This is a genomic window from Actimicrobium antarcticum (assembly GCF_039536745.1).
In the GTDB taxonomy this organism is placed as follows: Bacteria; Pseudomonadota; Gammaproteobacteria; order Burkholderiales; family Burkholderiaceae_D; genus Actimicrobium; species Actimicrobium antarcticum.
Genome location: NZ_BAAAZE010000005.1, coordinates 57,672 through 173,014 on the forward strand (window position 1 = coordinate 57,672; position 115,343 = coordinate 173,014).

A 115,343-nucleotide genomic window follows, 5' to 3' on the forward strand; every position below is an offset into this window, starting at 1 on the left:
CATCGGCAACGCTGACAGTCGCGCATGTGGACAAGCCGGCGCCGCTGGGCGCATTGGCGCGCACCACCGACAAGGTCATTGCGATCGGCACCTCGACCGGCGGTACGCAGGCCCTCGAAGTGATCCTGACCGCGTTGCCGCGAGTCTCGGTGGGCATCGTCATCGTTCAGCACATGCCCGAAAAATTCACGGCGCTGTTTGCCAACCGGCTCAATACCTTGTGTGAAATCGAAGTGCGCGAGGCGCGCCACGGTGACCGCGTCATGCCCGGACGCGCCCTGATCGCACCGGGCGGATTGCACATGCGGCTCACGCGCAGCGGCGCGTACTATCAGGTCGAGGTGCTGGACGGGCCACCGGTAAACCGTCACAAACCATCGGTCGATGTGCTCTTCAAATCGGTTGCGCAGGTGGCCGGACGCAATGCGCTGGGCATCATCATGACCGGCATGGGCGACGATGGCGCACGTGGCCTGCGCGACATGCATGATGCCGGCGCCAATACCATCGGGCAGGATGAAGCGAGTTGCGTGGTGTATGGCATGCCGCGCGAAGCAGTCAAGCTGGAGGCGGTCGATGTCGAATTGCCACTCGACCGGATTGCTGCGGAAATGATCCGGTTTTATCAGAAGGGCTAGCAGTTGCTGACTGCGTTTCTTTGACCAGGAACGCCGAGGCACAGGCTGCTAGGCTTTTCCCGGACATCGTGCCGGGTAATGAACGCGCTCCGTCGATGCCGGGTTCTTGGCCAGCGCGCCGGCAGGCCGCCGCGGTCGCGTGACCAGTTCGCCGCCGCAGTTCGGGCAGATACCGTTGAGCACAACGTCGGCACAGTCCGCACAAAACGTACATTCGAAAGAGCAGATGCGCGCCTGCGTCGACGCGGGCGGCAAGTCCCGATCACAGCATTCACAACCGGGTCGGAGCTGGAGCATGTTGGCCTCGTGGAAAACAAGTGGTTTGCAAAATCATCAGCGCACGATCAGCACCGGTATCCCGGTATCGGACGCCAGCACCTTCGTCGCCACCGAGCCCAGCACCAGATTACGTAGCGCACCGTGTCCATGCGAGCCCATCACGATCATCTCGATCGCGTGTTCTGTCGCATAGCGGTTGATTTCCTGGGCGATATCGCCGACCCGCCAGCCGGTCTCGAAAACGATGTCCGCCGCGCTCAGGATCGCGCGGGCCGTAGCCACCGCTTCGTTGGCCTGCTCGGCGTAATAGGCCTCGATCGCATCGTCGCCCAGCACGGCTTGCGCGCGGGTCAGCGCCATGCCTTGCGGGATCGGCAGTTTGACATGCAGCAGGTGCAGCTCCGGCGCCACGCGGAACCACGCCAGGTGCGACACCAGAAAGTGCGCGGCGCGTTCGGTGTATTCGGAGCCGTCGGCGGCAAAGAGTATTTTCATGGGATCAATGCGACATCAGCACAGGCAGGGTGATCGCATCGAGGATGGTGCGGCTGACGCCGCCCAGCAGCACCTCGCGAAAGCGCGAGTGGCCATAGCAGCCCATCACCAGCAGATCCGATTGCAGGTCTGCTGCCAGTGACAGCAAGGCTTCGCCCACCGGTATCTCGGGACGTTCCTGCCGCACATTGGCAGTCACGCCGTGCCGTGCCAGAAACAGGGCGATGTCGGCGCCAGGTTCTTCGCCGTGCACGTCGGGCCGTTCCTGCGGATTGAAGATGGCCACTTCCACTACTTTTGCCGCCTGCAGCAGCGGCAGGGCGTTGCGGATCGCCCGTGTGGCTTCCTGTCCGCCATCCCAGGCGATCAGGACGCGTTGCGGTACCAGCGGATAGCTGCCGGTGTACGGAATCACCAGCACCGGCGCGGCGCCGTTGAGGGTCACGTATTCGGGCAGGTTGGCATAGACGGATTGAATTGTGCCCTCGGGATCGTACTGGCCGACGATGACCAGGTCGCTGTAGCGGGCGCGCATGGCCAGCGCGTTTTCGGTTTCATCATCTGCCAGGACTTTTTCAAAGGAATTGACGCCGAGACGGTCAGCCAGTTTCTCGAAGTTCTGCAACCGCAGGTTGGCCTGACCCCGCAAATTGTCAAGGTAGGGACCAAGGTCAGCGACACCGGCGCCACTGGCTACCGAGTCATAAAAAAACCGCGAGATACCGGTCGACGCCAGCCCCACCAGATGTGCCTCGTGAGTAATCGCGGTTTGCGCGGCCAGTTCGATACGGCTATCGAGGTTGGGGGATTCGTCCAGATGTACGAGGATGGTCTTGAAAGGCATGACTGACTCCTGTTGATATGACGCACAGAATTTTGGGGCGCGGCCACCGCGCCGTCACTGCAGAGGCGGTGGTAATTTCACAACGACTTAGTGTAATGCTACGGACTTGCCAAGTCGATCAAGGTTATTTCAATTGAGGTTTTCGTAAGGAGCTTTTTGATTCACATCAAAAGTTGGCCTGCGGGTACGCATCGGGCCTGCGCAAACCAGCGGCCTCGATACGTCACGTTAGTTCCTCCACCTTGCTTGATTACGGTGGCTGAATTTACGCAGTTTGATAGAAATTAAACCGAGCCGGATTGGCGCTCAACGCTGGTCAATGAATTTTTATACTAATGCTGTTGTGGTTCTGTTCCCGCTGAAGCGCGGAGTCAAGGACTACCGCAAGGACGCCAGGCCGCAACGGCCATTGCAGTTCGTGTCCCGACACCCCCTTCACACTTCCACCAGCACAGGAGAACATCATGCGCAATCAACGCAATCAATGGACGGCAATCAGCATCACGATGCTGATTGCCAGCGGTAGCCAGCCGAGCTCTGCCGAAGACATGTCAAACCGCAACGCAGTTCATGTAGTCCGCCCGACCCGTCCCACCCGACCGCCCGATCCCAATCCCGACAACAATAACGCCTTCAGCCGGATGTTCCCCGAGTTGCCGTCGTTCGCACCATCCAACGACGCGGTGCGCGAACAGGCAAGCAAACTTGGCGCGAAGGGCGGTGTCATCGACGCCCTCGACAACGTGACCGATCCGACCCAGTCGATTGCCAATGCAGGTCCGCGCAATCCCGATAATCCGGCCATGACAGCCGGTATGACCTTCCTCGGCCAGTTCATCGACCACGACCTGACGCTGGCGCTGAAAGCACCGCTGCGGGAAACTACCGACCCGCGCCGCACCGAAAATTTTCGCACCGCTGCCTTTGATCTCGACCAGCTGTATGGCGATGGCCCCGGCGAGGACCCCGAGCTTTACGATGCCAGTTCCGGCGACTTCAAGTTTCGCGTCGTCGCGATCCCCGGATCGCAACTGGTCTCGCGCAAAGGCGCGGTGCGCTACGACCTGCCGCGCGATGCCAATAACAACGCCCTCATTGCCGACAGTCGCGACGATGAAAACGTGGTGATCAGCCAGCTGCACATGGCCATGATGAAGTTCCACAATGCCGTGGTTGAGCGCCTGCGTGCCGATCCGCAAAACGCCCGCAGCACGCCCAGAAAAATCTTTGCGATGGCCCAGCGCCAGGTGCGCTGGCATTACCAGTGGATCATCCTGCATGAATATTTACCGCTCACCATCGGCCAGGACCGGGTCGATGCGATTCTGAAAAACGGCCCGCGTTTCTATCGGGTCAACAATCGTGGCCGCGGCGATGCGCAAGGTGCGCGCAATGCACGTAACGAGCCTCAGATACCGATCGAATTTTCGGTGGCGGCGTTCCGCTTCGGGCATTCGCAGGTGCGGCCCAGCTACCGTCTCAATTTTGGCCCCGATGGCGGACCGTCATTCGTGGCCCCCATACTCGACGATACGATCGACCCGGCCAACCCTGATCCGGCCGATCTGCGTGGCGGCAAGCGCGCCGCCCGCCGGTTCGTCGACTGGCAGACGTTTTTCAAGTTCGATGCCGATAATTTCCGGCTCAACAAGCGCATCGACACGAAGATTTCCAGCGCGCTGTTTCAGTTGCCCGGATCACGCGGCTTGTCACCGGGCCTGCCGTCGGATGGCGTCCAGTCGCTGGCCTCGCGCAACCTGATGCGCCACGTCAATTACGGCATCCCGTCGGGCCAGGCGATTGCCCGCACCATCGGCGTTCCGGTGCTGGCGCCATCGCAATTGGCCGAACTGGTCCCCTACGGCATGGAGCAAAGTACACCGCTCTGGTATTACATTCTGAAAGAATCGGAACTAGTCGAAAACGGCACGCGGCTCGGGCCTGTGGGCAGTCTGATCGTCGGGGAAGTATTGATAGGATTGCTGAAGGCGGATGACGAGTCGTATCTGTCGGCCCGCAAGAACTGGACACCGGATCTGCCGTCTGCCCAGGGCGGGCAGTTCGGCATGACCGACTTGCTGAAGTTTGCCGGCGTAGTGCCACCGCTGCAATAAGCGGTGGCACCAGGTCGGCGAAGGGTGCTGTTCTTAACGCACAACCATGCTGGTAAATGGCCAGACATACGCTTGCAGCGTGATCAGTCCGCCCACCAGTAATGCCAGTGCGATCGAATGGAAGAACACGTAGCGCAAGATGTCGCCTTCGTGGCCATACCATTTGGTCGCGGTCGAGGCGACCACGATCGACTGTGCATCGATCATCTTGCCCATTACGCCACCGGCGCTGTTGGCCGCAGCCATCAGCACTGGCGGCAGGCCGAGTTGTTCGGCAGTGGTTTTCTGCAGGCTGCCGAACAGCACGTTGGCCGCGGTGTCGGAGCCGGTCAGTGCCACGCCGAGCCAGCCGAGCAGGGTGCCGAACAATGGATAGAACACGCCGGTATGGGCAAACGCCAGACCCAGCGTGGCATCGAGTCCGGAATACTTGGTGAGGTATCCGACGCCAAACATCGCGCAGATTGTCAGCAGCGAATACTTGACGGTCTTGATGGTTTCCCAGTACTCACGCAGGATGCGCGGCACCGAATAGCCCATCAGCAAACCAGCCACGATGGCCGACAACAGGATGCCGGTGCCTGCCATCGAGAGCACATTGAAGTTGAACACGGCAGCTTCGAGAAACGGCTCCTTGGCGACCGGTGGCATTTTCATGATCATCTTGTCGAGACCCGGAACCGCGATCTTGAACGCCCAGACGCTATCGATAAACTTCTTGAACATCGGTGTGCCCCAGGCAAACACGAACACCGACAGGATGGCCCACGGCATCCAGGCGCGGACGGTGCTGATGGTGCCGTCACCGGTGCGCACGAACGGCTCTGGTGGCGGTACATCGTCGGCCGAGGTATCGACGCGCTTGCCCAGTTTGGTCGAGGTCCAGATCTTTTTTGGTTGCCAGACTTTCAGGAACAGAGTCAGCGAGCCCATCGACACGAGCGAGGCAATCACGTCCACCAGCCACGGGCCATGGTAGTTCGAGACCACGAATTGCGGGATCGCAAACGAGGCACCGGCGACCAGAATGGCCGGCCAGATTTCGCGCATGCCCTTGAACCCGGCAAACGCCCAGATCAGCCAGAACGGCACCAGCAACGAAAAGAACGGCAACTGGCGACCGATCATCGACGACAGGTCCAGCAGATCGATCCCGGTCACGGCCGACAGCGCGATCACTGGCGCACCCAGTGCACCGTAGGCGACCGGAGCGGTATTGGCAATCAGGGCCAGGCCCGATGCCGCCAGCGGCGAGAAACCCAGGCCGATCAGGATCGCACCGGTCACGGCAACCGGCGTACCGAAGCCCGCCGCGCCTTCAAAGAAAGCACCGAAGCAGAACGCCACCAGCAGCAACTGCAGGCGACGGTCTTCGGTAATGCTGCCGATGCTTTCCTGCAGCACCTGGAAGTAGCCGTTCAGTGTGGTCAGGCGGTGCAGGAAAATGATGTTCAAAACGATCCAGCCGATCGGGAACAAGCCCGATGCAATACCAAATCCGGCCGCCTTGCCGGCCATCGCGACCGGCATGCCAAACACCACTGCGGCAATACCGATGCCGATCACCAGCGCAAGGCCGGCGGCGAGATGAGCGCGCATATGAAAATACGCGAGGGCGATCAACAGGACAGCGACGGGAACACCCGCCGCCAGCGTCGACAGCGCAAGGCTGTTGAGTGGGTCGTAAATTTGCTGCCAGATCATGGGCGGTTCCTGGTTCAATAGTGTCGAGAAAGGCAGGGTGCCGGAGCGCGGCAGGGCGCGGGCCGGTGTGTTACTGCGGGCTGGATGGAACGGGTTTTTCCGGTGGCGCGGATTTTACGCCAGGGCTGGCGCATTGCGTGCTTTTCTATAAACGATTCCGGAAATATTTGGCAGAGGTTCAGCGTGTATTGCGTGCCGAATCCGGTTACGGCGTTGTACTACGCTTCTTTTACGTCGCTTCTTTTACTACGCTACTTTTCTTGCACCCTGCGATCAGGCTACCAGGACGGCAATCGGCATTTGTTGAACAACGCATGCGAAACCACGATCAATCATTCCGATTGTGCCTCCTCGGACCAGTCATGCAAGTTTTCTTGAGCAAGCGCTGAAGTGCAGGTCTCGCGCGATGTCACGGAACCAAACGGTTCGGCGTTACACACATGGGAGGTTTTGATCTGCCTGACACGATTTACCGTAAGCCTGAACTGCGGTGCCAACCCTGACCCGGCAGGTCAATGCTCTTTTCTGCAGACGACTGCACTGTTCAAACTGACTCGTTCATGCGATGTACTCGCATTGCGCCAGCAGCATCACTTTTCCGGAAGCTTTTTATGGCTCTTTCACGTCTTTCGTCCTCGACAATAACTTCACAACATGCTGATTGGTCGCCCCCGCAATCACCGCGCTCGCGTTTTGCAAATGCCGTCAATCGCCTTTGGAATAAGCTTTGTCAATCGACAGAGCTGTTGACACGTTCATTCACAACTCTGCCCAGTAATACTGTCCCTCCAAACATCTCAGGCGTTGGCTGCATGGACAACCAGCATGTCATCGAGGTCGATCGCGGCCCCGGCAAGGAAAAAACCAAAATGCATGCTCACCATCTTGTCTTGCCTGGTGCAACTCCAGCAACAGGCACGCGGCACTATGCTGCCGGGCAGTCGCCACCTGCCGAGACGTACCAAAACTTTTTGCTGCAGGGGATCTCTTCCGGGCAGGGTCTTTTTCAATTCGTTTCACGCAAAGCGCATTTTGGTGCCGGGTCCACCCAAGGCAAACCGATCATTTCCCTGCTCAATGATGCAATCACCGAAAGCAAAGAAAGTGGTTGTTCTTTATTGCTGGGCGAACGCTACCGGGTTGAAACCTTCGAACCACTGGACAGTCTGCCCGTGCGAAAAACCGGCGAACTACGCCGGGACAACGAACGGAATTTTTTGCGCTACCAGTTGGTCGTCACCGATACCCAACATGAAAGTGGCCACGAAACACAAATAGCAATTCCGATCACGCAGGCGGGTCTCAAATTTACCGGAAGTGTCCTTGAGATCGATGCGATTGCCCAAGCCGATGAGTTAATGGATGCGCACCTCCAGTGTTTGGAAGTAGACGGCGCAGATACCGCTCCTGCAAATAGTGAACCGCTTGTCCTCAGCCATGTCGGCTTTGGTCGTACCGGTACGTTGATCACGTATCGCCATCTCAGCCAGCGGATTAAAAGCGGCACGCTAAAGAGTGATGGTATCGACGAAGCGTTGAATAAAGTGATCATGATCGGACGGCAAACGCGTGATCCGCGTTTCGTGCATTCCGAAGCACAGCTAGGCAGCTTGCGCGCGGCATTGTTGAAAGTGGCTGATGAGCTTCGGTTACCTGAGGCGGGACCTTCGGGCAGAGGAGATCGTCCAACGCGTCTTCAACGTTCACTTCAGGGAAGTCGGCCTCCGGAAATTCAACCGGCTGGATCAGATTTATGCAGCGGCGCTGCGCAGCCGTTGTCCACTCCGGGCAGCCAGCCAGCTGAGCCCGACAGTAACCTTGATTGGGAAAACTTTATTGGGCCGGAGCCAACGTGGATTGAACAGGGTACGGATCTTAGTAATCTCGCCGAATTGAACCTATGGATACAACGGGATCTCATCAAGGATTATGCAAAAGGTATGAAGATCAATGTGCATCAACTCTCGCTCCGAGAAATTGTGACCATTGAAGCATCAGTTGATTTTGCCAACTTTCTGATAAGTAAGGAAAATGCGATTATCAAACGTCTGCTCGTTATGCCGATCACGCAGGAAACGGAGCATGAACTGCAGCAATTGGTTCACGAAGGCCTCGTAGAAAACTTGCAAGATGCTACGGATATAGCGCTGAAGAATGCCTGAAACAATGCTTCTCATGGGATCTAACTGAATTTGAATTGATATGACACTCGACTAATTCAGCAAATTATTTCCGGTTCGTTGTCGGCGGTCACAACGCTGACAACGCAATGGAATTTACTGGAAAAATTTCCTGGTGGCGGTTTTCCTGTCGCCATGCGAATTCAAGTTCGACATACAACGGTTCAATTCGCCGGTCGGATAGGCGAGATGTGTAAGCATCCCGTCCTCCCAACCACCAGTTCATCGTTACTCCGAATGCCGGTTGCCAGCCAGCCGCATCACGCTGCCTCGTCCTTCACATCAAGGATTTCCTCGAACTCGTTGATCGCATCGATCTCGGTGCCCATGGCGATATTGGTGATCCGCTCTAGGATGATTTCGACCACCACCGGCACGCGGAATTCGGCGATCCAGGCGCGTGCCTGCAACAGCGCCGGCTGGATGTCTTCGGGCTTCCATACCCGGATCGCCTTGCAGCCCAGACCCTTGGTCACGGCCACGTGGTCGACGCCATAGCCGGCCAGCTCTGGTGCATTGATGTTGTCGAAGGCAAGTGACACGCAATGGTCCATTTCAAACATGCGTTGCGACTGGCGGATCAAGCCCAGATACGAATTGTTGACCAGCACATGGATGTACGGCAGTTTGAACTGCGCGCCGGCAGCCAGTTCCTCGATCAGGAACTGGAAATCGTAGTCACCGGTGACCGCGACGATTTCGGCATCCGGATCGGCCGCGCGCACGCCCAGCGCCGCTGGCACGCTCCAGCCCAGCGGACCGGCCTGGCCGCAATTGATCCAGTTGCGCGGTTTGTAGACATGCAGGAATTGCGCACCGGCGATTTGCGACAGGCCGATATTGCTGACGTAGCGGGTGTCGCGGCCGAACACCGCATTCATTTCCTGATAGACGCGTTGCGGCTTGATCGGCTCGTTATCGAAATCGGTACGGCGCTGCATCGTGCGCTTGCGCTCCTGACATTGTGCAACCCAGCTGTCGCGTGACTTGAGCTTGCCGGCGTCACGCCATTCCCTGGCAACCTCGATAAACAATTTCAGTGCTGCACCGGCATCCGAGGCAATCCCGAAATCCGGACCGAACACGCGACCGATCTGGGTCGGTTCGACATCGACATGGACGAAGGTGCGGCCTTTGGTGAATACTTCCATCGAGCCGGTGAAGCGGTTGCCCCAGCGGTTGCCGATGCCGAGCATGAAGTCCGATGCCAGCACGGTGGCGTTGCCGTAGCGGTGGCTGGTTTGCAGGCCTGCCAGCCCGGCCATCAGCGGATGGTCATCGGCAATCGTGCCCCATCCCATCAGCGTCGGGATCACAGGCACATTGACCAGTTCGGCAAATTCGACCAGCAGCTCGGCCGCGTCCGAATTGATGACGCCACCACCGGACACGATCAGCGGTTGCTCGGCCGCGTTGAGCATGGTCAGCGCCTTTTCGATCTGGCGGCGTGACGCACTCGGGCGATACACCGGCAGTGGCTCGTAGGTCTCCGGATCGAATTCGATTTCGGCCATCTGTACATCGAAGGGCAGGTCGATCAGCACCGGGCCCGGACGTCCCGAACGCATCACATGGAACGCCTGCTGGAACGCCTGTGGCACCAGCGCCGGTTCACGTACCAGCACCGACCACTTGGTGACCGGCTTGGAAATCGATTCGATGTCGACGGCCTGAAAATCTTCTTTGTACAAGCGCGCCCGTGGCGCTTGTCCGGTAATGCACAGGATAGGAATCGAATCGGCCTGGGCCGAATACAAACCGGTAATCATGTCGGTGCCGCCGGGGCCGGAGGTGCCGATGCACACGCCGATATTGCCGGCCGTGGCCCGGGTGTAGCCTTCGGCCATGTGCGATGCGCCTTCGACATGGCGTGCCAGCACATGCTTGATCTCATCCTGTTTGCGCAAGGCTGCGTACAGCGGATTGATGGCCGCGCCGGGTACGCCGAACGCCTGTCTGATCCCTTCAAGGCGCATTACCCATACTGCTGCCTGCGCTGCTGTCATCTTTGCCATTGCACACCTCCGGTTTGAATTGAATGTCGATGGCCTCAGGTTAATCAGCATTCATCCGTCTGGGAATATGACAAACTGTCTGTCAATTGCATATCTGAGGTATTGAATGGACAAACTCAAACAGATCGAAGCGTTTGTTGCCGCAGTTGAATACGGCAGCTTTTCGGCCGCAGCGCCGGCGTTGAACGTCACGCCGGTGATGGTCGGCAGGCGCATCGAAGCGCTCGAAAAACGCCTCGGCGTGCGCCTGCTGCATCGCTCGACCCGACGGCTTGCGCTGACCGAGGAAGGCTCGGGGTATCTGGAACATTGCCGCAAGCTGCTCAAGGATCTCGACCTGGCCGAAAGCACGCTGGCCGAGGGGCGCAATGTGGTCAGTGGCCATCTGATCATCTCGGCGCCGGCCGCGTTCGGGCGCAAGCACGTCGCACCGCATGCGCCCGCGTTCATCGCCCGTCATGGCGGCCTGAAAATTTCATTTAACCTGACCGACCGTGTGGTCGATCTGGTGCAGGACGGCTACGACATGGGGATACGGATCGGCGGCCATATCGATCCGAATTTTGTGGCGATCAAGCTGGCGGTGAATCAGCGTGTGGTGTGCGGAACGCCGGCGTATTTCGAGCGTTGCGGTGTGCCGCTCACGCTGGACGATCTGGCGCGACACAACTGCCTGGCCTTCAACCTGCAGGGCGGACAACAGCGTGGCTGGTACTTCCGGCAGGACGGCAAAACCGTGGCGGTGCGGGCCAACGGCAACCTCGATTGTAATGACGGCGAGTTGCTGCATCGCTGGATGGGCGAGGGGCTGGGGCTGGGCTGGCGTTCGGCGTGGGAGATCCAGGCACAACTCGACAGCGGTCAGCTGCGCACGGTGCTGGACGCGTATGCGCTGCCCGATTACGACATCATGGCGGTCTATCCGCAGCAGCGGTATGTGCCCGCCAAGATCCGGCTGTTTGTCCAGCACCTGAAAGACATGTACCGGCAGCCGGGCTACTGGACGCGCGCATGAGAGTGTGGTTTATGCTCTCGGCAGTGACGTGGTGTGCATCGCACTGACGCCACGCTAATTGCGCTAACCGATAAAGGAATGATCATGACCAGCCAGACCGAACGCGACCAGTTTGCCGCCGAATTCAATCGGCGTTTCGAGGAATTTGTCAGCTGGGCCAACGAGCACTGGCCCGAAAAAAACCAGCCGCTGCGCCCCGAAGACTTCGGCGCATCCCGTCGTGAAATCGCGCTGCTGCTAGGCGCACGTTTGCATGCCGGGTCACCGCCGGATGCAAGTGCGTTGCCGTCGGAAGGTGGCGAGCAATATGTGAATGTGAATCCGGCGCCGTGGCCCTGAACGTGGTGTGCTGACGAAAAAAAACCCGGAAAAATTTCCGGGTCATCAGCGCACAGGGCGCCAGTACAGGGACCGGGTGAGGCTATTGAAACTTACTTGGGCATCAGTACGGTATCGATGACATTGATCACGCCATTCGACTGCGTGACGTCATAGGTGCTGATGCTGGCGGTGTTGCCGCTTTCATCCATGACGCTGATGTTGTGCATGCCGTTCATCGCAAAACTCAGCTTGCCGCCACTGACTGTCGCCAGTTGTGCCTTGCCGTTATGCTTTTTGATTTCGCTGGCCAGTGCCATGAAATCGTATTTACCTGGCACGACGTGGTAGGTCAGGATCTTGGTCAGCGTGGCTTTGTTCTCTGGCTTGACCAGTGTCTCAACGGTGCCGGCTGGCAGTTTGCCAAATGCGGCGTTGGTCGGAGCGAACACGGTGAACGGGCCTTTGCCTTTCAGTGTCTCGACCAGTCCGGCAGCTTTGACGGCAGCGACCAGCGTGGTGTGATCAGCCGAGTTGACCGCGTTATCGATGATGTCCTTGCTGGCCATCATGCTCTGGCCACCGACCATGACATCGGCGAACGAGACGCTGGCGGTTGCAAGCAGTGCGGTAAAAACAAGAGCGGTACGAAGTGAGCGCATGGTGAATCCTTAATTTGATTGGAGGAGGCTTACCTGTCTTTGTACGGTGACCTGCCAACCCTGGATTCAACTTATTGCGTCACGTTATTTTTTGGCTATGCGTTCTGTACTGGCCTGTTTCAGTACGGCGTAAAAGGTGCTCCGGTCAGTTTTACAGGTACTTCATCGATTCCATCACGCTAGCCAGTTGCGGCTCCACGTTGGCGCGATTCCAGCCACGTTGCCCGACCAGATCATCAAGCACGGTTGCTCGCAACATATCCTGCTTCAGTGCCGTGATGTCGGCCGCAAAGTGTTCTTGCGACTGGGCTGATTGCTGAAGTTGGGGCGCCAGCTGGTTCACGTAGTGCGCGGCGTAGTCGGTCTTGTACTCGTTTTCAAATGCATTGTTAATTTTTCCTGCAATGCTGGTGATCTCATCATGGATCGTTGCGGCATCCGGCTCGCGCGCCATCAGGGTCGCATCGATACCGGTGGGCGTATCGAGCAGACGCTGCACGCAGCCGATATTGCAGACGCCGTCATCGTTGCCGATATCGCGCAACCGCTGCAAAAACGCAGTCTGCAAGTCCGACTGCAGGGGGCCCTGGCGGGCACCGATGTAGCGGTGTAATAACTGCAGTGTTTCTGGCGCGGTGGTGTGCAAATCACCTTCGTCCACCGGTCTGGTTTGTGCCAGTGTCTGATTCAGACCGGCATGCATCATGCGCGCGTCGTCGCCGGTATGGCGCTGGTCGATCAGGCTGCGTACTTCCTGCGTGACTTGCTCCAGCGTGGCCGGTGTTGCGGGGGGTGCGGAATGCTCCCGCAAGCGCGCCAGGATAGCGCTGCCGCGCAGCACGAATCCGGCAAGATGGACGTTTGCCTGCCATCCTTCGGCGGCAATCAGATTCAGGTTTGCCGCTAGCGCATGGTTGCCGCGTTCATTGGCCATGTCGTCGATGTCGCTGCGAAGCACGACGATGCCATCGATATTGAAGGTGGGTGCATCCGGCGCCGCTGCCAACAGCGACGCGGCAAAATGACGCGTGTTCTCATGCTCGTTGCCGAATGTTTGCAAGCACTGTTCGAGGGCCAGCGCTGCATGAAATGCCGCATCCCTGATGCAGTCTTCCTGCTGTACCGGTGGATGCACCGTCAGCAGGCGGGCAAGCAATGAATGGGTTTGCATGGTGAGGGCACGATTCGAGCGACCGAAACGGGGCACGAACGCCACCCAGCGGCGCAATTCGTCGATATGGAATTGCGGTGCATCGCGCGTCTCCGGTTCAAGGCCCGCCTGTTGCCTGAAGTGATCGCGCACACGGCCTGACCTGAAGAACGCCGAGTTGGCGCCATTCGGGTCCGTATCCGGATGAGTCAAAATTAACAGTGCCATCAAAACATCGCCTTTGCGGGCAGCGCAATTCAGTGGTGAATCGCGTTTGACATCGGGCTTGTTGACGTCCAAGCCTGCCGAGCGCAGCAGCGCCCTCACCATATCAGTCTGACCGCGTTCGACGGCAAGCAGCAACGCCGTCTTGCCATCGCGATCCGTCACATTGGGATCGATGCCGCTGGCACCGGCCAGTGCCTGCAAGATCCCGGTATCCCGATTCAGGACGGCACGGTGCAGCATCGACATACCGTCGTGCAAAGGGAGGTTCGGATCGGCCCCGGCATCAAGCTGTGCTTTCACGGCCGCCAGTTCGCCGTAGCGCACCGCCCGCACCAGTCTGGTTTCGCCATCGGCATTTTTTTTATTGGCCAATCTCCGCCTGAGCTGGTAGGCCGGGTTGCAGGCTTTGGCGACGGCGGCGGGCGTGAACGGACAGCAATTCACGGATGCATTGCGGCCGGCAAGGCGTTGATCCTGCGGGGCGTCCGGAGTCGTCTCCCGCTGTCGCAAAGGGCCCGCCCGTAAAGCGTTCGGTGCAGCTGCGGCGTTGGGTATGTTCATGGCGGTGAAAGGGACTGGTCAGTCGGGGCAGGTAACCCCATTGAGCTTGTTCTTGGCGGATGACACATGCGGGCAAGCGTTCCGCATTCCGATCAATGAGTAGCGCGCTGGCGGTGATGGTTCCGCTGAGCGGTGACTGCGCGTGTCTGTGGGCATCCGTGCGTGCAGCAGCGGGCGCTGGCGGAACCGTCAACGACTGAAAAGCCATTCACGTTGTATCAGCGATCGTGGCAGTGGACGCACGTGTTTCAATCGGTCCACGAAGCATGCGGGAGGTGTGACATGGCAGTTCAAAAGCAACCCACCAAAGAGCAGATCCGTGACTACATGGCGCGCCGTCAGGCGGGTCGCAAACCACCTCCGGACCCGCGTGAAATTCGCCGGCAACTCGGCTGGGAATTAATGGAAATGACGCGGAAAATTGTTGGCTGATCGGCAGACTGCAATACTGGCAGCGCCGCGATCGCGCGGCGTCTTGCGGCTGCCGAACCGACTGCGAGGAGGTCGCCGACCTCGCAGTCCACATTACCTACAAGGCGGCGCGCAGTCCGACAAACACGCGCCGGCCCGCAGCGGCTTCATAGAACCGGCCATTGCCATCATTGACGATGACCGAACCGGCGTACTGCTTGTCGAGCAGATTGTCGATGCGGCCGAACAAAAACATGTTGGCCGTACCAAGCTTGAATGCGTAACCGGTGCGGGCATTGAGCACGGCATAACCGGACGCGGCTTCGCTGTTGATGTCGTTGACAAAGACCTTTGATTCGGCGCGCATTTCGACGGCAGCGCTGAGCGCATCATTGACCTGATACAGTGCTTCGGAATACAGGCTGTGTTGCGGTGCGCCGGGCAGGCGTTTGCCAGCCGCGATGGTGGCGTTTTGCGCATTCGAAAACGCTTCGCGGAAGGTCGCATCCAGCCAGGTGTAGGACACCCGCGTGGTCAGCTTGTTGTCCCATTTCGCCAGCCAGGACGACTCCACGCCGCGGCGCTGCACACCATCCACGTTCTGAAATACCGAACGGCCATTGCTCACCGATGACGGCACGATCTCGTCCTTGCTGCGCGAATCGAAGAGCGCCAGATCGACGGCATGGCGACCGCTCTTGATCTTGGCACCGAGTTCGCCCTGAACACTGGTCGACGGCAACAGGCCGAGGTTCGGGCCGGTGGCATTGGCGCGGTAGGCGGATTCGGCCAGGGTCGGAGTTTCGAAACCCTTGCCGATGTTGGCGTAGATGTTGACGTTGTCGGTCGCGCTCCAGACCAGTCCGGCCACCGGGCTGGTCTTGCGGTATTCGACCTGGCCGCTGTCGTTCGGGTTGTCCTTGGTGACGGCGTAATGATCATCGACGGCCAGGCGCACCCGGCTCGAACGCACGCCGGCAGTGGCGCGCCACCGTGGCGCGAAGGTCCAGTCCACTTGACCGAAGAAGTCGAGGTCGCGTGCGGTGTCTTTTTCATCGCGCCGCAATGCGCCGGGCGTGCCGGCATTGTTCACATAGCCGCGGCGCAGCTCGCGCAGATTGTCGGCCTCGACACCCAGCGTCCAGTTCAGTGGCAGGTCATTGACACGGGTCTTGTGATTCCAGTTCAGGCCGAGACCAGCATAGTTGCGATCAAGGTCGACCACACCACCGGACGAGTTGGCCGCAGCGCCGCTGAATGACAAGGTCTGGAACACCTGGCGGGTGCCCGAATAGGCGCGTGCATTGAGCGTGTCACTGGCCGATAGCTTGTGTTCGATAACCACGCCGACCTGCTGCTGTTCGATTTTTTTGCGGGTATCGAAGGACAGTGCGACGGGCACGACCTGGCGCGGATTGCTCGCAAAATCGGTGCTGCTCAAGCCCAGCGGATCTTCCGATTTTGGCTGGTTGAAGTACCCGACCAGCGCCGTCACCGTGGTCGCCGCCGACGGCCGCACCACCACCTTGCCGGAGAATTGCGTGCGCTCGGCGGCGCTGTGATCGCGGTAGCCATCGGTTGAATAAGTCGAGACGTCGAAGGTGCCGCCGATCACGTCATTGCCACCGGCAATCGAGGCACCCAGCTGGCGCTGGCCGTCCGAGCCCGCACCGACGGTGACCGAACCGGTAGTGGGTTCATCGCCGCGCGGCGGGTTGTTGGTAAACACCTGCACCACGCCACCGGCGGCATTGCCGTACAGCTGCGCCATCGGTCCGCGCAGCACTTCAATGCGCGACGCCGCCGCCAGATTGGCGGTAGCAGCCTGACCCTGGCCATCCGGCATCGTGGCCGGAATTCCATCCACCAGAATGCGTACACCGCGCACGCCGAAGGTCGAACGGGTACCAAAACCGCGTGCCGAAATCTGCAGATCCTGCGCGTAGTTCTGGCGCTCGCGCACCTGCAGGCCCGGTACCGCCGACAGCAATTCGGACAGGTTCACCAGCGGCGACATCGCCGTAAAAGGATCGACCTTTACCACATCGATCGCAGCGGGCGCGTCGAAGCGGGTTTGCTCGGAACGACTGGCGCTGACCACCACTGGCTCCAGCGTCGGCGGGGTCACCGATTGCGCCAGCACCAGCGGCATCGCGAGCGAGCCAGCCAGCGCGGCAACGGCGCGGCGGTCGAGAATAAAAGCAGGGTGCAGCAAAAAACGAATCGTCATGGCGGGTTCAGGATCACTAAAAAATCATTGGGAAATAGTCGCGGGTCAGGTCAGGATCAAACCACTGACCAGCGCGCGACAGGAATCAGATGGACAGTCCTATTTGATGACCACGCCCCACGGCAATTTACCCACCGTGACATCGCGCAGCTTGGTGTTCCGGACCGTATCGATCACCGACACCGTGCCGGAGCGACCGTTGGCGACATACAGTTTTTTGCCATCTGGCGTGATGGCCATGTTCCATGGTCGGGTGCCGGCGGGGATGGTGGCGATGATCGTGTTGGTGGCGGTATCGAGCACCGACACGCTGGCATCGCCACCATTCGAAATATAGACCCGGCTGCCATCCGGATGCACCGTGATGCCGTTGGCGCGCAAGCCGGCCTTGACGCTGGTGATGATCTTGAAAGTACGGGCATCGAGCACGAAGACTTCATTGCTGTTTTCGGTCGCGACATACGCACGGCTGCTGTCCGGCAAAAAGCCGATCCCGCGCGGACGGGCGCCAACGGCGATCTGTGCAACCTGCTTGCGCGACGCGAAGTCGATCACGTCGACGGCATCGCCTTCTTCGGCGCTGACAAACACCACGCGACCGTCCGGACTGAAGACGGCATGCTCCGGATTCTTGCCCTTGACCGGAATCGCAAACGCCAGCGTATTGGTACGGGTATCGGTCAGCGTGATCTCATTTTTTTCTTCGACGGCGGCGACGACCCAGCGACCATCGGCCGAGATCGAGACGCCTTCCGGTGACTCGCCCAGCGCCACGGTGCCTGCCGGCTTGCGTGCGCGGATGTCGATCAGTTGCAGGCTGTTGTTCGGTTGATCGCTGACATACAGCCAGTGATTGTCAGCGCCGGCCGCGATGCCGCGTGGTTTTTTACCAGCGGGGATATCGGCCACGACCTCGTCGGTGGCGGTATCGATCACCGAAATCGTACCGGAACCTTCATTCGGAACATAGGCAAACGGGGCAGCAACAACCAGAGCGGGCAGGGTGGCCAGTACAGCCGCGGCACACTTCAGGGCAATCAGTCGACGAATCGTCATGGGAACTCCGGAAAATGGAAAAAGAAATCCGCATTAGCGGGAGGAGCGCGGCAGCATGCGGGAAAGTAGGTGATCACGATCGATCAGCTGGTGCTTCAGGACCGCCAGAATATGCAGTCCGACAAACGCCGCCAGCAACACAGCAGTGACCTGGTGGGTCTGATTGAAAATCGTGTACAGCAGCTTGTCATCGCTGCCCCACGGTGCCAGTCGGACCGCATTGAATAGCTTGACGCCGTGCTTGCTGAAGTTCGATGCGAGGTAACCCGACAGCGGCATGAGCAACATGCAGGCATACAGTACAAAGTGGCTGGCAGCTGCAGCACGTTGCTGCCAGCGCGGCGTGGAACTTGGCAGCGCTGGTGGCGTATGCAGCAGACGCCAGACGATGCGCAAGATGATCAGCAGACCGATAACGATCCCGGTGCTTTTATGCAGGTTGATGAAGAAACCGCGGTCCGGTGTGCCGCGCGGAATTTCGTCAAGCCAATAGCCGAAGGCGAACTGGCTGATCAGCAGCAGGGCGATCAGCCAATGCAGGAACTTGGCGGTGCGGGTGTAGTGAAGGTCCATGGTGCGGTGTTCTTTCTGTCTCTGGCTTGCGGTGGCAAGAAGCGCATTGGCGGGATTCGATAGTCCTTGCGTCTGGGCGGGAGGTTATCACCGATGTTTCTGGCGTGCGTAGTTGAGCTCATCACGCATCGCCGTCAGCAATCGTTGTGCCAAGCATCCAAAATCGTAGGTTGGGCTGCCAAGCCCAACATGCGTCAAGCTCCCTGCGCGGTGAGTTCTGCGGTAGCTAATACGGTTTTTGCTCCGTGGAGCCAAGCCGGGAGCGGCCCGGCAGCCGGTCACTTCTTTTTGCTTCGCCAAAAAGCAGTAACCAAGAAAAAGGCGACCGCAAGACCGCTGCCCTGCGGGTTCCCAAAAACCGGGTACGGCAAGAGGGAGGCCCGCAAACTCGCTGCGCTCAGACAGTGCGGGCCTCTGATCCTCTTGCCGTACCCGGTTTTTGGCAGCGGCCTTTTTATGCGGAATTCAACGTCAACACCAAGCCCAGCCTTGGAACCTGCGAGATGGTCGTGCTCGCTTTGCGCGAGAAAACTTCTTCGTCGTGATCGACATCGACTTCCAAACCAACGTCAAAGCCAGTTTCAAATTCAGTATCAAAACCAACGCCAAACTCAAAATCTACAAGGCTTTTACAAGCCATCTTTCTCGCGCAAAGCGAGCCTGGCCATCAATCAATCATCAAGGCTGGGCTTGGTGTTGACGTTGAATTCCGCATAAAAGGCCGCTGCCAAATACCGTGCCCGGGCAGGGGACAAGAGGGCCGCACTGTCTGAGCGTAGCGAGTTTGCGGCCCTCCCCCTGACCGGGCACGGTATTTGGGAACCCGCAGGGCAGCGGTCTTGCGGTCGCCTTTTTCTTGGTTACTGCTTTTTGGCGAAGCAAAAAGAAGTGACCGGCTGCCGGGCCGCACCCGGCTTGGTCGCGACGGAGCAGCAACCGTTTTAGCTACCGCAAAACTCACTGCGCAGGAAGCTTGACGCATGTTGGGCTTCGCAGCCCAACCTACGATTCGGCAACGTCACCGTCACTGTGTTTGCTGTTCGACGCCCACCTTGCGAGGGCTGGCTGCAAAGCCCAACCTACACACTGGCAACGGATTCGGCGCTGTAACTGTTCCACGCTGACTGATTCAATTTGGAACAGTCCCCCGGCAGACCTGTTCGAAAAAAAAACAGCGTCCCGCCACGAGGACGTCGTCAGCCCGCCAAACACCGCCACCACCGGCATGGCACGTTGATTGCTAAATATCGTTCGTGCAACAAGCACCCGGACAGCAAACCAGAGACACCACAACAACCAGGAGCACGACAACATGAACATGGCAGATTTCAGCAAGCTCGGTGTAAAGAACCCGTTCGCAGCGCGCTACGACAACTTCATCGGTGGCAAATTCGTACCCCCTGTCAAGGGCGAGTATTTTGAAAACGTCAGCCCGATCATGGGCAAGGTCTTTTGCGAAGTGGCACGGTCGACTGCGGAAGACATCGAACTCGCACTCGATGCAGCGCACGCCGCCAAGGCCTCCTGGGGCAAGACGTCGCTGGCCGATCGTTCCAATATCCTGAACAAGATTGCCGATCGCATGGAAGCCAATCTGGGCATTCTGGCACTGGCCGAAACCATCGACAACGGCAAGCCGATCCGCGAAACGACGCTGGCGGATATCCCGCTGGCGATCGATCATTTCCGTTACTTTGCCGGTTGCATCCGCGCCCAGGAAGGCAGCGTGTCGCAGATCGATGCTGAGACCTATGCCTATCACTACCATGAGCCACTCGGCGTGGTTGGCCAGATCATTCCGTGGAATTTCCCGATCCTGATGGCGGTGTGGAAACTGGCGCCGGCACTGGCGGCCGGCAACTGCGTGGTGTTGAAGCCGGCAGAGCAAACACCTGCATCGATCATGGTCATGATGGACCTGATCAAAGACTTGCTGCCACCAGGCGTACTGAACATCGTCAACGGTTTTGGTCTGGAATGCGGCAAGCCACTGGCATCGAACAAGCGTATCGCCAAGATCGCCTTCACCGGCGAAACCGGCACCGGTCGCTTGATCATGCAATACGCCGCACAGAACCTGATCCCGGTGACGCTGGAGCTGGGCGGCAAATCGCCGAACATCTTCTTTGCCGACGTGATGGACCACGATGACGCCTTCTTTGACAAGTGCCTTGAAGGCTTCTCGATGTTTGCGCTGAACCAGGGTGAAGTCTGCACCTGCCCGTCGCGCGTGCTGATCCAGGAATCGATTTACGACCGTTTCATGGAGCGTGCGCTCAAGCGCGTTGCCGCCATCAAGCAGGGCAATCCGCTGGAAATGTCGACCATGATCGGTGCGCAAGCGTCGCATGAGCAACTCGAAAAAATCCTGTCGTACCTCGATATCGGCAAGCAGGAAGGCGCCAAGTGCCTCATCGGTGGCGAGCGTCAGAACTTTGAAGGCGATCTGGCGGGCGGTTACTACGTTCAGCCAACCGTGTTCCAGGGGAATAACAAGATGCGTGTTTTCCAGGAAGAGATCTTCGGGCCGGTCGTGTCGGTGACCACCTTCAAGGACGAAGAAGAGGCGCTGGAAATCGCCAATGACACCTTGTACGGTCTCGGTTCCGGCTTGTGGACGCGTGACGGTTCACGCGCCTTCCGCGTCGGTCGTGGGATTCAGGCCGGTCGGGTCTGGACCAACTGTTATCACCTGTATCCGGCCCATGCCGCGTTCGGTGGTTACAAGCAGTCCGGTATCGGCCGCGAAAACCACAAGATGATGCTCGATCATTATCAGCAAACCAAAAACCTGCTGGTCAGCTACAGCCCGAACGCGCTGGGATTCTTCTGATTCAGCATTCGGCATGAGTCCGCTCCAGACAGTTGCGTCCTGCTATCAGGACGCGGATTGTCTGCAGCATGATCGATAGTGCGACACCATCACCGCCCGGCCTGACAGCATCAGCCCGGGCGGTTTTTTCATAGCGAGGAAATCATGACAGGCAACAGAGTCGATCGGGTCATCGCGACCGACAGTGCGCTGGAATTACTGGCGACGCTGCGCGCAAAATACGGACCGGTCATGTTCTTTCAGTCAGGCGGATGTTGCGATGGCAGTTCGCCCTTGCTGTATGCGCAGGGCGAGTTTCCGATCAGCGATAACGATGTCTATCTCGGTAATCTGGACCAGACACCGTTCTACATGGGGCATGACCAGTTCGAGTACTGGAAGCACACCCAGCTGATCATCGATGTGGTGGCCGGAATGGGTGGCATGTTCTCGCTGGATAACGGCACCGGCAAGCGCTTTTTGACGCGCTCGCGGCTGTTTTCGAATGACGAAAACACGGCGCTGGAGAGCATCGTCTTGCAGCGACCATGATGCGAGGCAGGATAGCGTTGTGCTGTTCTGCGGGTTGTATTGTTTTGCAACAGTGAACTTTTTTGACGCAACAGGTTGCGCGCAAAGTGGTGGTTTTCGGATGAATTCAGTCTGTTTTCCGCCGTCAATCGATGGCACGCCGCTTGCCTATACAGCATCAGGCTTGATTTGATCGGCACAGACCGATTGCCAACCTGATCGCGTTTCAATAACCGGAGGAGCATATGTACAAGAAATTGTTGGGGACACTAGTGTTAAGCGCGCTGTCGAGCATGTCGGCGACAGCCGCAGGCGTGACGGATGCCATGATCGTCAACGACGCCAAGTCGGGCGACGACGTCCTGTCGTACGGAATGGGAACCGAAGGCCAGCGCTATTCGTCGCTGACCCAGCTCAATACCAAAACCGTTGCTGGCCTGGTGCCGGCATGGTCGTTCTCGTTTGGTGGCGAAAAGCAGCGCGGTCAGGAATCACAACCGGTGGTGTACAACGGCCGCATGTTCGTGACAGGTTCGTACTCGCGTATCTATGCGCTGGACGTCAAGACCGGGGCCAAGATCTGGAAGTACGAACACCGCCTGCCGGAAGGCATCATGCCTTGCTGCGACGTGGTCAACCGCGGCGCTGCGCTGTTCGGCAACCTGGTCATTTTCAGCACCCTCGATGCCCAGCTGATCGCGCTGGATCAGGCCACCGGTAACGTGGTCTGGAAAGAAAAGATCGATGACTACGCAGCCGGCTACTCCAACACGGCGGCACCGCTGATCGCCAAGGGCATGTTGCTCACCGGCGTATCCGGTGGCGAATTCGGCGTGGTCGGACGGGTTGAAGCGCGTGATCCGATGACCGGCAAACTGGTCTGGATGCGTCCGACCGTCGAAGGCCACATGGGCTACAAGTACGACAAGGATGGCAAGAAAACCGAAATCGGCATCTCCGGCACCACCAACGCCACCTGGCCTGGCGAACTCTGGAAAACCGGCGGCGCGGCGACCTGGCTGGGCGGCACTTACGATCAGTCGACCGGTCTGGCGTACTTCGGTACGGGTAACCCGTCGCCATGGAACAGCCATCTGCGTCCGGGCGATAATCTGTTCTCGTCATCGACAGTGGCACTCGACGTCATGACTGGCGAGATCAAGTGGCACTACCAGACCACGCCGCATGACGGCTGGGACTACGATGGCGTCAACGAGTTCATCACCTTCGACATGGGCGGCAAGCGCATGGGCGGCAAGGCTGACCGTAACGGCTTTTTCTACGTGATGGATGCGAAAAACGGCAAGCTCGAAAACGCTTTTCCGTTCGTCAAGAAAATCACCTGGGCCAGCAGCATCGACCTGAAAACCGGTCGTCCGAACTACATCGAAGCTGGCCGTCCTGGCGATCCGACCAAGGGTACCGATGGCAAGAAAGGCGCAACGGTCTACGCTGCACCTTCCTTCCTCGGTGGCAAAAACCAGATGCCGATGGCGTACAGCCCGAAGACCAATCTGTTCTATGTGCCTGCCAACGAATGGGCCATGGAAATCTGGAATGAGCCGGTCGGCTACAAAAAAGGTGCCGCTTACCTGGGCGCCGGTTTCACAATCAAGACCGTTAACGACGACTACATCGGCGCACTGCGCGCGATGGACCCAAAGACCGGCAAGATCGTCTGGGAAAACAAGAACGTCGCGCCGCTGTGGGGTGGTGTCATGTCCACCGCCGGCGACCTGGTGTTCTACGGTACGCCTGAAGGCTTCCTGAAAGCAGTCGATGCACGCACCGGCAAAGATCTCTGGAAATTCCAGACCGGCTCTGGCGTCGTGGCGCCTCCGATCACCTGGATGGATGGTGGTGTGCAATACGTGGCAGTCGTATCGGGCTGGGGTGGTGCAGTGCCGCTGTGGGGCGGTGACGTGGCTGCCAAGGTCAACTACCTTGAGCAGGGTGGTTCGGTCTGGGTGTTCAAGTTGGCCGGATCGACCAAGGTCGCATCGAAATAAGTTGAAGGCGTTGTCCGGGTGCGCCGTGCTGGCGTTATCCGGGTTGCTGAAAAATGGTCAGTGGAGAAATCCGCTGGCCATTTTTTTTGTTTGAAAGTGAGCGTGGTGCAAGCGTCTACGGCGAGCCAAGGCGTGAACATCCGTCACGTCATCCAGCCATTGTCGCGTCGTTGCCGAGTTGTAGATTGCGCTGCAAAGTTCAACATGCGTCAGGCTTCCGGCGAGGTTGGCGGCTCACCGTCCTCCGTCAGCCGTCAGCCGTCTGCGGTCCGCTGCCCGCTGTTTGTGGCTTGCGGTAGCTAAAACGGGTTGCGCTCCGTTGATGCAAGCCGGGGGCGGCCCGGCAGCCGGTCACTTCTTTTTGCTTCGCCAAAAAGCAGTTTTGTAGGTTGGGCTGCGAAGCCCAACATGCGTCAAGTTGCTTTCCGGGTCGCCACAGCGCGCGGTCTGCGGTGGCTAAAACGGGTTGCGCTCCGTTGATGCAAGCCGGGGGCGGCCCGGCAGCCGGTCACTTCTTTTTGCTTCGCCAAAAAGCAGTAACCAAGAAAAAGGCGACCGCTAGACCGCTGCCCTGCGGGTTCCCAAAAACCGGGTACGGCAAGAGGGAAGCCCGCAAACTCGCTTCGCTCAGACAGTGCGGGCTTCTGATCCTCTTGCCGTACCCGGTTTTTGGCAGCGATCTTTTTATGCGGAATTCAACGTCAAAACCAAGCCCAGCCTTGAAACCAGCGAGATGGTCGTGCTCGCTTTGCGCGAGAAAACTTCCTCGTCGTGATCGACATCGACTTCAAAACCAACCTCAAAACCAACATCAAAACCAACATCAAAACCAACGTCAAAACCAACATCAAAACCGACATCAAAACTAACGTCAAAACCAACGTCAAAAACCAAAACCTACAAGGCTTTTACAAGCCATCTTTCTCGCGCAAAGCGAGCACGACCATGATCGAATCACCAAGGCTGGGCTTGGTTTTGACCTTGAATTCCGCATAAAAGGCCGCTGCCAAATACCGTGTCCGGGCAGGGGATAAGAGGGCCGCACTGTCTGAGGTGTAGCAGGGGTTTCGGATCGCATGCGATCCGCCTGCGGAACGGGATCCGCTTGCAAGCGGATCTGCGCCCTGCAAGGGCAGCGAGTTTGCGGCCCTCCCCCTGACCGGGCACGGTATTTGGGAACCCGCAGGGCAGCGGTCTAGCGGTCGCCTTTTTTTGCTTACTTTATTTTGGCGAAGCAAAAAAAGTGAGCGGCTGCCGGGCCGCACCCGGCTTGCATCAACGGAGCGCAACCCGTTTTAGCTACCGCCGACCGCCGACCGCCGACCGCCGACCGCGCGTCGTGGCGACCCGCAAAGCAACCTGACGCATGTTGGGCTTCGCAGCCCAACCTACGACCCTGGGCTTGGTTTTGACCTTGAATTCCGCATAAAAAGATCGCTGCCAAATACCGTGTCCGGGCAGGGGATAAGAGGGCCGCACTGTTTGAGCGCAGCGAGTTTGCGGCCCTCCCCCTGACCGGGCGCGGTATTTGGGAAGCCGCAGGGCAGCGGTCTTGCGGTCGCCTTTTTCTTGGTTACTGCTTTTTGGCGAAGCAAAAAGAGGTGACCGGCTGCCGGGCCGCCCCCGGCTTGCATCAACGGAGCGCAACCGCTTTAGCAACCGCAAGCCCACCCAATTCAGGGATGAATTTTCCGGTAAATCGTATTGCGCGACACGCCCAGCGCCCGTGCCGTGGCCGAAACATTGCCATCATGCGCTGCCAGTGATTGCTGGATCATGGAAAGCTCGACGTCTTCCAGCGTGGCCGTGTCGCTCATGGCCAGTGCGCCAGCCGGCTTCTCCAGGACCGCGACGGCCAGCGCGACATCGTCGAGGAAGTCATCCGGCAAATGCTCCATGCGGATCTCATGGTCAGCCCCCGCCATCACCATCGCCGTACGCATCAGGTTGGTCAGCTGGCGGAAATTGCCGGGCCAGTTGTGCACGCGGAACAGCTGCATGATCTCCGGCGCGATCGTGAAATGGATGCCATTGCCTTCGGCCGCCAGCAGTTTCTCGATGACGACATCGAGGTCGGTGCGATCACGCAGCGGCGGCAGGCGCACCACCAGTCCGTTGAGGCGGTAATACAGGTCATCGCGGAATTCATTGCGCGCAATCATGTCGCGCAAATTCCTGTTGGTCGCACAGGTCAGGGCGACATTCACCGGAATCGATTTGCTGCTGCCCAACGGCGTGACCATGCGTTCCTGCAGCACGCGCAACAGGCGCGCCTGCAGGTTCAGCGGCATGTCGCCAATTTCATCAAGGAAGAGCGAGCCACCATTGGCCTGCAGGATCTTGCCGATGCTGCCTTTCTTGCGCGCGCCGGTGAAGGCGCCGTCTTCGTAGCCGAACAGTTCGGATTCGATCAACGTTTCGGGAATCGAGGCGCAGTTGACGGCGACGAACGGGCCAGCCTTGCGTGGCGAATCATTGTGGATGGCTTGCGCGAGCAGTTCCTTGCCGGTGCCGGTCTCGCCAGTGATCAGGATCGAGATATCGCGGCCGATGACTTTTTTGAGTTTGTCGATGACGACAGCGACGTGCTCGTCGCCGGTGTTGAGGTAGCGCAGGCTGGACAGCCGCGCCTTGCTTTGTTCGTGGCTGCTGGGTGCCGACGCTGCCGCTGCGGCTGCGGCTGCCGCATCTGGCTGACGCGCGTTGCCGGAAGCGTGCTGGAAACTCGTGTTCGGCAGGCGCAGGTCGGAGCACTTGGCATAGACCCGCACACCGCTATGCATGCACAGTTCAAGCAGGCCCGGCGAGGCCGTCCGGTAATGGTCCATCAAGGCCGAAATCGGCAGGCCGAACAGTGAACTGAACGTGTGCGTTTGCAGCGCCGACATCGGCAATCCCAACTGGAACAAGCCGCTGCGACTGGCCGACAGGAAGCGTCCGCCCGGCGTAAAACTGGCGATCCCCTCCATCAAGGTGCCGAGAAATTCCGGTCGACTGTGAAAGCTCAGCTTGATCGCATCCTGATAGGCCGCCGCAAACAACTGGTTCTCGATCATCTGCGCCGACATGCGCACCAGCGCCATCGTGTGCTTGTGAAAATTACGCTGGTCGCCGGTGACGTCGAGCACACCGACGACATTGCCCATCACGTCGAAAATCGGCGCTGCCGAGCAGGTCAGGAAGCGGTTGGCATCCAGATAGTGCTGGTCGGCGTGGATGATGGTCGGTGCTTTTTCGGCGATGGCAGTGCCGATCGCGTTGGTGCCTTTGCTTTGTTCGGACCAGGTCACGCCGGGTGTCAACGCGACCCTATCGGCTTTTTCCAGAAAATCGGCATCGCCCAGCGTATGAATGATCAGTCCATGGACATCGGTCAGGATCACCATGTTATGGGTGTTGATGATCTGCTCGTAGAGCGTCTCCATCACCGGTGCAGCATGGCTGTGCAGCATGCGGTTCTGCTCCAGCACGAGCGTCAGGTCGGCCCGGCCGAGCGGATTGTAGTCCGGCGTGGCGGACTTGGGGATGCCGTAGCCGGCAGAGCGTTCGTGGGCTTGTTCGATCATGATGTTGTCGGGAATTGCAGGAACCGTGCCATGCGTTTCCTTGCTGGCGATGGCGCGTAACCGGACTAATTGATCGCGTGTGCCGAGCTGCGCACTAAGCGCTGCGTGCTTGTCGCTAATGTCTTGCATGGGGCTGTCTCCTTCTTTTTTCGGGTCGTTATGCTGCCCGGTTTTGTTTCTTAATGTAGCACTGTTCCGAATTGACGCAACGTTCTTGCATGGATCGATCCGGTTTATCGCGATTGCGGTATGGCACGCGCCTTGCGTTATCCGGGTACACCATTCACCGAGGCCATCCCCATGAAAACGACATTCCAGCAAACTGCCCTACAACTTCTCATCGTCTCATCCACCTTGTTCAGCCTGTCCGCATTTGCCCATGGTGACGTCACGCCACAAGCGGTGGATACGTCGACACTGAAACCGCTGGGCGAAGCCTGGCGCGAAGAAAATCCCTATCGCGGCGACAAGGAAGCAATCCGCATTGGTTCGTCGGCCTACGGTCAGAATTGCGCCCGTTGCCACGGCCTCGAAGCGGTCTCCGGTGGCATTGCCCCCGACCTGCGCAAACTCGATCGTGACTGCTTCACGCAGAAGGACGAGGCCAAAAAGCAGGCTTGCTACAAAGAGAACGATGTCTACCTGCTCACCTCGGTACGTCACGGAAAAAAGCGCAATGGCGCTGTCTACATGCCACCGTTTGAAGGCATCCTGAGCCAGGAAGCGATCTGGTCGATCAAGTCGTATCTGGAAACCGTGCGCGACATGCCTGTGGTCTCGGCTAACAAATAATTGTCCACCCTGAAGGCTGTCTCATGACTATTTTTTCAAGAAGCCGGATCGCGATACTGACCACGGTTGCCTGTCTCGGGTTGATATCTGCACCTGCGCATGCTGATCTGGAGAAGATCAGAAAGGCCGGTGTATTGAGTGTGGCGGTCTACGATGATTACGCACCGTTTTCGAAAAAAGGCGGGGCCGGCATCGACATGGACCTGGCTGCGGCGCTGGCAGAAAAGCTCGGATTGAAGCTCTCGCTGCTGCCGTTTCCTGCCGGTGAAAATCTCGGCGATGATCTGCGCAACATGGTCTGGAAAGGCCATTACCTCGGTTACGGACCGGCCGACGTCATGCTGCATGTACCGGTTGATCCCTTGCTGATGAACCAGACGCCGCAGGTCACTATCTTCGCGCCGTACCACGTCGACTCGGTGCGGCTGGTGCGCAATATTGCCTCGGTACCGCAATTCAATGGCATGCCATCGATGGCCGGTAAAAAAATCGGGGTTGAGAAAATTTCGATTTCGGCCATGGTGTTGCTGGGCGAAGAAAACGGCCGGTATCGCGATGACGTGAAAATTTATCCGACAGGTGTCGATGCGCTGGAAAAGCTCAAGGCAGGCGAGCTCGATGGCGTACTCGCCAGCCGGTCCGAGATCGAATCGGTATTGCGTGACGACCCGCGTTTTGAAATGCGGGAGGTGGCGTTTCAGCGTTTGCCACGCAAGGGGTGGGTTGCGGGGTTGGCTGTCAGGAAGGACAACGCCGAGCTTGCCAGTGCGTTGAATACAGCGATGGGGGAGTTGTTCGCGTCTGGTGAGATGATTAAAATATTTGCCAAATATGGGGTGCAGATCGTTAAGCCTTGATGGGTGGGCGGTTGCCGGTTATCGGCCGTGCAGCTTGTTGTTTGCGCGGCGGCGTTGCGGCTTTGGGTCGTAGGTTGGGCTGCGAAGCCCAACATGCGTCAAGTTGCTTTGCGGGTCGCCACTGCGCGCGGTCTGCGGTAGCTAAAACGGGTTGTGCTCCGTTGATGCAAGCCGGGGGCGGCCCGGCAGCCGGTCACTTTTTTTTGCTTCGCTGTTTTGTTGGGCTGTGAAGCCCAACATGCGTCAAGTTGCGTTGCGGGCCGCCACTGCGTGCGGTCGTCGGTAGCTAAAATGGTTTGTGCTCCGTCATGACCAAGCCGGGGGCGGCCCGGCAGCCGGTCACTTCTTTTTGCTTCGCCAAAAAGCAGTAACCAAGAAAAAGGCGACCGCAAGACCGCTGCCCTGCGGGTTCCCAAAAACCGGGTACGGCAAGAGGGAAGCCCGCAAACTCGCTGCGCTCAGACAGTGCGGGCTTCTGATCCTCTTGCCGTACCCGGTTTTTGGCAGCGGCCTTTTATGCGGAATTCAAGGTCAAAACCAAGCCCAGCCTTGAAACCAGCGAGATGGTCGTGCTCGCTTTGCGCGAGAAAACTTCCTCGTCGTGATCGACATCGACATCAAAACCAACATCAAAACCAACGTTAAAACCAACGTCAAAAACCAAAATCGACAAGGCTTTTATAAGCCATCGTTCTCGCGCAAAGCGAGCGTGGCCATCAATCAATCACCAAGGCTGGGCTTGGTTTTGACCTTGAATTCCGCATAAAAGAGCGCTGCCAAATACCGTGTCCGGGCAGGGGATAAGAGGGCCGCACTGTCTGAGCGTAGCGAGTTTGCGGCCCTCCCCCTGGCCGGGCACTGTATTTGGGAACCCGCAGGGCAGCGGTCTAGCGGTCGCCTTTTTCTTGGTTACTTCATTTTGGCGAAGCAAAAAGAAGTGACCGGCTGCCGGGCCGCACCCGGCTTGCCTCCACGGAGCGCAACCCGTTTTAGCTACCGCAGACCGCAGACCGCAGACCGCAGACCGCAGACCGCCGATCGCGCGTCGTGGCGACCCGCAAAGCAACCTGACGCATGTTGGGCTTCGCAGCCCAACCTACGACCTGCCGGGCCGCACCCGGCTTGCCTCCACGGAGCGCAAACCGTTTTAGCCACCGCAGCCCGCAGCCCGCAGACCGCGCGTCGCGGCGACCCGCAAAGAACCTGCTCAAAAAATGCACAACCACAACACAAACTGATCCGAATTATCACAGGCAGGCCATCAAAAGCAATCAGCACCGCGTCAGCAATCACACCAGATAAATAACCGTATCACATCCCCCAGCCCAGCTGCAGAGCCATTCCCAACCATCGACACCACAACAGGCACGCGATTTGCGATGACTGATTCGTCGACAACTGATTGTTCAGTCAGACAAGCACACAAGCAAATACATCAATAAACCGGAGGGGACAAAATGAAAAAATTATTCGTCGTGGCAGTAGCAGCCTTGGCCAGCGCAACATCCGCACAGGCGGTCGATCTGAAGGCCGGTGACTGGACCGTGTCGGTCGGCGGGATCGTCAATGCGTACTACACACAAGTGTCCTGCAGCGGCGATACCGTCGGCGGCCTGGCACTCGGCGGCAGGGCACTCGGCTGCGGCGGTCGCGGTGATCGCACCACGATCGGTAATGGTCTGCTGCCTAGCGGCCTGATCACCAGCGTGAAGTCGAAGCAGGGCGAGTACGATGTCGCCGCAACGATCGGCATCATGACGGCCACCGCCAGCGATACCGCGGTCGGTAATAACAGCAACGTCGATGTCCGCCAGGGATTTTTCAGCTTCGGTAACGAGCAGATGGGCACCGTCAAGCTCGGTCGTGACTACGGTATTTTTGGCGCGAACGCCATCCTGAACGACATGACACTGGTGGGCGCTGGCGCACCGGTACGTGCAACCCAGGCCAACCGCGTGACGCTGGGCCACATCGGTGCCGGTTATTCCTACCTCGGCACCTACGGCATGATGGCGTATTCGTCGCCCGCGTCGAATGGGGTCAAGGTCGATGTTGCGCTGGTCAGCCCGGTCACCAATGGCCCGCTCGGTACCGGTTACGATTCCGGCTCGACACCGCAAGTGCAGGGTCAGGTCAGTTTCGGCGGGTCCGGTGCAAAGGTCTGGCTCGGTGCCAAGGGGCAGAAGTTTGAAGGCACGACGCTGGCGTATCCCTCGTTCACGATGCGCGGCGTCGAGCTCGGCGCATCGTACTCGGCAGGTCCGCTTGGTGTACTGGCCAATGTCCAGACCGGCACCGGCCTGGGTATCGTTTCCGATGCAGATCAGGGTGATAACAAGTCGACCAACTACTTCCTTCAAGGTACCTACAAAGCCACCGACAAGGTCAAGGTCGGCCTGAATTACGGCCTGAGCAAAAACAAGGACAACACCACCGGCACCGGCGGTCTTGAGTCCAACAGCAACGTCACGGGTGGCGTGTACTTCTCGATTACACCGGCGATTACACTGGCTGCCGAACTCGGTCAAACCCGCTCGAAAGGCTTCAACGGTGGTACCGCAAAAATGAATGGCGCATCCTTCGGTGGCATCCTGTTCTTCTAATGTCCTCCTGAAGTGGTTGGCGCCGCGTGCTCTGGCAGGCGGCGCCTTTTTTGCCTGTGCGTGGGATGATGCTTGCTCGGGCACACCAGTTGCAAAGGATCAGTTTCATGACGACGATACTGCGGAGCCTGCTCCGATTTTTTGCGTTTGCGGCAGTGCTGTTGTGTTCGCTGACGGCCAGCGCAGGCACGATGACGCAGGCCGAACTGGTCAGGCGTTTTCCGTCACCCTACATGGTCGGCGACAAGGACCCGGCATTGCCGGTGTGGCCGATTTTCAAGAAGAACATGACGTCGACCGAATTGGTCGCCTACGTGTTCGAGTCGATCGATTTTGCCCCCATCCCCGGCTTCTCCGGCGTGCCGATGAACCTGCTGATCGCGCTCGATCCGGCCGGTGCGTTTGTCGATGTGAAGGTGTTGTCGCATCACGAGCCGGTCTTTCTCGATGGACTTGGCGAGGAGCCGATGTTCAAGTTCGTCAGCCAGTACCAGGGGATTTCCCTGAAGCAGAATATCAAGATTAGCACCGGCAACATGAGCCGCTCGAAACAGGAAGGCGCGAATGTTTATATCGATGGCGTCTCGAAGGCGACCGCATCGGTGCGCATCATTAACCAGAGTGCCTTGTCGGCCGCCCTGAAAGTCGCGCGCAAGAAGCTCGGCTTTGCCGAGGGCCGCGATCCCGATCTGATTGCGCGGATCAAGACCGATGCCTATTCGGTGATGTCGGTCGACGCGCTGCGCCGACGCGGCCTGATCCAGCCCGTGCTGATCGCCAACCGCGACATCGAGAAAGCCTATGCCGGATCGGCCGGTGCTGATCTGGACCCGATCGCACTGGCCCAACCGGATGCGCCGTTTGTCGACATGGAGGTCAGTTATGTCTCGGTGCCAACGGTGGGGCGCAACCTGCTGGGTGAGGCTGGCTGGGCCAAGCTGAGTGCGCGGCTCGATCCGGGTGACCACGCGATCATGCTCGTCTCGAAGGGACGCTACGGCGTGGTCGGCGATGACTTCACGCGCGGTGCCGTGCCGGACCGGCTGGCGCTGAAGCAGGGCACCTTGCCGATTGAAATCCGTGATCTGGATCTGGACGTGACCTTGCCCGGCGTGCCGCTGGACGGCTTCAAGATTTTTCGGGTGATCAGCCAGTCGGGGCTGGACCCGTCTTTGCCGCTCGAATTCTTTTTGCATGTCACGCGCAATAAGGGCATGGTCTACCCCGAAAAAATCAGCCGCGACTTGCGCTTCACCGTGAATTTGCCGGCCGAATTCTATGTCGCCGCCGAACCCGACAACAAGACCTGGCGCGCGATCTGGTGGCAGCGCTGGTGGGAGCTGGCGTTGCTGGCGGCGGCATTGCTGCTGCTGAGCTGCGCATTGGTGCTGCAGAAAAAACTGGTGCGGCACGAGCAAGCCTTCATCTGGTTCCGGCGCGGCTTTCTGGTGTTCACTGCAGGCTTCATTGGCTGGTATGCGCAGGGCCAGCTGTCGATCGTCAATCTGACCAGCATCGTGCAGGCGCTGATGGCCGGACGCGGCCTGGAGTTCCTGTTGTATGACCCGATGAGCGTGAGTCTGTGGGGTTTCGTACTGGTGTCGCTGCTGGTGTGGGGACGCGGTACGTTTTGCGGCTGGCTCTGTCCGTTTGGTGCCCTGCAGGAGTTCACCGGCAAGCTCGGCCAGGCCTTGAAATTCCCGCAACTGCTGATCCGTCCGGTGCTGGATGGCCGTCTGAAGCTGGTCAAGTACGGGCTGCTGGCGGCGATCATCGGCAGCGCTTTTTTCTCGGCCACGCTGACCGACAAGCTGGTCGAACTGGAACCGTTCAAGACCGCGATCACGCTCAACTTCATCCGTTCGTGGCCGTATGTCGCGTATGCGGTCGGCTTGCTGCTGCTGTCGATGTTCAGCTATAAATTTTTCTGTCGCTACCTGTGTCCGTTTGGCGCGGGGCTGGCGGTGCTGGGGCGCTTTCGTATCCTGAACTGGCTGCCGCGCCGTGCTGCGTGCGGCACGCCCTGCCAGACCTGCCGTCACAGTTGCGAGTACAAGGCCATCAAACCGAGCGGGGCAATCCAGTACGAGGAATGCTTCCAGTGTCTCGATTGCGTGGTGATTTACGAGAGCGATGAAAAATGCGCGCCGCTGATCATGGAAAAGAAACGTGCGCGCATCATCCCGATTGACGTGGCGCCGGTCAGCCGGTGAAGGAGCAGTGATGAAACGACGAACATTCATGGCCAGCGGGCTCGGGCTTGGCATCGCTGCAGCCGGGTTAGGCTGGGGATTGCATCGGCCAGCGTCACCCGGGACCGTGCAGCGCAGCGGGCCGCAATCGTTCATCGGCGCCGACCTCGCATTTGGCACCACCATCACGATCGAGGTGGTGCACGACAATCAGCGCGAGGCCGAACTGGCGATCCATGACGCGCTGGCCGCCGCCAAACAGGTCGATCGCCTGATGACCTTGCACCGGGCGGATAGTCAGGTGGCGATCCTGAACCGCACCGGCATCCTGCAGCAACCTGATCCGCATGTGCTGCAGGTGCTGGAGGCGGCCCGGCAGTTATCCAGACTGACCGACGGTGCGTTCGATATCACAGTGCAACCGCTGTGGCAGGCGTTCAGCAAGGCCGCCGCCGCTGGTCGCTTGCCGACCGACGACGAGAGTCGCACGGCGCAGGCGCTGGTGGACTGGCATGGCGTGAGCGTCAGTGCGACTGCGCAAGAGGTGGCACTGGCCCGGCCCGGCATGGCCATCACGCTCAATGGGCTGGCGCAAGGCTACGCGGTCGACCTGGCGCGTGCGGCACTGGATGCGCGCGGCATTCGCCATGCCTTGCTCGATACCGGCGAGTTTGGCGCACGGGGCCGCAGCAGCGCACAACACGCGTGGACCGTGGGCATTCGCGATCCGCGGGATGCACAGGCAGTGACCAGTGTGGTGCCGATGCAGGGGCGCTGCGTGGCCACGTCGGGCGACTACCAGACGGTCTTTACGCCGGACTTTGTGCATCACCACATCTTTGATCCCGCCAGCGGTGATTCACCGGTCGAGCTGGCCAGCGTCACCGTGATGGCCCCAACCGGGCTGCAAGCAGATGGATTGTCGACAGCGTTGATGGTGGTGGGTGCACGGCAGGCGCTGGCGCTGGTAGCGACGCTGGCGGATGTCGATGTGCTGCTGATCGACAAGCGCGGGCAGCAATGGCGTTCGGCGCAATTCGCCCTGCCGCCGGCATAATATCAAGGCGACGCACGGGCAATTGGGTCAGATTTGTCAGAAGTCAGGCACATGCTGAGGTCATTGCTGAACTACTGGTAAGGCATCGAAGTGGAAAAACAGTTTCCTTGCAGTATTTTATTGGGTTTGATCTAGATCAAAGTTTGTGTGACTGGCCGTTAATACACTGCAGATCAATGTGCTTCGTGATGGTGCGCTTCCTGTCTGACAAGGCAGGCTGCATCGGGCACATTTGTGTCGACTCTGTGTCTCCGACGTCCAACTCACTCAAAGAGATCCGCCATGCGCATGAACACCCCGGTCACCAATACCGAGTACGAGCTCCGCAGCACGGAAACCATCGTCTCTACCACTGACCAGCAAGGCAATATCACCTACGTCAATCCGTACTTTATCGAGGTCAGTGGCTTCACGGAACAGGAACTCATCGGCGCTCCGCAAAATATCGTGCGCCATCCCGACATGCCCGTGGAAGCCTATGCCGATCTGTGGGCGACCATCAAGAGTGGCTTGCCGTGGACCGGCATGGTCAAGAACCGCTGCAAGAACGGCGACTTCTACTGGGTCTTTGCCAATGTCACACCGGTGATGGAAAACGGTCGTCCTGCCGGCTACATGTCGGTACGCACCAAGCCAACGCGCCAGCAAATCAACGACGCGATTACGCTGTACCAGAAACTGAAAAATGGCAACCCGGACCGGATCGCTCTGCGTCAGGGCGCCGTGGTGCACACTGGTGTGCTTGCCAGGATAGCGACCTTGAAGGATATCTCGCTGGGACAACGGATCGGCTGGAACATGGCTTTCCTGTGCGCCATGCTGGTGGCGTTGACGGTGGTACAAACGGTGTTCGATGGTATCATCGGTGGCGCTACCCGGACCTGGATTAGCAGTCTGTCGGTACTGGCCGTGATTGCTGCGCTGTATTTCTGGTACTCGCTGCACCAGTGCGTGATTGCGCCGTTGAAGCAGGCGCTATTGGCAACCCAGATCATGGCGGGTGGCGACCTGACCCACGAGATCACGACCAGTCGCCGCGACGATGCCGGCCAGTTGCTGCGTTCGTTGCGCCAGTTGCGGGTGAACCTGCACTCGATCGTTGGCGATGTACGCAGCAATTTCGCGCAGATCGGACTGTCCACCCGCGAGATCGCCACCGGCAACATGGACCTGTCAGGTCGTACCGAATCGCAGGCCTCTGCGCTCGAACAAACCGCGTCCAGCATGGAAGAACTGGCCTCGACGGTGCAGCAAAATACCGGTAACGCCACCCAGGCCAACACCATGGCCAGCGATGCGTCGGTGGTGGCAGGCAAGGGCGGCCATATTGTCACGCAGGTAGTGTCCACCATGGGCGAGATCAGTGACTCGTCCAAAAAAATCGTCGACATCATCGGTATCATCGAAGGCATCGCCTTCCAGACCAACATCCTGGCATTGAACGCCGCCGTCGAAGCCGCTCGCGCCGGCGAACAGGGGCGCGGTTTTGCGGTGGTCGCCTCCGAGGTGCGCAATCTGGCGCAACGCAGTGCCGGCGCAGCCAAGGAAATCAAGCATCTCATCGATGTCTCGGTCGAAAAAATCGGTACCGGCACCACGCTGGCCGAACATGCCGGTAGCACCATGCGCGAGATCATTGCTTCGGTCGATCGGGTCAGCAGCATCATGGCCGAGATCGCGGCAGCGTCGCGCGAGCAAAGTGCCGGGATCGGGCAGGTCAATGATGCCGTGACGCAGATGGATGAAGTGACCCAGCAAAACGCGGCACTGGTGGAGCAGGCGGCAGCCGCAGCAGGTAGCTTGCAGGATCAGACGCTCAAGGTGCAGCAGACCTTGACGGTGTTCAAGCTGGTCCACCAGTCGCCCGCTGTCAGCAATGTCGCGCCGGAGCGCCTGCATCGTCCGCTGGTGCGGCCACAGTTGCAGCAAAAACCGGCGTTGCGCGTGTTATCGCGATAACAGGAACAGTTTGCTTTACTTAACTGTTCGAGCCAGCCTTGTAGCATGCGGCTGCCCGGCCATTGGTCAAACAATGGCAGGGCAGCCGTTTAGCGTGTAGCGATGTTGCTTGCGTGATTTGTTGATCTTCTCTTTTTTGGTTACTTCTCTGGATAGACCAACTGGCGTGGAGTGAAATGGTGTGCAACTATACGGCTCACCAGAACTCAGCTTCGCTAGCAGCAGGAGATGCAGGATGAAAGTAGTCATCATCGACGACAACGAAATGACCCGCATGTTGTTACGAACAACCTTCGTCGCTGCGGGCCACGAAGTTGCGGGGGAGGCGAGCAATGCCACAAACGGATACGAGCAGGCAATCAGGCTGGTTCCTGACCTTGTTTGTCTCGACATCGTGCTGCCGGATGGTAGTGGTATCGATGTGCTCAAGCAGATCAAGAGCGCGCATCCGAAAATGATCGTCCTGATGGTGAGCGGAGAACGTGGCGCGACCACGATCAAGGAGTGTCTCGCCAGCGGCGCCAGCGGATTCATACTCAAGCCATTCAATCAGGCGACTGTGTTGAACTCTGTCAATGATGCGGTGATGCGGCTTTTGTTGGTGCCGTAGTTCAATGAGCCCGGTAAGCCTGACAGGCACGAGATGCTTGCGCTGACAAGCAATCCCTCGCCCTCTTGATAAATTCAATCCCAAAAAATGCTGTGAACAATCCAGCATCGCAAGTCAATTCGCTCAAGCACGCCTTGCCGCGTACCTGATCGCAGGTGCCGCTTCGCTCTGCCCGCTCAGCCGGAATACCGACACCGTCCGTGACAAGCGCCGCGCCTGATCGTCCAGGCTGCTGGCGGCGTTGGTGGCCTGTTCCACCAGCGCCGCATTCTGCTGGGTGGTTTCATCGAGATGCGTGATGGCCTGGTTGACCTGGTCGATGCCGCTATGCTGTTCGCGCGAGGCGGTCGACATATCCTGCATGATGCCCGTCACGCGCAGCACCGAGGCGACGATGTCTGTCATGGTGCTGCCGGTCTGGTTGACCAGGGCGGTGCCCAGATGAACCCGGTCGGCCGACTCGCCGATCAGTTGCTTGATCTCCTTCGCGGCCGCCGCCGAGCGCTGGGCCAGATGACGTACTTCCCCCGCCACGACCGCAAAACCGCGCCCCTGCTCTCCGGCGCGCGCTGCTTCGACGGCCGCATTCAGCGCCAGGATATTGGTCTGGAAGGCGATCCCGTCGATCAATCCGATGATGTCGGCAATCCGGTGCGCCGAGGTGCTGATCTCGCCCATGGTCGTCACCACCCTGGTGACCAGTTCGCCGCCCGCAACGGCCACCGCCGCCGCCGATGCCGCGAACTGGTTGGCCTGCACGGCGTTGTCGGCATTCTGTTTTACGGTGGCGCCAAATTGCTCCATGCTCGCAGCGGTCTGTTCCAGGCTGGAGGCTTGCGATTCGGTGCGTCCCGACAAATCCCTATTGCCCGAGACGATGTCGGTCGTCGCCAGCGTGATCGATGCGACACTGACGCGCACATCGCCAATGGTCGCCTGCAGGTTGACGTTCATCTGTTGCAGCGCCCGCATCAATTGCCCCATGTCGTCAGTGGCAGCGGTATCGAATTGGCGGCACATGTCGCCGCCGGCCAGCGCGCGGGCGATGGTGGTGGCGTCCCTGATCGGCCGGATCAGCTGGACGTGCAGCGTGCGCCACAGGATCAGGTTGAGCAGCACCGCGAGTGCGATGGCGCCACCCAGCCATCCGGCCAGATTGCCTGCGGTTCCCGACAGCAGGGTCGCACCGATCACGAGCAGCAGCAGGCACGGCAGTCCCATGCCCAGACCGAGCCGCACGGGCAGTGACAGTGTCGCCGACGCGACCAGTTTGCCGATCCAGTCGGTGCGCACCACGTCGCCCCGATGGATGGCGATGCCTTTTGCCGAACCATCCATCATGCTGCGATAGAGTAGTTCGGTCGCCTCGATCTGGTCCCGCGCCAGCTTGCTGCGCACCGACAGATACGCGACGATCTGGCCGCCGTCGATGACCGGCGTGACATTGGCCAGTACCCAGTAATGGTCGCCTGTCTTGCGCCGGTTCTTGACCATGCCGGTCCACGGAATGCCGGCTTTCAGCGTCTGCCACATGTCGGCAAAGGCTTCCGGCGGCATCGACGGATGACGCAGGATGTTATGCGGCGCACCCAGTAATTCGTCTTCGGTGTAGCCGCTGACGTCGATGAAGTCGGCATTGGCATAGGTGATGCGACCCTTGGTGTCGGTCTTCGATACCAGATGCTGGCCGTCACGCAGCAGGTATTCGTGATTGCTGATCGGGAGGTTGGTGCGCATGACGTGGTTCCTTTCAGGAGGTACTGCCATGCAGCCCTGCCGAGGTGAATAATATTTCCCTGGGGAATTTAAATCGCATCGTGACATGGTCATTGGTGTTTTCACTTGATTCAGATCAAAAACCGGATTGCGCTGTCAGGGGCGGCCGCAGTACAGCCGAAGCACAGCCGAAGGCATCGGAAAATCTTTCCACCAGCGAATGGTGTTGGCCGTTTTTGATGTGAGTCAAAGTTTTGTCAGGTCCGCATCCCTACACTCCGTTGCATCAAGTCACGTTCCAAGCCTCGGCGTGAATGGCAGCAGGAGATAAACATGGTGGTGTCCGCAATTCCGGTGTCGGTGGTTCCCTCGGTCGAATTCGATGCCGCCCTGATTTCAACATTCAGGCAGCAGGGTCCGCGCTATACGTCCTACCCGACCGCGGACCGTTTTACCGAATCCTTCCGCTACCGTGATTATCTGCAAGCCGTGGCCGGCCTGCGCACCCGGGGCAGCCGCAAGCCACTCTCGCTCTACATGCATATTCCGTTCTGCGATACGGTCTGCTACTACTGCGCCTGCAACAAGATCGTCACCAAAAAAACCGAGAAAGCCGCTGTCTACCTGAGCTACCTGAAACGCGAAATCGACATTCAGGGGCAGCTGTTTGCCGACATGAATCAGGTCGAGCAGTTGCATCTGGGTGGCGGCACGCCGACCTACTTTACGGATGCGCAGATGGGTGAACTGCTGGCGCACCTGCGACGCTGGTTCAAGTTCGCTCCCGACGATATCGGCGAATACTCCATCGAAGTCGATCCGCGCACCGTCACGCGCGAGCGCGTCTTCACGTTGCGCGGGCAGGGCTTCAACCGCATCAGCCTGGGGGTGCAGGATTTTGATCCGGACGTGCAAAAAGCCGTCAACCGGATGCAACCGGAAAGCCAGACGCTGGCCGTCATCCAGGCCGCGCGTGATGCCAAATTCCGCTCGGTGAGCATCGACCTGATCTATGGCCTGCCGAAGCAGAACGTCATCACGATGGCGCAGACACTGGCCAAGGTGATTGCTGCCAGCCCGGACCGGATCGCCATCTACAACTACGCCCATCTGCCACATGTGTTCAAGCCGCAGCGGCGCATCCTCGACGCCGACATGCCCAGCGGCGAGACCAAGCTCGACATGCTCTCGCTGTGCATCCGTCGCCTCACCGAAGCCGGTTACGTGTACATCGGCATGGACCATTTTGCGCGGCCAACCGATGACCTCGCCATTGCGCAGGCACAGGGACGGCTGCATCGCAACTTCCAGGGTTATTCGACCCATGCCGAGCTGGACCTGGTGTCGTGCGGTGTCTCGGCGATCAGTTCGGTGGCGGCAACCTATAGCCAAAACGTCAAGACGCTGGACGCCTATTACGAGCATCTCGACAAGCATGAACTGCCGATCGCACGTGGCATCAAGCTGACCATGGACGACACGCTGCGGCGCGCTATCATCCAGACCTTGATGTGCAATTTCGAGATGTCGATTTCGGCCATCGAGCAGGCCTATCCGATCACCTTCGCGACCTACTTTGCGGCCGAGCTGGCGCAGTTGCGGATGCTGGCGCAAGACGGTTTGCTGACCATCGATGACGCGTGGTGCAGCGTCAGTCCGAAAGGCCGTTTGCTGATCCGAAATATCTGCATGGTGTTCGACCGCTACCTGAGTGCCGGTCCCGATCCGCTGCGTTATTCCAAAACAATCTGACCCGATGACCTTGTTGAGCCTGCTTCCGATAGTGTTGATTGGCCTGCTGGGCAGCGTCCATTGCGTCGGCATGTGTGGCGGGATCGTGGGCGCGTTGTCGGTGGCGCCGATGCCGGTACGAAAATTCCCGGTGGCAGTGGTGTCAGCCACCGTCTCAGCCACCGTGTCAGCGCCCTCATTGGCCGCCAGCTCCGATCGCCTGCTGCGCGTGCTTGCCTATAACACCGGCCGGATTGGCAGTTACATGCTGGCCGGCGCCATTGCTGGCGGCGTCGCCAATGGCGCGCGCACGCTGTCGGGTGTATCGGCTTTTCAGGCGGGCGGTTACTGGCTGGCCAACCTGATGCTGGTGCTGCTGGGCCTGTATCTGATGGGGGCGTGGCGCGGGCTGACGCGTGTGGAAGCGCTGGGCCAGGGCTTGTGGAGAGCCATCCAGCCGCTGACCAGGCATCTGCTGCCGCTCGACAGTCCGCTGAAAATGCTGGCCATGGGTGGAGTCTGGGGCTGGCTGCCGTGCGGCATGGTCTACAGCGTCCTGCTCACGGCGATGATGACCGGTTCGGCCTGGTCGGGTGCCAGCGTGATGCTGGCGTTCGGACTCGGCACCTTGCCGACGTTGCTGACGATGGGGCTGCTCGGTGCGCAGCTGCGTGGTGTCATGCAGCGCCACGGCGTGCGCGTGGCCAGTGGCGTGCTGGTGCTGGGTTTCGGCTTGCTCGGCCTGCTGCGTGCCAGCCGCGGCATGCCGACCAGCTGGCTCGATGCGCTGTGCCTGACACCGATGGCGTCATGAGCAGCTGTTTTCATTGCAACCTGCCGGTGCCGCCGGGCAGCCACTGGCAAGTCACCGTCGATGCCGTCGTGCAGCCGATGTGCTGTCCCGGATGTGCTGCCGTGGCGCAAAGCATCGTCGACAATGGCTTCAGTGACTACTACCGCAGCCGCGAAGGTTTTGCGGCGACCGCGACACAGGATGGTCTGATTCCGCCCGAGCTGAAGCTGTACGACTTGCCTTACCTGCAGGACGACACTGGTGCCGACGCCAGCAGCGCCGACGCGATCTTTCTGGTCGACGGCATTCGCTGCGCTGCCTGCGTCTGGCTGATCGAACGCCGTCTGGCACGCCTGCCCGGGGTGCAGGCCGTCAACATGAATGCCACCACCGAACGCCTGCAGGTCAGCTGGGACCGGCAGCGCTGCAAGCCCAGCGACATCCTGACCAGCCTGCGCGAAATCGGCTACATCGCTTATCCGTACGATCCGGTGCGGCATGGTGCGCAACTCGACCGGGCGCGCAAGACGCTGTTTCGCCAGTTGTTCATTGCCGGCCTGTCGATGATGCAGGTCATGATGTATGTGCTGCCAACTTACATGGCCGACGCCGGCTCGATGGACGCCGATATCGGCAGCCTGATGCAGTGGGCCAGCCTGCTGCTGACCCTGCCGGCGCTGCTGTATTCGGCACAACCGTTCTTTCGCGGTGCCTGGGTCAACCTGAAGAGCCGCACGCTCGGCATGGATGTGCCGGTCGCGCTGGGCATCGGTGCAGCGTTCATCGGTAGCGTGGTCGCCACCGTGCGCGGCACCGGCGAGGTGTATTTCGATTCGATCACGATGTTCATTTTTCTGTTGCTGTGCAGCCGCTATCTGGAACTGGCGGCGCGGCGCAAGGCCGCGTCCGCGCTCAATACCCTGCAACACGCGTTGCCGGCCTCGGCCTGGGCCATGCCCGGTTATCCGGACGATCGCACGCTGATGCTGATGGCGGCCAGCCAGTTGCGCGAAGGCGATGTGATTCTGGTGCGTCCTGGCGAAGCGATAGCCGCCGACGGCATCATCCTCGAAGGCGACAGCGCGGTCGACCTGTCGTTGCTGACCGGCGAAAGCCGGGCCTTGCACCGCGATGTCGGCGCACGCTTGCCGGGTGGCGCGGTCAATGCCACCCAGCCGATCGTGGTGCGCGTGACGCAGGCCGCGCGTGACAGCACCCTGTCGATCCTGGTCAAGCTGATCGAACGGGCCGGGCAGGGCAAGCCGCAACTGGCGCTGTGGGCCGACCGCGTTGCGGCCTGGTTCGTCGGTGCGCTGTTGCTGTTTGCGCTGGTGGTGTTCTGTTTTTGGCAATGGGTCGATTCGTCGCGGGCCTGGCCGATTGCGATTGCGGTGCTGGTGGTGTCGTGTCCGTGCGCGCTGTCGCTGGCCACGCCGACCGCGCTGGCCGCAGCCACCGACCGGCTGGTGCGGCGCGGCATCCTGATCGTCCGTCCGCATGTACTCGAAACCCTGCATCGCGCCACCCACATCATCTTCGACAAGACCGGCACGCTGACCGCCGGCAAACCGGTGCTGCGCCATCTGGAAACGCTGGGCGGTCGGTCGCGCGACTGGTGCCTGCAACTGGCCGCGACGCTGGAAAAATCCAGCGCGCATCCGCTCGGCCTGGCGATCGTCGCGGCGGCCGATGGCGTGGCGGGCATCGTGGAACTGGCCGTCGATGCGGTACGCCATGACGCCGGGCGCGGCCTCGAAGCCACCATCGACGGGCTGCAATACCGGCTGGGCTCCGCCGCTTTCGTCGCAGAACTGGTCGGTACCGCACCGACCGACCTGGCGCCTGCCGAAGTCACCCCGGTCTATCTGGGCAGCAGCAACGGCTGGCTGGCGCGCTTCGACCTGGCTGATGGATTGCGCACTGATGCACGCGACGTGATCCGCTATTTCCAGGCCAGCGGCAGGACCGTGATCCTGCTCAGTGGCGACCAGCAAACGGTCACGCAAACGGTGGCCGACGAACTCGGTATCGCCACCGCGCTCGGCGAGTCGCTGCCGGACCAGAAGCTGGCCTACGTGCAAGCCCTGCAGCGCGACGGTGCCATTGTGGCGATGGTGGGTGATGGCATCAATGATGCTGCGGTACTGAGCGCCGCCGACGTGTCGTTTGCGATGGGCGGCGGCACCGCGCTGGCGCAATTGCATGCCGATTGCGTGCTGCTGTCCGGGGTGCTCGCGTCGCTGTCCGAAGTCGACGTGACCGCCGCGCAAACGCTGGCCGTGATCCGACAAAACCTGTGGTGGGCAACGCTCTACAACGTGATCGCGATTCCGGCAGCAGCGCTGGGCTGGCTCAATCCGTGGATGACCGGTATCGGCATGTCGGTCAGTTCGGCGGTGGTGGTCCTGAATGCATTGCGGTTGCGGCGTGCGGTGCGACTGCCCGTTTCCACGCAAGACGACGGTACGGCAATTCGACCGCTGCCTGTCGCCAGCGCAGGCTGATCATGGAAGCTCTGTACCTGCTCGTGCCGCTGAGTATCCTGGTCGTGTTTCTGGCGATCTGGGTTTTTTTTGGCGCTTCCGACAATGGCCAGTTCGATGATCTGGTCGGCCCCGGCTGGCGCATTTTGCAGGACGATGACAGCAGCGTAGCTGCACCCACACCCGCTGTCGCCGATCCCGAATCGCCGGAAAATACCGGCACCCCCCATGCGCCTACGCGCGGATCGAACCAGACCCATGCCCGACTTCCTGACTCGCCTGATTGAGCGCCGCTGGCTGGTCGCAGGCATGGTACTGGCCGTGCTCGCTGGCGGCTGGGGCGCATGGCGTTGGTGGAACGGTCCGGAAGTGCCGGTGGCGCTGGTCGAACGCAGCGACGTGGTCCAGACCGTGGTCGCCAGTGGCCGGGTCGAGTCACCCCTGCGCGTCGATATCGGCAGTCAGGTCACCGGTACGGTGGCCGCGATTCCGGTGGCGGAAGGCCAGTCGGTCAGCGCCGGCCAGCGCCTGATCACCCTCGAACACAGCGAAGCCAGTGCCAGCGTCGAGCAAGCGCAGGCCAGTGTCGCGCAAGCCCGCGCCCGCCTGCGCCAGATCCGTGAACTGGCGTTGCCGGTAGCGTTGCAGGCGTCGCGTCAGGCCGAAGCCACGCTGACCACGACGCAGCGCCAGTTTGCCCGCACCCGCGCGTTGCAAGCCAGGGGCTTTGTCGGTCAGGCCCAGCTCGATGATGCACAACGCAGTCTCGATGTTGCACAGAGCCAGTTGCGTACCGCGCAGTTGCAGGTCGCGACCAGTCGCAACGACGGCAGCGACATGCTGCTGGCCAGCACCGCGCTGCAGCAGGCCGAGGCCAGCTTGCGGGTGGCGCAGGCAAAACTCGGCTACACCGCCATCACGGCGCCGACCGCCGGCACTCTGATCGCACGCAACGTCGAACCCGGCGATGTGGTTCAGCCGGGCAAAGTGCTGATGGTCCTGTCGCCGGTCGGCAAGACCCAGCTGGTGGTGCAAATCGATGAACGCAATCTGGCCACGGTGCGCCTCGGGCAAGCCGCGCTGGCCGCCGCGGATGCCTATCCGGCGCGCCGGTTCACTGCCACCGTGGCCTACCTCAATCCGTCGGTCGACCCGCAGCGTGGTTCGGTGGCGGTCAAGCTGGATGTGGCCGCGCCACCGGACTGGCTGCGTCAGGACATGACGGTCTCGGTCGATATCGACGTCGCGCGCCGCACTGCCACGCTGGTGGCGCCGACGGCTGCGGTGCGTGACATGACGGGCGCGCAACCCTGGGTCATCGTCGTGCGCAACGGCCGGGCAGTACGGCAGGTCGTGCAGACCGGCATCCGCGGTGCGGGCAAGGTCGAAATCCTGGCGGGCCTGCAGGCCGGCGAACAGGTGTTGTCCGGATTGCTGGCAACCGTCGAGGATGGCGACCGGGTGCGTCCGGTAGCGATGGCGGGCATCAAGTGAACGGCCTGCTGCCGTTCGAATGGATCGCCGCAATACGCTTTTTGCGGGAAGGGCGCTTGCAGTCGATCTTCATCATTGTCGGCGCCGCCATTGGCGTGGCGGTGATCGTGTTCATGTCGGCATTGCTGGATGGTTTGCAGGCGAACCTGTTCAAGCGGGTGCTGAGTTCGCAACCGCATATCGTCCTGCAACGTCCGCAACAGGTCGCGCAACCGCAACGTACCCGAAGCGCCGGCGGCGACATCCTGATGGCGCAACAAAAGCCGTCGCAACGCGTGAGCTCGATCGACCAGTGGCAAAAAGTGCGCGACGACATGCAGCAGCGGCCCGATGTGATGGCGGTCTCGCCATCAGTGACCGGCCCGGCATTTGTGTTGCGCGGCGATGCCAGTCAGGCCATCTCGCTGATCGGCATCGATCCCGAGCAATACATCAAGATCGTCCCGCTGCCCGACAAGATCACGGCCGGCTCGTACCGCATGACCAATGCCGACATGCTGATCGGCATCCAGTTGGCCGACGACCTGGGCGTGCAACTCGGCGATAAATTGCGCGTGACCACGGCGTCCGGCGGCAACCTCACCCTGACCATCGCCGGCCTGTTCGACCTCGGCAGCCGGGCCGCCAACCAGCGCAATGCGTATGTCCTGCTCTCGACCGCACAAAACCTGACAGGGCTGATCGGCGGCGTCTCGACGATCGACCTGACCGTGCGCGTGCCGTTCGATGCCGAACTGGTGGCGCAATCGATTGCCAGTGAAACCGGCTTGCAGGCACTGAGCTGGATTGCCACCAACAACCAGTTTTTTCTGGGCCTGAATGCGCAGAAATACTCCAGCCAGATGATCCGCCTGTTCGTCGGCCTGTCGGTCGCAGCCGGTATCGCCAGCGTGCTGGTGGTCTCGGTGGTGCAGCGCTCGAAGGAGATCGGCATCCTGCGTGCGATGGGTGGCTCGCGCGGTCAGGTCATGCGCATCTTCCTGATCCAGGGCGGCATCGTCGGCCTGCTGGGTTCCGTGCTCGGCTCGCTGATGGCGGCTGGCTTGCTGACCCTGTGGCGACTGGTCGCGAAGAATCCGGATGGCACGCCGATGTTCATCATCACGGTGAGCCTGCAACTGTTCCTGATGGCAGCGCTGCTGGCGACATTGACCGGACTGGCTGCAGCAGTCACACCGGCGCTGCGGGCAGCGCGCATGCAACCGGTGGAGGCGATTCGTGGCTGACGACGTATTGCGGCTTGCGGGCATTCGCAAATCCTATGGCGTGGGCAAACCGACCGAAACCGAAATCCTGCACGGCATCGACCTGGTACTGGAGAAAGGCGAATTTGCCGCGTTGATCGGCCCGTCCGGTTCCGGCAAAAGTACACTGCTCAACCTCATCGGCCTGCTCGATCGACCCACCAGCGGCACGCTCACCATCAATGGCACCGACACCACTGCACTGGATGACGCCCAACTGACCAGGCTGCGCGGCCACAGCATCGGCTTCGTGTTCCAGTCGCATTACCTGATCTCGGCGTTCACCGCGCTGGAAAACGTCATGATGCCGATGCTGCTGGAACGCGGCCGGCCGGATGCGGCAATGCGCGAGGTGGCGCGTGGCCTGCTCGATCGGGTCGGGCTGGCGAAGTGGCGTGATCATCTCGCGTCCGACATGTCGGGCGGTCAGCAACAGCGCGTCGCGATTGCGCGCTCGCTGGCGATGTCTCCGCCGCTGATCCTGGCGGATGAACCGACCGGCAACCTGGATACGAAGTCGGCTGACAGTGTGTTTGCGCTGATGCGCGAGGTCAGCGCGAGTAGTGGTACGACGTTTTTGCTGGTGACCCATAACCTGGCGCTGGCGCATCAGTGTGATCGGATTATTGAGTTGGTTGATGGGCAGGTGGTGGCGATGGCCGGTGGCTAGCGGCCTGCGGTGGCTAAAGCGGTTGCGCTCCGTTGATGCAAGCCGGGGGCGGCCCGGCGGCCGGTCACTTCTTTTTGCTTCGCTGTTTTGTAGGTTGGGCTGCGAAGCCCAACATGCGTCAGGTTGCTTTGCGGGTCGCCGCGACGCGCGGTCGGCGGTCTGCGGTAGCTAAAACGGTTTTTGCTCCGTTGATGCAAGCCGGGGGCGGCCCGGCAGCCGGTCACTTCTTTTTGCTTCGCCAAAATGAAGTAACCAAGAAAAAGGCGACCGCAAGACCGCTGCCCTTCGGGTTCCCAAAAACCGGGTACGGCAAGAGGGAAGCCCGCAAACTCGCTGCCCTTGCAGGGCGCAGATCCGCTTGCAAGCGGATCCCGTTCCGCAGGCGGATCGCATGCGATCCGAAACCCCTGCTACACCTCAGACAGTGCGGGCTTCTGATCCTCTTGCCGTACCCGGTTTTTGGCAGCGATCTTTTTATGCGGAATTCAAGGTCAAGACCAAGCCCAGCCTTGGTAATTGATCGATGGTCGGGCTCGCATTGCGCGAGAAAACTTCCTCGTCGTGATCGACATCGAGTTCAAAACCAACGTCAAAACCAACGTCAAAACCAACGTCAAAACCAAAACCTACAAGGCTTTTACAAGCCATCTTTCTCGCGCAAAGCGAGCCTGGCCATCAATCAATCATCAAGGCTGGGCTTGGTGTTGACATTGAATTCCGCATAAAAGGCCGCTGCCAAATACCGTGTCCGGGCAGGGGACAAGAGGGCCGCACTGTCTGAGCGTAGCGAGTTTGCGGCCCTCCCCCTGACCGGGCACGGTATTTGGGAACCCGCAGGGCAGCGGTCTAGCGGTCGCCTTTTTCTTGGTTACTTCATTTTGGCGAAGCAAAAAGAAGTGACCGGCTGCCGGGCCGCACCCGGCTTGGCGCCACGGAGCGCAACCCGTTTTAGCTATCGCAGACCGCAGATCGCGCGTCGTGGCGACCCGCAAAGCAACCTGACGCATGTTGGGCTTCGCAGCCCAACCTACGACCTGCCGGGCCGCACCCGGCTTGGCTCCACGGAGCGCAACCCGTTTTAGCTACCGCAGCCCGCAGCCCGCAGCCCGCAGCCCAAGCCAACAGGCACAGCGCCGCAAGGTCTGCGACCGCACTCGACAATAGCTTGCCGATTTCTACAGAACTGCCAACGCCCGTAAGCGTTTGTAAGTGACCGGGCCGATCGGTCTGCCGGGATTTATCGTTAGCCCGTTCAGCAAGCAGCAACTGCTGCAAAGTGCATCAAGTCTCCCCTCCCAACTGATGAATGGGTTCATCCACGTGCCGTGCGGCGCGTGGATTTTTTTCGCTCACCGATCGGCGCGTGCCGCAGCACCCGCCTGGCTCGCGATTGAACGATCGCAGCGCTGGCATCCCGCCCGGACAAGCCACCGCCCCCCACTCTTGCCAATTTGATTCACATCAAGGATTTTTGCCTCCCAGACTCTTACTCTCAGCCACATCATCGTGGTTATCTCGGGAGAGCGTTAGTGGGAACAGAACTGAATTACAACTACAAGGTCGTCAAGCAGTTCACGATCGCAACCGTGGTGTGGGGAGTGATCGGCATGCTGGTCGGTGTCCTCATTGCCGCACAGCTGGCCTGGCCGGCGCTGAACTTCGATACGCCGTGGCTGAGCTACGGCCGGCTGCGACCATTGCATACCAACGCGGTGATTTTTGCGTTCGGTATCTGCGGTTTGTTTGCTACCTCGTATTACGTCGTGCAGCGTACCTGTCAGGTGCGGCTGTTCTCCGACAAGCTCGCTGCGTTCACGTTCTGGGGCTGGCAGCTGGTGCTGGTCTGCGCCACGATCTCGCTGCCGATGGGCTTCACGCGTGGCAAGGAATATGCCGAGCTGGAATGGCCGATCGCGCTGCTGATCACCGTGGTCTGGGTCGCGTATGCCGTGGTGTTTTTCGGCACGCTGATCAAGCGCAAGGTCAAGCACATCTATGTCGCCAACTGGTTTTTCGGTGCCTTCATCCTGGCCGTCGCCATCCTGCATATCGTCAACGGTGCCAGCATGCCTGCCTCGTTCATGAAATCCTATTCCGCCTATTCGGGCGTGCAGGACGCCATGATCCAGTGGTGGTATGGCCATAATGCGGTGGGTTTCATCCTGACAGCCGGTTATCTGGGCATGGTCTATTACTTCATTCCGAAACAGGCCGAGCGGCCGGTGTATTCGTATCGCCTGTCGATCGTCCACTTCTGGGCGCTGATCTTTACCTACATGTGGGCCGGTCCGCATCACCTGCATTACACCGCCTTGCCTGACTGGACCCAATCGCTGGCCGTGGTGTTCTCGCTGATCCTGCTGGCACCATCGTGGGGCGGGATGATCAACGGCATCATGACGCTGTCCGGCGCCTGGCACAAATTGCGTTCGGACCCGATCCTGAAGTTCATGATCGTGTCGCTCTCGTTCTACGGCATGTCGACCTTCGAAGGTCCGATGATGTCCATCAAGACCATCAATTCGCTGTCGCACTACACCGACTGGACGATTGCGCATGTCCACTCCGGCGCGCTGGGCTGGGTTGGCTTCATCACGATGGGATCGATCTATTACCTGATTCCGCGCCTGTCCGGCAAGACCGCGATGTGGAGCACCCGTCTGGTCGATACCCACTTCTGGGTCGCCACCATCGGTGTCGTGCTGTACATCTCGTCGATGTGGATTGCCGGTGTGATGCAGGGCCTGATGTGGCGCGCAGTCAATGCCGACGGCACGCTGACCTACAGCTTTGTGGAAGGCGTCAAGGCTACCTATCCGTACTACGTGATCCGGGTCAGTGGCGGCTTCCTGTACTTCTCCGGCATGGTGATGATGGCCTACAACACCTTCATGACGATGCGCGATGGCGTCGCGGTGGACGCACGCATCCCTGCCTTGTTACCTACACACGCCTGATCAGGAGTACTCAATGAAATTTTCCCATGCGTGGATTGAAAGAAATCCCTGGTTGCTGATCGCACTGGTGCTGGTCGTCATCAGCATCGGCGGGCTGGTCGAAATCGTGCCGCTGTTTTTTCAGAAGTCGACCACCGAGCCGATTACCGGGCTCAAACCGTACTCGGCATTGCGGCTGGTCGGTCGCGACATTTATGTGCGCGAAGGCTGCTACAACTGCCACTCGCAAATGATCCGGCCGTTGCGTGCCGAAACCGAACGCTATGGCCATTATTCGGTGGCCGGCGAATTCGTCTACGACCGTCCGTTCCAGTGGGGTTCGAAGCGGACCGGTCCCGACCTGGCCCGGGTCGGTGCACGCTACAGCGATGCCTGGCACAGCACCCATCTGAATAATCCGCGTGATCTGGTGCCGGAATCGAACATGCCGGGTTATCCATGGCTGGCGACCACCGCGCTGGTGCCGGACGAGGTGATGCCGAAGATGCGTGCACTGCAGCGCCTCGGTACGCCGTACTCGGACCAGGAAGTCAAAGACGCACCCGCCACCCTGGCCGGCAAGACCGAACAGGATGCACTGATCGCCTACCTGCAAGGGTTGGGCATCTTGATCAAGACAAGGAACTGATCATGGCAATCGCCTACATTTTTACGGACGCCAGCAGCGTCATGACGGTGGTCAGCCTGGCCACCTTTGTCGGCATCCTCTGGTGGACCTTTGGCCTCAAGCGCAGTGCGGACTTCGATACAGCGGCAAACCTGCCGTTTGCGGACGACGGCGATGGCGACGACGACCGCATTGCGGTACCGAATTCGGAGAAAAAGCATGGCTGACTTTACTAGCGGTTTCTGGAATATTTTCATCACCGTCCTGACTTTGCTGGGCGTCTTCGGATGCGCCTTGCTGCTGTGGGCGCAGTCGCAGCACAAGGTCGTTGTCAAGCCGGGTTCGGACGGCTCGGTGGAAACCACCGGCCACGTCTGGGATGAAGACCTGACCGAATTGAATACGCCGATGCCGCGCTGGTGGATGTGGCTGTTCTATATCACCATCGTGTTTGGCCTGGTCTACCTGTACCTGTATCCGGGACTGGGTACCTACGCCGGCAAGCTCGGCTGGACCTCGACCGGCCAGTACACCGAAGAACTCAAGCAGGCCGACGCTGAATACGGCCCGCTGTTTGCCGGCTATCTGAAGCAGGACCTGAAAGTGGTCGCCGCCGACCCGCAAGCCCACGCCATCGGCGAGCGCCTGTTCCTGACGTATTGCTCGCAATGCCATGGCTCGGCCGCACGCGGCAGCAAGGGTTTTCCGAATCTGACCGACAAGGATTGGCTGTACGGTGGCGATCCGGAAACCATCAAGACCACGCTGCTGCACGGTCGCAATGGCCAGATGCCACCGATGGGCGCGGCACTCGGTACCGACCAGGATGTCGAGAATGTCGCGCAGTACGTATTGAGTCTGTCGGGTGCGAACTCTGACCCGATCAAGCGCGTACTCGGCAAGCCGAAGTTCATGGTCTGCGCAGCCTGTCATGGTGCCGATGCCAAAGGCAATCCGGCTCTCGGTGCTCCGAACCTGACCGACAAGATCTGGCTCTACGGCGGCAGTGCCGACACCATCATGGAAACCATCCGCAAGGGTCGCAACAACGTGATGCCGGCCTTCAAGGACTTCCTTGGCGAAGCCAAAGTGCATGTGCTGGCGGCGTATATCTGGAGTTTGTCGAACGACCCTGCGGTGCAAGCCGCGAAATAAAACGCTGCGCGGCCACGCCGGAAACCGGTGTGGTCGCGCAAGTCGGCGGATGTGCGCGCGGTGGCATGCCGGGCACATCCGGATTTTTTCAGGACAAAGTTGGCGCTTATGAGTAACCCCGAAGTTGCAGTCATCAAAATGTACGCAGCGCGCGAGGAAATTTATCCGCGTGAAGTGAAGGGGCGCTATGCCACCTTGCGCTGGCTGTGCGTGTGGCTGACGCAACTGGTGTTTTACGGATTGCCCTGGTTGCAGTGGAACGGACGGCAGGCCTTGCTGTTCGATCTGGGTGCACGGAAGTTCTACATTTTTGGCATTGTCCTATGGCCGCAGGATTTTATTTATCTGGCGGTATTACTGATTATTTCTGCTTACGCGCTGTTCCTGGTAACCGCGGTGGCAGGTCGGGTCTGGTGCGGTTTCGCCTGTCCGCAAACGGTCTACACCGAAATTTTCATGTGGATCGAACGCAAGATCGAAGGCACTCGCAGCGCCCGCATGCGGCTCGACAAGCAACCGTGGGGGATCGACAAGCTCTGGCGCAAAACGGCCAAGCACCTGGCCTGGGGCACCGTCGCGCTGTGGACCGGGTTGACCTTTGTCGGTTACTTCACGCCGATTCATACGCTCATCGGTGAAGTCAGCAGCCTTGGACTGGGTCCGTGGGAATGGTTCTGGATTCTGTTCTATGCGCTGGCTACCTATGGCAATGCCGGCTGGATGCGCGAGCAGGTCTGCAAGTACATGTGTCCGTATGCACGCTTCCAGAGTTCGATGTTCGACAAGGACACGCTGATCGTGACGTATGACACCGAGCGCGGCGAACCACGTGGTCCGCTGGGCAAGAAGGGTGCTGCTGCGAAGGTGGTGGCAACTGCAACCGCAACCGCCACTGCTGCTGCAACGGCTGCCGTTGTTGCAGCCAATGCCAGCGTCACCACCAAGACCACCGGCGACTGCATCGATTGCTCGATGTGCGTGCAGGTCTGCCCGACCGGAATCGATATTCGCGACGGCTTGCAGTATGAATGCATCGGTTGCGCCGCCTGCATCGACGCCTGCAATTCGGTGATGGCAAAGATCGACCTGCCGGCCGGCCTGATCCGCTATTCGACCGATCACGCAATCGCCAGCCGCTGGTCGATCGGGCAAATGCGGGCGCGCGTGCTGCGACCCCGGGTGCTGATCTACACCGGTATCCTGTTGCTCATCGTGACGGCGTTCGTGGTTTCGCTGGCCCTGCGTACGCCGCTCAAGATGGATGTGATCCGTGACCGTGGCGCGATGGGCCAGGAGGTCGAAGACGGCATGATCGAAAATGTCTATCGCCTGCAAATCATGAACACCCAGGAAGAAAGCCATCACTACAAGATTTCGGTGTCGGGCATCGACAGCATTGCGCTGGTATCACCGGACACCCTGGTGATGGAAGGAACCGGCGCACGCGCTGTGCCGGTCCGGGTGCGCGTCGATCATGGCGAGGGCAAGCACGGCTCGAACAAGATCAAGTTCACTCTGAAAGCAACGGATGGTGCAGATATTGAAGTCACCGAAAAAGCGGTGTTCTTTGTACCGCACGAAGACGATCGGGATTAAACGTTGGAAAGTAACAGGCCGAAATGTATGCAGCCTGGCATCTCGAACACTTACTGGAGTACGCAATGCAATCACACGCAATCAAGTCGGCACCGTCCCGCGACACCACACCCTGGTACACCCACCGCTGGCCCTGGCTGCTGATGCTGGGGCCGTTCCTGGTGATCATCGCCGGCTCGGTCACGATCTGGCTGGCGGTGACACGCCAGGATGCGCTGGTGGTCGATGACTACTACAACCAGGGCAAGGCGATCAATCAGGACCTGCGTCGTGACCGTATCGCGACGTCGCTCGGCCTGTCCTTCAACGGCCGTTACGACGTCGCCAGCGGCCAGCTCACCGGCAAGGTGGTCGGCCTCAGCGGGCCAGTGACAGGCAACGTCCGCGTGCGCCTGAATCATCCGACGCTACCGGAAAAAGATATCCACCTGGTCGCGCCGCTGGACGCGCGCGGGCAGTTCAGTATCGCGCTACCGATGCTGGATCGGGCGGTCTGGCAAGTGCTGATCGAAAGCGAGCAGCGCAACTGGCGCCTGAACGGCGAATGGAAATGGCCCGAGCAGCTGGCTGTCAGCATCAAAGCCGATGTGCCTGCGGCGGATTGAGAAAGAAGAGACCATGTTGCGACTTTTGATGACCATACTATGGCCCGCTTTTCTGGCAGCGATTGCGGCGACGGGGCTGTTTTTTTCGCTGTTCGATCCGGTCGAGTTACTGCGGCTGACACTCGACACCGACCTGCCGGTGACCGCCTGCTACACCATCGGGTTCTTCTTTTTCTGGTTGTTCTGTTCGCTCGCCAGCATGCTGACGTATTACCTGTCGCATGTGCCGAATGACCGGACGTCGCCGTTTTGAGTGGATGGTGTGACATAGCCAGCCGAGGGCGGTGCCGTCGAATCCGCCAGACCGGCCTGGCATGAAAGTCAACTGCGCCGCCTACGCAAAGGCAGCCAATTTACATCGGCGTGCAATTCTCTGTACCCGCCGCCAGCGCCTTGAGTATGGTCGAATCGAGCAAGCGCACCTCGCGCTTGTCGACTTCCATCCAGCCCTGCTTTTTGAAACGCGACAGCAGCCTGCTGATGCTTTCGATCGTCAGTCCCAGATAGTTGCCGATGTCTTCGCGTGACATGCGCAACTGGAAGCTGGTCGGCGAATAACCACGCGCCGCATAGCGCGACGACAGGTTCACCAGGAACGCCGCAAAACGCTGCTCTGCACGCATGTTCCCGAGCAGGAGCATGACGTTTTGCTCGCGCATGATTTCCTGGCTCATGATGCGGTGGAAGTGATGCAGCAGCCGCGGAATTTCGCCGAATAATTCTTCCAGTCGGCTAAACGGAATCTCGCAGACTTCACTGTCTTCGAGTGCGACGGCATCGCAGTGGTGGCGGTCAGCGCTGATGGCGTCCATGCCCAGCAACTCGCCCGCCATCTGGAAACCGGTGATGTGCGTTTCACCACCGGCATTGATCTGGAATGTCTTGAAATGGCCGAAGCGGATCGCGTACAGGTTGCGGAACGGATCATCCATCTTGTAAAGGCGCTCGTCGCGCAAGATGCGCCGGCGGCGCCCGATGATCTGGTCGAGACGGTTGATGTCACCTTCGTCGAGACCCATCGGCAGGCAGAGCTGGTGCATGCTGCAGTTGGCACAACTGGCTTTGAGTGCGCTGATGGTTTGCGCAGGCGTGGCGATGTAGGTAAGTGGTTGGGGCATGTGGTTGTGTGTACCACAGAAGTGTTCGGTCGCACGGATTTATCCTGCAGCTTCCTGCGGCATTGCTGCGCCATGGGATCACGCTGCGGCAGCGATACTCGCACGCACGGGCCCTTCATCGGGACCATGCGTGCCTGCTCAGTTAAACCGCACCGGCAAACAACTTGTCATACGCCGCCAACAGCGTCTGGTGCATCGCACTGCCTTCCATGTCCGCTCCCAGCGTCACCAATCCGAAGAAGCGTTCGCTGCGATCCAGCAATGCCTCGGCCTGACGGACCGTGTCTGCGCCATACAGCAGCACCAGCGCGCGGCGGTAGTCGCCGACCTGTTCGAGGTTCATCAGGCTTTCGATGCAGCGATACACCAGCCGGCGCGCCGGGTTCATTTGCTTGTACTGATGAATCCAGTCGCAGCCTTCGCGGGTGGCTTCTTCGTCACCGATGGCCAGTGCCAGCAGGGTTTTCAGTTCGCCGATGCGCAGTTCTTTCCAGGTCGTGCCGACCGGGATGGCCAGGCCGAGGATTTCCCACAGTGGCCGTTCGTCGTTGAGGTTCGAGGTTTGCAGGTATTCCAGCAGCTCGGTGCATTCTTCCTCGTCGAGTGCATCGAGGCGTACCAGTGCCGGCCGGATGTCGTTGCCGACGCTATTGTTCTCCCATTCCAGATCCTCGACCGGATAGATTTCGGACATGCCCGGCACCAGGATGCGGCAGCTGTACGCGCCTTGTTCGCTGAAGTCGGCAACGTACATGTCCTTGCCCTCGGCATGCACGGCGTCGCATAGCCAGTTGTAGTCTTCTTCGGTGGTGTTGCTGAAGTTCCAGTCGGCGAACGGGAAGTCGGGCGTGTCGCCGAGAAAATTCCAGCTGACCACGCCGCTCGAATCGACGAAGTGGATTTCGAGGTTGGCCACTGCGGTGATTTCATCCATATCGAAGCCGGGTTCCGGAAAACCTTCGAGCGATTCCAGTGCGCGTCCTTGCAGCAGTTCGGTCAGTGCCCGTTCCAGCGCGATCTCGAAACGCGGATGCGCACCAAAGCTGGCGAACAAGCCCTGATCGCCGGGATGCAGTAACGTCACGCACATGACCGGATAGCGACCACCGAGCGAGGCGTCGCGCACCAGGATGCCGAAGCCGGCCTCGCGCAAGCCCTTGATGCCGGCAGCGATGCCGGGGTAGCGGGCGATGACCTCGTCGGGCACTTCCGGCAGGCACAGGCCTTCGCTGATGATGCGGTATTTGATGTGGCGTTCAAAGATTTCGGACAGTGCCTGGCTGCGCGCTTCCATCATCGTGTTACCAGCGGCCATGCCGTTGCTGACGTACAGGTTGCCGATGATATTGACCGGAATCCAGGTCGGCGCACCGTCGCGCAAACGGGTGTAGGGCAGGGCACAAATGCCGCGTGCGACATTGCCCGAGTTCAGGTCGACCAGCACCTGGCTGTCGATCTCGCTGTCGGGGTTGTAGAACGCCTGCAGCTCGACATTGAGCAGTTCGGCAGGCCAGCGACCGTCGGTGGTCGGGGCGAACCAGCGCTCTTGCGGATAGTGCACGAAAGGCCGGTTGGCACGGGTCGCGCCGAGGTAAAAATGGGTCCAGAAATAATGCGTGCCGAGCCGCTCGAAAAACTCGCCCAGCGCACTGGCGCGGGCCGCCAGTTCGGTCGCACCTTTGCCATTCGAAAACAGCATCGGGCATGCGTGGTCTTTCATGTGCACTGACCAGATCGCTTCGACCGGATTGAGCCAGGACGATTCATCCAGATGGAAGCCGCGCTCGGCCAGTTTCTTTTGCATCGTGCGGATGGTGGACTCAAGCGAGGCGTCTTTTCCGGGGATGAAGCTTTCTGTGTGCATGGGGAGATTGTCGGTGAGGGAAGTGGCGGCGCCCGCAGGGCAGTGATGCAGCGTGTCGGCGTCGGGGATGGGAGGATTTTACAGACAAGCGAAAGCCCCGGCCATTGGTCATTTGGCAGAACGGGTTGTCGCAGGGTTTTTTACATCAACGTTTTTAACATGTCGACGTTTAGGACTGTGGATTATTCCCGGGCAAGGCGCATGCGCTCGGTGACATCCATGCCGATACCGCGATAGCCGATGAAGCGGCACGCGGTATCAAACATCGGTTCGCCGCTGACCTGCAGATACTGGGTGGTGCCATCGTTCTTGAGGCGGGTATAGACGAAGTCCAGAAACGGTCGGCGGCTGGCGATATTGTGGGCCAGCGTGGCACGTTCTTCGGCATTCCAGCGTCCGTCGGCGGACGCGATGGTGTCGTCCGCCTGAGCACCGTTTTCAATGCCGAGCATATCGAATACCGGACCCGACACGCGCGTGAACTGGCCCTCGGCATCCTGCTCCCAGTACCAGTCCGACGACAGCTCGGTAAAGCTCCTGAAGCGTGCTTCGCTCTCGCGCAATTCGGCGGTACGTTCCAGCACGGTTTGCTCCAGCGCCCGGTTGTAATCCGCCAGTTTCTGGTATAGCAAGCGCACTTCGATCATGTTGTGGATGCGGGTTTGCACTTCCACCAGGTCGAACGGCTTGCTGACAAAATCCTTGGCACCGGCCTGCAGCGCACGCAACTTGTGACCCGGTTGCGCAGTGATGACGAGCACGGGCAGGTAACTGGCGACCTCGATTTCCTGCAACCCCTGCATGACCTCGAAGCCATCCATGTCCGGCATTTGCAGGTCCAGCAAAATCAGGTCATACCGGTGGGCCAGATGCAGCGCGCAGACGGCGCGGGGATTCGTGGTGGTGGTGATGTTGTTGTAGCCGACATTGCGCAGGACAGTTTCCAGCAAGACGATATTGCTGTCGACATCATCGACGATGAGGATGCTGGCATTGCGGACTTCGGAGACGTCGAGCATTGCGATCTTTCTGGAAACAGGTCTCGGGGGCAGCGGGATGCCAGCCAATGCACCGGCGCTTTTCCGGCAAGATGCTGTCAGGCCGGGGCGGCGACGTATTGTAATCCCAGTCGAGGCGAAGGCAGTGCTGATTGGAAAGAATGATCTGATGAAAGTTGACCGCTTGGTGGTGCTTGAACGCTATCCGGAGCGGGATTTGCTGCCCTCTTTTCAAACGCGGACCCGGACTTAGACCCGGGCGCTCTCGCGTCCCTGCCGATGCTGGACATCTGACAACAGGCGTGCAAACTCCTTTTTGACCACGCCGTAGCATTCGCAGGCCTGACATTCCAGTCCGTTACGGTTCAGTACCGTGATGTGGCCGCGCCGATAGCTGATCAGATGCTGCACCTGCAACCTGCCTGCGGCTTCCGTGACACCTTCGCGACGCACGCCAAGCATGTTGGCGATCAGTTCCTGCGTCATCGTCAGTTCATTGGTGGTGAGGCGGTCCAGCGTCAGCAGCAGCCATCGGCACAATTGCTGTTCGACGGTGTGATGGCGGTTGCAGACCGCGGTTTGCGACATGTGGGTGATCAGCGCCTGGGTGTAACGCAGCAACAAATGCATCACCTGGCCGGAGCGGTTGAATTCTTCCAGCAGGACATGTGCCTTGAGCCGATAACCATAGCCACTGGTTTGCACCACAGCGCGGCTGGGCGTGGTGTTGCCTCCCATGAACAAGGAGATCCCGAGCACGCCTTCGTTGCCGACGCCGGCAATTTCGGAAGAGCTGCCGTTTTCCAGCAGGTAATGCAGCGAGATGATCGCCGAGGTCGGAAAGTAGACGTGTTCGAGCTTGCCGCCCGATTCATAGAGGATGTCGCCGAGTTTCATCTGCACCAGTTCGAGGTGCGGCGACAGCCGGTCGAATTCTGCATCCAGCAAGGCAGCCAGCAAATGATTCTGGTTCGGATCCTGAAGACTGACCATAAGGGAGTGTAGGAGTGAAGGTTGATCTGGAAGCAATGACTGCGTTGTTGCTTCGTCTCAATTAATGTGTACTGAAGGTATCACGGCGGTCGGGCAAATTTACGCAGAAGTTACGTTTTGACATCACTCAATTATCCTGAGGTTCTGTTCTCCATGAAAAAACGGCCATGGGTGCAAGCATCCATGGCCGTCATCATTCAAGGCACCGTGTTACACGATGCTACCGGGGCGTCAGCGTGTGCCAGACACCTCAACGTCGACCCGGCGATCCGGTTGCAAGCAAGCGATCAGTGCCTTGCTGACTTTTTGTCCGACGCAGTCACCCGGCTTGGTGACAGGCTCCGCGCCATTGACGCCAGCGGTGACGATTTTGCCGGTCGGGATGCCAGCGGCAGTCACCAGTTCGGCCTTGACCGCATCGGCGCGACGTGACGACAGTTTCAGGTTGTAGGCGTGCGCACCGATGCGATCGGTGTGACCGGTGACCCGAATCTGATCGTAGTCGGTGCCGTTGAGCTCGGACGCGAATCTGGCCAGGCTCTGCTTGCCGGTTGGCGTGAGGTCGGCACGGTCGAAGGCAAACAGCGAGTCAGCCGAGAAGCTGACTTTGCGTGGTGCCGGCGGCGGCGCAGGCATCGGTGGCGGCGTCACGACGGCCACCGGCGGCGGCATGTACGTAACCGGTTCCGGCGCGCGTGCGACCGGTGTTGGCGATTTGTCGCCAAAGCGATAGACCAGGCCGACCGACACCATGTCGATGTCGCCACGGTTGCCAATGGCATCGTTGACCCGATACCGCTCGGCCTCGACACGCATGTTCAGCGCATCCGTGAAGGCGTATTGCAGGCCGACGCCAAACTTGATGTTGGCTTCACGTTTGCTGGGCGAGGCATTGATGATGTTGACGGCACCGGTGCCGTTGAAGTTGTCACGTGCTTCTGCATAGTTCACGCCGACCCGGCCAAAGGCCGACAGTTTTTCGGTGATGGGCAGGATGCCGACGGTATCGAGATTGAGGCCCTTGAGCCGGATCGTGCCGTTCAGCGTTCCAGCCGGCACGGTCGTGGCCGTGTAGCCGAACCGGCCAAGATCGAAGTAGCCGCCTTCGAGTGCAAAGTTTTTATTGAACTGGTATCCGCCGAACACCTTGAAGCCGGTGCCACGGTTATCGTCGACAATCGATGACGTCGCAAAACCGCTACCCAGCAGACCGCTGGTGATACGTTGATCGTCGATTTTTGCACGGGACTGGCCGGCATTGAGGCCGCCGTACCAGCCAGTGTCATCGGCCATGGCGAACGGGCTGGCGAGCAGGGCAAATGCCAGGAATCCGGCAGTGCCTGAAGCGTTGAATGTGGTCATTTTTTTCTCTCGCAGAGGGGAAAAACACTGGTGCAGGATCGTTGCCCGCACCAGAAAATTATCTGTTGCGTCATTCCGCCCGATGCAACCGGACAGAAAGACAGATGCCGCAATTGCCGGTCAAGGTGCCGGAACGTTGATCACGGTGTTGACCAGCGTTACCGAAGCGCCCAGTGACAGAGCCCGTCCATTGAGCGTCACGATCGCGACGTTACCTGCGGTCGAGAAGGCAGCGCCGGCTTGCGTAATGATGGTGCCGACCATGGTACCGCCACCGGCGGCATTGATGGTGGCAGCGCTACCGACTTGCCAGAACACGTTTTTTGCTTGCGCGCCGCCGACCAGAATAATGCTTTGCGGGAAGGCTGCACCCGGACCACCGACGGTCAGCGAGGTCGCCATCTGGAACACGAACACCGCATTCGGATCACCCTTGGCATCCAGAGTCAGGTCGCCGCCTTCGATCTTGAATGAACCGGAGGCCGATGTGTAGACGCCAGGAGCCAGCACCAGGTTGGCCAGGCTGCCGGCACCAGGATCGGAGCCGGAAGGCAAGGCGACCAGTGCGTTGTAGGCGGCCAGTGTATCGGCACGTACCTTGGTGGCAATCGTGAACGTGGCGGCATTACCTTCGGAAGGGCAGGCAGCCGTCGGAGGCGGTGCAGCGGTGTAGATGTTGCCGTTGACGAAGCCGGAATTGCTGCCGGTTTCGGTGTAGACGCAACCCGGACCGGCATCGTGCAATCCGGTCACCGAGGTCGACACGGCGGTGGTGCCGATATCGCCATTGATCAGGGTCAGGATGCCCTGATTGGTTATGCCGGCGGAACCGCCAAAACTACCGAACGTCACTGCGGCGCCCAATGGAAAGACTTGTGGATTGATTGCCGCAGGCTGGCAAATGCCGGTTGCCGGTCCTGCTGTAAAACGCCATACCGTATCGCTGGCCATGGTGTTGGCCGGTGCTGCAAGATCCCGCACACCATTGATACCGCCCTTGATGGTGGCCGTGTATGTGACACCTGCAGTCAGCGGATTGGCTGGCGTGAATGTGGCAGTTTTTCCGGTGGCATCATCGAGGGTGATAGACGATGCCGTGACTGCCGCCGGACCGGTTACGGTGAAGGTGGCTGCATCGATGCTGGAGGGGTCCATTTCCAGGCCGGAAGGTACAGTGAAGTTGGCGCTGATCGTGGCGGACGGGCAGACACCAATCGCATTGGCGCTCGGGCTGGTGCCAGAGACGACCGGATTGCCAGCCGGCGCAGCAGCGGCTGCGGTAAATGTCCAGACGTGGTTGCCAGCGGCGGGAAGCGTCGCCTGGTTACCGGCCAGCGCATTGCCGGCAAGGTCGGTTGCGGCAGTGGTGATCGTTGCCGTGTATGTTGTGCCGGTGACGAGTGCTGCGTTGGGTGCGAACACCGCCGTGCGATTTGCCGCCGAATAGGTGACGTTGCCGGCGGGCGCCACGCACGGTGACGTGCAAGACAACGTAAAACTTGAGGCGTTGATAGTGCTCGCTTTCATTGCTTCGGTGAAAGTGGCGCTGAGAGAAGCGTTATTGGCGAAGCCGGTGGTCGGGCCGGGATTGGTTGTGGCAGGATTCGTGCGGGTGACCCGCGGGCGGGTGCTGTCGGCGGCGAGTCCCGTGGTGAAGTTCCAAGTCGTTGGCGTCGCCAGGGCAACGCCGGTTGCCAGGCTTTTCGCGCCGGACACCGTTGCCGTATAGGTCGTCAGTGGTGATAGTGCCGTATTGGCTGCGAGGCTGTACGTGGCGACTTTGCCAGTGCTGTCGAGCGTGGTCGTTCCGGTTGGACTGACGCAAGGTGCAGCGCAGGTCACGGTGAAGTTCGCAGTCCCGGCCAGAGCAGCCATCGCCTCGCTGAAGGTGGCGCTGATCGCCGGATTGCTGATCGATACACCGGTTGCGTTATTGGACGGCGTGAACAGGGTGACCGTGGGCGCGAGCGCTGCAACGCCGCCAGCGCCGAGGATAGGATCCTTGCCGCCGCCACCGCATCCAGCCGCCAAGGCACTTGCCAGCAGTGCGATGCACAATGGTAGCAGCCGGAGCTGTCCTTGATAAATACTCTTCATGGGTTTCCTCTTGATGTGGTTTGGTATCGCCGTTGCCAAGCCCTGGTCGGCAGAAACGCAAAAGCGTTGCTCAATTCGCTGGCACGGCATGTCGTGGGTGGAGTATCCGCATCAGGACAGCAGTCTCTGTGCGGTGGCCCACATTGGCTTTGGCAATTGATGAATTGTTGCTACTTGGGTACAAAGTGATTTTTGTTAGCACGTGGGTGATTGACTTGTGGGTATATTTTCATGACACGTTGATATCAATTGCATTGCTTCGAACGAGATAGGCGCACACCACAGTCAGCCAACCGCTACTATGTCGGCCTTCAATCAACGAAAGCACGCACCGTGAAAAAAACCGGAATGGCAAAAACCGACGCCAAAAAACTGATGGGTAAAACTGCAGCCCCTGGCCTGAGCGGTTTCGAGAATGTGGAAGTCGCCACCGTCGATCGCCGTGAACAGCGCAAACGTGATCAGGCTATGGGACTGGTGCCGTTCGCCGTCAAGATCAACAGCGATCTGGTGCTGCAATTGCAGACGCTGGCGAAAGAGCGTGACGTCGAACTCAATGTGCTGGTGGCAGAGGTGCTGGCAAAGGGATTGGCGGACTAAGTAACGTCGTTTGCCTCGACCTGTTTGTCCGTGCGGGAAACACGGAAACAGGGCGATCGCGTCGAGCACGCACTGTGACCGCGGCAAGCAGGAAAAATGCTCCATAAAAAAAGGGCTACAAGCCGAAACTTGTAACCCTATTGAATCCATTGGTCGGGACGGAAGGATTCGAACCTTCGACCCCGTGCACCCCATGCACGTACGCTACCAGGCTGCGCTACGCCCCGACTGGACCGCAAGTATAGCAGAGCACCCCGAGAGTTCGCCATCCCGGCGACCAACCAGTTGCCAGCCGGGTAGGCAGCCGCGCGTCGAAAATACTTTATGATGACCCGGCTCGGCAAGTGCGCTTCGCGCTGGTCACTTTCATGTTCGACATTTCAAGAGTCCACTTCCATGCCCATCAAAATCAGCCATCAATTCGATGCCGGCGCCATCGATGTTATCTCTGCCGTCAACCCGCAACAGATCGACCTGCACATACGCAAGGACAGCCATGCCGAATTCGCGCAGTGGTTTTATTTTCGGTTGCAGGGCGCGCGTGGCGAAGCCTGCAACCTGCGCTTTCTGAATGCCGGCAAGACCACCTATCCGGCCGGCTGGAATGACTATCAGGCCGTCGCTAGTTATGATCGCGAGAGCTGGTTCCGGGTTCCGACATCGTTCGACGGCACGGTGATGACGATCACGCACACGCCGGAACGCGACAGCGTCTACTACGCCTATTTCGAGCCGTACTCATGGGAGCGGCATCTGCAGTTGCTGGGTGACGCCGAAGCCTCACCGCTGGCGCGCATCATCGACCTCGGTACCACGCTCGACGGGCACGACCTGAATGCCATCGTCATCGGCAACCCGGCGGCGGCCAAAAAAATCTGGGTCATCGCCCGCCAGCATCCCGGTGAAACCATGGCGGAATGGTTTGTCGAAGGCCTGGTCGGTGCAATGCTTGATCCCGACAATCCGGTCGCGCTGCAGTTGCTGAAAAAAGCGGTGCTGTACATCGTGCCGAACATGAATCCGGATGGCTCGGTACGTGGCAACCTGCGGACCAATGCCGCCGGTGCCAACCTCAATCGCGAATGGATGACTCCGTCGCTGGCGGTCAGTCCGGAAGTGCTCGCGGTGAAGACGAAGATGCACGAGACCGGCTGCGACCTGTTTCTGGATGTGCATGGTGACGAGGCGCTGCCGTATGTCTTCGTGGCAGGCAGCGAAATGCTGGAGAACTTCAGTCCGGCCCAGGCCACCGCGCAACAGCGCTTTCTGGACTGCTTCGTGCAGGCCAGCCCGGATTTCCAGACCAAGGTGGGCTATGCCAGCAGCAAGTATCGGGAAGAGGTATTGAAGCTGGCCTCCAAGTACGTGGCGCATACCTTCAAATGCGTATCGCTGACGCTGGAAATGCCGTTCAAGGACAACGCGATCAATCCGGATGCACGCATCGGCTGGGATGGCGATCGCAGCGCGCAGCTGGGTGCGGCGATCCTGATACCGGTACTGGATGCGATGGCGTGAGTTGAGATGGGATGCGTGTCGGGGCGTGCGCTGTCACGCCCGCTATGGCGCCGCTCCCGTCAGAATTCTTCCCAGTCATCTCCAGCCTTGCTAGCCACGCGCTGCACCGGACGGACTTTGGCGATGGCAGTGCGCGCTGCAGCGACCCGCATCGTCGGGCGTGCCATCGGTACGGCCGCCGTGCCCGATGCCGCTTGTGCTGCGTGCATCCCCGGCGCAATCTTGAAGACGCTGACATCAGCGGCCAGCATCACTGCCTGCGTGCGCATGCTCTCGGCCGCTGCTGCGGCTTGCTCTACCAGTGCGGCATTCTGCTGGGTCATTTCGTCCATCTGCGCCATGGCGAGATTGACCTGTTCGATGCCGGCGCTTTGCTCCTGACTGGCCTGGGTGATGTCGCTCATGATGGCAGCGACCTGCTGCACGCTGGCGACGACTTCGTTCATCGTCATGCCGGCATCATTGACCAGCCGGCTGCCCTGCTCGACCTGTTCGACCGAACTGTCGATCAGGCTCTTGATCTCTTTGGCGGCACTGGCGCTGCGCTGGGCCAGGCTGCGGACTTCGCTGGCCACGACCGCAAACCCGCGTCCCTGTTCGCCGGCGCGGGCCGCTTCGACGGCGGCATTCAATGCCAGGATATTGGTCTGGAACGCGATCCCGTCGATCACGCTGATGATGTCGGCGATCTTGCGCGAGCTGTCGCTGATCGCACCCATTTTGGCGACCACCTGGCCGACCACGGCACCGCCTTTGGCGGCGACTTCACTGGCGGACGTGGCCAGCTGACTTGCCTGACGTGCATTGTCGGCATTCTGCCGCACGGTGCTGGTGAGTTGCTCCATCGAGCTGGCTGTTTCTTCGAGCGAGCCGGCTTGTGCTTCGGTGCGACTGGACAGGTCGGCGTTGCCCGACGCGATCTCCTGTGCCGAGACGCCGATGTTGTCGGTCGACACGCGTACACCTGCAACCAGTGTCGACAGGTTGGTCGTCATTTGATGCAGGGCCTCGAGCAGCTGGCCGGTTTCGTCGCGACTGGTGGCAGTGGTGCTGTTGGCACTCAGATCACCGGCCGCGACCTGACGCGCGGTGGCCACTGCCTCGGCCAGTGGTCGCGTAATCGAGCGGCTCAGAAGCCAGGCACAAAGTACGCTGAAAACCAGCGTCAGCACGCCGAGTGCGCTCATCAGATTGCGACTGGCTTCATAGGTGGCATTGATCCCGATAGCGGTCTGGTCGATACGGCGACGCTGTTCAACGAGCAGCGCCTCGATCTTGCTGATGTAGGCCTTCGACGCCGGTGTAAACGTCTGGTCCAGCAGCTGGTTGGCTTCATCGAGCTTGCCGTCTTTTTTCAGGGTGACGATGGTGTCGCGTGACGCGAGATAGATTTTGCGCAGCGCGCTGATCTCCTCGAACAGGGCTTTCTCGGAAGGGGTGTGCATTTTTTCGCTGATGGCTTTTTGCAGTTCCCCCGAGTTTCGGGTGGAGCTCGCCTGGTCCTCCGCAAAAAAAGCGGCCAGTGAGGGATCACTGCTGCGGGCGATGGCTGCGGTACGGCGCGTACCGGCAGCGATATTGCGGTACCAGTCGCCGATCAGCCGCTCGGTGGCCAGCGGTTCCTGCAGCAATTCACGCGTGGCACCAGCAACGGCACTGAGGCGCGCAACGCCGATGATGATCGACACCAAGGACAGTAGCAGGATGACCGCGAATCCAAGTGCCAGCCGCAATCCGATGGGTAAGTCACGGAAGAATTTTTGCATCGCCACGCCTTTGATATGTGTTGAATCAGGGCGGGGATTTTTACATATTTTTGTCCGGGCTTGAACTTTTCGTGCAAAAAATTCAAGCAGGGTACGGTCGTTGACGGGGTGCCACGGACGTTACCGACAGGCTTCGTGGTGGTCCGGAAACGGCGATCAGGCAGTTGTTGTCAATGGAAATGTGTCGCGCCTTGCGGTGCATCTTCCGGCATTTCGGCATGCACCAGTTCGGCTTCCGGATCAGGAAACATCGGTGCGCCGCAATCCTCGCAGAACTCCAGCGGGAAACGATCGGGATGCGTGATGATGTTGGTCACGCCGGCATCGCGCAGCAGGGTGGTGATTTCTTCCAGCGGGGTTGGCATCGGCACTTCGCCGGCCGCGAGGCGTTGCAATGGCAGGGCGTCGGTGTCGGCCAGATTTTCTTCATCTTCTTCGCCATACAGCGGCCACACTACGCCATACACCACGTCCGTATTGTCACTGGTGCTAAAGCCGATCCGGTATTCATCAGCGCGGCCATTGACGGTGTCTTCACCGAAACTGCCGATGCTGGCCTGCAGTTTGCTGGCGTCGATCGACAGGGTGTGATTCAGAAAATGTACGGCGGCATTGATCGATGCCGGGCGGATCTGGCGGTCGCCTTCGCGGCAGGCCACGTAATACGCTTCTGGCAGCAATAACTCGATACCGCAACCGGGCAACAAACGCGTGATGGTGGGCATTGCCTGCGCTTGCCAGTGGACCAGTGCGGCGTCACGGTCGGCCAGGTCCATCGAGGCTTGCCAGCGCATCAGCGGCGCGCCGGCCGGCACCACCACGACCGCCAGCAGGTAGCGGGTATCGGCCAGGAACGGGGCAGTTTCGGGTGCGGCAGTGGGTGTGCGCAACACGGTGCCTTTCAATGCGGCCTGCGCCAGGCGCTGGGTCACGGTCCAGGCTTCGACATGCGAACGCGGCAACTGGTCGATCGCAAACAGCGTCGGCGCCATCGCCAGCTTCACGTTCGGTGCCAGCAAGTGGGCATTCAGATGGGCTGACAGGGTCTGCACCACGTCCGCTGCAATTGGGCCGGAGGCAATCGAAAAACGGGTCCATGCAAGGATAGGCACGGCCAGCAGCAACGCGTCATACAGTTCGTCGTCGATCTCGATGACGGCAGATTCGCTGTTGGCCTCGGCCGCTTCCATCAGTGCATCGTAGGCATTCGCATCGGACTGGAACAGATGGTCGAGCGCGCCATCGATGGTGTCCTGATGATCGGCCTTGAGCAGCTTCTGGAGCAGTGCGTCGAGCTGGCTTTCCCAGCCGCGCTCTTCGATGCGGCTGGCGGACAGGACCACGGCTGACGCAAAGGTGGCGAGGCGCTGGCTGTCTGCGGAAAGTTTGTGAGAACCGGTTTTGGTTTGACGACGCATGAGGGGCTTGGAGTGGCAGGGACGAAGCTTCGTATTGTAGTGGATTCGGTGGGTTGTCGCGACGCTAACTGCGCAGCCATTGCGCTGTGATGACGTTAGCAGCAGGAGCCTCCAGCCGTCTTTCCGGACGAAAAAAAACGCCGGGCTAACCCGGCGTTTCTGGTGATGCGGATGCTGCCAGCGAGGTTTTACGCAGCCAGCAATTGGCGTAGAACGAATGGCAGGATGCCGCCATGCTTGTAGTAATCGACTTCGATCGGTGTGTCGATGCGCAGCAGCACCTTGACGTCTTGCGAGGTGCCATCGGCGCGATGGATTACCAGCGTGGCTTCCTGTTGCGGCTTGATGTCGCTTTCGATCCCTTTCAGGTCGAAGGTTTCATTGCCCGTGATGCCCAGCGTGACGGTGCTGTCGGTGCCCAGGAATTGCAGTGGCAACACGCCCATGCCGACCAGGTTCGAGCGATGGATACGCTCGAATGAACGGGCGAACACGGCTTTGACGCCCAGCAGCTGCGTGCCTTTGGCGGCCCAGTCACGTGACGAACCCGTGCCGTACTCTTCGCCAGCGAAGACCATGGTTGGCGTGCCCGCAGCCACGTAGGCCATCGCTGCATCGTAGATCGACATTTCCTTGCCACTAGGCTGATACAGCGTGATGCCGCCTTCGACCAGCGAGCCATCGGCCTTTTTCGGGATCATCAGGTTCTTGATCCGGACGTTGGCGAAGGTGCCGCGCATCATGATTTCATGATTGCCGCGACGCGAGCCGTACGAGTTGAAATCGGCCAGCAAGACGCCGTTGGCCTTGAGCCATTTGCCGGCCGGGCTCGATTCCTTGATCGCGCCAGCAGGCGAGATATGGTCGGTGGTGATCGAGTCACCAAACACGCCCAGGGCGCGCGCCGCGGTGATGCCGGTGGCGGCGGCTTTCGGCTCCATCGTGAAGTCCGCAAAGAACGGTGGCTCGGCGATGTAGGTCGATTTCGGCCAGTCGTAGACTTCGCCTTCGGCCGCGCCGGTAATGTCTTCCCACAGCTTGCCCGGGGCACCCTTGACGTCGGCGTAGTTCTCTTTGAAGGTCTTCGCGTTCATCGCGAACTTCATCAGCTTGGCGATCTCTTTCGAGGTTGGCCAGATGTCGCCGAGGAAGATGTCCTTGCCGTTGACGGTGCCGACAGGCTCGGTCATCAGGTCGCGCGTCATGGTGCCGGCGATGGCGTAGGCCACTACCAACGGCGGCGATGCCAGGAAGTTCGAGCGGATGTTGGCGTGGATGCGGGCTTCGAAGTTGCGGTTGCCCGACAGGATGGCGGAGGCGACCACGTCGTTCTTGACGATGGCTTCGTTCATCGCTGGCGTGAGGTCACCGGCGTTACCGATACAGGTGGTGCAACCGTAGGCGGTCACGCCGAAACCGAGTTGCTCAAGGTATGGCAACAGGCCAGCCGCTTCGAGGTACTTGGTGACGACGCGCGAGCCAGGCGCCAGCGAGGTCTTGATGTGTGGCGAGACGGTCAGGCCGGCTTCGACCGCTTTCTTGGCCAGCAGGCCGGCAGCCAGCAACACGCTCGGGTTCGAGGTGTTGGTGCACGACGTGATGGCGGCGATCAGGATGTCACCGTTCTTGAGATGTACGCCATCGGTGTTGGTGTAGACGGCATCGAGATCAGCGGCTTTCTTGTTGAAGCCATTGTCGGCGATCGACTTCGAGAACAGGTCGGAAAAAGTCGACTTGACGTCGCCGATTTCGATCCGGTCCTGCGGGCGCTTCGGGCCGGCCAGCGAGGGTGCCACTTTGCCGAGGTCGAGACCGACCACATTGGTGTAATCGATGTCACCGGCTTTCGGAATGCCGTACAGGCCTTGTGCGCGGAAGTACGCTTCGAAGGCTTCGATCTCGGCTTTGCTGCGGCCGGTGCCCTTGAAGTAGTCGATGGTCTGGTCATCGACCGGAAAGAAGCCCATCGTGGCGCCGTATTCCGGGGCCATGTTGGCGATGGTGGCGCGGTCGGTCAGCGACAGGGTTTCGGTGCCTTCGCCGAAGAATTCGACGAACTTGCCGACGACTTTTTCCTTGCGCAGCATTTCGGTAATGGTCAGCACCAGATCGGTCGCAGTCACGCCTTCACGCAGCATGCCGGTCAGGTTTACGCCGACCACATCCGGTGTCAGGAAATACACTGGCTGGCCGAGCATGCCGGCTTCCGCTTCGATACCGCCCACGCCCCAGCCGACTACGCCGATGCCGTTGATCATGGTGGTGTGCGAATCAGTACCGACCAGCGTATCCGGGTAATAGACCTTGTCGACCGACTTGTGCACGCCGCGTGCCAGGTATTCGAGGTTGACCTGATGGACGATGCCGAAGCCCGGTGGCACGACGCCAAACGTGTCGAATGCCTGCATGCCCCATTTCATGAACTGGTAGCGCTCCTTGTTGCGCGAGAATTCCAGTTTCATGTTCAGGTCGAGCGCGTCTTTTTCGCGGAAATGATCGATCTGGACCGAGTGGTCGACGACCAGGTCGACCGGTACCAGCGGCTCGATGTTCTTGGCCTTGATGCCCATTTTTTTTGCCACGTTACGCATCGCAGCCAGATCGGCCAGCAGTGGCACGCCGGTGAAATCCTGCAGCACGACACGTGCCACGACGAACGGGATTTCATCGACGCGGGGTGCCGTCGCGCCCCAGTTGGCCAGTTCGCGGATATGGTCTTCGGTCACTTTTTTGCCATCGCAATTGCGCAGCACGGATTCCAGCACGATGCGGATCGACACCGGCAGGCGCGAGATGTTGATGCCGAGTTTTTTTTGCAGCGCCGGCAGCGAGTAGAACTTGCCTTTTTTGGAATCGGACAGCTTGAATTCCTTGAGCGTATTGAGCGTATTGCGGGCCATGACCTCTCCTGTGATTACGAATAATGGTGATATTTTTTTGACGACTTTTGACGTTTTAACGACTGAAATTCAGTGCTTTCCAGGCGGAGTCGTCATCCCCGTACCGGCTTTTTGGATGCTGATGGTTGCGTTCATTGCGTTGCTACGGTCAGTTTTTTGCCTGTACGGCGCCTGCTGTGCCAGCCACCATTTGGGTCGGGTCCTTGCATTCATTGGCCAGTTGCTGACCTTTTTTTGAATCAAGCAGTATGCCCTTGGCCGGAATGCCGATCCACACCATGCCGGAGCGTTTGTTCTCGAAACGGTGGGCGCCGGTGGTGGTGCTGACGCGCTTCATCCGCGTGAGCAGCTTGTGCCAGCGCAAGGCGATGTAATTGTCGTCACCATCGTTGCGGAAGATCGTTACCGTGTTGCCCAGCTCGCACTTGTATTCGGTGGACAGGGCTTTGTCGGCGTCGATTGCGGCACCGGTGTCGTCGTCGTCAGGTGCGGCCAGTTCGTACGGCGCGACGGTGGCTGCTGCTGCAGCAGCTTTCTTTGATGTGGATTTCTTTTTTGCGGTTTTGCTGGGGGCCGGCTTGTCATTGCTGGCAAATGTGGCTGGTGCGTTCAGCGCCAGGCCCGCGAGTAGCAGCGCACTTAATGAGGTGGACAGGAATTTGTTCATTGAAAATCTCCGGAAATAGGGTTACAGCAAGTTTGCAGCGTTGTCGGGAAGCGGCAAGCCGCTCGCCCTCGCGCGCTGCAGTATGGTCCAAAAATAGCGATAACTGGCGCGATCATGCAGGCGGCCGTTATGCTTGATGGGACCCCATTGGGCTGCCTGTGCTTCGAACAGGATCTGTGTGGCTTCCGCCACCTCCGATATACGTGGCACAAACGATTTGATGATGGGTTTGATCTGGTCCGGATGGATGCTCCACATCCGGGTATAACCGAATTCCGCGCAGGCCCGGCTGGCATCATTGGCGGCAATACCACTGTCGCTGATGTCCGTCGTGACATTGTGGGACGGTACTTTGCCATGTGCATGACAGGCTGCCGACATGGCCAGTTTGGCGCGCACGACCAATGGATGGGTAAATTGTCCGGGGGTGCGCATCGCGCTTGCCGGGATCGCGCCGTAATGCGCCGAGACAAAATCCATGATGCCAAAGGACAGACATTCGACCTGTTCGAGCGCGGCAATGGCAAAGACATCCTGCAAGGCGCCGTGGGTTTCGATCAGGATGTGTACCGGCAGATTCTCGCGTCCGGCTGACCGTGCATGCTGGTTGATGATGTGGATGGCATGAACTGCCTCGGCCACGCTATCGACTTTCGGCACGGCCAGGTAGGCCAGGCGCTGCGCCGCACCGCGGCAAATGGTGGCGACGTCCTGGCTGAAAAATTCGCTGTGGACATCATGGACGCGGGCACCAATCCGGTTGAATTGATTGGCGTCGCTGGCAATGAGGTGCGTGACCAGTTCTGCATGCGCGATTTCGTCGCCGGCGGCGGCGCCGTCTTCACAGTCGAACGTGATGTCAAAGATAGGGCCAAGTTCTTGTTGCAGGGCAATCGACTTGCGCATCAGCTTGTCGGAGCCGGCATAGTGATCGCAGACCGGAAGCGACACCGGTGGACGTTTACCCTGGAACAAGACCTCGGAAGGGTGCATAAGCAAATGGGATCCAAGCTTACAAAAAAGCTAAAAAAGAGACGTCTGCAAGTCACCGACGCGCAAGCATGATGCCGCGCGCCGGTAATTGAAGCCGGTGGTAAATGCCGTGATGTTACTTAGCCGACCAGGTGTTTCACGCCTTCGCGCTCTTCGAGCAATTCGTTGAGCGTGACGTTGATGCGCTCGCGCGAGAATTCATCGATGGCCAGGCCGGAGATGATTTTGTACTCGCCGTTTTCGGTGGTGACCGGGAATCCGAAAATGGTGCCTTCAGGAATGTCATACGAACCATCGGACGGGATGCCCATCGTGGTCCATTTGCCGTTTGTACCCAATACCCAGTCATGCACATGGTCGATGGCTGCATTGGCTGCCGATGCTGCCGATGACAGGCCACGTGCTTCGATGATGGCGCCGCCGCGCTTGCCGACGGTTGGCAGGAACGTGTCTTTGTTCCATGCAGCGTCGTTGATCATGTCCTTGACCGATTGGCCGTCGATGGTCGCGAAACGGTAATCAGCGTACATGGTTGGCGAGTGATTGCCCCAGACGCACAGCTTTTCGATCGAGGCAACTGGCTTGCCGGTCTTCGCAGCGATTTGCGACAGTGCGCGGTTGTGATCCAGACGCAGCATGGCGGTGAAATTCTTGGCTGGCAGATTTGGTGCCGACTTCATGGCGATGTAAGCATTGGTGTTGGCAGGGTTGCCGACGACCAGTACCTTGACATTGCGCGAAGCGACGGCGTCGAGTGCCTTGCCCTGGACCGTAAAGATCTGTGCGTTGGCTTCCAGCAGATCCTTGCGTTCCATGCCGGGGCCACGTGGACGGGCGCCAACCAGCAGAGCCACATCGATGTCCTTGAATGCAGTCATCGGATCGCTGTGGGCGGACATGCCGGCCAGCAGTGGGAATGCGCAATCGTCGATTTCCATCATGACGCCCTTGAGCGCTTTCTGGGCTTTCTCGTCGGGGATTTCCAGCAGTTGCAAAATGACCGGTTGGTCCTTGCCTAGCATGTCGCCGTTGGCGATGCGAAACAGCAGGGAGTAACCGATCTGTCCGGCGGCGCCGGTCACCGCGACACGCATTGGGGCTTTAGCCATGATGAATCTCCAAGTAAGTAGAAAAACGATGCAGGAACTGTAGTGAGGTCCCCGACAGTCCGCAATCATACCGCCGAAAACAGCGCTGGTCAGCCACACTTCGTCGTCCTGGCCGACATGCGGGGCTGGAATCGACACTGCCGGATAGTCGTCGGTTGATTGTTGATTGTTTGTTCAATGTTGCTTCGGGAACCAGATTCTGGCGCGAGTGTAGGCGTGCGATTGTGTTCTGTCAACGCGATTCTTATATCTTATATAAGACACATCACAGGGTAGTTTTCGCTGGACGCGACTGCTGTTTTCATGATGAAATCAGGTCCTATGAGCAATTCACCGACCATTATTCCTGTTATCGCGCCTCCGCCCGCGGGCTTTGGCGCGGCGCCGACGTTCAGTCCGTTGTACCAGCAAATCAAGGCGCTGATCACCGGCAGCCTGCAAGCCGGAGAGTGGAAGCCCGGAGAATTGATTCCCAGCGAGGTTGAGCTGGCTGCACGATTCAAGGTTAGTCAGGGAACGGTGCGCAAGGCAATCGATGAGTTGTCGGCCGAGAACCTGGTGGTGCGTCGCCAGGGAAAAGGTACTTTTGTTGCAACGCATCACGAGGTGCGCGCCCAGTTTCGCTTCCTGCGCCTGATGCCCGATGCCGGTGAGGCGCACCAGGCGGATAACCAGATTATCGAAGTCAAGCGTCAGCGCGCTCCAGCCGACGTCGCCCGTTTGCTCGACATCAAGCCTGCTGATGCAGTGATCTTCATTAAGCGGGTGCAATCGTTTGACGGCGCGCCGACGATTCTGGAAGAGCTATGGTTGCCGGGACTGATTTTCAGAGGGCTCACTGCGGAGCGACTTGTTGAATACAAAGGGCCGATGTACGGTCTGTTCGAAACCGAATTCGGTACCCGAATGATTCGTGCCACCGAAAAAATCCGGGCCGTCCATGCAGATCATATTGCGACAGGACTGTTGAATGTGTCGGTCGATACGCCCCTGCTGAGCGTGGAGCGGGTGTCCTTCACCTATGGCGACAAGCCCGTGGAGGTGCGGCGAGGCCTGTATCTGACTGATCGGCACCACTATCAGAATGAGCTGAGTTAGTCCTGGTTCAGGCCAGGCGCAGCCAAAGCAGAGCGGTCGGATAAGGGCTATATTGTCGAGGTTCGCCGATTAAGTTTGGTGTGGCGCACAAAATCAGTGAAAATCAAAGAATTATCAAGTCGGGGAGAAGTTTGCATGTCTGAAGTTACAAAAAAGAACAGGCCGGAGTTCCGAAATATCCACGTCACGCAACTGGCAAACTACCGCCTGCCACTGGCCGGATTGATCTCCATCCTTCACCGCATCAGTGGTTTCCTGATGTTTGCGTTGTTGCCATTGATCCTGTATTTGCTGGATCAAAGCTTGTTGTCCGAAGGGACGTTCGAGCATTTCAAGGGAATTACTTCCAACTGGTTCGTCAAGCTGATCATCCTCGCGGTTTCATGGGCGTTCCTGCATCACTTCTGCGCTGGCATTCGTCATCTGATCATGGATAACCATATCGGCATCGACAAGGATTCCTCACGTAAATCTGCCGTGGTCGTCTTCGCCGTGAGTCTGCCGTTGGCAGCCCTCGTAGCCCTGAAACTGTTTGGAGCGTTTTAATGGCTAACAATAATATCGGACCAAAACGCCTTGTCGTCGGCGCGCACTACGGCCTCAAAGACTGGTTGGCGCAACGTATCACGGCCGCTGTCATGGCCATCTACACCGTCATCCTGCTGGTGTGCTTTTTCAGTGCACAAAATTTCAGCTATGAAGGTTGGGCTGGTCTGTTCGCGCAGCAGTGGTTCAGGATCGCTACGTTCGTGACCTTCCTTGCTTTGTTCTATCACGCTTGGGTCGGCATGCGCGACATCTGGATGGACTACGTCAAACCTGTCGCTATTCGTATTACCTTGCAAGTCGCCACTATCCTGTGGCTGATCGCTTGTGCTGGATGGACGGCACAAATTATCTGGAGAGCATAACCGTGTCAGCTATCAAATCCGTCATTCCTACCCGTCGTTTTGACGCCGTCATCATCGGCGCTGGCGGCTCGGGCATGCGCGCTTCGTTGCAGTTGGCCGAGGCCGGACTGAATGTCGCCGTATTGTCCAAAGTTTTTCCTACCCGTTCGCACACCGTTGCAGCCCAGGGCGGTATCGGTGCCTCCCTCGGCAATATGGCTGAGGACAGCTGGTTCTGGCACATGTTCGATACCGTCAAAGGCGGCGACTACCTGGGTGACCAGGACGCGATCGAATTCATGTGTCGCGAAGCGCCAAAAGTGGTCTATGAACTTGAGCATTTTGGCATGCCGTTCGACCGCAATCCCGATGGCACGATTTACCAGCGCCCATTCGGCGGCCACACCGCTAATTTTGGTGAAAAGCCGGTCCAGCGCGCATGCGCTGCAGCTGACCGTACCGGTCACGCGATGCTGCATACGCTTTATCAGCGCAACGTGCGCGCCAAGACCCACTTCTTCGTCGAGTGGATGGCGATGGACCTGATCCGCGATGCTGACGGCGATGTGATCGGCGTCGTCGCGCTGGAAATGGAAACCGGCGAGTGCATGATCCTCGAAGCCAAGACCACGGTCATGGCAACCGGCGGCGCAGGGCGCATCTGGGCCGCATCGACCAATGCCTTCATCAATACGGGTGACGGCATGGGCATGGCAGCACGTGCCGGCCTGCCGCTCGAAGACATGGAATTCTGGCAGTTCCATCCGACCGGTGTCGCCGGTGCGGGCGTGCTGATCACGGAAGGTGTCCGCGGCGAAGGCGGTATTCTGATCAACAGCGAAGGCGAGCGTTTCATGGAACGCTACGCACCGACGCTGAAAGATCTGGCACCACGCGACTTCGTGTCACGCTCGATGGACCAGGAAATCAAGGAAGGTCGTGGTTGCGGTCCGAACAAGGATCATGTGCTGCTCGACTTGCGTCACATCGGCGCCGATACGATCAAGAAGCGCTTGCCATCGATTCTGGAAATCGGTCACAAGTTTGCCAACGTTGACGCCACCAAGGAACCGATTCCGGTTGTCCCGACGATTCACTATCAGATGGGCGGTATCCCGACCAATATCCATGGTCAGGTCGTTGCGCCCAAAGACGGCAATCCGAACAGCATCGTCAATGGCTTGTATGCCATTGGCGAATGCTCCTGCGTGTCGGTCCACGGTGCCAATCGTCTCGGTACCAACTCGTTGCTCGACTTGCTGGTGTTTGGCCGTGCTGCCGGTAACCATATTGTTGCCAGTGGCCTGAAAGCGCGCAGCAACAAGCCGCTGCCAGAGGGTGCTGCCGACTTCTCGATGGATCGCCTGAACCGACTCGAAGCCTCGACCGGTTCGGAAAAAGTGCAGGATGTCGCCAACGATATTCGTGCCGCGATGCAGCGCTTTTGTGGCGTGTTCCGTAATGATGCGTTGCTGCAGAGTGGCTACGACGCCATCATGGAACTCGACAAGCGTGTCAAGAACGTGTCGTTCAAGGACAAGTCGAAGGTCTTCAACACTGCCCGTGTCGAAGCCCTGGAACTGGACAACCTGATCGAAACCGCCAAGGCAACCATCACGTCAGCACTGGCACGCAAGGAATCGCGCGGCGCCCATGCGCAAAGCGATTACGAGAAACGTGACGATGCCAACTGGATGAAGCACACGTTGTGGTTCTCGGAAGGCAATCGCATCGAGTACAAGCCAGTGGTCACCAAGCCGCTGACAGTCGAGACGTTCCAGCCCAAAGCACGCACGTTCTAAATTGCCGGGGACAGGTTTCGATGAGCGAATCCTGTCCTGCACATTGATTGATCTGTTGAGGATTGCGTCACGCAAGAGCGATGCAGTCCCGCAAAAGGGTACTTATGCCACGCACAATGAATTTTGAAATTTACCGCTACGATCCGGACAAGGATGCCAAGCCGTACATGCAGAAGCTGACCGTCGAGTTGCAGGACTCCGACAAGATGTTGCTCGACGCAATCCAACGCATCAAGGCGGATGTCGATGATTCGCTGGCACTGCGCCGTTCATGCCGCGAAGGCGTCTGTGGTTCGGACGCAATGAACATCAATGGCAAGAATGGTCTCGCATGCACGACCAACCTGAATGAACTGAAACAGCCTATCGTGCTGCGTCCGTTGCCGGGACTGCCGGTCATTCGCGACCTGATCGTCGACATGACCCAGTTCTTCAAGCAATACAATTCGATCAAGCCATTCCTGATCAACACCACGATCCCGCCAGAAAAAGAGCGGCTGCAATCGCCGACAGAACGCGAAGAACTCGATGGTCTGTACGAGTGCATCCTGTGCGCCTGCTGCTCGACCTCATGCCCGTCGTTCTGGTGGAATCCGGACAAGTTCGTCGGGCCAGCCGGCCTGTTGCAAGCCTACCGTTTCATCGCCGATACCCGCGACGAAGCCACCGCCGAGCGTCTCGACAATCTGGAAGATCCGTATCGCTTGTTCCGCTGCCATTCGATCATGAATTGCGTCGATGTCTGTCCGAAGGGGTTGAACCCGAACAAGGCCATCGGCAAAATCAAAGAGCTGATGGTGCGTCGCGCAGTCTAGGCGGCAGACCGCGTAGTACCCGTGCCGGGACAGTAGCGCAATGCGGACTGTCCCGGCAACCGGATGCCTGTCGTTCGGGTTGAGTTTGATCGGAGCAGGGCATAACCTGCCCGGATCGAATTCATTCCAAACGGAAGTCGCAGCGATTCCCGTAATGAAAAACCAGCAGGACCCGGTTCCGACCCTTTTGAGAGATTGACCGTAGCCATGTACACCACGCATCAGTCCGACCCTGCCAACCGTTCCCGCCTGCGCTGGCGTGCGCGCCGTGGCCTGCTCGAAAATGACTTGATCCTGACACGCTTTCTGGATGCGCATGAAGCGACCCTGAGTGACGATGAAGTCGATGCCCTGACCCGTCTGCTGGATCTGTCGGATAACGATCTGATGGACTTGATGCTGGCACGCAAGGAGCCTAGCGGCGCCGACGATCTGCCTCAGGTTCACGCCTTGCTGACGCGCTTGCGGGCGGCCTGAGCGAGTAATCCTGACCCCGAATATGCACTAACGCCCAGCCCTTTTTTATTCACCGACTCACCGTTCAAGAGAAGGAACAGCCATGTCCCAAACCGCTGATACCACTGCTACCCTGTCGTTTTCCGATGGCAGCCCATCGCTAGAGATGCCGATCTACAAAGGCACAGTCGGACCGGACGTCATCGATATTCGCAAGCTGTATGGCGCCACCGGCAAGTTCACCTACGATCCGGGCTTCATGTCGACCGCCGCGTGTAATTCGGCGATTACCTACATCGATGGTGACAAGGGCGAGTTGCTGTATCGCGGTTACCCGATCGAGCAACTGGCGGTGAATTGCGATTTTCTGGAAACCTGTTTCCTGCTGCTCAATGGCGAATTGCCTACCGACGCAGAGCGCAGCAAGTTTGTCGAAACGGTCACGCAGCACACGATGGTGCATGACCAGATGCAATTCTTCTTCCGTGGCTTTCGTCGTGATGCCCATCCGATGGCCGTGCTGGTCGGTACCGTCGGCGCGCTGTCGTCGTTCTACCATGACTCGCTCGACATCACGGACCCGCACCACCGTGAAGTATCGGCGATTCGCCTGATCGCCAAGCTGCCGACCCTGGTCGCCATGGCCTACAAGTACAACGTCGGTCAGCCCTTCGTGTATCCGCGCAATGACCTGTCGTACAGCGCCAACTTCATGCGCATGATGTTCTCGAACCCGTGCGAAGAGTACAAAGTCAACGACGTGCTGGTACGCGCGCTCGACCGCATCCTGATCCTGCATGCCGATCACGAGCAAAACGCATCGACCTCGACCGTGCGTCTGGCCGGTTCGAGCGGCGCCAACCCGTTCGCCTGTATCGCAGCCGGTATCGCCTGCCTGTGGGGTCCGGCACACGGAGGTGCCAATGAAGCGGCATTGAACATGCTCAAGGAAATCGGTACTGTCGACAAGATTCCCGAGTTCATCGCCAAGGTCAAGGACAAGAACTCCGGCGTCAAGCTGATGGGCTTCGGTCATCGCGTCTACAAGAACTTTGACCCGCGCGCCAAGCTGATGCGCGAAACCTGCTACGAAGTGCTGGAAGAGCTGGGCCTGCAAGACGACCCGCTGTTCAAGCTCGCCATGGCGCTGGAAAAAATCGCGCTGGAAGACGACTACTTCGTCTCCCGCAAGCTGTACCCGAACGTCGACTTCTACTCGGGCATCGTGCAATCGGCGCTGGGTATCCCGGTCTCGCTGTTTACCGGTATTTTCGCGATGGCACGTACGGTCGGCTGGATCGCACAATGGAATGAAATGATTTCCGATCCAGAACAAAAAATCGGTCGTCCACGTCAACTGTTCGTGGGTAATGTCGCACGCGATGTGACGCCTATCGACAAACGATAATTCCCGGTTGATCGGGCCGGGTCGTTTTCCGGCCCGTGTTTTGACAGTGATTAAAAAACCCCCGTGAGCGCGTTGCGCTGGCGGGGGTTTTTTTGTGGGGGAGTTCTGCCATTATTGGTCATAGCGAATGGAGTCGAATCCTGACATGCATAGCGGTTCGCAGTCCAACGGTCAGTCTGTCGTCGCCATCACTGCCATTCCGCGATGCAAATCGTCGGTCGTCCGGCAATTCGGCGCAGGCCCGATCGCCTGCGGAGCGCAATTCGCGTTAATCATGCGGTATCGACCGCAAGTCGCGATGAAAGAAAGATCACCTATGTTATTCTGTCGCCAGCAAAAAAAATTGCCAACCAGTTTACCGAATACCTGTACTCGAATACCCAAGCCCTTCCCCACAACTTGATGTGCAATCCGCTAACCGGTCAGGCCGTGTCGCGGAAGGTTAAGCTAACCCGCTAATCTCGCGAAACGCGAAGAAAGGTGCGCAATATGATGCAGCAGTATCGTTCCAACTCCTATCTGTTCGGAGGGAATGCCCCGTACATTGAAGACCTGTACGAGTCCTACCTCGACAATCCTGGCTCCGTGCCGGACAACTGGCGCGCGTATTTCGACGCGATGCAGCACGTCCCGGCAGTCGACGGATCCGACAAACCCGATGTGGCGCACGCCCCTGTGGTCGCTTCGTTCGCCGAGCGTGCCAAGCAAGGTCCGATCCGTACTGTCGTCGCTTCTGTCGATGTTGAAATGGGCCGCAAGCGCGTCGCTGTCACCCAGTTGATCGCCGCTTACCGCTTTCTTGGCAGCCATTGGGCCAATCTGGATCCCCTGCAACGCCAGGAACGTCCCACCATTCCCGAGCTGGAGCCGAGCTTTTACGGTTTTGCCGACGCGGACATGGACATCGTCTTTAACATCAGCAACACCTATTTCGGCGGCGAAACCGCGACCCTGCGCGATATCCTCAACGCGCTGCGCGACACCTACTGCCGTTCGATCGGTGCCGAATTCATGTATATCAGCGATCCGGGCGAAAAGCGCTGGATGCAGGAGCGTCTGGAGTCGAGTCGTTCGTCACCAAGCTTCACCGCAGAGAAGAAAAAACACATCCTCGACCGCCTGACCGCAGCCGAAGGTCTGGAGCGTTATCTGCATACCCGCTACGTCGGCCAGAAGCGTTTTTCGCTCGAGGGCAGCGAAAGCTTCATTGCTTCCCTGGATGAAACCATCCAGCGCGCCGGTGAAAAAGGCGTGCAGGAAATCGTCATCGGCATGGCCCATCGCGGCCGCCTGAACGTGCTGGTCAACATCCTTGGCAAGACCCCGCAAGAACTGTTCTCGGAATTCGAAGGCAAGCATGCCGACGACCTGCCGGCTGGCGATGTCAAATATCACCAGGGCTTTTCCAGCGACATCACCACCCCGGGTGGTCCGGTCCACCTGTCGCTCGCCTTCAATCCATCGCATCTTGAAATCGTCAACCCGGTTGTCGAAGGTTCGGTCAAGGCACGCATGGATCGTCGCGGCGACGTGGATGGCGTGCAGGTATTGCCGATCCTGGTGCATGGCGATGCCGCTTTCGCTGGCCAGGGTGTGGTGATGGAAACGCTGAACCTGGCCCAGACCCGCGGCTACGGCACGGGTGGCACGGTGCATATCGTGATCAACAACCAGATCGGTTTCACGACCTCGGACCCTCGCGATTCACGCTCGACACTGTATTGCTCGGACGTCGTCAAGATGATCGAAGCGCCCGTGTTGCACGTCAACGGTGACGATCCTGAAGCGGTCGTTTTCGCGACGCAAATCGCGATGGATTATCGCGTCGAGTACAAGAAAGACATCGTCGTCGACATCATCTGCTATCGCAAACTGGGTCACAACGAGCAAGACACGCCAGCACTGACACAGCCGCTGATGTACAAGAAAATCGGCCAGCACCCGGGCACGCGCAAACTGTACGCCGACAAGCTGGTCGCGCAGGGCACGATTGCTGCGGATGAGGGCGATACCCTGGTCAAGGCGTTCCGTGATGCGATGGATGCCGGTCACCACACCGTCGATCCGGTCATCTCGAACTTCAAGAACAAGTATGCCGTCGACTGGATGCCGTTCCTGAATCGCAAATGGACCGACTCCGCCGACACCGCCGTGCCACTGGCCGAACTCAAGCGTCTGTCGAGCCGCATTACCGTCGTGCCGGAAGGCTTCAAGGTCCACTCGCTGGTCGAAAAAGTGCTGGGCGACCGTGCCAGCATGGGCCGCGGTGAACTGAACCTGGATTGGGGCATGGGCGAACATCTGGCCTATGCGACGCTGGTCTCGTCCGGTTACGCCGTGCGCCTGACCGGACAAGACGCCGGTCGCGGTACCTTCGTGCATCGTCATGCCGTGCTGCATGACCAGAACCGTGAACGCTGGGATGCCGGCAGCTACATTCCGCTGCAAAACATCTCGGAACAGCAAGCTCCGTTCAAGGTCATCGACTCCGTGCTGTCCGAAGAAGCCGTGCTGGCCTTTGAATACGGTTACTCGACCGCCGAGCCAAACACGCTGACGATCTGGGAAGCCCAGTTCGGCGATTTTGCCAACGGTGCCCAGGTCGTGATCGATCAGTTCATCAGCTCCGGCGAAGTCAAATGGGGTCGTGCATCAGGTTTGGTAATGATGCTGCCGCACGGGTATGAAGGTCAGGGTCCGGAGCATTCCTCGGCCCGTCCGGAACGCTTCCTGCAACTCTGCGCCGACAACAACATGCAAGTGGTCCAGCCGACCACGGCAGCGCAGATTTTCCATCTGCTGCGTCGCCAGATGATCCGGCTGTTCCGCAAGCCGCTGGTCATCATGACGCCGAAGTCGCTGTTGCGTAACAAGGATGCCGGTTCGCCGTTGTCGGATCTGGCCACGGGCAGCTTCAAGACCGTGATCGGTGAATGCGATGACAAGATCGAAGCCAAGAAGGTCAAGCGCATCATTGCGTGTTCGGGCAAGGTCTATTACGACCTCGTCAATGCACGCAAGGAACGCGGCCAGATCGATACCGCAATTTTCCGTGTCGAGCAGCTGTATCCGTTCCCGCACAAGGCACTGGCCACCGAACTGAAAAAATTCCCGAACTTTACGGAATTGGTCTGGGCCCAGGATGAACCGCAAAATCAGGGACCATGGTTCCAGATTCAGCACAACATCTTCGAGAACCTCGATGACGGTCAGAAGCTGGCCTATGCCGGTCGTCCTGCCAGCGCCTCCCCGGCAGTTGGTTACTACGACAAGCATTACGCCCAGCAAAAAGCGCTGATCGACACCGCATTTTCGAAGCTCAAAGGCTTTGTCCTTACCAAATAATTGAAACGGCGGCGCACCGGAAACCGGCGCGCCGCACGAACAAACCGAATCGGAGTGTTACATGGCAATCCTTGAAGTCAAAGTCCCGCAGCTGTCTGAATCCGTCGCTGAAGCGACCCTGCTGCAGTGGCATAAAAAAGTCGGCGAACCAGTCAGCCGCGATGAAAACCTGATCGATATCGAAACCGACAAGGTGGTGCTCGAGCTGCCGGCACCGGCCGACGGCATCATCACCCAATTGATCGAGCCGGATGGCGCGACGGTCGTCGCCGGTCAGGTCATCGCCCTGATCGATACCGACGCATCGCCCAAGGTTAGCCCGATGGAAGTGTCGTCGTTGCCAGTACCGATTGCGCCTGCTCCTGCCCCGGCAGCCGACCCGGTTGCCGCTGCGATCAGCGCAATGGCCTCGAAGGCATCGGCCAATGTCGCCATGCCAGCCGCTGCAAAAATGCTGGCCGATAACAACATGACCACGACGCAAGTCGATGGCACCGGCAAGGATGGCCGCGTCACCAAGGGCGACGTGATCAACCACCTGGAAAAGAAGCCTGCACCCGCTGCACCAGCAGCGGCAGCACCTGCCGCAGCGGCCAAACCGGCACTGCAACAGATCGCATCGGCCAGCGCACTGAACCTGGGCGAGCGTCCGGAACAGCGCGTCCCGATGAGCCGCCTGCGCGCCCGTATTGCCGAGCGTCTGGTGCAATCGCAATCGACCAACGCCATCCTGACCACGTTCAATGAAGTCAACATGGCCCCGGTCATGGAGCTGCGCAACAAGTACAAGGACAAGTTCGAAAAAGAGCATGGCGTCAAGCTGGGCTTCATGTCGTTCTTCGTCAAGGCAGCTGTTGCCGCGCTGAAGAAATACCCGGTCGTCAATGCTTCGGTCGATGGCAACGACATCGTCTATCACGGCTACTTCGACATCGGTATCGCGGTCGGTTCACCGCGTGGGCTGGTGGTTCCTGTGTTGCGCAATGCGGACCAGATGTCAATCGCCGATATCGAAAAGAAAATCGGCGAATTCGGCGCCAAGGCCAAGGATGGCAAGCTGACGCTGGATGATCTGACCGGCGGCACCTTCTCGATCTCCAACGGCGGCACGTTCGGTTCGATGCTGTCGACCCCGATCATCAACCCGCCGCAATCCGCCATCCTGGGCGTGCATGCGACCAAGGACCGTGCCGTAGTCGAAGGCGGTCAGATCGTGATCCGTCCAATGAACTACCTGGCCATGTCGTATGACCATCGCATCATCGATGGTCGTGAAGCAGTGCTGGCGCTGGTCACGATGAAAGAAGCGCTGGAAGACCCGGCTCGCCTGTTGCTGGATCTGTAAATAACGATTGCGGCGGCCCGCGTCCTGAGGCGCCGGCCGCCGCAATGTCTGGTGCGTAAAAAAGGATAGGAACATGTCGAAAAATTTTGATGTTGTCGTCATCGGTGGTGGTCCCGGTGGCTACATCGCTGCGATTCGTGCAGCACAACTCGGCTTCTCGGTAGCCTGTATCGATGAATGGAAAAACGCCGCAGGTGGTCCTGCGCCGGGTGGTACTTGTACCAACGTCGGTTGCATCCCATCGAAAGCGCTGCTGCAATCGTCCGAACACTTCGAACACGCCGGCCACGCGTTTGCCGAGCACGGTATCGATGTCAAGGGCCTGAGCCTGAATCTGCCGCAAATGCTGTCGCGCAAGGACACGGTCGTCAAGCAGAACAACGACGGCATCCTGTATCTCTTCAAGAAAAACAAGATTACCTTCTTCCATGGTCGCGGCGCGTTCGTCAAGAACGACGCCAGTGGCATTGAACTGTCGGTGACGGGCAAGACCAACGAGTCGCTGATCGCCAAACAGGTCGTCATCGCAACGGGCTCGAATGCGCGTGCACTGCCGGGTACCCCGTTCGACGAAAAAATGATTCTGTCGAATACCGGCGCACTGGCCATTGGCGCGGTGCCCAAGCGCCTCGGCGTGATTGGTGCCGGCGTGATCGGCCTCGAAATGGGCAGCGTCTGGCGTCGTCTGGGTGCCGAAGTTACGGTACTCGAAGGCTTGCCAACCTTCCTTGGCGCGGTCGACGAGCAGATCGCAAAGGAAGCCTTCAAGCTGTTCACCAAGCAGGGGCTCGGTATCCAGCTGGGCGTGAAGATCGGCACCATCACGACCGGCAAGAAAGACGTCACCGTCGAGTATGTCGACGCCAAGGGCGACGCGCAGAAAGCCGTGTTTGACAAGCTGATCATCTCGATCGGCCGTACGCCAAACACGATCGGCCTGAATGCCGAAGCGATCGGCCTGAAGCTCGACGAGCGCGGCTTCGTGCAAGTCGACGACCAGTGCAAATCCAGCGTGACCAATGTGTGGGCCGTGGGTGACGTGGTGCGTGGGCCGATGCTGGCGCACAAAGCCGAGGAAGAGGGCGTTGCCGTGGCCGAACGTATCGCCGGCCAGCATGGTCATGTCAACTTCAACACCGTACCGTGGGTGATTTACACCTCGCCGGAAATCGCCTGGGTCGGCAAGAACGAACAGGAATTGAAGGCTGCCGGAGTGGCTTACAAGGCGGGTTCGTTCCCGTTCCTGGCCAATGGTCGCGCCCGTGCACTGGGTGATACCAACGGCATGGTGAAGTTTCTGGCCGATGCCAAAACCGATGAAATCCTCGGCGTGCATATCATCGGACCATCGGCTTCCGAGCTGATTTCCGAGGCCGTCGTGGCCATGGAATTCCGCGCGTCGGCGGAAGACATCGCACGTATCTGCCACGCCCATCCGTCCCTGTCGGAAGCCACCAAGGAAGCCGCACTGGCAGTCGACAAGCGCGCGCTGAACTTCTAGGAGGCAGCCATGATGCGCAGATTCGCGTTGGCGTTGGCGTCGGTGTCTGTGTTGGTGGCCGGTTGCGCAACCGTACCTGCCAGTCAGACCATGCTGGTCGAGACGCGCAGCGATGGCCAGCCACTGGCCGGAGCGACCTGTCTGGTTAGTCTCGGTAGCGAAGGCTATACGGTGGTGACACCGGCCACGGTCTCTGTGGCCGGTGCACGCGGTGACCTGCAGGTGGTCTGCAACAAGCCCGGCTATCGCAGTTCGGAGCTGTTGTTCCGCTCGGCGCGTTCAGGTTTTCCGAATGTTGGCATCGGTGCCTCTGGTGGCAGTGGCGGCAACCTCGGACTCGGGCTGGGGTTGAGCTTTCCGTTGCAGGGTGGTCGCCCTGACTACCCGCCGCGTGTTTCTGTGGAGATGGCGCTGCAATAGCAGCGCAATGGAAGTGTGGTGATTGGATATTGCAGTACCGGGCGAGCACATCTCGCCCGATTTTTTTAAGGGCATCGCCTGGCTGTGTCCTTGAAAAAATCGCGACGTAGCAGGCAGCGTGTCACCGTTTCATCCCGTTCGCGCATCAGGGTACACTGCGCGACGCTGGCGCAAAATGCGCCGTCGATGACCCGGTTTGTGTCATTCAAGAGTGAAAGAAATGCGAGTGGATGTGAAGCAAATGAACGTGATGGAATTTTATGAGCACGCGCTATCGCAGCGCGGATTCAACGCCGACCCGGCACAACGCATCGCTGTCGAAAGGCTGCAGCGTGCCTACGACGAATGGGTGGCGTTCCGTGCACAGCGTTCGAGCAGTTTCAAGCGACTCATCAACCGTCCGGACGTGCCGCGTGGCGTGTACATGTGGGGTGGGGTGGGGCGTGGCAAGTCGTTCCTGATGGATAGTTTTTATTCGGTGGTGCCGGTCGTGCGCAAGACCCGCGTGCATTTTCATGAATTCATGCGCGATGTGCATCGCCAGCTCGATGCTCTGAAAAGTGTTGCCGACCCGCTCGATGTGGTGGCGCGCCAGATCGCCAAGAAATATCGCCTGATCTGTTTCGACGAGTTTCATGTCTCTGATATCGCCGATGCGATGATTCTCCATAACCTGTTCAAGGCCCTGTTTGCCAATGGCGTGTCATTCATCATTACGTCGAATTACGCACCCGATACGCTGTATCCGGACGGGCTGCATCGCGACCGCATGTTGCCGACCATTGCGCTGCTGAAGCTGCATCTGGATGTCATGAACGTCGACGCCGGCAACGATTATCGCAAGCGCGCGCTGGAACAGGTCGAGGCCTACCACACGCCATTGAATGCCGACGCCGACCGCGCCTTGCGGCATGCCTATTCCGGGGTTGCCGATACCGCCGACGAGGACCCGCGGGTGCGTATCGAAGCGCGTGAAATCCGTGCGCTGCGGCGTGCCGGCGGCGTGATCTGGTTTGACTTTGCCACGCTGTGCGGTGGTCCGCGTTCGCAAAATGATTATCTGGAAATCGCCAGCCGTTTTCATACCGTGGTGCTGTCCGGCATTCCGGAGATGTCGGCCTCGATGTCATCCGAGGCGCGGCGGTTCACCTGGCTCATTGATGTTTTTTATGACCACAAGGTCAAGTTGCTGATGTCGGCTGCCGTCGCGCCGGACGTGTTGTACACGCAGGGCACGCTGGCCAATGAATTTCATCGCACCGTCTCGCGCATCATTGAAATGCAATCGCGCGAGTACATGGAAGCGCCGCGCCGCAGTGCTGTTGGCGTTGCTGGAAATGCTGGAGTTACCGCCTGAACGGGCGGGAGAGGGAATTGATGATGCATAGTCCGGAACTGATTCGCCCCGCGCGTTCGCGTGGCCTGGTGCTCCTGTTGGTGCTGACTGCAGCGGGGGTGTTCAGTGGTTGTGCGCTGCTCGCGCCGCCTGTCGCGACGGCGAATACGCCGCTCGGCAAGAGCGCTCTGGCGCAAGCCTGGCCGTCCGGTTCGATCGTCACCGTCGTGCTGGCAGAACAGGCGCTGCAAGCGTCGACCGCGCAGCGTGCCGCGATCGAACAGGCCTACCTGCAGGATCAGACGAATTGCTTCGACAAGTTTTTCATGACCGCCTGCAATGACAAGGGCAAGGAGCGTCGCCGCATCGCGCTGGCCGACGTACGGGCGATCGAGGTCGAGGCGAATTACGTCAAGCGGCGCGACCGTGCCGACGAGCGCGACAAGGCGCTGGCCGCACGCGATGCCGAAGATCAGGCCGCCGCGCCACAACGCCTGCTGGACATCCAGGCACGCGAAAAAGCGGCCGCCATCAAGGCTGCCGAGCGTGCCGGCAATGCCGACAAGGAACAGGCGTCGCAGCAGCGTCAGGTCGGGATCGATCCGCAACTGCGTCAGCGTGAATACGATGCAAAAGCCGCGCAGCAGCAGGCCACGGATGCTGCCCGTCAGGCGCAACGCGCCACCAATACCGCTGACTTTCAAAAGAAGGCGGCCAATGCGGCAGAACGTCAAAAACAGGTGGCCGACAACAAGGCAAAGAAACTGGCGGAACGTGCGGCCCGGGATGTCGCCGACAAAAAAGCTGCCGAGCAGGCCGCCGCAGCCGCCGCCACCAAATAGTTTTAGCAGGGTGCGCGCGGGTTGTGAACGAACCGATTCAGCCTGCTGGCGTCACGAGTTTTACCAGCGCCAGCGTGCAATTGTCGCCACGGCTCCCGACAGCGCGGGCGCGCGCCGTGTTGATCAGCAACTCGGCTATCTGGCGTGGTCCGCTGCCCGCCAGTGCGACCGCCTCGGCCAGTTCCTGGTCGCTGAAATAGTGCCAAAGCCCATCGGAACACAACAGGAAGGCATCGCCTGCAGACAGGCCGTCAAAGCGCCCCAACGTCACGAAGGGTTGTGCGCTTGGACTACCCAGTACATTGACCAGCACATGTGCCAGGCGATGGTTGATGGCGTGCCCGGCGTCCAGCCTGCCTTGCGCCACCATGCGTTCAATCAGCGAATGATCTCTAGTCCGCTCTGCCAGCGCCGGCCCCCGAAAACGGTACAGGCGCGAGTCCCCCACGTGGGCCCAGTGCGCCGTACCCGTCGGCGTGAGTATCAGTGCCACCATCGTGCTGTGCGGTTCTTTTTCGGTGCTCAGTCCACTGAGCTGGATGATGGTGTGGGCCTCGCGCACAAGATTGCGCAACATCACTTCAATGTCGCCGCTCACCGGAGAGAATTTGTCGAACAGTTCTCTGGCGGTACGAATGACCTGTTCGGCGGCAATTGCCCCGCCGCTACTGCCACCCATGCCATCGGCCAGTACGGCCAGCATGAATCCGGAAGCGTTTGGTGCCGCCATCAGCGCAACCCGATCCTGTTGTTCCGGACGGTCGCCGATATGCTGTCCGCTTCCTGCTTCGATCTTGTATTGGCTCATGGACCGGGGTGGATTAAACTGCATGGAGTTGAAAATTATTATTGCACGGAAGAACTTAAAATTACGCGATGGCGCGACTCTCCGTTGCAAAATCAGCACCCACGATAAAAGCGCCACGACCCAATCACCATGTCCGAATCACGATGACCGAATCAGAATGAATACACAGCCGTCGAACGAGGTGCGCCGTCGCATCATTGAACTGGAAGTCGAGCATCGGGATCTCGATGCCGTGATCGATACGCTGATCCGCGATGTCAGGCACGAAGAACTCCAGTTGCGCCGCCTGAAAAAGCGCAAATTGCAATTGAAGGATCACATCACGCTGCTCAAAATGCAGTTGATCCCCGACATACCGGCCTGATGCCCGCACTGTGTCTCCTGCCTCTTCTTTACCGATCGTTACCTTGACCGAAGCTCCTCCCGACGACTCCGTGCCGGCCACTGCCGGCATCCACGATGCCGATGTTGATCGCCTGTTTGGCGATGGTGGCGCACTCAGCCAGGCCGTGCGTGGCTTTCGCTCGCGCACCGCGCAAACCGAAATGGCCAAGGCCATCGCCAATGCGATTGCGGGCCAGCACACCTTGATCGCCGAAGCTGGCACCGGTACCGGCAAGACGTTCGCGTACCTGGTGCCTGCCTTGCTGTGGGGTGGCAAGGTGATTGTCTCGACCGGTACCAAGAACTTGCAGGACCAGCTGTATTCGCGTGATATCCCGACCGTGCGCAAGGCGCTCAATGCGCCGGTCTCGGTGGCATTGCTCAAGGGCCGCTCCAACTACGTCTGCCATTTTCATCTGGAGCGCACGCTGCAGAATGGCCGCATGACCTCGCGTGACGATGTCGGCAATCTGCGTGAAATTTCGCGCTTCATGAAGACCACGATGACCGGCGACAAGGCCGAGTTGTCGCGCGTGCCCGAGAACGCGCTGATCTGGAATCTGGTGACCTCGACCCGCGACACCTGCATGGGCGCCGAATGCCAGTATTACCAGGATTGCTTCGTGATGAAGGCGCGTAAGGAAGCGCAGCAAGCCGACATCGTGGTGGTCAATCACCACCTGTTCTTTGCCGATGTCGCGCTCAAGGAAACCGGCATGGCCGAGCTGCTGCCATCGGCCAATACGATCATTTTCGATGAAGCCCATCAGCTGCCAGAAACCGCCACGCTGTTTTTCGGCGACACGATTTCGACCTCGCAAATCCTGGAGCTGTGTCGGGATGTGCTGGCCGAAGGCCTGTCGCATGCGCGCGATGGCGCCGACTGGGCCCGTGTGGTAGCACCTGTCGAACGCGCCGCGCGCGATCTGCGACTGGCGTTTCCGCAGGATGTCGTGCGTCTGGCGGTCAACCAGATCGCGCCGTCGAGTGCATTTTTTCCGGCGCTGGTGACCTTGCAGACCGAGTTGCAGGGCATGGTCGACGTGCTGGCCAAACAAGCCGAGCGGGCCGAGACGATCGAGCAATGTCGCGTGCGGGCAATCGAACTGGGCAACCAGCTCGACGCCTGGGATGCGGCGACCGATGCGAGCGCTGCCGTGCCCGAGGCGGGGCAGGAAAAAGTGCTGTGGGTCGAAGCCTTTTCGACCTCGCTGCAATTGCACCAGACCCCGCTGTCGATTGCACCGATTTTCAACAAGCAACGCGAAGGCACGCCACGCGCCTGGATTTTTACCTCGGCGACACTAGCGGTCAAAAACGATTTCAATCACTTCAATTCGCAGATGGGTTTGTGGGATGTGACCGCCAAGTCCTGGCCGAGTCCGTTCGATTACGAGCAGCAGGGCTTGCTGTACGTACCGCATAATTTGCCGCAGCCAAATTCGCCGGACTATACCGATGCCGTCATCGATGCCGCCTTGCCGGTCATCGAAGCCGCCGGTGGCCGGACGTTCCTGCTATGCACCACGATCCGGGCAGTCAACCGGGCGGCGGAGCGTTTGCGCGCAGAATTCGCGCAGCGCAATCTGCCGTTTCCGCTGATGGTACAGGGTGAAGCAGGGCGCACCGAATTGCTGGACCGCTTTCGTGCCGCCGGCAACGCGGTATTGATCGGCAGTCAGAGTTTCTGGGAGGGTGTCGATGTGCGCGGCGATGCGCTGTCGCTGGTGATCATCGACAAGCTGCCGTTTTCACCGCCCGATGATCCGGTGCTGGCAGCGCGTATCGGTGCGCTGGAACGCAAGGGCCTGAACGGATTCGTCCATCATCAGCTGCCGGAAGCCATCATCAATCTGAAGCAGGGAGCCGGTCGTCTGATCCGCGACGAAAGTGATCGTGGCGTGCTGATGCTGTGTGATCCGCGTCTGATTTCGAAGCCGTATGGCAAGCGGATCTGGCAGAGCATGCCGTCCTTCAAGCGCACCCGCGAACTGGATGCGGTGCTGGCTTTTTTTGCTGCCGGGTCGGCCCATCCGGCTGCGTAGCCAGTGCTGCAAACGGTGCAATTGATTTGTATAGCTTTATGGTAATGATCGTTATACTTGGTTTTTTTTTGCTGCGGCAATGTGCCAACGTGGAGGGCTGTAGCCCTGGGCAACGCGCCCGATGAATGCAAGTCTTTAGGGGATGGCATGTCCGAGTCCGTTTCACTGGTGCCTGTGCGTGTCTCCGAGATCTCCGTCGGCAAGGCTCTGCAACGCGCCATCTACGATTATCACGGCAAGCTTCTGCTGGCCTCAGGTTGCGTGATCGAAAGTGTCAGTCAGATGGCGGGTGTGCTGGAAAACGGCTACTACCATGACGCTGACTGGGACGCGCCGGCAAAAGCGCCGGCCGCCGAACAGAACATAGCCCGTCTGGTCGATGTCACGGCAGCGCCGAAGCCGGAAGCCGCGGAACGGGAAATCGCCGTCAACATGCAGGACGTGCGCTGGCACATTGGCGAAACCATGATCCTGCAGATGCAGGACAAACCTTCCGTCCGGTACACCGTCAAGCTGATTGGCTTCGTCAAAGGCAAGACGGTTTATGTCACCGCGCCGATGATGGATGGAAAGTTCGAACTGATCCGCGACGGCCAGACTTTTGTCGTCCGCGCGTTTTCCGGCAAGAAGGCCTATGCCTTCATTGCAGCAGCCGTCAAGTCGGTCCATACACCGCATCCGTATCTTCACCTTTCGTTTCCCAAGCAATTACGCTGTACGGTGGTGCGCCAGACCGCGCGCGTCTCGGTCCGGCTGATTTCGGCAATTTCCCTCGGTGTGCCTGAGCGCAATGCGGCTGGCACCATCACCGATCTGAGCATGGGTGGTGCCTCGGTAATTGCCAAAGAAGCGCTGGGCGAAAGAGGCGAGGGCGGGCGCATGAAGATGAAGGTCCACGTAGCCGATCAGGATTGTTTTCTCAATTTGCAAACGGTTCTTCGATCAATCTCGCCGGCCGACACCGGTGACGGATTTCGCCATGGCTTCGAATTCGTTGATGTCGCCATTCAGGATCGCCTGATCCTGTCAGCCTATGTCCACCAGGCGCTGGTCGAAACGGATAACTGATCTGTTGCGGCGGGCTTCCATTGGGACAGTACGAAGCGCCACTAGCCGGAACGGCTCTCTCTTAAGTAACTGAAAGTTTTTGATAATTATTACTGACTCTTTCATTTGCTTCCTGATACCGTTCGGAATTAATTGAATGTAAGAAACTACTTTCCGTAATCTAATAATTACTGCGAAGTGTCGTCAAGATTTCGATGACGATTGCCGTGGAGATTTGCGCGCCCGGGTCAGGTAATCTTTTACAAGCGTCGGTATAGAGCGACAGTTCCCGGGAGATTTTTTTGTCTGATCATTGCACCACTGATGCCATTTGTAGCGTGCAGTGGGTCGCCCCGGCGACCCTCGCCATCAGCATCGCTAATCTCCCGAATCTCCCGAGTATGCTCGTCGGCCATGGCCGCAGCATCTTCGTTGCCACGTTGTCCTTCTTGCTCTTCCTGTCCCTGTTCCTGTCGCTGCCTGCGGCCGCACAAAGCCCGAGCGTCGCGTTCTATTACGGCGCCGAGCCACCGCTGGTGGAACTGCAAGCCTTCGACATTGCCGTGGTCGAGCCAGACCACGTCACCAACCCTGCTGCCCGCGCCCGTTCCGTTGCCGACGGCACGCATACGCTCTTCGCCTACGTATCCCTTGGCGAAGTCCAGCCGTCCCGGTCGTATTACAAGCAACTGCCTGCAGGCGCACTGCGTGGCGACAATGCAGCATGGGGCAGCAAGGTCATCGACCAGGCTGCACCTGGCTGGCAACCGTTTTTTCTGGATCAGGTCATTGCGCCGCTCTGGCAGCAAGGCTGGCGCGGGTTTTTCCTGGACACGCTCGATTCCTATCAATTGTTTGCCAGGACCGATGCCGAGCGCAGCCGTCAAACCGGCGCGATGGTGGCGCTGTTACGCGAATTCAAGCGGCGGTACCCGGACGCAAAATTGATTCTCAACCGCGGCTTCGAGCTGCTGCCCGAGATCGCACCGCTGACCTATGCGGTCGCTGCCGAATCGTTGTACCAGGGTTTCGATGCGGCGCGCAATCAGTATGGTCCGGTGTCTGCGACGGACCGGGAATGGTTGCTGGCTCAGATGTCCACCGTGCGTCAGAAATATGGTTTGCCGGTCATCGCCATCGACTATGTCGATCCTGCGCTGCCTGCATCACGCGACTTGGCGCGGTCGACGGCCAGGCAGATCGCCAGCCAGGGATTCATTCCGTGGGTCGCTGATGGCGGACTCACGTCACTCGGTATCGGCAGTATCGAAGTCATGCCGCGTACCGTACTGATCCTGGTGGATAACCTTGATCTCGATTTTCATTACACCTCGGCGCAGCGGTTTCTTGGCATGCCTCTGAACTATCTCGGCTTGCGCTACGAGTTTGTCGACATGTCCACACAGGCCTTGCCCGAAGGCTTATTGCAAGGCCGCTATGCAGGCGTCGTCAGCTGGCTTAACGCCGGTGTGGATCATCCGGGGCTGGCCAGCTGGTTCAAGCGGCGCATCAGCGAGGGAGTGCGGATCGCAGTGTTCGACACGTTTGGTTTTCCGGTCGACGAGCAACAGGCGAGTGCGTTAGGTTTGCGGCGTGTCAGCCCACCACGTTCCGGCCGCATGGCGATTCGTTCGCGCGATTCGGCCATGCTGGACTTCGAGGTCACTGCGCAGCCCGACCGTAGTCTGGTCGAACCGCTGCAACTGCTGCCCCGTCATGGGCGCAGTCTGCTGACATTGCAGGATGGTGCCGGGACGACCTTCGATGCGGTGGCGCTGACAGGGTGGGGCGGATATGCCTTGAGTCCGTTCACGACACGCAATCTGTCTGCAGTTGATCAGGATCGCTGGATATTGCAACCGATTAAATTTTTGCAGGCGGCCCTGCAACTGCCGGACATGCCGATGCCAGACGTCACCACGGAAGGCGGTCGTCGCATGCTGATGGCCCACATTGATGCGGACGGTTTTCCGTCGCGTGCAGAACTGCCCGGTACGCCGTTCGCTGCCGATGTGCTGCAAAAACAGATTCTTGAACGCTATCGCCTGCCGACCGCAATGTCGGTGATCGAGGCCGAGATCAGTGCGCAAGGAGTGCGGCCCGAGCAGTCTCCGCAGCTTGAAGCGATCGCAAGACGGATTTTTGCATTGCCGTATGTGGAGGGCGCCAGCCATTCCTACTCGCACCCTTTTTCCTGGGCTCGGGCGATGGGCGTGGTCAGCAACCGTGATGAAGCCACCAATACTGACAAATCATACGGATTGCCGCTGCCGGGATATCGCTTCGACCTGCGCCGCGAGGTGCAGGGATCGATGGATTACATCAACACGCGTCTGATGCCAGCGAACAAAAAAGCATCGCTGTTTCTATGGACCGGCAATTGTGTGCCGCTGGCGAGCGCGATTGCCGAAACGGTCAATGATGGTTTCCTGAACATGAATGGCGGTGACACCAGCATCACCCAAAGCAATAATTCCTGGACCGCGATCGCCGCGCAAGGCGTGCGCAAGTCCGGCTGGTATCAGGTATTCGCACCGAACCAGAATGAAAATGTCTACACCAACAACTGGACCGGGCCGTTCTATGGTTTCGAACGGGTCATCGAAACCTACAAGCTGACCGGCGCACCGTATAGATTCAAGCCGGTCGATATCTACTATCACGCGTATTCGGCCAGCAAGCCTGCTTCGCTGGCGGCACTGCACAAGGTGTACGGATGGGCAATGGCACAACCTTTTACACGGGTATTTCCGTCGCAGTACGCACGCAAGGTACTGGATTTCGAAGCCACCAGCATTGCGCGCGAGCTCGCGTCGGGCGACCTGATCGTGCGTACCGGCAGTAATTTGCGGACCTTGCGTTTGCCGCCTGGCGCGGTCGCTCCGTCATTGCGCGACAGCACTGGCGTCGCCGGTATTGCGCCCGGACCATCCGGCGATTACCTGACGCTGGCAGCCTCTCAGGTACGCCTGTCAGCGAAATCCGATCAGGGCGGCGTACGGATTCAGGACATCAATGGCAGCATCAGCAGCTTCATCCGCAGTCGCGACGCCAGCGGCGAGCAGTTGCAGTTCACGGCCACGGCCAATGAACGCATCGTGTTGACGCTGGCGCAGTCCGCTGCCTGCCGCGTCAGCGCCGACCGCAAACCTGTTACTCCCGAGCGCGGCACACAGCGTTACGTCCTGGGTGGCGACGACTCGTTGCCACAGAGTACTGCTGTGGTTGTGCGGTGCGCGGCATGATGCGCAAACCGCCCATCCCCGGCGTCCGCGCGCCCAACCAGCGCCACACGGCCTGGTACTCGATCGATACCGGCTACCAGCGCATGGGACTGTTTTCGCCGTGGACGATCGCCGGTTTCGGCCTGGCAGTGGCCATCGGCTTGCTACTGGTGTACCCGTACAGCACGCTGGAGCAGCGGCTCACTGCCAGTGGCAGCGACAGCAAACCGGATCGGCTGACGGTCGAATACCTGAAGGTATTTCTCAAAGCCGAGCCGAATGCTCTGGCACTGCGTGCCGCGCTGGTGGAACAACTGATCCGGCTAGGCTCCTTCCGCGAAGCGCGCGAAGCGATGCTTGGCCTGAAGCGCGCCACCAACCCGGCGGTCCGGCTCGATGCCGAATGGCAGGAGCTGGGCATGCTGGAAGGCGAGGCCTACGCTGCGCCCGAAGGTTCATTGCAACGCAAGAATGGTGTGCGGCTGCTGCATGCCCAATTGACGGTGTTGCTTGACCTGCCGCAAGACCCGCAGCATTTGCTGGTGCTGGCGCGCAAGGCGCTGGCGGCTGGCGACGTCCAGATTGCTGCGCGGGCCTTCCAGAAAATTGCCGCGCTGCCCGAAATCCTCGCGCCCGACATTTACGCCGAAGCGGCCCGCGCATCGCTGGGTCTGGGCAATTACCGGACTGCTGCCGATCTGTACTTTCGTGCGATGGTCTACACGCCGTTGATCAACCAGCGCCGCGCGTATTTTTTGGCCGGCATGCAAACCCTGCAGGCGACGGGTAACCCTGGCCTGCTCGTAGCAGAAGCCGACCTGCGTGTTGGCATGCTGATCAACGATACCGAGACGCTGCTGTTCCTGGCGCGCATGGCGCAATCGGCCAATCGCCTGGATGCTGCCGAACGCTACGCCAAACTGCTTCTGAAACTGTCGCTGCTGGAACGCTGGCAGCACTATGAACTGCAACAGCACGGTATCGCGCTGGTGGCCTGGCAAAGTCCGGCAGACTTCTATGCCGGACTGAATCGCGCCCCTACCGGGCCGGTGCGGATACTGCGCGTGGCCGGCGCTGCTGCAAAGGAAGCCGCGCCGGGACTGGCCTTCAACGAAGAGGCGTACTCCCTCAGCTACAGTATTTTCCTGTCGAACCGCAATCTGGCCGATGCCCGTCGCGTCGCCGAATCGGCCGTGCAGCAGCGTCCCGATGACGCGCTCTGGCGCAAGCGGTTGGCGCAGGTCAGCGAGTGGGATACCGCGCCCGCTGCTGCCTTGCCGCAGTGGCTGGCCTACGCCCGGCTGACCGGCGATGAAGCTGCCTGGGACACGGTGCTGCGGCTGGGCATCGGCTTGTCCGATCTCGATGCCCAGCTCACCGCCACCGAACACAAGGTCGCCATCGATCCTGCCAATCTGGCCATGCTCGAACGACTGCTGCAGCTGTATGAAAGCGCCGGCCAGCCGGAGCGGGCGATGACGCTATTGCGCACCCGCCTGGCACAGCCGGCCTCGTCCAGAGCGACGCGCCAGCGTGAACTGAATTTGCTGGCGAGGCTGGCCGAGCGTACCGGCCGTGACGATGAGGCGCTGGCCACGCTGCAGCGCCTGCAGACCGAATTCGGTACGGATAGCCGCGTCGCGCTGCGTATTGCCAACATGCTGTACCAGCGCAACCAGACCGCGGCGGCATTTGCTGCACTTGAACGTGCCGCGCCGACTGCGCCGGTCACCGATGCCGCTTTCTGGCGCGCTTATGCCGAGGTGGCGAAGCTGCTGCAAAACGATGCCGTGGCAGAAATCGGTTACCGCAATTTGCTGGCTGGCGATGTGCAGACCGACGATGACCTGACCAACCTGATCGCGCTGCTGGAAACCACCCGTCCACTGGCCGCCGCACGTCTTGCCGAGTTTGCCTTTGCCACCAAAGGCAATCCGCGTACCGCCCTGCAGGCGCTGAACCTGCGCGCGCGGATAGGCGACTGGAGCGCTGCCCGCGCGCTGCTGGCCCGGCTCACGCCGGATCAGCGCAGAGTGCTGGAACAGGACAGCAATTTCCTGTCATTGCGCGCGACCATCGCACAATCCAGCAACGATCTGCCGGGCGCGGCGCGTGACCTGCGCGCGGCGCTGGCCTTGCGCCCCGACGATATGGAATTGCGTGCCGGGCTGGTCTGGGTCCTGATCGCCACCCGCGACATCGCACCACTGAAAAAAGCGCTGGCACTGTGGGCCGGCGATGCTGAAAAAAACAGTGCGCTATGGGACCCGTACGCGGCTGCCTACATGACGATCAATCGTCAGGATCTGGCGTTGCACTGGTTCCGCAAAGGCGGCTTCAAGGCCGACGATTATCTGTGGCTGATGAGCTACGCCGAAGCGCTGGATGCCAATTCGCAGAAGGATCTGGCCTGGCGCATCCGGCGTCGCGCCTGGCTGGATTTGCGCGATCCGGCGGTGCTGCGCAAAGCCAATCCCGAGCAGCTCGGCGCGCTACGCGACCGGCTGGCGGCAGTCGCACCGTTGTTCATGAGTGGCGATGGTTCCGAACGCGTCATGCAGGCTTTACTGCGCGCCGATGTACGTACCCTGATCGCTGACGCACCCGCGCTGCCGACACCACGGTCCGGCAAGGAATTGCTGGCGCAGCTCGATGTGGCCGGCGAACGTCCGTTGCCGCTGCTGGAACAGGCAGACAAACAGCGCGCCGCCCAGCGCGAGCCGGATCCGATGACGGCATTGCTGTCACCCGCCCAGGGAGCCAGCCGTCCGCATGATGATGCGCGCCTGTCGGCCACGGCACGCGAACTGGCGCTGGCCTATGCACTCAATCGCAACGCCAATGATCTGGCAGCAGCCTGGTTTGCCAGTCGATTCGCCGGTCAGTTGTCGAAGCCGCTATGGGGCGAGTTGTCGCTGGTGCTGGCATCGGATGATCGAACGCAATTGAACCGCCTGCTCGATGACTTGCCTGACTGGCTGCCGATGTATGACCGCATCGAAGCGGCGCAACGGGCTGGCCGTCCGGCACTGGCGCAGACGCTGGCGTTCGACCAGCTCGCCTTGTTGCCGCAGGACGAAGACCTGCACTTGCGCCTGACCACGATGACCACCGCGCAACCAGCCAACCTGTCATTTGACGTCACGCAAATGACGGTCTCGCCGTTGTCGGCGCGCGAGACGCAACTGCAGACCAGTGTCGATCTGACCCCCGGCCTGAAGCTGACGGTGGGATTGACCGAGCGCCAGTACGGCAGCCTCGATGACGCCGCGCTGGTGAATTTGCCCGGTACTGACCGGCAGCTGGAACTAAGCCTGCGCAAGCAACTCGACGACGGCTTTGTCTCGGCCACCGTACAGCAGCGGCAGGGTGCCGGAACCAACACCGGCTTGCGTCTGGAGTACAGCTTGTCGCTGACTCCGGCCATCAGCGTGGCAGGGCAGTTCGGCGTGCGACAGTTGGCAACCGAATCGGCACTGTTGCGGGTCGCGGCCATGCGCGATGGTGTCGAATCAACGGTTACCTACGCCATCAGTCGCGCCGAATATATCCGGCTTGGCCTGGCCTGGCACCGCTATGCCTCGCAGGCCGGTACCGTGCTTGGCAGCGGCGGCAACTGGAGCGCCGAAGCCGGCAGTCACTTGCGGCTGGAGTATCCCAATCTGACGGTACGGCTGTTTGCGTCCGGTTCCAGTTATCGCGATCGCGGACAGGTTGATGCGCTGTTCGCCAGCATCCTGCCGCCTGGCACCGATCCGACCACGATCCGGGCGTTGCCGGTCAACGAACGCATCGTCGGCATCAGCCTCGGCCTGGGCACGGTCATTGAAAATCGCTACAGCCGCGCATGGAGGCCGTTCGCCGAAATCGGCGCGACCCGCAGCGATGTGGCCGGTGGTGGATACAACCTGCGCGCCGGGATTGCCGGCAGCGTACTTGGACAGGACCTGATGACGCTGCGCGGATTGCGTGTCAGCGGTAGCGCGGCATCGCCGCAAGGCAGTCAGGAAGTCGGACTCGATTACAAATGGTTTTTTTAGAGGGCACTATGAAACAACAATCCCGTCGCATGTTCCGTTCACTCGTGCTGGTTGCCCTGGTCGGCTTCCTCGGTGCCTGTTCCACCCTGCATGTCGGTACTGCGCCGACACTCGAACCGGGCGCCCGCTGGGCCATCCTGCCGTTCGTGAACCAGACTGAAACGCCGCAAGCCGGCCTGCGTGCAGAATCGATCGCCGAAAGCCTGTTACGGGTCGATGGCATCAGCAAGCTGCAGCGCTATCCGACTGCCTTGAATACCGAAACCCTGTTCGAACCGATGGACCGCAAGCAGTTCGATGCGGCACTGGCCTGGGCCCGCAGCGAAAAAATCCGCTACGCGCTGGCCGGTAGCGTCGACGAATGGCGCTACAAGGTCGGCATCGATGGCGAGCCGGCTGCCGGCGTGACGCTGCAAGTGATCGACGTGCAAAGCGGCGACGTGCTGTGGGCCGCCGCGGGTGGCAGTACCGGCTGGAGCCGCGAATCGTTGTCGGGCGTGGCCCAGAAACTGGTCGCCAAGCTGTTGCGCCCGGTACTGGCTGCAGCACGCTAAGCTGGTCCGGCCAGATGAACGTGTCTTTGCGTGACCTGACCCGGCGGATGCTGCCATCGGTCAGCCCGGGTGCCGCGCCGGCGCTGGCCTGGATCATGGCGGCGCTGGAAGCCATTGTGCTTTGCGCGCTGGCATTGGGCCTGAGTTGCTGGATCGCCCCGGCCGACCCGCTGGGCCTGCGCGAAACCTTTCCATGGATCTGGATCGTGCCGGCACTGCTGGCGATGCGCTACGGAACCGCCATCGGCGTGCTGGCGGTGCTTGCACTGATCGGCTTCTGGCTGCTGCAGCCGCTGCTGGCCGGGGTGGGGATTTCTGTTCCTGCCGAGTTTCCGAAGGCGTTTTTTCTGGGTGGTCTGGTACTGACGCTGATCTGTGCCCAGTTTTGCGATATCTGGACTGCGCGCACGCGCCGATTGCGGGCGGTGAATGCCTACCTTGACGAGCGTTTGACCACGCTGACCAAAAACCATTTTCTGTTGCGCCTGTCGCATGAACGGCTGGAGCAGGATTTGCTGGCCAAACCGCTGACCTTGCGGGAAACGCTGGCACGCCTGCGCGTCCTGACTGCGCAGACCGGCGACATCGTGGACGATCGCGGTGTTTTGCCCGGGCTACCCGGCGCGCGCGAATTTATCCAGTTGCTGGGTCAAAGCTGCCAGCTGGAGATTGCTGCGGTTCATGCGGCCACCGGTCGCGACCAGTTTGCAGCGATCCCGTCTGCCTTTCTGGGGACCCCGACCGAACTGGATCAGAACGATCCGCTGGTGCGCTATTGCCTGTCCGAGGGTCGCCTGGCGCATGTGCAGACGACCGACATTTCGGCGGCCGAGCGCAGTGCCAGCCGTTATCTGATCTGTGCGCCACTGATGCCGTCCAATGCCGAATCGGTCGGCCTGCTGGTGGTGGAAAAGCTGCCTTTTTTTGCCCTCAACGATGATGCCCTGCAACTGCTGTCAGTACTGATCGGTTACTACGCGGATGGCGTGCAGCTGGGCCATCTGGTGGGCGATTTCGTTACAGCGGTACCGGGCTGTCCGGCCGACCTGGCACTGGACATGCTGCGCCTGCACCGGATTCGCGTTGAAGCCGGTATCGAGTCTTCGCTGGTGGCGCTGGTGTTTGCCAACGATGAGGCTTCACTGGACCACTTTGCCCAGGTCAAGCGGCTCAAGCGCGGTGTCGACCTGTCCTGGGAAATCACCGGGGCCACCCATTCGGCATTGATCACCTTGCTGCCACTGGCAGCTGAAGCAGCCGTGGATGGTTACCTGCTACGGATCGAGGCGGCGCTGATGCAACAGTCCGGCAGTAATTTTGTGGCCAGTCAGATCGTCACGCATACGGCGCGCCTGGGGCACGCCGAACCGACAGACACGCTGTTTGGCCTGGTGCGGCGCTGTGCTTTATAAACTTATTTTTTTCGCACTGTCGTTCGAGCTGAGCTCGATCGGCCTGCTGTTCATTGACAGCCATAGCATTGCGCTGATCGGCAGCTATCTGCTGTTGCACGCGATCGGTTGCGCGTTGCTCTCGCTTGCACTCTCCTTGCTGTTGCCGGCCCGATACCAGCACCCGCGTAGTTGGGTGCTGGTGTATCTGTTTGCGTTCAATTTTTTCATGCCACTCATTGGTCTGGTCTGTGTCACCGCCGGTCTGTTGCTGGGCTTCTGGTTGCCACGGACCTTCCGGAAAAACCCTTTTGATACCACCGAAGAATTGCGCTTTACGACTCACCGCAATCACGAAGGTACCGGCTTTCGCGGTGGCCAGGTGCGCGCCCAGCTCGGCAACAGCGAGACGCCGCTCGACCAGCGTCTCAAGGCGCTGGCGGCGGTGCAGGATACGCCGGCGCGGGCCACTGGCAGCCTGTTACGTACGCTGCTGGCGGACCCGGCGGATGACATGCGCTTGCTGGCCTACGGCATCCTCGACAGCAAGGAAAAGCAGATCACCCAGCGCATTCTGGAACGCCGTCATCTGCTCGACAAGTCGGATGATCCCAAAGAGCAATTCCGGCTCAACAAGCTTATCGCCGAGTTGTACTGGGAATTAATTTATCAGGATCTGGTGCAAGGCGACATGCGCAGTTTCTCGGCAGGGCAGGTGCGCAAATACGCGTATCGTGCGCTGGAACTCAATACCGGCGATGCGGGTTTGTGGTTTCTGCTGACCCGGCTGGAGCTGTTCAGCGGCCAGGTCGAAGCCGCTGCGCAGGCACTCATGCAGGCACAAAAAGGGCAATTTGCCCAGGAACGGTTGTTGCCGTATTTTGCCGAGCTGCGCTTTTTGCAGCGACGCTTTGACGAAGTGCGGGCGCTGTTCGACGAACTTGCCGACCAGCCCGGTGTGCCTGCGCTGGCACAAAGCCGGCGTTACTGGCGTCCGGAACTGATAGGCGGTGCCCCGGTAATGCCGTTGGCTTATCGGCCACTTCAGCCACAGCAGAAAGAGAATCCCGCGTGAGTACCGACACCCGAAGCCATCGCACGGCCACCGATTGCGACGTGATGTTGCTGCTTGAAGGTACCTTTCCGTATGTCAGCGGGGGTGTCTCCAGCTGGGTCAACCAGATCATTCGCGGGTTTCCGCATATCCGCTTCGGCATCTGTTTTATCGGCAGCCGGCGCGAGGATTATGGGGATGCGAAATATGCCTTGCCGGACAACGTCGTGCATCTCGAAGCGCACTATCTGCACGAGCGCCACGAGGCGCCGTTGGTGATGCCGCAGCGCGGGGATGCCACCGCCTTTGCGCAGATGGATGCACTGCATCAGCAACTGCGTGTACCGCATCGCGCCGGCACCGAACCGGGCCGGATTTCGGCGTCGCTGCAAGAATTGTCGCCGTTGCTGCAGGATGGCGCGGCGCTGGATGAAGCGGCCTTCCTGTACAGCGAGTCGTCCTGGCAGTACATCGCCGAAAGTTATCGCTCGCACTGCACCGACCCGTCGTTTGTCGATTACTTCTGGACCGTGCGGATCATGCATGCGCCGATCTGGACGTTGGCGCGGATCGGCAAGAACCTGATTCCGGCCCGTGCCTATCACAGCATTTCGACCGGTTATGCCGGCCTGCTGGGTGCGCTGCTCAAGCAGCAAACCGGCCGCCCGCTCATCTTGTCCGAGCACGGCATCTATACCAAGGAACGCAAGATCGACCTGTTCCAGAGCGAATGGATCCACGACAACCGTGGCGTGTTCGAAAAAGACGCATCGCAGTTGTCGTACTTCCGTGACCTGTGGATACGGTTTTTCGAAGCGCTCGGCCGGATCTGCTACGAGGCGTCCAACCAGATCGTTGCGTTGTACGACACCAACCGGCTGCGCCAGATCAACGATGGTGCAGCACCGGAGCGCACCCGCAATATTCCGAATGGCATCGACCTGCCGCGCTTTGCCGCACTGCGTGCACTGCGGCCCGCCACGCCGCCACCGGTGCTGTGTCTGATCGGGCGCGTGGTGCCGATCAAGGATGTCAAGACCTTCATCCGCGCCATGCGCAGCGTGGTCACGCTGATGCCCGCTGCGCAGGGCTGGATCGCCGGTCCCGACGACGAAGATCCGGAATATGCCGAAGAATGCCGCAGCATCGCCGAGGGGCTGGATTTACAGGACAACATCCGCTTCCTCGGTTACCAGAAGGTCGATGCTCTGTTGCCGCAGATCGGACTGGTGGTGCTCTCCAGTATCAGCGAAGCCTTGCCGCTGGTATTGCTGGAAGGCTTTGCCGCGGGCGTGCCGGCGGTGGCCACCGATGTGGGTTCGTGCCGGCAGTTAATCCACGGACTCGGTGCGGAAGACCAGGCGCTCGGCGTTGCCGGCGCCATCGTCGGTATCGCGGAACCGCAGGCGCTGGCACGGGCCGCGGTGGACCTGCTGGGCGACACCGTGCGCTGGCATGCGGCGCAAGCTGCCGGCATCACACGGGTCGAGCGTTACTACACGCAGGACATGATGTTCGACGCTTACGCATCGCTGTATGACAACGCGCTGCAGCAGTCGGGTCAGACGCCGGCCCCGACGACAGCGGCGGTGTGCCCGGTCCGCGCACCTTCACATCAACCAGGTAACTGAGTAGCCATGGCCGGTATCGGATTCGAACTTCGCAAGATCCTCAAACGTGACAACCTGCTCTCGCTGATGCAGGCGTATTCCTACGCCGCCGTGATCAGTTCGGGACCATGGGTATTGTCGATCGTCGGCATCCTGATCATCGGTGTGATGAGCTACGCCATCGTCCTGCCCAATCTGCTGATCGTGCAGTTCCAGGTCAGCATTACCTACGTGATTGCCGGATCGCTGATTTTTACGGGACCGTTCCAGCTCGCTTTCACCCGCTTCACTGCCGACCGGCTGTTCGAAAAGAGCAACGACGTGATCCTGACGAACTTCCATGGCGTCACGCTGGCCCTGACGGTAGTCGGTGGACTGATCGGACTGCTGTGCATTGTCTTCCTGTTCCCGGACCAAAGCGTGATGTACCGGCTGTTGTTGCTGGCGGCCTTTGTCATCATGTCCAACATCTGGATTGCGACGATTTTTTTGTCCGGCATGAAGCAGTACAAGGAAATCGTCTGGCTCTACCTGTTCGGTTATTCGGTGACGGTGGCTGCTGCACTGATCATGCGTCCTTTCGGACTGGAAGGCTTGATGGCCGGCTTCGTGATCGGCCAGGCGCTGCTGTTGATGGGCATGACGATCCTGATTCTGCGCAACTACCCGGCGCAACGCTTCATCTCGTTCGAGTTCTTTGAACGCAAGAAGCTGTATCCGTCGCTGCTGGCGATCGGGCTGCTGTACAACCTCGGGATCTGGATCGACAAGTTCGTATTCTGGTTTAACGCTGACACCAGCCAGGCCATCATCGGGCCGCTGCGCGCATCCGTGATTTATGACCTGCCGGTGTTTCTTGCCTACCTGTCGATTATTCCGGGGATGGCGATTTTCCTGTTGCGCATGGAAACCGATTTTGTCGAGTACTACGACAAGTTCTATCAGGCAGTGCGTTCTGGCGGATCGCTGGAAAGCATCGAAGAAGCCCGTAACGGCATGGTCGAAACCATCCGCCTCGGCATCTTCGAAATCATCAAGATCCAAACCATCGCGGCCTTGCTCCTGATCGTGGTCGGTGATGTCACGCTGAAATGGCTGGGAATATCCACGCTGTACTTGCCGTTGCTGTACATCGACGTGATTGCTGCCGGATTGCAGGTGGTGTTGCTGGGTGTGCTGAATGTGTTTTTCTATCTGGATAAACGGCGCATCGTGCTCGGGCTGTGTATCGGCTTCGTGGTGCTGAACCTGTTGTTCACGCTGGTATCGGTGTGGCTGGGGCCGGCGTTTTACGGGTATGGATTTGCGGTGGCGTTGCTGATTGTGGTGATGGCGGGATTTGTGATGTTGTCGCGGACGCTTGGGGTGCTGGAGTATGAGACCTTCATGCTGCAGTAGGGGGCTGTGTCGCTCAGCATGCGTCAGGTTGCCAACGCGGTGCGGTTGTTGGTAATTGAAACGGCATGTTCTCCGTCATGACCAAGCCGGGGGCGGCCCGGCAGCCGGTCACTTCTTTTTGCTTCGCCAAAAAGCAGTAACCAAGAAAAAGGCGACCGCAAGACCGCTGCCCTGCGGGTTCCCAAAAACCGGGTACGGCAAGAGGGAAGCCCGCAAACTCGCTGCGCTCAGACAGTGCGGGCTTCTTATCCTCTTGCCGTACCCGGTTTTTGGCAGCGATCTTTTTACGCGGAATTCAAGGTCAAAACCAAGCCCAGCCTTGGAGATTAGTTGATGGTCAGGCTCGCTTTGCGCGAGAAAACTTCCTCGTCGGGATCGACATCGAGTTCAAAACTAACGTCAAAACCAACGTCAAAACCAATTTCAAATTCAGTATCAAAACCAACGCCAAACTCAAAATCTACAAGGCTTTTACAAGTCATCTTTCTCGCGCAAAGCGAGCCTGACCATCAATCAATCTTCAAGGCTGGGCTTGGTCTTGACCTTGAATTCCGCATAAAAGGCCGCTGCCAAATACCGTGTCCGGGCAGGGGACAAGAGGGCCGCACTGTCTGAGCGCAGCGAGTTTGCGGCCCTCCCCCTGACCGGGCGCGGTATTTGGGAACCCGCAGGGCAGCGGTCTTGCGGTCGCCTTTTTCTTGGTTACTGCTTTTTGGCGAAGCAAAAAGAAGTGACCGGCTGCCGGGCCGCCCCCGGCTTGGTCGCGACGGAGCAGCAACCGTTTTAGCTACAGTTGATGCTCCGTCGCGACCCGAACCGAACCGAACCGACCCGACCCGACCCGACCGCCCAGTCGCCGCAACCGCCCCACACAACCCGCCAAACTCCGATTAGCACCCCAAAACCTCCTTACTTCCAAGCATCAAATCCCCAACCCCTCCCGCACAATACCGTCACACACCGCATTCCGCCAAGACGGCACGCGGTCCTCGCACCACCCACCTCCGTGGAGATAAAAAATGATTCGTTCACTGTGGATTTCCAAGACCGGTCTCGATGCGCAACAGACGCAGATGGACGTCATTTCCAATAACCTCGCCAACGTCAGTACCAGTGGCTTCAAGCGTTCGCGTGCGGTGTTCGAGGACTTGCTGTACCAGACCTTGCGTCAGCCCGGTGCGCAATCGTCGCAGCAAACCCAGTTGCCGTCGGGGCTGCAGTTGGGTACCGGCGTTCGGCCAGTGGCGACCGAGCGGATTTTTACGCAGGGGAATTTGCAGCAGACCAGCAATGACAAGGATGTCGCGATTCAGGGCCAGGGGTTTTTCCAGGTGTTGCTGCCGGATGGCACTACCGCGTACACCCGCGATGGTTCGTTCCAGATCGATAGCCAGGGCCAGATGGTGACTTCCAGCGGCTTTGTGATTCAGCCGGCGGTGACCGTGCCTGCCGGTGCGCAGTCGTTGACGGTGGGACGTGACGGGACGATTTCGATCACCTTGCAAGGCACTGCGGCCGCCACCCAGATCGGCGCATTGCAGCTGGCGACGTTCATCAATCCGGCCGGGCTGGAAAGCAAGGGCGAGAACCTGTATGTCGAAACCGGCGCGTCCGGCACTGCCAATACCAACACGCCGGGGACCAACGGTGCCGGCATCCTGTCGCAAGGCTATGTCGAAACCTCGAACGTGAGTGTGGTCGAAGAGCTGGTCAACATGATCCAGACCCAGCGTGCCTACGAAATCAACAGCAAGGCGATTTCGACGTCAGACCAGATGCTGGCCAAGCTCTCGCAACTTTAAAATTCATCGTTAAATCGCAACTTCAAGACCGTCCTGACAGGTGATGTCCATGAATTTCCCATTTCGTTTATCGTTCATCGTGCTGCTGGCCGCGATCGCTTCCGGTTGCGCCGTCGTGCCGACCTCGATCGTGCAGCAGCCCACCACGTCACGCACGCCGCGTCCGGTTCCGGTTGCCGCCAACAACGGCGCGATCTTTCAGACCGTGGCGTACCGACCGCTGTTCGAGGACCGTCGGGCCCGTCTGGTCGGCGATACGCTGACCATCACGATCAATGAGAAAACCACCGCCGGCAAAGCCGATGCGTCATCGGCCAGCAAGACCGGCAGTGCCAGCCTGGCCGTGCCGAAACTGTTTGGCGCGCCGGCCAGCACGACAGCCGATCTGGCCATCACTGCCAGTGGCGGCAACAAGTTCGATGCCAAAGGTGCGGCGACCTCCAACAATAATTTTAACGGCACCATCGGCGTGACCGTGGTCGAGGTCCTGTCCAACGGGTATCTGGTGGTCAGTGGCGAGAAGCAGGTGGGGCTCGATCGCGGTACCGAATTCATCCGCTTCTCTGGTGTCGTCAATCCGGACTTTATAGTCGGTGGCAACAATGTCGCGTCGACGCAGGTGGCGGATGCGCGCGTGGAATACCGTACCAATACGCACATCGATCCGGCCGAGATGATGGGCCTTCTGACACGCTTCTTCCTGAGCGTTATCCCGCTGTAAAAGGAACATGATGAGAATCCCGCCGCGCGCCGCGCTGATGGCAAAATGTTTGACCATACTAGCCACTGCTGCCTGCCTGTGCAGTACACCTGCCGCCCATGCCGAGCGCCTGAAAGACCTGGCCAGCATCCAGGGCGTGCGACAGAACCAGTTGCTCGGATACGGACTGGTGGTCGGACTCGATGGCAGCGGCGACCAGACCACGCAGACGCCGTTCACGGTGCAAAGCGTGATCAGCATGTTGCAAGGCATGGGCGTGAACTTGCCGGCGACGACCACGCTGCAACTGAAGAATGTGGCGGCGGTGATGGTGACGACCTCGTTGCCGGCCTTTGCCCAGCCGGGCCAGACGCTCGACATCACTGTGTCATCGATGGGAAATGCCAAGAGCCTGCGCGGCGGTACGCTGCTGATGACGCCGCTCAAAGGTGCCGATGGCCAGATTTATGCGATGGGGCAGGGCAGTCTGGTGGTCGGTGGGGTCGGCGCTGCGGCGCCCGGTGCCAAGGCGCAAATCAATCACCTCAGCGTGGGCCGGATTTCTGGTGGCGCGACAGTGGAACGTGCGGTAGCCAACAGCCTCCAGCAAGGCAATGCGATTTTCCTGGAATTGAAAGAGTCCGATTTTTCGACCGCCAGCCTGGTGGTGGATGCGGTCAACAAGCGCTTCGGCCCCGCCACTGCGGCGGCCCAGGATGGTCGCGTGATCAAGGTCAACGCGCCAGTGGGTACCGACGAGCGGGTGGCGTTCCTCGGTGCGCTGGAAAGCCTGTCACTCAAACCGGCACAGGGCAGCGCGAAGATTATCCTCAACGCCCGTACCGGATCGATCGTGATGAATCAGGCCGTGACACTGGAGTCCTGCGCGGTGGCCCACGGTAATCTGTCGGTGGTGGTCAGCACCGACAGCAATGTCAGCCAGCCGGGCCCGTTGTCGGGCGGGCAGACGGTAGTCACGCAGGCGTCAAAAATCGATATCGTCAAAGACCCGGGCCAGTTGCTGCTCCTGAAGGCGGGTGCGTCGCTGGCCGAGGTGGTCAAGGCACTCAATGCAATCGGCGCGACGCCGCAGGACTTGCTGGCTATCCTGCAGGCGATGAAAGCGTCCGGCGCATTGCGCGCCGAACTTGAAATCATTTGATCGGAGTCACCGTGGCCATCAATCAGACCAGCCTGTCCGACCAGCTCGCATTCGATGCAAAAGAGGTCGGCAAATTGCAGCAGGCCGCCAAGCAGAATTCACCGGAAGCGATCAAGGCCTCGGCCAAGCAATTCGAGGCGCTGTTCATGAACATGATCATGAAGAGCATGCGCGACGCGACGCCGCAAGATGGCTTGATGGACAATTCGGAAACCAAAACCTACACGGCGATGCTGGATCAGAAAGTCAGCGAAAATCTGGCCAAGCGCGGGATCGGTCTGGCCGATGTGCTGTTTCGGCAATTGTCGGTGACGACGGCCACGCCAGCCACCGGTCCGTTCGGCGAATCGACGCTGGACCCGACCATGAAAAAGCCGGCCACGCCCCTGAAGAATTCATTCGAGTCCGGCATCCCGGCAATGACGGTTCCGGCGCGTCAGTCGTTCCCGGCGCAGGCGCCGCATGTGAAAGCCTTCCAGGACAAGTTGGGCGCGCAGGCCGAAGAAGCCAGTCGCGCGACCGGCATCCCGGCCAAGTTCATGCTCGGCCAGGCTGCACTGGAAACCGGCTGGGGCAAGAAGGAAATCATCGCCAATGACGGCTCGACCAGCCACAACCTGTTTGGTATCAAGGCCAGCGCCAACTGGAAAGGCCGCGTGGTCGAGGCCAGGACCACCGAATATGTGAATGGCGTACCGCACAGCCGGATCGAAAAATTCCGCGCTTATGATTCGTATGCGGATGCCTTCAAGGATTACGGCAGCATGATCACGAATAACCCGCGCTACCGCAATGTGATGGCCAACGCGACCGACGCGACCGGCTTTGCGCAAGGCCTGCAGCGCGCCGGCTATGCAACCGATCCGAACTACGCGGCCAAGCTGGCCAGTATCATCAAGCATTCTTTTGTCGGATAGCGCATGGCCGACGGCAACGTTAGCGGCTGCCAACACACCCGGTCCTCAAGTTTTCGGCTGCGTTGCCGCTAACTGAGATGTCACCGGAAGGAAAAAATCATGGGCAATATTCTCAGTGTCGGACAAAGCGGGTTACTGGCAGCGCAACTAGGCGTGACCACGACCGGCCATAACATCGCCAATGCCGCCACGCCCGGCTACAGCCGGCAAATCGTCGTGCAAACCTCGGCGGGTGGCCAGAGCAGCGGTAACGGGTTTGTTGGCCAGGGCACGAATGTGACGGCGATTCAGCGCGTCTACGATAGCTATACGGCGAATCGCGTAAATGCCTCGCAGACCGGCAAAGCCGGATTTGACGCGTATGCAAGCCAGATTTCCCAGATTAATAACCTGTTGGCGGATTCCACGACCGGATTGTCGCCGGTGCTCGGCGATTTTTTTAATAACGTGCAGAATCTGTCGGCCAATCCGGGCAGCTCGGTGCAGCGGCAGACGCTGCTGTCATCGGCGGACAGTCTGGTGGCGCGTTTTCAGAGCCTTGATGGCGAGTTGAGCCGGATTTCAGAAGGTGTCAACCAGCAGGTGATCGGTACGGTCTCGACCATCAACGGGTACGCCAAACAAATCGCCACGCTTAACGACGCGATCGAGAAGGCCACGTCGGCCGCCGAGGGTGCGCCGCCGAATGATTTGCTCGACCAGCGCGATCTGATCGTCTCGGAACTGAGCAAACAGGTCAAAGTCTCTGTCGATAATCAGCCCGGCAGCGGCTACAACGTCAGCTTTGGCAGTGGCCAGCCGCTCGTCATCGGTACAGCCACGTATGCGCTGCAAGTGGTGACTTCGACGACTGATCAGACCAAATTGGAAGTGGGATATCAAAGCGGTGGCGTGGTGTTGCGCCTTCCCGATTCCGCAATTTCCGGCGGCACGCTGGGCGGTCTGCTGGACTTTCGCTCGACCACGCTGGACCCGGCACGTAACGAACTGGGGCGGGTGGCAGTCGGACTGGCAACGGCCTTCAACGACCAGTCAAAACTCGGTGTCGACAAGAACGGCCAGCCAGGCAAGGACTTTTTCAAGATTCCCGGGCCACAGGTTTCTCCCAGCAACACGAATACCGGTAATGACGTCATCAGCGCGACAATTTCCAATGCCAGCAGTCTGACCACGAGTGATTACAGCATCGGCTTCGATGGCACCAATTACAACATCACTCGTCTGGCGGACAAGAAGGTCGTGTCCACGGGTGCGTTCCCTACGGCAGCGATCGACGGCATCACGTTCAGCAAGACGGCAGGCAGCCCACCGGTTGCGCTGATTGCGGGCGACAGTTTTCTGGTGCAGCCGACGTTGAATGGTGCGTCGGGCATCAAGGTGGCGCTGACGAATAATTCCGAGATTGCCGCTGCCGCGCCGATCGTGACGGGCGCCCCGGCAGCCAATGGCGGCAATGGGACGATCAGTGCCGGTACGGTCGACAAGAGCTATCTGGCCACGCCGCTGGCCAGTTCGGTGACGCTGACTTACGACAGCGTGACCAAATTGTTCACGACCTCAAGCAGTGCTCCGGGGTTTGTCAGCAGCACGATAGCCTACACATCAGGCAGCAATATCGTGCTCGGCGGGGCGACGTTCCAGATTGCCGGTGCGCCTGCTACCGGTGATAAATTCACCATCGGCCCGAATACCACCGGTACCGGCGACGGTCGCAATGCCGTCGCCCTCGGTGCATTGCAAACTGCCCGCACACTCGATAACGGAACCACATCTTTCTCGGGCGCCTTCGGTCAATTGGTCAATACGATCGGTAACAAGACCCGCGAAGTCACTGCCAATGCCGCAGCCGAAGGGACGTTGCTCGCGAACGCCAAGGCGATCCAGCAGTCGCAATCGGGTGTCAATCTGGATGAAGAAGCCTCCAATCTCTTGCGCTATCAGCAGGCCTACCAGGCCGCCGGCAAGATCATGCAAACGGCCAGCACGCTGTTTGATGTGTTACTCAGCCTCGGCCGATAGGGAGTAGTCGCCATGCGTATCAGTACCTCCGCATTTTATGAAAACGCCAGTGGCAAAATCAGCGACCTGCAATCGGGCGTGGCCCAGAAAATGGCGCAGATTTCTGCTAACCGCCGTATTCTGACGCCCGCCGATGATCCTGTGGCGGCAGCCGCCGCGCTGGAAGTCACACAGCAGTCGTCGGTCAATACCCAGTTCGAAGCGAACCGAACGTCGGCCAAGGCCGCCTTGTCCTTGCAGGAAAACATCCTGGGCAATTACACCAACCTGCTGCAGAACGTGAAGACGCTCACCGTTGCCGCTGGAAATGGTGCGCTCGACGACACGCAACGCAAATTCATGGCGTCCGAACTGCAAGGCAATCTGGAAGAGCTGATGGGGATTGCCAATACACGCGACAGTGCCGGCAATTTCATTTTTTCCGGCTACCAAAGCACCGTGCAACCATTCACCCAGACCTCGGCCGGCGTGGTCTACAACGGCGATCAGGGCCAGCGTCAATTGCAGGTGAGTACCTCGCGCCAGTTGGCGCTGAATGACTCCGGCGATGCGATCTTCGAAAGGATCAAGACCGGCAACGGCACCTTTACCACCGCGGCCGCGACGACCAATTCCGGCGGCAGTGTTGCCGGACCCGGTACCGTCACCAACGCGGCATTGCTGACGGGGCATAACTACGCAATCGATTTCACGGTTACTGGTGGCGCGACCAGTTTCAATGTCTTCGACTTGACCACCGATCCGACCAAAGCCACGCCGTTGTCAGTATCCGGTCCTTACACTGCGGGCCAGTCGATTGCCTTTGACGGTTTGCAGTTTGATATTAGCGGCACTCCGGCCAATACGGATTCGTTCAGCGTCCAGCCCAGTGCGAACCAGAGCATTTTCAAGTCGATCAGCGACTTGATCACATCGCTCAATACGCCGACCGCCGGAGTAGCCGCCAAGGCCAATCTGGTCACCAGTCTGAGTGCCGCCAACACGAATTTTTCGGCAGCGCTGGACGCGGTTCTGACCGTACGGGCAGCAGGTGGTGCGCGGCTGCAGGAGCTCGATACACTGGATAGCGAAGGCACCGATCGCAGCTTGCAATATGCGGCCACGCTGTCGTCGTTGCAGGATCTGGACTATGCCAAGGCCATTACCGAGCTGACCCAGCAGCAGATCACTTTACAGGCAGCGCAGCAGTCGTTCGTGAAAGTGGCGAACCTGTCGCTGTTCAATTACATCAACTGAGTCCGGCGGCGGTTGCGGCCAAGGCAGCAGCAGGGCTCAGTGATTCAGGCTTTTTAGCGCACATCGCTGCGCCAGCACTGCCATCTTGACGCCCGGCAGGTCCGGGCTGTTGCCAAGCCGGACCAGCTGACACTGCAGCGTGCCGGTCAGTTGTCCGTTGAACTGCACCATCCGAAAAAATTGTCCTGCTGAAATCGATCCGTCCGAGATCGCATACAACGGCAAGCTTTGACCGTCGAAATCACGGGTGCGGCCAACCAGCCCGTTGAGATCCCTGCCACGACCCAGTTCAGCGGCAGACCCTGCTTCCAGATGGACCACGACGTTCCTGCGCTCTTCCACCACGTTCATGTTCGATGCCAGCAACGGCTCTGAGGCTGCAGCAGAGAGTGCCGCCGTCGCCAGCAACACTGCACATCCTAGTCGCAAAAATTGCATGTCCGGATTCCTTGAGTTGATTAGCCGCCGACCATCTGGCGAATTGTCCCGATGGTTTCCTGGAACAGATTCTGCAAGGGAGTAGCGAAGTACGGCAAGGTCAGGGCGATCATCGTTAGCCCGACTGCCAGCGTGATCGGAAAGCCGATCGCAAACAGGTTCAGTTGCGGCGCGGCGCGCGTCAGGATACCGAGCGCCATATTGGTAATCAGTAGTGCTGCCACGATCGGCAGCGATAGCTGCAAGCCGGCACTGAACAGGCGCGCTGCCCACATCACGACCTGCTGGGCCAGCGAGCCGGTCATCGGGCCGACCGTGATCGGCATCGTGGTGAAGCTCTC

93 protein-coding genes, 1 tRNA gene and 1 pseudogene (2 of these 95 cut by a window edge) are annotated in these 115,343 nt (G+C 59.6%); 62 read left to right on the forward strand and 33 right to left on the reverse strand.

Annotated elements, in window-relative coordinates; translation table 11 throughout:
* Positions 1–638 carry the 3' portion of a protein-glutamate methylesterase/protein-glutamine glutaminase gene (locus ABD720_RS03170; protein WP_344761771.1) on the forward strand. It extends 457 nt beyond the left edge of the window, so the window shows 638 of its 1,095 coding nt (coding positions 458–1,095); the start codon falls outside the window, past its left edge; its stop codon occupies positions 636–638.
* Between the two features lie 48 nt (positions 639–686).
* Here ABD720_RS03170 and ABD720_RS03175 read toward each other — a convergent pair whose 3' ends face one another.
* Genes ABD720_RS03175 through ABD720_RS03185 form a run of 3 tightly spaced genes read right to left on the reverse strand, consistent with a single transcriptional unit; the run spans position 687 to position 2,256 of the window.
* The gene (locus ABD720_RS03175; RefSeq protein ID WP_344761772.1) at positions 687–935 is read right to left on the reverse strand and encodes a DUF1272 domain-containing protein; all 249 of its coding nucleotides are present in this window, start codon (positions 933–935) and stop codon (positions 687–689) included.
* Positions 936–971: 36 nt separating this feature from the next.
* Positions 972–1,412, reverse strand: a complete 441-nt coding sequence (locus ABD720_RS03180; RefSeq protein WP_344761773.1) for a universal stress protein — start codon at positions 1,410–1,412, stop codon at positions 972–974.
* Between the two features lie 4 nt (positions 1,413–1,416).
* Entirely contained in the window at positions 1,417–2,256 is an 840-nt protein-coding gene (locus ABD720_RS03185) for a universal stress protein (RefSeq protein ID WP_344761774.1), read from the reverse strand.
* A 464-nt stretch (positions 2,257–2,720) separates the two neighbouring features.
* On the opposite strand from ABD720_RS03185, the gene ABD720_RS03190 reads away from it, so the two are divergent.
* On the forward strand, positions 2,721–4,370 hold the full coding sequence (locus ABD720_RS03190; protein WP_344761775.1) for a peroxidase family protein: 1,650 nt from the start codon (positions 2,721–2,723) through the stop codon (positions 4,368–4,370).
* A 33-nt stretch (positions 4,371–4,403) separates the two neighbouring features.
* Here the strand turns inward: ABD720_RS03190 and ABD720_RS03195 are convergent, their stop codons facing one another.
* A complete protein-coding gene (locus ABD720_RS03195) occupies positions 4,404–6,071 on the reverse strand; it encodes an L-lactate permease (RefSeq protein ID WP_344762312.1) in 1,668 nt (555 codons plus the stop codon).
* An 815-nt stretch (positions 6,072–6,886) separates the two neighbouring features.
* Between ABD720_RS03195 and ABD720_RS03200 the strand changes: the two genes are divergently transcribed.
* Positions 6,887–8,236, forward strand: coding sequence for a hypothetical protein (locus ABD720_RS03200; RefSeq protein WP_344761776.1), 1,350 nt, complete (start codon positions 6,887–6,889; stop codon positions 8,234–8,236).
* A gap of 278 nt (positions 8,237–8,514) precedes the next feature.
* Here the strand turns inward: ABD720_RS03200 and gcl are convergent, their stop codons facing one another.
* On the reverse strand, positions 8,515–10,269 hold the full coding sequence (gene gcl, locus ABD720_RS03205; protein ID WP_344761777.1) for a glyoxylate carboligase: 1,755 nt from the start codon (positions 10,267–10,269) through the stop codon (positions 8,515–8,517).
* A 106-nt stretch (positions 10,270–10,375) separates the two neighbouring features.
* Here gcl and ABD720_RS03210 point away from each other — a divergent pair, with 106 nt between their 5' ends.
* Entirely contained in the window at positions 10,376–11,284 is a 909-nt protein-coding gene (locus tag ABD720_RS03210) for a LysR family transcriptional regulator (RefSeq protein WP_344761778.1), read from the forward strand.
* Positions 11,285–11,368: 84 nt separating this feature from the next.
* Positions 11,369–11,623 (forward strand): hypothetical protein, encoded by a 255-nt coding sequence (locus ABD720_RS03215; RefSeq protein WP_344761779.1) that lies wholly within the window; start codon positions 11,369–11,371, stop codon positions 11,621–11,623.
* A 92-nt stretch (positions 11,624–11,715) separates the two neighbouring features.
* Here the strand turns inward: ABD720_RS03215 and ABD720_RS03220 are convergent, their stop codons facing one another.
* Complete coding sequence (locus ABD720_RS03220; protein ID WP_344761780.1) at positions 11,716–12,264, reverse strand: fasciclin domain-containing protein; 549 nt, start codon at positions 12,262–12,264, stop codon at positions 11,716–11,718.
* A gap of 151 nt (positions 12,265–12,415) precedes the next feature.
* Positions 12,416–14,203 carry an ankyrin repeat domain-containing protein gene (locus ABD720_RS03225; protein WP_344761781.1) on the reverse strand — a complete coding sequence of 596 codons (1,788 nt, stop codon included), beginning with the start codon at positions 14,201–14,203 and terminating at the stop codon, positions 12,416–12,418.
* 282 nt (positions 14,204–14,485) lie between these two features.
* Between ABD720_RS03225 and ABD720_RS03230 the strand changes: the two genes are divergently transcribed.
* Complete coding sequence (locus ABD720_RS03230) at positions 14,486–14,635, forward strand: hypothetical protein (protein ID WP_344761782.1); 150 nt, start codon at positions 14,486–14,488, stop codon at positions 14,633–14,635.
* Positions 14,636–14,732: 97 nt separating this feature from the next.
* Here ABD720_RS03230 and ABD720_RS03235 read toward each other — a convergent pair whose 3' ends face one another.
* The 4 genes from ABD720_RS03235 to ABD720_RS03250 all read right to left on the reverse strand — a co-directional run bounded on the left by ABD720_RS03235 (position 14,733) and on the right by ABD720_RS03250 (position 19,113).
* Positions 14,733–16,844 carry a TonB-dependent receptor family protein gene (locus tag ABD720_RS03235; RefSeq protein ID WP_344761783.1) on the reverse strand — a complete coding sequence of 704 codons (2,112 nt, stop codon included), beginning with the start codon at positions 16,842–16,844 and terminating at the stop codon, positions 14,733–14,735.
* 99 nt (positions 16,845–16,943) lie between these two features.
* Positions 16,944–17,900, reverse strand: a complete 957-nt coding sequence (locus ABD720_RS03240) for a beta-propeller fold lactonase family protein (RefSeq protein WP_344761784.1) — start codon at positions 17,898–17,900, stop codon at positions 16,944–16,946.
* 33 nt (positions 17,901–17,933) lie between these two features.
* Complete coding sequence (locus ABD720_RS03245; RefSeq protein WP_344761785.1) at positions 17,934–18,473, reverse strand: cytochrome b; 540 nt, start codon at positions 18,471–18,473, stop codon at positions 17,934–17,936.
* A gap of 454 nt (positions 18,474–18,927) precedes the next feature.
* The gene (locus ABD720_RS03250) at positions 18,928–19,113 is read right to left on the reverse strand and encodes a hypothetical protein (RefSeq protein WP_344761786.1); all 186 of its coding nucleotides are present in this window, start codon (positions 19,111–19,113) and stop codon (positions 18,928–18,930) included.
* Between the two features lie 672 nt (positions 19,114–19,785).
* Here ABD720_RS03250 and adh point away from each other — a divergent pair.
* The 3 genes from adh to ABD720_RS03265 all read left to right on the forward strand — a co-directional run bounded on the left by adh (position 19,786) and on the right by ABD720_RS03265 (position 23,825).
* Positions 19,786–21,306 carry an aldehyde dehydrogenase gene (gene adh / locus ABD720_RS03255; protein ID WP_344761787.1) on the forward strand — a complete coding sequence of 507 codons (1,521 nt, stop codon included), beginning with the start codon at positions 19,786–19,788 and terminating at the stop codon, positions 21,304–21,306.
* Positions 21,307–21,450: 144 nt separating this feature from the next.
* Positions 21,451–21,837 (forward strand): DUF779 domain-containing protein, encoded by a 387-nt coding sequence (locus ABD720_RS03260; RefSeq protein WP_344761788.1) that lies wholly within the window; start codon positions 21,451–21,453, stop codon positions 21,835–21,837.
* A 224-nt stretch (positions 21,838–22,061) separates the two neighbouring features.
* Positions 22,062–23,825 (forward strand): PQQ-dependent methanol/ethanol family dehydrogenase, encoded by a 1,764-nt coding sequence (locus ABD720_RS03265; protein WP_344761789.1) that lies wholly within the window; start codon positions 22,062–22,064, stop codon positions 23,823–23,825.
* Between the two features lie 684 nt (positions 23,826–24,509).
* Here the strand turns inward: ABD720_RS03265 and ABD720_RS03270 are convergent.
* On the reverse strand, positions 24,510–24,719 hold the full coding sequence (locus ABD720_RS03270) for a hypothetical protein (RefSeq protein ID WP_344761790.1): 210 nt from the start codon (positions 24,717–24,719) through the stop codon (positions 24,510–24,512).
* Between the two features lie 782 nt (positions 24,720–25,501).
* Positions 25,502–27,391 (reverse strand): sigma-54-dependent Fis family transcriptional regulator, encoded by a 1,890-nt coding sequence (locus tag ABD720_RS03275; RefSeq protein ID WP_344762313.1) that lies wholly within the window; start codon positions 27,389–27,391, stop codon positions 25,502–25,504.
* Between the two features lie 300 nt (positions 27,392–27,691).
* Here ABD720_RS03275 and pedF point away from each other — a divergent pair, with 300 nt between their 5' ends.
* On the forward strand, positions 27,692–28,183 hold the full coding sequence (pedF, locus tag ABD720_RS03280) for a cytochrome c-550 PedF (protein WP_344761792.1): 492 nt from the start codon (positions 27,692–27,694) through the stop codon (positions 28,181–28,183).
* Positions 28,184–28,206: 23 nt separating this feature from the next.
* Entirely contained in the window at positions 28,207–29,040 is an 834-nt protein-coding gene (locus ABD720_RS03285; RefSeq protein ID WP_344761793.1) for a substrate-binding periplasmic protein, read from the forward strand.
* 514 nt (positions 29,041–29,554) lie between these two features.
* On the opposite strand, the gene ABD720_RS03290 is transcribed toward ABD720_RS03285, so the two are convergent.
* Positions 29,555–29,713: a hypothetical protein gene (locus ABD720_RS03290; RefSeq protein ID WP_344761794.1), complete on the reverse strand. Its 159-nt coding sequence runs from the start codon at positions 29,711–29,713 to the stop codon at positions 29,555–29,557.
* A 784-nt stretch (positions 29,714–30,497) separates the two neighbouring features.
* Here ABD720_RS03290 and ABD720_RS03295 point away from each other — a divergent pair.
* The 5 genes from ABD720_RS03295 (at position 30,498) to ABD720_RS03315 (ending at position 37,461) form a co-directional block, all read left to right on the forward strand.
* The gene (locus ABD720_RS03295) at positions 30,498–31,643 is read left to right on the forward strand and encodes a porin (RefSeq protein ID WP_344761795.1); all 1,146 of its coding nucleotides are present in this window, start codon (positions 30,498–30,500) and stop codon (positions 31,641–31,643) included.
* Positions 31,644–31,750: 107 nt separating this feature from the next.
* Positions 31,751–33,856 (forward strand): 4Fe-4S binding protein, encoded by a 2,106-nt coding sequence (locus ABD720_RS03300; protein WP_344761796.1) that lies wholly within the window; start codon positions 31,751–31,753, stop codon positions 33,854–33,856.
* A 10-nt stretch (positions 33,857–33,866) separates the two neighbouring features.
* A complete protein-coding gene (locus ABD720_RS03305; RefSeq protein WP_344761797.1) occupies positions 33,867–34,892 on the forward strand; it encodes an FAD:protein FMN transferase in 1,026 nt (341 codons plus the stop codon).
* 282 nt (positions 34,893–35,174) lie between these two features.
* Positions 35,175–36,851 (forward strand): methyl-accepting chemotaxis protein, encoded by a 1,677-nt coding sequence (locus ABD720_RS03310; RefSeq protein ID WP_344761798.1) that lies wholly within the window; start codon positions 35,175–35,177, stop codon positions 36,849–36,851.
* A 235-nt stretch (positions 36,852–37,086) separates the two neighbouring features.
* Complete coding sequence (locus ABD720_RS03315; protein ID WP_344761799.1) at positions 37,087–37,461, forward strand: response regulator; 375 nt, start codon at positions 37,087–37,089, stop codon at positions 37,459–37,461.
* Positions 37,462–37,584: 123 nt separating this feature from the next.
* Here ABD720_RS03315 and ABD720_RS03320 read toward each other — a convergent pair whose 3' ends face one another.
* Positions 37,585–39,198 carry a methyl-accepting chemotaxis protein gene (locus ABD720_RS03320; RefSeq protein WP_344761800.1) on the reverse strand — a complete coding sequence of 538 codons (1,614 nt, stop codon included), beginning with the start codon at positions 39,196–39,198 and terminating at the stop codon, positions 37,585–37,587.
* A gap of 312 nt (positions 39,199–39,510) precedes the next feature.
* Between ABD720_RS03320 and hemN the strand changes: the two genes are divergently transcribed.
* The 7 genes and pseudogenes from hemN (at position 39,511) to ABD720_RS03355 (ending at position 47,592) form a co-directional block, all read left to right on the forward strand.
* A complete protein-coding gene (hemN, locus tag ABD720_RS03325; protein ID WP_344761801.1) occupies positions 39,511–40,929 on the forward strand; it encodes an oxygen-independent coproporphyrinogen III oxidase in 1,419 nt (472 codons plus the stop codon).
* Positions 40,930–40,933: 4 nt separating this feature from the next.
* The gene (locus tag ABD720_RS03330; protein ID WP_344761802.1) at positions 40,934–41,722 is read left to right on the forward strand and encodes a sulfite exporter TauE/SafE family protein; all 789 of its coding nucleotides are present in this window, start codon (positions 40,934–40,936) and stop codon (positions 41,720–41,722) included.
* On the forward strand, positions 41,719–44,205 hold the full coding sequence (locus ABD720_RS03335; protein ID WP_344761803.1) for a heavy metal translocating P-type ATPase: 2,487 nt from the start codon (positions 41,719–41,721) through the stop codon (positions 44,203–44,205). The genes ABD720_RS03330 and ABD720_RS03335 overlap by 4 nt, the downstream gene beginning before the upstream one ends.
* A 2-nt stretch (positions 44,206–44,207) precedes the next feature.
* Positions 44,208–44,357: pseudogene (gene ccoS / locus ABD720_RS03340) on the forward strand (cbb3-type cytochrome oxidase assembly protein CcoS); the annotation flags it as partial.
* Between the two features lie 85 nt (positions 44,358–44,442).
* Complete coding sequence (locus ABD720_RS03345; protein ID WP_344761804.1) at positions 44,443–45,678, forward strand: efflux RND transporter periplasmic adaptor subunit; 1,236 nt, start codon at positions 44,443–44,445, stop codon at positions 45,676–45,678.
* Entirely contained in the window at positions 45,675–46,904 is a 1,230-nt protein-coding gene (locus tag ABD720_RS03350; protein WP_344761805.1) for an FtsX-like permease family protein, read from the forward strand. Before ABD720_RS03345 ends, ABD720_RS03350 begins: the two co-directional genes overlap by 4 nt.
* A complete protein-coding gene (locus ABD720_RS03355) occupies positions 46,897–47,592 on the forward strand; it encodes an ABC transporter ATP-binding protein (protein ID WP_344761806.1) in 696 nt (231 codons plus the stop codon). The genes ABD720_RS03350 and ABD720_RS03355 overlap by 8 nt, the downstream gene beginning before the upstream one ends.
* Positions 47,593–48,066: 474 nt before the next feature.
* On the opposite strand, the gene ABD720_RS03360 is transcribed toward ABD720_RS03355, so the two are convergent.
* Complete coding sequence (locus ABD720_RS03360; RefSeq protein WP_344761807.1) at positions 48,067–48,240, reverse strand: hypothetical protein; 174 nt, start codon at positions 48,238–48,240, stop codon at positions 48,067–48,069.
* 881 nt (positions 48,241–49,121) lie between these two features.
* Here ABD720_RS03360 and ccoN point away from each other — a divergent pair.
* The 7 genes from ccoN (at position 49,122) to ABD720_RS03395 (ending at position 54,765) form a co-directional block, all read left to right on the forward strand.
* Positions 49,122–50,549 carry a cytochrome-c oxidase, cbb3-type subunit I gene (ccoN, locus tag ABD720_RS03365; RefSeq protein ID WP_344761808.1) on the forward strand — a complete coding sequence of 476 codons (1,428 nt, stop codon included), beginning with the start codon at positions 49,122–49,124 and terminating at the stop codon, positions 50,547–50,549.
* A 13-nt stretch (positions 50,550–50,562) separates the two neighbouring features.
* Complete coding sequence (gene ccoO / locus ABD720_RS03370; RefSeq protein WP_344761809.1) at positions 50,563–51,177, forward strand: cytochrome-c oxidase, cbb3-type subunit II; 615 nt, start codon at positions 50,563–50,565, stop codon at positions 51,175–51,177.
* Between the two features lie 2 nt (positions 51,178–51,179).
* Positions 51,180–51,383 carry a cbb3-type cytochrome oxidase subunit 3 gene (locus ABD720_RS03375; RefSeq protein ID WP_344761810.1) on the forward strand — a complete coding sequence of 68 codons (204 nt, stop codon included), beginning with the start codon at positions 51,180–51,182 and terminating at the stop codon, positions 51,381–51,383.
* Entirely contained in the window at positions 51,376–52,311 is a 936-nt protein-coding gene (gene ccoP / locus ABD720_RS03380; RefSeq protein ID WP_344761811.1) for a cytochrome-c oxidase, cbb3-type subunit III, read from the forward strand. Before ABD720_RS03375 ends, ccoP begins: the two co-directional genes overlap by 8 nt.
* Positions 52,312–52,419: 108 nt before the next feature.
* Positions 52,420–53,907 (forward strand): cytochrome c oxidase accessory protein CcoG, encoded by a 1,488-nt coding sequence (ccoG, locus tag ABD720_RS03385; RefSeq protein WP_344761814.1) that lies wholly within the window; start codon positions 52,420–52,422, stop codon positions 53,905–53,907.
* A 65-nt stretch (positions 53,908–53,972) separates the two neighbouring features.
* Complete coding sequence (locus ABD720_RS03390) at positions 53,973–54,512, forward strand: FixH family protein (protein ID WP_344761815.1); 540 nt, start codon at positions 53,973–53,975, stop codon at positions 54,510–54,512.
* A 13-nt stretch (positions 54,513–54,525) separates the two neighbouring features.
* Complete coding sequence (locus ABD720_RS03395; RefSeq protein ID WP_344761816.1) at positions 54,526–54,765, forward strand: hypothetical protein; 240 nt, start codon at positions 54,526–54,528, stop codon at positions 54,763–54,765.
* A 100-nt stretch (positions 54,766–54,865) separates the two neighbouring features.
* Here the strand turns inward: ABD720_RS03395 and fnr are convergent, their stop codons facing one another.
* From fnr to ABD720_RS03425, 6 genes are all read right to left on the reverse strand, one after another.
* Complete coding sequence (gene fnr, locus ABD720_RS03400; RefSeq protein WP_344761817.1) at positions 54,866–55,630, reverse strand: fumarate/nitrate reduction transcriptional regulator Fnr; 765 nt, start codon at positions 55,628–55,630, stop codon at positions 54,866–54,868.
* Between the two features lie 142 nt (positions 55,631–55,772).
* A complete protein-coding gene (ycaO, locus tag ABD720_RS03405; protein WP_344761818.1) occupies positions 55,773–57,494 on the reverse strand; it encodes a 30S ribosomal protein S12 methylthiotransferase accessory factor YcaO in 1,722 nt (573 codons plus the stop codon).
* 182 nt (positions 57,495–57,676) lie between these two features.
* Complete coding sequence (locus tag ABD720_RS03410; RefSeq protein ID WP_344761819.1) at positions 57,677–58,513, reverse strand: response regulator; 837 nt, start codon at positions 58,511–58,513, stop codon at positions 57,677–57,679.
* Between the two features lie 228 nt (positions 58,514–58,741).
* A complete protein-coding gene (locus ABD720_RS03415; protein ID WP_344761820.1) occupies positions 58,742–59,485 on the reverse strand; it encodes a Crp/Fnr family transcriptional regulator in 744 nt (247 codons plus the stop codon).
* Positions 59,486–59,716: 231 nt separating this feature from the next.
* Entirely contained in the window at positions 59,717–60,847 is a 1,131-nt protein-coding gene (locus ABD720_RS03420) for an outer membrane beta-barrel protein (protein ID WP_344761821.1), read from the reverse strand.
* A gap of 120 nt (positions 60,848–60,967) precedes the next feature.
* Complete coding sequence (locus ABD720_RS03425; protein ID WP_344761822.1) at positions 60,968–62,944, reverse strand: ice-binding family protein; 1,977 nt, start codon at positions 62,942–62,944, stop codon at positions 60,968–60,970.
* 333 nt (positions 62,945–63,277) lie between these two features.
* Between ABD720_RS03425 and ABD720_RS03430 the strand changes: the two genes are divergently transcribed.
* Positions 63,278–63,544: a hypothetical protein gene (locus ABD720_RS03430; RefSeq protein ID WP_344761823.1), complete on the forward strand. Its 267-nt coding sequence runs from the start codon at positions 63,278–63,280 to the stop codon at positions 63,542–63,544.
* A gap of 150 nt (positions 63,545–63,694) precedes the next feature.
* On the opposite strand, the gene ABD720_RS03435 is transcribed toward ABD720_RS03430, so the two are convergent.
* Positions 63,695–63,771 (reverse strand) — tRNA-Pro (locus tag ABD720_RS03435).
* 169 nt (positions 63,772–63,940) lie between these two features.
* Between ABD720_RS03435 and ABD720_RS03440 the strand changes: the two genes are divergently transcribed.
* Positions 63,941–65,062, forward strand: a complete 1,122-nt coding sequence (locus ABD720_RS03440; RefSeq protein WP_344761824.1) for a M14 family metallopeptidase — start codon at positions 63,941–63,943, stop codon at positions 65,060–65,062.
* A 59-nt stretch (positions 65,063–65,121) separates the two neighbouring features.
* Here the strand turns inward: ABD720_RS03440 and ABD720_RS03445 are convergent, their stop codons facing one another.
* From ABD720_RS03445 to ABD720_RS03470, 6 genes are all read right to left on the reverse strand, one after another.
* Positions 65,122–66,828, reverse strand: a complete 1,707-nt coding sequence (locus ABD720_RS03445; protein WP_344761825.1) for a methyl-accepting chemotaxis protein — start codon at positions 66,826–66,828, stop codon at positions 65,122–65,124.
* A 170-nt stretch (positions 66,829–66,998) separates the two neighbouring features.
* On the reverse strand, positions 66,999–68,246 hold the full coding sequence (locus ABD720_RS03450; protein WP_344761826.1) for a DUF2863 family protein: 1,248 nt from the start codon (positions 68,244–68,246) through the stop codon (positions 66,999–67,001).
* A gap of 188 nt (positions 68,247–68,434) precedes the next feature.
* Positions 68,435–71,146, reverse strand: coding sequence for an aconitate hydratase AcnA (acnA, locus tag ABD720_RS03455; protein ID WP_344761827.1), 2,712 nt, complete (start codon positions 71,144–71,146; stop codon positions 68,435–68,437).
* Positions 71,147–71,294: 148 nt separating this feature from the next.
* Positions 71,295–71,813, reverse strand: a complete 519-nt coding sequence (locus ABD720_RS03460) for a hypothetical protein (RefSeq protein ID WP_344761828.1) — start codon at positions 71,811–71,813, stop codon at positions 71,295–71,297.
* A 21-nt stretch (positions 71,814–71,834) separates the two neighbouring features.
* A complete protein-coding gene (locus ABD720_RS03465; RefSeq protein WP_344761829.1) occupies positions 71,835–72,806 on the reverse strand; it encodes an HpcH/HpaI aldolase/citrate lyase family protein in 972 nt (323 codons plus the stop codon).
* Positions 72,807–72,925: 119 nt separating this feature from the next.
* Positions 72,926–73,915, reverse strand: a complete 990-nt coding sequence (locus ABD720_RS03470; RefSeq protein WP_344761830.1) for a malate dehydrogenase — start codon at positions 73,913–73,915, stop codon at positions 72,926–72,928.
* Positions 73,916–74,236: 321 nt separating this feature from the next.
* Here ABD720_RS03470 and ABD720_RS03475 point away from each other — a divergent pair, with 321 nt between their 5' ends.
* The 14 genes from ABD720_RS03475 to ABD720_RS03540 all read left to right on the forward strand — a co-directional run bounded on the left by ABD720_RS03475 (position 74,237) and on the right by ABD720_RS03540 (position 89,173).
* Positions 74,237–75,013: a GntR family transcriptional regulator gene (locus ABD720_RS03475; protein WP_344761831.1), complete on the forward strand. Its 777-nt coding sequence runs from the start codon at positions 74,237–74,239 to the stop codon at positions 75,011–75,013.
* A gap of 135 nt (positions 75,014–75,148) precedes the next feature.
* Positions 75,149–75,559, forward strand: coding sequence for a succinate dehydrogenase, cytochrome b556 subunit (gene sdhC, locus ABD720_RS03480; protein WP_344761833.1), 411 nt, complete (start codon positions 75,149–75,151; stop codon positions 75,557–75,559).
* Positions 75,559–75,924: a succinate dehydrogenase, hydrophobic membrane anchor protein gene (sdhD, locus tag ABD720_RS03485; RefSeq protein ID WP_344761834.1), complete on the forward strand. Its 366-nt coding sequence runs from the start codon at positions 75,559–75,561 to the stop codon at positions 75,922–75,924. Before sdhC ends, sdhD begins: the two co-directional genes overlap by 1 nt.
* Before the next feature lie 2 nt (positions 75,925–75,926).
* Positions 75,927–77,705 (forward strand): succinate dehydrogenase flavoprotein subunit, encoded by a 1,779-nt coding sequence (gene sdhA / locus ABD720_RS03490; protein ID WP_344761835.1) that lies wholly within the window; start codon positions 75,927–75,929, stop codon positions 77,703–77,705.
* Between the two features lie 104 nt (positions 77,706–77,809).
* Positions 77,810–78,520, forward strand: a complete 711-nt coding sequence (locus tag ABD720_RS03495; RefSeq protein ID WP_344761836.1) for a succinate dehydrogenase iron-sulfur subunit — start codon at positions 77,810–77,812, stop codon at positions 78,518–78,520.
* 207 nt (positions 78,521–78,727) lie between these two features.
* A complete protein-coding gene (locus tag ABD720_RS03500) occupies positions 78,728–78,997 on the forward strand; it encodes an FAD assembly factor SdhE (protein WP_344761837.1) in 270 nt (89 codons plus the stop codon).
* 82 nt (positions 78,998–79,079) lie between these two features.
* Positions 79,080–80,384, forward strand: coding sequence for a citrate synthase (gene gltA / locus ABD720_RS03505; RefSeq protein WP_344761838.1), 1,305 nt, complete (start codon positions 79,080–79,082; stop codon positions 80,382–80,384).
* 204 nt (positions 80,385–80,588) lie between these two features.
* Positions 80,589–80,843 (forward strand): hypothetical protein, encoded by a 255-nt coding sequence (locus ABD720_RS03510; protein WP_344761839.1) that lies wholly within the window; start codon positions 80,589–80,591, stop codon positions 80,841–80,843.
* 30 nt (positions 80,844–80,873) lie between these two features.
* Complete coding sequence (locus ABD720_RS03515) at positions 80,874–83,729, forward strand: 2-oxoglutarate dehydrogenase E1 component (RefSeq protein WP_344761840.1); 2,856 nt, start codon at positions 80,874–80,876, stop codon at positions 83,727–83,729.
* A 61-nt stretch (positions 83,730–83,790) separates the two neighbouring features.
* Positions 83,791–85,074, forward strand: a complete 1,284-nt coding sequence (gene odhB / locus ABD720_RS03520; RefSeq protein WP_344761841.1) for a 2-oxoglutarate dehydrogenase complex dihydrolipoyllysine-residue succinyltransferase — start codon at positions 83,791–83,793, stop codon at positions 85,072–85,074.
* Between the two features lie 73 nt (positions 85,075–85,147).
* Positions 85,148–86,575 carry a dihydrolipoyl dehydrogenase gene (gene lpdA / locus ABD720_RS03525; protein ID WP_344761842.1) on the forward strand — a complete coding sequence of 476 codons (1,428 nt, stop codon included), beginning with the start codon at positions 85,148–85,150 and terminating at the stop codon, positions 86,573–86,575.
* Between the two features lie 9 nt (positions 86,576–86,584).
* On the forward strand, positions 86,585–86,995 hold the full coding sequence (locus ABD720_RS03530) for a hypothetical protein (protein ID WP_344761843.1): 411 nt from the start codon (positions 86,585–86,587) through the stop codon (positions 86,993–86,995).
* A 241-nt stretch (positions 86,996–87,236) separates the two neighbouring features.
* Complete coding sequence (gene zapE / locus ABD720_RS03535; RefSeq protein ID WP_344762314.1) at positions 87,237–88,352, forward strand: cell division protein ZapE; 1,116 nt, start codon at positions 87,237–87,239, stop codon at positions 88,350–88,352.
* A gap of 23 nt (positions 88,353–88,375) precedes the next feature.
* Positions 88,376–89,173 (forward strand): hypothetical protein, encoded by a 798-nt coding sequence (locus tag ABD720_RS03540; protein WP_344761844.1) that lies wholly within the window; start codon positions 88,376–88,378, stop codon positions 89,171–89,173.
* A 37-nt stretch (positions 89,174–89,210) separates the two neighbouring features.
* Here ABD720_RS03540 and ABD720_RS03545 read toward each other — a convergent pair whose 3' ends face one another.
* Entirely contained in the window at positions 89,211–89,981 is a 771-nt protein-coding gene (locus ABD720_RS03545) for a PP2C family protein-serine/threonine phosphatase (RefSeq protein WP_344761845.1), read from the reverse strand.
* Positions 89,982–90,138: 157 nt separating this feature from the next.
* Here ABD720_RS03545 and ABD720_RS03550 point away from each other — a divergent pair, with 157 nt between their 5' ends.
* From ABD720_RS03550 to pelG, 10 genes are all read left to right on the forward strand, one after another.
* Positions 90,139–90,345: a YdcH family protein gene (locus ABD720_RS03550; protein ID WP_344761846.1), complete on the forward strand. Its 207-nt coding sequence runs from the start codon at positions 90,139–90,141 to the stop codon at positions 90,343–90,345.
* Between the two features lie 34 nt (positions 90,346–90,379).
* On the forward strand, positions 90,380–92,410 hold the full coding sequence (gene yoaA / locus ABD720_RS03555; RefSeq protein WP_486303572.1) for a DNA repair helicase YoaA: 2,031 nt from the start codon (positions 90,380–90,382) through the stop codon (positions 92,408–92,410).
* Positions 92,411–92,557: 147 nt separating this feature from the next.
* Positions 92,558–93,478, forward strand: coding sequence for a flagellar brake protein (locus tag ABD720_RS03560; protein WP_344761847.1), 921 nt, complete (start codon positions 92,558–92,560; stop codon positions 93,476–93,478).
* Positions 93,479–93,858: 380 nt separating this feature from the next.
* Complete coding sequence (locus ABD720_RS03565) at positions 93,859–96,702, forward strand: bifunctional glycoside hydrolase/polysaccharide deacetylase family protein (protein ID WP_344761848.1); 2,844 nt, start codon at positions 93,859–93,861, stop codon at positions 96,700–96,702.
* Entirely contained in the window at positions 96,699–100,721 is a 4,023-nt protein-coding gene (locus tag ABD720_RS03570; protein WP_344761849.1) for a tetratricopeptide repeat protein, read from the forward strand. Before ABD720_RS03565 ends, ABD720_RS03570 begins: the two co-directional genes overlap by 4 nt.
* Before the next feature lie 8 nt (positions 100,722–100,729).
* Complete coding sequence (locus ABD720_RS03575) at positions 100,730–101,275, forward strand: penicillin-binding protein activator LpoB (protein ID WP_344761850.1); 546 nt, start codon at positions 100,730–100,732, stop codon at positions 101,273–101,275.
* 14 nt (positions 101,276–101,289) lie between these two features.
* On the forward strand, positions 101,290–102,687 hold the full coding sequence (locus ABD720_RS03580; protein WP_344761851.1) for a PelD GGDEF domain-containing protein: 1,398 nt from the start codon (positions 101,290–101,292) through the stop codon (positions 102,685–102,687).
* The gene (locus ABD720_RS03585; protein ID WP_344761852.1) at positions 102,677–103,741 is read left to right on the forward strand and encodes a hypothetical protein; all 1,065 of its coding nucleotides are present in this window, start codon (positions 102,677–102,679) and stop codon (positions 103,739–103,741) included. The genes ABD720_RS03580 and ABD720_RS03585 overlap by 11 nt, the downstream gene beginning before the upstream one ends.
* 44 nt (positions 103,742–103,785) lie before the next feature.
* Positions 103,786–105,351, forward strand: a complete 1,566-nt coding sequence (gene pelF, locus ABD720_RS03590) for a GT4 family glycosyltransferase PelF (protein ID WP_344762316.1) — start codon at positions 103,786–103,788, stop codon at positions 105,349–105,351.
* A gap of 6 nt (positions 105,352–105,357) precedes the next feature.
* Positions 105,358–106,728: an exopolysaccharide Pel transporter PelG gene (gene pelG, locus ABD720_RS03595; protein ID WP_344761853.1), complete on the forward strand. Its 1,371-nt coding sequence runs from the start codon at positions 105,358–105,360 to the stop codon at positions 106,726–106,728.
* 326 nt (positions 106,729–107,054) lie between these two features.
* Here pelG and ABD720_RS03600 read toward each other — a convergent pair whose 3' ends face one another.
* On the reverse strand, positions 107,055–107,210 hold the full coding sequence (locus ABD720_RS03600) for a hypothetical protein (protein ID WP_344761854.1): 156 nt from the start codon (positions 107,208–107,210) through the stop codon (positions 107,055–107,057).
* Positions 107,211–107,747: 537 nt separating this feature from the next.
* On the opposite strand from ABD720_RS03600, the gene flgG reads away from it, so the two are divergent.
* The 6 genes from flgG (at position 107,748) to flgL (ending at position 114,564) form a co-directional block, all read left to right on the forward strand.
* The gene (gene flgG, locus ABD720_RS03605) at positions 107,748–108,530 is read left to right on the forward strand and encodes a flagellar basal-body rod protein FlgG (RefSeq protein WP_344761855.1); all 783 of its coding nucleotides are present in this window, start codon (positions 107,748–107,750) and stop codon (positions 108,528–108,530) included.
* A gap of 49 nt (positions 108,531–108,579) precedes the next feature.
* Complete coding sequence (locus tag ABD720_RS03610; protein WP_344761856.1) at positions 108,580–109,251, forward strand: flagellar basal body L-ring protein FlgH; 672 nt, start codon at positions 108,580–108,582, stop codon at positions 109,249–109,251.
* 7 nt (positions 109,252–109,258) lie between these two features.
* Positions 109,259–110,392 carry a flagellar basal body P-ring protein FlgI gene (locus tag ABD720_RS03615; protein ID WP_425547904.1) on the forward strand — a complete coding sequence of 378 codons (1,134 nt, stop codon included), beginning with the start codon at positions 109,259–109,261 and terminating at the stop codon, positions 110,390–110,392.
* An 11-nt stretch (positions 110,393–110,403) separates the two neighbouring features.
* A complete protein-coding gene (flgJ, locus tag ABD720_RS03620; RefSeq protein ID WP_344761857.1) occupies positions 110,404–111,309 on the forward strand; it encodes a flagellar assembly peptidoglycan hydrolase FlgJ in 906 nt (301 codons plus the stop codon).
* 99 nt (positions 111,310–111,408) lie between these two features.
* The gene (gene flgK, locus ABD720_RS03625; RefSeq protein WP_344761858.1) at positions 111,409–113,328 is read left to right on the forward strand and encodes a flagellar hook-associated protein FlgK; all 1,920 of its coding nucleotides are present in this window, start codon (positions 111,409–111,411) and stop codon (positions 113,326–113,328) included.
* Between the two features lie 12 nt (positions 113,329–113,340).
* Entirely contained in the window at positions 113,341–114,564 is a 1,224-nt protein-coding gene (gene flgL, locus ABD720_RS03630; protein WP_344761859.1) for a flagellar hook-associated protein FlgL, read from the forward strand.
* A 36-nt stretch (positions 114,565–114,600) separates the two neighbouring features.
* Here flgL and ABD720_RS03635 read toward each other — a convergent pair whose 3' ends face one another.
* Together ABD720_RS03635 and fliR are read right to left on the reverse strand one after the other, a co-directional pair.
* Positions 114,601–115,002, reverse strand: coding sequence for a hypothetical protein (locus tag ABD720_RS03635; protein WP_344761860.1), 402 nt, complete (start codon positions 115,000–115,002; stop codon positions 114,601–114,603).
* A gap of 20 nt (positions 115,003–115,022) precedes the next feature.
* Positions 115,023–115,343: the 3' portion of a flagellar biosynthetic protein FliR gene (fliR, locus tag ABD720_RS03640; protein ID WP_344761861.1), read on the reverse strand. It continues 456 nt past the right edge of the window; 321 of the gene's 777 nt are visible here — the last part of the coding sequence; its start codon lies off the right edge, out of view; its stop codon occupies positions 115,023–115,025.

Coding starts and splice junctions, on each gene's coding strand:
- ABD720_RS03175 (WP_344761772.1), bottom strand. CDS start 935: ATGCTCCAGCTCCGACCCGGTTGTGAATGCTGTGATCGGGACTTGCCG.
- ABD720_RS03180 (WP_344761773.1), bottom strand. CDS start 1,412: ATGAAAATACTCTTTGCCGCCGACGGCTCCGAATACACCGAACGCGCC.
- ABD720_RS03185 (WP_344761774.1), bottom strand. CDS start 2,256: ATGCCTTTCAAGACCATCCTCGTACATCTGGACGAATCCCCCAACCTC.
- ABD720_RS03190 (WP_344761775.1), top strand. CDS start 2,721: ATGCGCAATCAACGCAATCAATGGACGGCAATCAGCATCACGATGCTG.
- ABD720_RS03200 (WP_344761776.1), top strand. CDS start 6,887: ATGGACAACCAGCATGTCATCGAGGTCGATCGCGGCCCCGGCAAGGAA.
- gcl (WP_344761777.1), bottom strand. CDS start 10,269: ATGGCAAAGATGACAGCAGCGCAGGCAGCAGTATGGGTAATGCGCCTT.
- ABD720_RS03210 (WP_344761778.1), top strand. CDS start 10,376: ATGGACAAACTCAAACAGATCGAAGCGTTTGTTGCCGCAGTTGAATAC.
- ABD720_RS03215 (WP_344761779.1), top strand. CDS start 11,369: ATGACCAGCCAGACCGAACGCGACCAGTTTGCCGCCGAATTCAATCGG.
- ABD720_RS03220 (WP_344761780.1), bottom strand. CDS start 12,264: ATGCGCTCACTTCGTACCGCTCTTGTTTTTACCGCACTGCTTGCAACC.
- ABD720_RS03225 (WP_344761781.1), bottom strand. CDS start 14,203: ATGAACATACCCAACGCCGCAGCTGCACCGAACGCTTTACGGGCGGGC.
- ABD720_RS03230 (WP_344761782.1), top strand. CDS start 14,486: ATGGCAGTTCAAAAGCAACCCACCAAAGAGCAGATCCGTGACTACATG.
- ABD720_RS03235 (WP_344761783.1), bottom strand. CDS start 16,844: ATGACGATTCGTTTTTTGCTGCACCCTGCTTTTATTCTCGACCGCCGC.
- ABD720_RS03240 (WP_344761784.1), bottom strand. CDS start 17,900: ATGACGATTCGTCGACTGATTGCCCTGAAGTGTGCCGCGGCTGTACTG.
- ABD720_RS03245 (WP_344761785.1), bottom strand. CDS start 18,473: ATGGACCTTCACTACACCCGCACCGCCAAGTTCCTGCATTGGCTGATC.
- ABD720_RS03250 (WP_344761786.1), bottom strand. CDS start 19,113: ATGGCTTGTAAAAGCCTTGTAGATTTTGAGTTTGGCGTTGGTTTTGAT.
- adh (WP_344761787.1), top strand. CDS start 19,786: ATGAACATGGCAGATTTCAGCAAGCTCGGTGTAAAGAACCCGTTCGCA.
- ABD720_RS03260 (WP_344761788.1), top strand. CDS start 21,451: ATGACAGGCAACAGAGTCGATCGGGTCATCGCGACCGACAGTGCGCTG.
- ABD720_RS03265 (WP_344761789.1), top strand. CDS start 22,062: ATGTACAAGAAATTGTTGGGGACACTAGTGTTAAGCGCGCTGTCGAGC.
- ABD720_RS03275 (WP_344762313.1), bottom strand. CDS start 27,391: ATGATCGAACAAGCCCACGAACGCTCTGCCGGCTACGGCATCCCCAAG.
- pedF (WP_344761792.1), top strand. CDS start 27,692: ATGAAAACGACATTCCAGCAAACTGCCCTACAACTTCTCATCGTCTCA.
- ABD720_RS03285 (WP_344761793.1), top strand. CDS start 28,207: ATGACTATTTTTTCAAGAAGCCGGATCGCGATACTGACCACGGTTGCC.
- ABD720_RS03295 (WP_344761795.1), top strand. CDS start 30,498: ATGAAAAAATTATTCGTCGTGGCAGTAGCAGCCTTGGCCAGCGCAACA.
- ABD720_RS03300 (WP_344761796.1), top strand. CDS start 31,751: ATGACGACGATACTGCGGAGCCTGCTCCGATTTTTTGCGTTTGCGGCA.
- ABD720_RS03305 (WP_344761797.1), top strand. CDS start 33,867: ATGAAACGACGAACATTCATGGCCAGCGGGCTCGGGCTTGGCATCGCT.
- ABD720_RS03310 (WP_344761798.1), top strand. CDS start 35,175: ATGCGCATGAACACCCCGGTCACCAATACCGAGTACGAGCTCCGCAGC.
- ABD720_RS03315 (WP_344761799.1), top strand. CDS start 37,087: ATGAAAGTAGTCATCATCGACGACAACGAAATGACCCGCATGTTGTTA.
- ABD720_RS03320 (WP_344761800.1), bottom strand. CDS start 39,198: ATGCGCACCAACCTCCCGATCAGCAATCACGAATACCTGCTGCGTGAC.
- hemN (WP_344761801.1), top strand. CDS start 39,511: ATGGTGGTGTCCGCAATTCCGGTGTCGGTGGTTCCCTCGGTCGAATTC.
- ABD720_RS03330 (WP_344761802.1), top strand. CDS start 40,934: ATGACCTTGTTGAGCCTGCTTCCGATAGTGTTGATTGGCCTGCTGGGC.
- ABD720_RS03335 (WP_344761803.1), top strand. CDS start 41,719: ATGAGCAGCTGTTTTCATTGCAACCTGCCGGTGCCGCCGGGCAGCCAC.
- ABD720_RS03345 (WP_344761804.1), top strand. CDS start 44,443: ATGCCCGACTTCCTGACTCGCCTGATTGAGCGCCGCTGGCTGGTCGCA.
- ABD720_RS03360 (WP_344761807.1), bottom strand. CDS start 48,240: ATGGCTTGTAAAAGCCTTGTAGGTTTTGGTTTTGACGTTGGTTTTGAC.
- ccoO (WP_344761809.1), top strand. CDS start 50,563: ATGAAATTTTCCCATGCGTGGATTGAAAGAAATCCCTGGTTGCTGATC.
- ABD720_RS03375 (WP_344761810.1), top strand. CDS start 51,180: ATGGCAATCGCCTACATTTTTACGGACGCCAGCAGCGTCATGACGGTG.
- ccoP (WP_344761811.1), top strand. CDS start 51,376: ATGGCTGACTTTACTAGCGGTTTCTGGAATATTTTCATCACCGTCCTG.
- ccoG (WP_344761814.1), top strand. CDS start 52,420: ATGAGTAACCCCGAAGTTGCAGTCATCAAAATGTACGCAGCGCGCGAG.
- ABD720_RS03390 (WP_344761815.1), top strand. CDS start 53,973: ATGCAATCACACGCAATCAAGTCGGCACCGTCCCGCGACACCACACCC.
- ABD720_RS03395 (WP_344761816.1), top strand. CDS start 54,526: ATGTTGCGACTTTTGATGACCATACTATGGCCCGCTTTTCTGGCAGCG.
- fnr (WP_344761817.1), bottom strand. CDS start 55,630: ATGCCCCAACCACTTACCTACATCGCCACGCCTGCGCAAACCATCAGC.
- ycaO (WP_344761818.1), bottom strand. CDS start 57,494: ATGCACACAGAAAGCTTCATCCCCGGAAAAGACGCCTCGCTTGAGTCC.
- ABD720_RS03410 (WP_344761819.1), bottom strand. CDS start 58,513: ATGCTCGACGTCTCCGAAGTCCGCAATGCCAGCATCCTCATCGTCGAT.
- ABD720_RS03415 (WP_344761820.1), bottom strand. CDS start 59,485: ATGGTCAGTCTTCAGGATCCGAACCAGAATCATTTGCTGGCTGCCTTG.
- ABD720_RS03420 (WP_344761821.1), bottom strand. CDS start 60,847: ATGACCACATTCAACGCTTCAGGCACTGCCGGATTCCTGGCATTTGCC.
- ABD720_RS03425 (WP_344761822.1), bottom strand. CDS start 62,944: ATGAAGAGTATTTATCAAGGACAGCTCCGGCTGCTACCATTGTGCATC.
- ABD720_RS03440 (WP_344761824.1), top strand. CDS start 63,941: ATGCCCATCAAAATCAGCCATCAATTCGATGCCGGCGCCATCGATGTT.
- ABD720_RS03445 (WP_344761825.1), bottom strand. CDS start 66,828: ATGCAAAAATTCTTCCGTGACTTACCCATCGGATTGCGGCTGGCACTT.
- ABD720_RS03450 (WP_344761826.1), bottom strand. CDS start 68,246: ATGCGTCGTCAAACCAAAACCGGTTCTCACAAACTTTCCGCAGACAGC.
- acnA (WP_344761827.1), bottom strand. CDS start 71,146: ATGGCCCGCAATACGCTCAATACGCTCAAGGAATTCAAGCTGTCCGAT.
- ABD720_RS03460 (WP_344761828.1), bottom strand. CDS start 71,813: ATGAACAAATTCCTGTCCACCTCATTAAGTGCGCTGCTACTCGCGGGC.
- ABD720_RS03465 (WP_344761829.1), bottom strand. CDS start 72,806: ATGCACCCTTCCGAGGTCTTGTTCCAGGGTAAACGTCCACCGGTGTCG.
- ABD720_RS03470 (WP_344761830.1), bottom strand. CDS start 73,915: ATGGCTAAAGCCCCAATGCGTGTCGCGGTGACCGGCGCCGCCGGACAG.
- ABD720_RS03475 (WP_344761831.1), top strand. CDS start 74,237: ATGAGCAATTCACCGACCATTATTCCTGTTATCGCGCCTCCGCCCGCG.
- sdhC (WP_344761833.1), top strand. CDS start 75,149: ATGTCTGAAGTTACAAAAAAGAACAGGCCGGAGTTCCGAAATATCCAC.
- sdhD (WP_344761834.1), top strand. CDS start 75,559: ATGGCTAACAATAATATCGGACCAAAACGCCTTGTCGTCGGCGCGCAC.
- ABD720_RS03495 (WP_344761836.1), top strand. CDS start 77,810: ATGCCACGCACAATGAATTTTGAAATTTACCGCTACGATCCGGACAAG.
- ABD720_RS03500 (WP_344761837.1), top strand. CDS start 78,728: ATGTACACCACGCATCAGTCCGACCCTGCCAACCGTTCCCGCCTGCGC.
- gltA (WP_344761838.1), top strand. CDS start 79,080: ATGTCCCAAACCGCTGATACCACTGCTACCCTGTCGTTTTCCGATGGC.
- ABD720_RS03510 (WP_344761839.1), top strand. CDS start 80,589: ATGCAAATCGTCGGTCGTCCGGCAATTCGGCGCAGGCCCGATCGCCTG.
- ABD720_RS03515 (WP_344761840.1), top strand. CDS start 80,874: ATGATGCAGCAGTATCGTTCCAACTCCTATCTGTTCGGAGGGAATGCC.
- odhB (WP_344761841.1), top strand. CDS start 83,791: ATGGCAATCCTTGAAGTCAAAGTCCCGCAGCTGTCTGAATCCGTCGCT.
- lpdA (WP_344761842.1), top strand. CDS start 85,148: ATGTCGAAAAATTTTGATGTTGTCGTCATCGGTGGTGGTCCCGGTGGC.
- ABD720_RS03530 (WP_344761843.1), top strand. CDS start 86,585: ATGATGCGCAGATTCGCGTTGGCGTTGGCGTCGGTGTCTGTGTTGGTG.
- zapE (WP_344762314.1), top strand. CDS start 87,237: ATGAACGTGATGGAATTTTATGAGCACGCGCTATCGCAGCGCGGATTC.
- ABD720_RS03540 (WP_344761844.1), top strand. CDS start 88,376: ATGCATAGTCCGGAACTGATTCGCCCCGCGCGTTCGCGTGGCCTGGTG.
- ABD720_RS03545 (WP_344761845.1), bottom strand. CDS start 89,981: ATGAGCCAATACAAGATCGAAGCAGGAAGCGGACAGCATATCGGCGAC.
- ABD720_RS03550 (WP_344761846.1), top strand. CDS start 90,139: ATGAATACACAGCCGTCGAACGAGGTGCGCCGTCGCATCATTGAACTG.
- ABD720_RS03560 (WP_344761847.1), top strand. CDS start 92,558: ATGTCCGAGTCCGTTTCACTGGTGCCTGTGCGTGTCTCCGAGATCTCC.
- ABD720_RS03565 (WP_344761848.1), top strand. CDS start 93,859: ATGCTCGTCGGCCATGGCCGCAGCATCTTCGTTGCCACGTTGTCCTTC.
- ABD720_RS03570 (WP_344761849.1), top strand. CDS start 96,699: ATGATGCGCAAACCGCCCATCCCCGGCGTCCGCGCGCCCAACCAGCGC.
- ABD720_RS03575 (WP_344761850.1), top strand. CDS start 100,730: ATGAAACAACAATCCCGTCGCATGTTCCGTTCACTCGTGCTGGTTGCC.
- ABD720_RS03580 (WP_344761851.1), top strand. CDS start 101,290: ATGAACGTGTCTTTGCGTGACCTGACCCGGCGGATGCTGCCATCGGTC.
- pelF (WP_344762316.1), top strand. CDS start 103,786: ATGTTGCTGCTTGAAGGTACCTTTCCGTATGTCAGCGGGGGTGTCTCC.
- pelG (WP_344761853.1), top strand. CDS start 105,358: ATGGCCGGTATCGGATTCGAACTTCGCAAGATCCTCAAACGTGACAAC.
- ABD720_RS03600 (WP_344761854.1), bottom strand. CDS start 107,210: ATGACTTGTAAAAGCCTTGTAGATTTTGAGTTTGGCGTTGGTTTTGAT.
- flgG (WP_344761855.1), top strand. CDS start 107,748: ATGATTCGTTCACTGTGGATTTCCAAGACCGGTCTCGATGCGCAACAG.
- ABD720_RS03610 (WP_344761856.1), top strand. CDS start 108,580: ATGAATTTCCCATTTCGTTTATCGTTCATCGTGCTGCTGGCCGCGATC.
- ABD720_RS03615 (WP_425547904.1), top strand. CDS start 109,259: ATGATGAGAATCCCGCCGCGCGCCGCGCTGATGGCAAAATGTTTGACC.
- flgK (WP_344761858.1), top strand. CDS start 111,409: ATGGGCAATATTCTCAGTGTCGGACAAAGCGGGTTACTGGCAGCGCAA.
- flgL (WP_344761859.1), top strand. CDS start 113,341: ATGCGTATCAGTACCTCCGCATTTTATGAAAACGCCAGTGGCAAAATC.
- ABD720_RS03635 (WP_344761860.1), bottom strand. CDS start 115,002: ATGCAATTTTTGCGACTAGGATGTGCAGTGTTGCTGGCGACGGCGGCA.